Origin of the sequence: Novosphingobium sp. FSW06-99, assembly GCF_001519065.1 — a bacterium.
Classification (GTDB): Bacteria; Pseudomonadota; Alphaproteobacteria; order Sphingomonadales; family Sphingomonadaceae; genus Novosphingobium.
The window spans coordinates 127,420-241,663 of sequence record NZ_KQ954254.1; the positions used below are offsets into that span (position 1 = coordinate 127,420).

At 65.5% G+C, this 114,244-nt stretch carries 102 protein-coding genes (1 of these 102 cut by a window edge); 53 read left to right on the forward strand and 49 right to left on the reverse strand.

The window, feature by feature from the left end; genetic code table 11:
• Positions 1–52 precede the first annotated feature (52 nt).
• Complete coding sequence (locus AQZ49_RS07385) at positions 53–643, forward strand: J domain-containing protein (protein ID WP_067614526.1); 591 nt, start codon at positions 53–55, stop codon at positions 641–643.
• Positions 644–658: 15 nt separating this feature from the next.
• On the opposite strand, the gene polA is transcribed toward AQZ49_RS07385, so the two are convergent.
• Positions 659–3,487: a DNA polymerase I gene (gene polA / locus AQZ49_RS07390; protein WP_067614529.1), complete on the reverse strand. Its 2,829-nt coding sequence runs from the start codon at positions 3,485–3,487 to the stop codon at positions 659–661.
• Positions 3,488–3,775: 288 nt separating this feature from the next.
• Here polA and AQZ49_RS07395 point away from each other — a divergent pair, with 288 nt between their 5' ends.
• Entirely contained in the window at positions 3,776–3,964 is a 189-nt protein-coding gene (locus tag AQZ49_RS07395; RefSeq protein ID WP_067614531.1) for a hypothetical protein, read from the forward strand.
• A 178-nt stretch (positions 3,965–4,142) separates the two neighbouring features.
• On the opposite strand, the gene AQZ49_RS07400 is transcribed toward AQZ49_RS07395, so the two are convergent.
• Complete coding sequence (locus tag AQZ49_RS07400; protein WP_231739015.1) at positions 4,143–5,084, reverse strand: serine hydrolase; 942 nt, start codon at positions 5,082–5,084, stop codon at positions 4,143–4,145.
• A 266-nt stretch (positions 5,085–5,350) separates the two neighbouring features.
• On the opposite strand from AQZ49_RS07400, the gene AQZ49_RS07405 reads away from it, so the two are divergent.
• Both AQZ49_RS07405 and AQZ49_RS07410 read left to right on the forward strand, forming a co-directional pair.
• Entirely contained in the window at positions 5,351–6,691 is a 1,341-nt protein-coding gene (locus tag AQZ49_RS07405) for a phosphotransferase (protein ID WP_067614534.1), read from the forward strand.
• Positions 6,691–7,977: an acyl-CoA dehydrogenase family protein gene (locus AQZ49_RS07410; protein WP_067614536.1), complete on the forward strand. Its 1,287-nt coding sequence runs from the start codon at positions 6,691–6,693 to the stop codon at positions 7,975–7,977. Before AQZ49_RS07405 ends, AQZ49_RS07410 begins: the two co-directional genes overlap by 1 nt.
• 3 nt (positions 7,978–7,980) lie before the next feature.
• Here the strand turns inward: AQZ49_RS07410 and metK are convergent, their stop codons facing one another.
• The 6 genes from metK to hisS form a co-directional block, all read right to left on the reverse strand.
• Complete coding sequence (metK, locus tag AQZ49_RS07415) at positions 7,981–9,201, reverse strand: methionine adenosyltransferase (protein ID WP_067614538.1); 1,221 nt, start codon at positions 9,199–9,201, stop codon at positions 7,981–7,983.
• 38 nt (positions 9,202–9,239) lie between these two features.
• Complete coding sequence (gene lnt / locus AQZ49_RS07420) at positions 9,240–10,856, reverse strand: apolipoprotein N-acyltransferase (RefSeq protein ID WP_082701633.1); 1,617 nt, start codon at positions 10,854–10,856, stop codon at positions 9,240–9,242.
• A 17-nt stretch (positions 10,857–10,873) separates the two neighbouring features.
• Positions 10,874–11,851, reverse strand: a complete 978-nt coding sequence (locus tag AQZ49_RS07425) for a DUF4167 domain-containing protein (protein ID WP_067614540.1) — start codon at positions 11,849–11,851, stop codon at positions 10,874–10,876.
• 290 nt (positions 11,852–12,141) lie between these two features.
• A complete protein-coding gene (gene prmC, locus AQZ49_RS07430) occupies positions 12,142–12,987 on the reverse strand; it encodes a peptide chain release factor N(5)-glutamine methyltransferase (protein ID WP_067614542.1) in 846 nt (281 codons plus the stop codon).
• Complete coding sequence (gene prfA / locus AQZ49_RS07435; protein ID WP_067614544.1) at positions 12,987–14,057, reverse strand: peptide chain release factor 1; 1,071 nt, start codon at positions 14,055–14,057, stop codon at positions 12,987–12,989. Before prfA ends, prmC begins: the two co-directional genes overlap by 1 nt.
• Positions 14,054–15,298: a histidine--tRNA ligase gene (gene hisS, locus AQZ49_RS07440; RefSeq protein WP_067614546.1), complete on the reverse strand. Its 1,245-nt coding sequence runs from the start codon at positions 15,296–15,298 to the stop codon at positions 14,054–14,056. The genes prfA and hisS overlap by 4 nt, the downstream gene beginning before the upstream one ends.
• A gap of 99 nt (positions 15,299–15,397) precedes the next feature.
• Here hisS and AQZ49_RS07445 point away from each other — a divergent pair, with 99 nt between their 5' ends.
• From AQZ49_RS07445 to ppa, 3 genes are all read left to right on the forward strand, one after another.
• Complete coding sequence (locus AQZ49_RS07445) at positions 15,398–17,365, forward strand: M61 family metallopeptidase (protein ID WP_231739017.1); 1,968 nt, start codon at positions 15,398–15,400, stop codon at positions 17,363–17,365.
• Positions 17,362–18,072 (forward strand): DUF1345 domain-containing protein, encoded by a 711-nt coding sequence (locus AQZ49_RS07450; protein WP_067614548.1) that lies wholly within the window; start codon positions 17,362–17,364, stop codon positions 18,070–18,072. Before AQZ49_RS07445 ends, AQZ49_RS07450 begins: the two co-directional genes overlap by 4 nt.
• A gap of 144 nt (positions 18,073–18,216) precedes the next feature.
• A complete protein-coding gene (gene ppa / locus AQZ49_RS07455; protein ID WP_067614550.1) occupies positions 18,217–18,750 on the forward strand; it encodes an inorganic diphosphatase in 534 nt (177 codons plus the stop codon).
• A 55-nt stretch (positions 18,751–18,805) separates the two neighbouring features.
• Here ppa and AQZ49_RS07460 read toward each other — a convergent pair whose 3' ends face one another.
• Positions 18,806–20,152, reverse strand: coding sequence for a TldD/PmbA family protein (locus tag AQZ49_RS07460; RefSeq protein WP_067614552.1), 1,347 nt, complete (start codon positions 20,150–20,152; stop codon positions 18,806–18,808).
• A gap of 91 nt (positions 20,153–20,243) precedes the next feature.
• Positions 20,244–20,669 (reverse strand): hypothetical protein, encoded by a 426-nt coding sequence (locus tag AQZ49_RS07465; protein WP_231739019.1) that lies wholly within the window; start codon positions 20,667–20,669, stop codon positions 20,244–20,246.
• Positions 20,670–20,875: 206 nt separating this feature from the next.
• Here AQZ49_RS07465 and lptB point away from each other — a divergent pair, with 206 nt between their 5' ends.
• From lptB to AQZ49_RS22970, 5 genes are all read left to right on the forward strand, one after another.
• Entirely contained in the window at positions 20,876–21,655 is a 780-nt protein-coding gene (gene lptB, locus AQZ49_RS07470; RefSeq protein WP_067614554.1) for an LPS export ABC transporter ATP-binding protein, read from the forward strand.
• 24 nt (positions 21,656–21,679) lie between these two features.
• Positions 21,680–23,206 (forward strand): RNA polymerase factor sigma-54, encoded by a 1,527-nt coding sequence (gene rpoN, locus AQZ49_RS07475; RefSeq protein WP_067614556.1) that lies wholly within the window; start codon positions 21,680–21,682, stop codon positions 23,204–23,206.
• Between the two features lie 40 nt (positions 23,207–23,246).
• Positions 23,247–24,077 carry a tetratricopeptide repeat protein gene (locus AQZ49_RS07480; protein WP_067614558.1) on the forward strand — a complete coding sequence of 277 codons (831 nt, stop codon included), beginning with the start codon at positions 23,247–23,249 and terminating at the stop codon, positions 24,075–24,077.
• Positions 24,078–24,226: 149 nt separating this feature from the next.
• Positions 24,227–24,928 carry a response regulator transcription factor CtrA gene (gene ctrA / locus AQZ49_RS07485; RefSeq protein WP_067614560.1) on the forward strand — a complete coding sequence of 234 codons (702 nt, stop codon included), beginning with the start codon at positions 24,227–24,229 and terminating at the stop codon, positions 24,926–24,928.
• Between the two features lie 327 nt (positions 24,929–25,255).
• Positions 25,256–25,504: a pentapeptide repeat-containing protein gene (locus AQZ49_RS22970; RefSeq protein ID WP_067614562.1), complete on the forward strand. Its 249-nt coding sequence runs from the start codon at positions 25,256–25,258 to the stop codon at positions 25,502–25,504.
• A 437-nt stretch (positions 25,505–25,941) separates the two neighbouring features.
• On the opposite strand, the gene AQZ49_RS07495 is transcribed toward AQZ49_RS22970, so the two are convergent.
• The 3 genes from AQZ49_RS07495 to AQZ49_RS07505 are packed head-to-tail and all read right to left on the reverse strand — an operon-like array spanning position 25,942 to position 30,114.
• Entirely contained in the window at positions 25,942–27,519 is a 1,578-nt protein-coding gene (locus AQZ49_RS07495) for a DHA2 family efflux MFS transporter permease subunit (RefSeq protein WP_067614564.1), read from the reverse strand.
• Between the two features lie 13 nt (positions 27,520–27,532).
• Complete coding sequence (locus tag AQZ49_RS07500; protein WP_067614566.1) at positions 27,533–28,645, reverse strand: HlyD/EmrA/EmrK family protein; 1,113 nt, start codon at positions 28,643–28,645, stop codon at positions 27,533–27,535.
• Between the two features lie 35 nt (positions 28,646–28,680).
• Positions 28,681–30,114: an efflux transporter outer membrane subunit gene (locus AQZ49_RS07505; RefSeq protein ID WP_082701635.1), complete on the reverse strand. Its 1,434-nt coding sequence runs from the start codon at positions 30,112–30,114 to the stop codon at positions 28,681–28,683.
• Positions 30,115–30,201: 87 nt separating this feature from the next.
• Between AQZ49_RS07505 and AQZ49_RS07510 the strand changes: the two genes are divergently transcribed.
• The 3 genes from AQZ49_RS07510 to AQZ49_RS07520 all read left to right on the forward strand — a co-directional run bounded on the left by AQZ49_RS07510 (position 30,202) and on the right by AQZ49_RS07520 (position 32,016).
• Positions 30,202–30,831 carry a TetR/AcrR family transcriptional regulator gene (locus AQZ49_RS07510; protein ID WP_067614568.1) on the forward strand — a complete coding sequence of 210 codons (630 nt, stop codon included), beginning with the start codon at positions 30,202–30,204 and terminating at the stop codon, positions 30,829–30,831.
• A 25-nt stretch (positions 30,832–30,856) separates the two neighbouring features.
• Complete coding sequence (locus tag AQZ49_RS07515) at positions 30,857–31,558, forward strand: tRNA (guanine(46)-N(7))-methyltransferase TrmB (RefSeq protein ID WP_067614570.1); 702 nt, start codon at positions 30,857–30,859, stop codon at positions 31,556–31,558.
• Between the two features lie 149 nt (positions 31,559–31,707).
• On the forward strand, positions 31,708–32,016 hold the full coding sequence (locus tag AQZ49_RS07520) for a hypothetical protein (RefSeq protein WP_156428199.1): 309 nt from the start codon (positions 31,708–31,710) through the stop codon (positions 32,014–32,016).
• A 101-nt stretch (positions 32,017–32,117) separates the two neighbouring features.
• On the opposite strand, the gene AQZ49_RS07525 is transcribed toward AQZ49_RS07520, so the two are convergent.
• Genes AQZ49_RS07525 through AQZ49_RS07545 form a run of 5 tightly spaced genes read right to left on the reverse strand, consistent with a single transcriptional unit; the run spans position 32,118 to position 37,027 of the window.
• Positions 32,118–33,278: a nucleotidyltransferase family protein gene (locus AQZ49_RS07525; protein WP_067614574.1), complete on the reverse strand. Its 1,161-nt coding sequence runs from the start codon at positions 33,276–33,278 to the stop codon at positions 32,118–32,120.
• Positions 33,275–35,041: an ATP-binding cassette domain-containing protein gene (locus AQZ49_RS07530; RefSeq protein WP_067614576.1), complete on the reverse strand. Its 1,767-nt coding sequence runs from the start codon at positions 35,039–35,041 to the stop codon at positions 33,275–33,277. The genes AQZ49_RS07525 and AQZ49_RS07530 overlap by 4 nt, the downstream gene beginning before the upstream one ends.
• Before the next feature lie 7 nt (positions 35,042–35,048).
• Entirely contained in the window at positions 35,049–35,546 is a 498-nt protein-coding gene (locus AQZ49_RS07535) for a lasso peptide biosynthesis B2 protein (protein WP_067614578.1), read from the reverse strand.
• 54 nt (positions 35,547–35,600) lie between these two features.
• The gene (locus AQZ49_RS07540; RefSeq protein ID WP_156428200.1) at positions 35,601–36,260 is read right to left on the reverse strand and encodes a hypothetical protein; all 660 of its coding nucleotides are present in this window, start codon (positions 36,258–36,260) and stop codon (positions 35,601–35,603) included.
• Positions 36,257–37,027, reverse strand: coding sequence for a 2OG-Fe(II) oxygenase (locus AQZ49_RS07545; protein ID WP_067614581.1), 771 nt, complete (start codon positions 37,025–37,027; stop codon positions 36,257–36,259). Before AQZ49_RS07545 ends, AQZ49_RS07540 begins: the two co-directional genes overlap by 4 nt.
• Before the next feature lie 77 nt (positions 37,028–37,104).
• On the opposite strand from AQZ49_RS07545, the gene AQZ49_RS07550 reads away from it, so the two are divergent.
• On the forward strand, positions 37,105–37,404 hold the full coding sequence (locus AQZ49_RS07550) for a DUF6916 family protein (protein ID WP_067614583.1): 300 nt from the start codon (positions 37,105–37,107) through the stop codon (positions 37,402–37,404).
• On the opposite strand, the gene AQZ49_RS07555 is transcribed toward AQZ49_RS07550, so the two are convergent.
• The 4 genes from AQZ49_RS07555 to AQZ49_RS07570 form a co-directional block, all read right to left on the reverse strand.
• Positions 37,395–37,934: a GNAT family N-acetyltransferase gene (locus AQZ49_RS07555; protein WP_067614585.1), complete on the reverse strand. Its 540-nt coding sequence runs from the start codon at positions 37,932–37,934 to the stop codon at positions 37,395–37,397. The genes AQZ49_RS07550 and AQZ49_RS07555 overlap by 10 nt on opposite strands.
• 72 nt (positions 37,935–38,006) lie before the next feature.
• Positions 38,007–38,549, reverse strand: a complete 543-nt coding sequence (locus AQZ49_RS07560; RefSeq protein WP_067614587.1) for a phage tail protein — start codon at positions 38,547–38,549, stop codon at positions 38,007–38,009.
• Positions 38,550–38,563: 14 nt separating this feature from the next.
• Positions 38,564–39,100, reverse strand: coding sequence for a phage tail protein (locus tag AQZ49_RS07565; protein ID WP_067614589.1), 537 nt, complete (start codon positions 39,098–39,100; stop codon positions 38,564–38,566).
• A 103-nt stretch (positions 39,101–39,203) separates the two neighbouring features.
• Positions 39,204–39,740 carry a phage tail protein gene (locus tag AQZ49_RS07570; RefSeq protein ID WP_067614929.1) on the reverse strand — a complete coding sequence of 179 codons (537 nt, stop codon included), beginning with the start codon at positions 39,738–39,740 and terminating at the stop codon, positions 39,204–39,206.
• A 373-nt stretch (positions 39,741–40,113) separates the two neighbouring features.
• On the opposite strand from AQZ49_RS07570, the gene AQZ49_RS07575 reads away from it, so the two are divergent.
• The 3 genes from AQZ49_RS07575 to AQZ49_RS07585 all read left to right on the forward strand — a co-directional run bounded on the left by AQZ49_RS07575 (position 40,114) and on the right by AQZ49_RS07585 (position 43,168).
• The gene (locus AQZ49_RS07575; RefSeq protein ID WP_067614591.1) at positions 40,114–40,881 is read left to right on the forward strand and encodes a hypothetical protein; all 768 of its coding nucleotides are present in this window, start codon (positions 40,114–40,116) and stop codon (positions 40,879–40,881) included.
• 136 nt (positions 40,882–41,017) lie between these two features.
• Positions 41,018–41,209, forward strand: coding sequence for a hypothetical protein (locus tag AQZ49_RS07580; RefSeq protein ID WP_067614593.1), 192 nt, complete (start codon positions 41,018–41,020; stop codon positions 41,207–41,209).
• A gap of 30 nt (positions 41,210–41,239) precedes the next feature.
• Complete coding sequence (locus AQZ49_RS07585; protein WP_067614595.1) at positions 41,240–43,168, forward strand: asparagine synthase-related protein; 1,929 nt, start codon at positions 41,240–41,242, stop codon at positions 43,166–43,168.
• Here AQZ49_RS07585 and AQZ49_RS07590 read toward each other — a convergent pair whose 3' ends face one another.
• The 4 genes from AQZ49_RS07590 to AQZ49_RS07605 form a co-directional block, all read right to left on the reverse strand.
• The gene (locus AQZ49_RS07590; RefSeq protein WP_067614597.1) at positions 43,169–44,008 is read right to left on the reverse strand and encodes a sulfotransferase domain-containing protein; all 840 of its coding nucleotides are present in this window, start codon (positions 44,006–44,008) and stop codon (positions 43,169–43,171) included.
• On the reverse strand, positions 44,008–44,952 hold the full coding sequence (locus AQZ49_RS07595; protein ID WP_067614599.1) for a hypothetical protein: 945 nt from the start codon (positions 44,950–44,952) through the stop codon (positions 44,008–44,010). The genes AQZ49_RS07590 and AQZ49_RS07595 overlap by 1 nt, the downstream gene beginning before the upstream one ends.
• A gap of 3 nt (positions 44,953–44,955) precedes the next feature.
• Positions 44,956–45,249, reverse strand: a complete 294-nt coding sequence (locus AQZ49_RS07600; protein ID WP_082701636.1) for a PqqD family protein — start codon at positions 45,247–45,249, stop codon at positions 44,956–44,958.
• A 125-nt stretch (positions 45,250–45,374) separates the two neighbouring features.
• Entirely contained in the window at positions 45,375–46,652 is a 1,278-nt protein-coding gene (locus tag AQZ49_RS07605) for a sugar transferase (protein WP_067614603.1), read from the reverse strand.
• A 206-nt stretch (positions 46,653–46,858) separates the two neighbouring features.
• On the opposite strand from AQZ49_RS07605, the gene AQZ49_RS07610 reads away from it, so the two are divergent.
• Together AQZ49_RS07610 and AQZ49_RS07615 are read left to right on the forward strand one after the other, a co-directional pair.
• Positions 46,859–48,058, forward strand: a complete 1,200-nt coding sequence (locus AQZ49_RS07610) for a glycosyltransferase (protein ID WP_067614605.1) — start codon at positions 46,859–46,861, stop codon at positions 48,056–48,058.
• Complete coding sequence (locus AQZ49_RS07615) at positions 48,051–49,163, forward strand: glycosyltransferase family 4 protein (protein ID WP_082701638.1); 1,113 nt, start codon at positions 48,051–48,053, stop codon at positions 49,161–49,163. Before AQZ49_RS07610 ends, AQZ49_RS07615 begins: the two co-directional genes overlap by 8 nt.
• Here AQZ49_RS07615 and asnB read toward each other — a convergent pair whose 3' ends face one another.
• Positions 49,164–51,149, reverse strand: coding sequence for an asparagine synthase (glutamine-hydrolyzing) (gene asnB / locus AQZ49_RS07620; RefSeq protein WP_067614609.1), 1,986 nt, complete (start codon positions 51,147–51,149; stop codon positions 49,164–49,166).
• A gap of 170 nt (positions 51,150–51,319) precedes the next feature.
• Here asnB and AQZ49_RS07625 point away from each other — a divergent pair, with 170 nt between their 5' ends.
• Positions 51,320–52,327 (forward strand): glycosyltransferase, encoded by a 1,008-nt coding sequence (locus AQZ49_RS07625; RefSeq protein ID WP_067614611.1) that lies wholly within the window; start codon positions 51,320–51,322, stop codon positions 52,325–52,327.
• Here AQZ49_RS07625 and AQZ49_RS07630 read toward each other — a convergent pair.
• A complete protein-coding gene (locus tag AQZ49_RS07630) occupies positions 52,296–53,741 on the reverse strand; it encodes a lipopolysaccharide biosynthesis protein (RefSeq protein WP_082701640.1) in 1,446 nt (481 codons plus the stop codon). The two genes, AQZ49_RS07625 and AQZ49_RS07630, sit on opposite strands and share 32 nt — an antisense overlap.
• A complete protein-coding gene (locus AQZ49_RS22520) occupies positions 53,699–53,944 on the reverse strand; it encodes a hypothetical protein (protein ID WP_197410969.1) in 246 nt (81 codons plus the stop codon). Before AQZ49_RS22520 ends, AQZ49_RS07630 begins: the two co-directional genes overlap by 43 nt.
• Positions 53,945–53,989: 45 nt before the next feature.
• Here AQZ49_RS22520 and AQZ49_RS22525 point away from each other — a divergent pair, with 45 nt between their 5' ends.
• The 8 genes from AQZ49_RS22525 to AQZ49_RS07670 all read left to right on the forward strand — a co-directional run bounded on the left by AQZ49_RS22525 (position 53,990) and on the right by AQZ49_RS07670 (position 62,773).
• The gene (locus AQZ49_RS22525; protein ID WP_231739023.1) at positions 53,990–54,262 is read left to right on the forward strand and encodes a DapH/DapD/GlmU-related protein; all 273 of its coding nucleotides are present in this window, start codon (positions 53,990–53,992) and stop codon (positions 54,260–54,262) included.
• A complete protein-coding gene (locus AQZ49_RS07640; RefSeq protein ID WP_067614617.1) occupies positions 54,259–55,059 on the forward strand; it encodes an FkbM family methyltransferase in 801 nt (266 codons plus the stop codon). Before AQZ49_RS22525 ends, AQZ49_RS07640 begins: the two co-directional genes overlap by 4 nt.
• Positions 55,056–56,123: an EpsG family protein gene (locus AQZ49_RS07645; RefSeq protein ID WP_067614619.1), complete on the forward strand. Its 1,068-nt coding sequence runs from the start codon at positions 55,056–55,058 to the stop codon at positions 56,121–56,123. Before AQZ49_RS07640 ends, AQZ49_RS07645 begins: the two co-directional genes overlap by 4 nt.
• Positions 56,124–57,257, forward strand: coding sequence for a glycosyltransferase family 4 protein (locus AQZ49_RS07650; protein WP_067614621.1), 1,134 nt, complete (start codon positions 56,124–56,126; stop codon positions 57,255–57,257).
• Between the two features lie 142 nt (positions 57,258–57,399).
• The gene (locus tag AQZ49_RS07655) at positions 57,400–58,086 is read left to right on the forward strand and encodes a polysaccharide biosynthesis/export family protein (RefSeq protein WP_197410971.1); all 687 of its coding nucleotides are present in this window, start codon (positions 57,400–57,402) and stop codon (positions 58,084–58,086) included.
• Between the two features lie 48 nt (positions 58,087–58,134).
• A complete protein-coding gene (locus tag AQZ49_RS07660) occupies positions 58,135–60,324 on the forward strand; it encodes a GumC family protein (RefSeq protein ID WP_067614625.1) in 2,190 nt (729 codons plus the stop codon).
• Complete coding sequence (locus AQZ49_RS07665; protein WP_156428203.1) at positions 60,321–61,511, forward strand: hypothetical protein; 1,191 nt, start codon at positions 60,321–60,323, stop codon at positions 61,509–61,511. Before AQZ49_RS07660 ends, AQZ49_RS07665 begins: the two co-directional genes overlap by 4 nt.
• Positions 61,508–62,773: an O-antigen ligase family protein gene (locus tag AQZ49_RS07670; RefSeq protein ID WP_067614629.1), complete on the forward strand. Its 1,266-nt coding sequence runs from the start codon at positions 61,508–61,510 to the stop codon at positions 62,771–62,773. The genes AQZ49_RS07665 and AQZ49_RS07670 overlap by 4 nt, the downstream gene beginning before the upstream one ends.
• Here the strand turns inward: AQZ49_RS07670 and AQZ49_RS07675 are convergent.
• From AQZ49_RS07675 to AQZ49_RS07685, 3 genes are read right to left on the reverse strand one after another with little or no spacing between them, the layout of a single operon-like run.
• The gene (locus AQZ49_RS07675; RefSeq protein WP_067614631.1) at positions 62,768–64,669 is read right to left on the reverse strand and encodes a TonB-dependent receptor plug domain-containing protein; all 1,902 of its coding nucleotides are present in this window, start codon (positions 64,667–64,669) and stop codon (positions 62,768–62,770) included. The genes AQZ49_RS07670 and AQZ49_RS07675 overlap by 6 nt on opposite strands.
• Positions 64,669–66,534, reverse strand: a complete 1,866-nt coding sequence (locus AQZ49_RS07680; RefSeq protein WP_067614632.1) for a hypothetical protein — start codon at positions 66,532–66,534, stop codon at positions 64,669–64,671. The genes AQZ49_RS07675 and AQZ49_RS07680 overlap by 1 nt, the downstream gene beginning before the upstream one ends.
• Positions 66,531–67,577 (reverse strand): ferritin-like domain-containing protein, encoded by a 1,047-nt coding sequence (locus tag AQZ49_RS07685; protein ID WP_067614634.1) that lies wholly within the window; start codon positions 67,575–67,577, stop codon positions 66,531–66,533. The genes AQZ49_RS07680 and AQZ49_RS07685 overlap by 4 nt, the downstream gene beginning before the upstream one ends.
• 224 nt (positions 67,578–67,801) lie before the next feature.
• Between AQZ49_RS07685 and AQZ49_RS07690 the strand changes: the two genes are divergently transcribed.
• Both AQZ49_RS07690 and AQZ49_RS07695 read left to right on the forward strand, forming a co-directional pair.
• Entirely contained in the window at positions 67,802–68,728 is a 927-nt protein-coding gene (locus AQZ49_RS07690) for a hypothetical protein (RefSeq protein ID WP_067614636.1), read from the forward strand.
• Positions 68,729–68,911: 183 nt separating this feature from the next.
• A complete protein-coding gene (locus AQZ49_RS07695; RefSeq protein ID WP_067614638.1) occupies positions 68,912–69,439 on the forward strand; it encodes a hypothetical protein in 528 nt (175 codons plus the stop codon).
• Here AQZ49_RS07695 and AQZ49_RS07700 read toward each other — a convergent pair.
• The 3 genes from AQZ49_RS07700 to AQZ49_RS07710 all read right to left on the reverse strand — a co-directional run bounded on the left by AQZ49_RS07700 (position 69,436) and on the right by AQZ49_RS07710 (position 74,149).
• Positions 69,436–71,238: an AMP-dependent synthetase/ligase gene (locus AQZ49_RS07700; protein WP_067614640.1), complete on the reverse strand. Its 1,803-nt coding sequence runs from the start codon at positions 71,236–71,238 to the stop codon at positions 69,436–69,438. The two genes, AQZ49_RS07695 and AQZ49_RS07700, sit on opposite strands and share 4 nt — an antisense overlap.
• Before the next feature lie 147 nt (positions 71,239–71,385).
• The gene (ggt, locus tag AQZ49_RS07705; protein ID WP_231739024.1) at positions 71,386–73,107 is read right to left on the reverse strand and encodes a gamma-glutamyltransferase; all 1,722 of its coding nucleotides are present in this window, start codon (positions 73,105–73,107) and stop codon (positions 71,386–71,388) included.
• Between the two features lie 10 nt (positions 73,108–73,117).
• Positions 73,118–74,149 carry a quinone-dependent dihydroorotate dehydrogenase gene (locus AQZ49_RS07710; protein ID WP_067614642.1) on the reverse strand — a complete coding sequence of 344 codons (1,032 nt, stop codon included), beginning with the start codon at positions 74,147–74,149 and terminating at the stop codon, positions 73,118–73,120.
• Between the two features lie 559 nt (positions 74,150–74,708).
• Between AQZ49_RS07710 and AQZ49_RS07715 the strand changes: the two genes are divergently transcribed.
• The 8 genes from AQZ49_RS07715 to AQZ49_RS07750 are packed head-to-tail and all read left to right on the forward strand — an operon-like array spanning position 74,709 to position 80,691.
• On the forward strand, positions 74,709–75,155 hold the full coding sequence (locus tag AQZ49_RS07715; protein ID WP_067614644.1) for an SUF system Fe-S cluster assembly regulator: 447 nt from the start codon (positions 74,709–74,711) through the stop codon (positions 75,153–75,155).
• Positions 75,152–76,636 carry a Fe-S cluster assembly protein SufB gene (gene sufB, locus AQZ49_RS07720; protein WP_067614646.1) on the forward strand — a complete coding sequence of 495 codons (1,485 nt, stop codon included), beginning with the start codon at positions 75,152–75,154 and terminating at the stop codon, positions 76,634–76,636. Before AQZ49_RS07715 ends, sufB begins: the two co-directional genes overlap by 4 nt.
• Positions 76,633–77,190, forward strand: a complete 558-nt coding sequence (locus tag AQZ49_RS07725) for an endonuclease domain-containing protein (RefSeq protein WP_082701642.1) — start codon at positions 76,633–76,635, stop codon at positions 77,188–77,190. Before sufB ends, AQZ49_RS07725 begins: the two co-directional genes overlap by 4 nt.
• Positions 77,177–77,920 carry a Fe-S cluster assembly ATPase SufC gene (gene sufC, locus AQZ49_RS07730; RefSeq protein WP_067614650.1) on the forward strand — a complete coding sequence of 248 codons (744 nt, stop codon included), beginning with the start codon at positions 77,177–77,179 and terminating at the stop codon, positions 77,918–77,920. Before AQZ49_RS07725 ends, sufC begins: the two co-directional genes overlap by 14 nt.
• Complete coding sequence (locus tag AQZ49_RS07735; RefSeq protein WP_067614652.1) at positions 77,917–78,645, forward strand: SufD family Fe-S cluster assembly protein; 729 nt, start codon at positions 77,917–77,919, stop codon at positions 78,643–78,645. The genes sufC and AQZ49_RS07735 overlap by 4 nt, the downstream gene beginning before the upstream one ends.
• Positions 78,642–79,853, forward strand: coding sequence for an aminotransferase class V-fold PLP-dependent enzyme (locus AQZ49_RS07740; protein ID WP_067614653.1), 1,212 nt, complete (start codon positions 78,642–78,644; stop codon positions 79,851–79,853). The genes AQZ49_RS07735 and AQZ49_RS07740 overlap by 4 nt, the downstream gene beginning before the upstream one ends.
• Positions 79,850–80,320 (forward strand): SUF system Fe-S cluster assembly protein, encoded by a 471-nt coding sequence (locus AQZ49_RS07745; protein ID WP_067614655.1) that lies wholly within the window; start codon positions 79,850–79,852, stop codon positions 80,318–80,320. The genes AQZ49_RS07740 and AQZ49_RS07745 overlap by 4 nt, the downstream gene beginning before the upstream one ends.
• A gap of 2 nt (positions 80,321–80,322) precedes the next feature.
• Positions 80,323–80,691: a HesB/IscA family protein gene (locus AQZ49_RS07750; protein ID WP_067614657.1), complete on the forward strand. Its 369-nt coding sequence runs from the start codon at positions 80,323–80,325 to the stop codon at positions 80,689–80,691.
• Positions 80,692–80,830: 139 nt separating this feature from the next.
• Here the strand turns inward: AQZ49_RS07750 and AQZ49_RS07755 are convergent, their stop codons facing one another.
• The 4 genes from AQZ49_RS07755 to AQZ49_RS07770 form a co-directional block, all read right to left on the reverse strand.
• A complete protein-coding gene (locus AQZ49_RS07755; protein ID WP_067614659.1) occupies positions 80,831–81,211 on the reverse strand; it encodes a PilZ domain-containing protein in 381 nt (126 codons plus the stop codon).
• 15 nt (positions 81,212–81,226) lie between these two features.
• The gene (locus AQZ49_RS07760; protein ID WP_067614661.1) at positions 81,227–82,180 is read right to left on the reverse strand and encodes a hypothetical protein; all 954 of its coding nucleotides are present in this window, start codon (positions 82,178–82,180) and stop codon (positions 81,227–81,229) included.
• Between the two features lie 115 nt (positions 82,181–82,295).
• Positions 82,296–84,290, reverse strand: coding sequence for a threonine--tRNA ligase (gene thrS / locus AQZ49_RS07765; RefSeq protein WP_067614664.1), 1,995 nt, complete (start codon positions 84,288–84,290; stop codon positions 82,296–82,298).
• A gap of 93 nt (positions 84,291–84,383) precedes the next feature.
• Positions 84,384–85,643: an ArnT family glycosyltransferase gene (locus AQZ49_RS07770; RefSeq protein WP_067614666.1), complete on the reverse strand. Its 1,260-nt coding sequence runs from the start codon at positions 85,641–85,643 to the stop codon at positions 84,384–84,386.
• An 81-nt stretch (positions 85,644–85,724) separates the two neighbouring features.
• On the opposite strand from AQZ49_RS07770, the gene AQZ49_RS07775 reads away from it, so the two are divergent.
• The 5 genes from AQZ49_RS07775 (at position 85,725) to AQZ49_RS07795 (ending at position 94,592) form a co-directional block, all read left to right on the forward strand.
• A complete protein-coding gene (locus AQZ49_RS07775) occupies positions 85,725–86,492 on the forward strand; it encodes an alpha/beta fold hydrolase (protein WP_067614667.1) in 768 nt (255 codons plus the stop codon).
• Complete coding sequence (locus AQZ49_RS07780; protein WP_067614669.1) at positions 86,489–87,361, forward strand: tetratricopeptide repeat protein; 873 nt, start codon at positions 86,489–86,491, stop codon at positions 87,359–87,361. Before AQZ49_RS07775 ends, AQZ49_RS07780 begins: the two co-directional genes overlap by 4 nt.
• Positions 87,362–87,373: 12 nt before the next feature.
• A complete protein-coding gene (locus AQZ49_RS07785; protein WP_067614671.1) occupies positions 87,374–88,363 on the forward strand; it encodes an LLM class flavin-dependent oxidoreductase in 990 nt (329 codons plus the stop codon).
• Between the two features lie 228 nt (positions 88,364–88,591).
• Positions 88,592–93,274: an NAD-glutamate dehydrogenase domain-containing protein gene (locus AQZ49_RS07790; protein ID WP_067614673.1), complete on the forward strand. Its 4,683-nt coding sequence runs from the start codon at positions 88,592–88,594 to the stop codon at positions 93,272–93,274.
• Positions 93,275–93,371: 97 nt separating this feature from the next.
• Entirely contained in the window at positions 93,372–94,592 is a 1,221-nt protein-coding gene (locus tag AQZ49_RS07795; RefSeq protein WP_067614675.1) for an NAD(P)/FAD-dependent oxidoreductase, read from the forward strand.
• A 27-nt stretch (positions 94,593–94,619) separates the two neighbouring features.
• Here the strand turns inward: AQZ49_RS07795 and queG are convergent, their stop codons facing one another.
• Positions 94,620–95,672, reverse strand: a complete 1,053-nt coding sequence (gene queG / locus AQZ49_RS07800) for a tRNA epoxyqueuosine(34) reductase QueG (RefSeq protein ID WP_369819093.1) — start codon at positions 95,670–95,672, stop codon at positions 94,620–94,622.
• 72 nt (positions 95,673–95,744) lie between these two features.
• Between queG and AQZ49_RS07805 the strand changes: the two genes are divergently transcribed.
• The 3 genes from AQZ49_RS07805 to AQZ49_RS07815 all read left to right on the forward strand — a co-directional run bounded on the left by AQZ49_RS07805 (position 95,745) and on the right by AQZ49_RS07815 (position 99,375).
• Positions 95,745–96,761, forward strand: a complete 1,017-nt coding sequence (locus AQZ49_RS07805; protein ID WP_369819103.1) for an ABC transporter ATP-binding protein — start codon at positions 95,745–95,747, stop codon at positions 96,759–96,761.
• Complete coding sequence (locus AQZ49_RS07810) at positions 96,762–97,958, forward strand: ABC transporter permease (protein WP_067614679.1); 1,197 nt, start codon at positions 96,762–96,764, stop codon at positions 97,956–97,958.
• 82 nt (positions 97,959–98,040) lie between these two features.
• On the forward strand, positions 98,041–99,375 hold the full coding sequence (locus tag AQZ49_RS07815) for a cytochrome P450 (RefSeq protein WP_067614682.1): 1,335 nt from the start codon (positions 98,041–98,043) through the stop codon (positions 99,373–99,375).
• Between the two features lie 186 nt (positions 99,376–99,561).
• Here the strand turns inward: AQZ49_RS07815 and rpmB are convergent, their stop codons facing one another.
• Positions 99,562–99,852, reverse strand: coding sequence for a 50S ribosomal protein L28 (gene rpmB / locus AQZ49_RS07820; RefSeq protein WP_067614685.1), 291 nt, complete (start codon positions 99,850–99,852; stop codon positions 99,562–99,564).
• Positions 99,853–99,966: 114 nt separating this feature from the next.
• Here rpmB and AQZ49_RS07825 point away from each other — a divergent pair, with 114 nt between their 5' ends.
• Entirely contained in the window at positions 99,967–100,425 is a 459-nt protein-coding gene (locus tag AQZ49_RS07825; RefSeq protein WP_197410973.1) for a nucleoside deaminase, read from the forward strand.
• On the opposite strand, the gene AQZ49_RS07830 is transcribed toward AQZ49_RS07825, so the two are convergent.
• Together AQZ49_RS07830 and nadC are read right to left on the reverse strand one after the other, a co-directional pair.
• Complete coding sequence (locus AQZ49_RS07830; RefSeq protein ID WP_067614689.1) at positions 100,422–101,138, reverse strand: ribonuclease T2 family protein; 717 nt, start codon at positions 101,136–101,138, stop codon at positions 100,422–100,424. The genes AQZ49_RS07825 and AQZ49_RS07830 overlap by 4 nt on opposite strands.
• Positions 101,135–102,022: a carboxylating nicotinate-nucleotide diphosphorylase gene (nadC, locus tag AQZ49_RS07835; RefSeq protein ID WP_067614691.1), complete on the reverse strand. Its 888-nt coding sequence runs from the start codon at positions 102,020–102,022 to the stop codon at positions 101,135–101,137. Before nadC ends, AQZ49_RS07830 begins: the two co-directional genes overlap by 4 nt.
• 291 nt (positions 102,023–102,313) lie before the next feature.
• Here nadC and AQZ49_RS07840 point away from each other — a divergent pair, with 291 nt between their 5' ends.
• Positions 102,314–102,646: a hypothetical protein gene (locus AQZ49_RS07840; RefSeq protein ID WP_067614693.1), complete on the forward strand. Its 333-nt coding sequence runs from the start codon at positions 102,314–102,316 to the stop codon at positions 102,644–102,646.
• Positions 102,646–102,852, forward strand: coding sequence for a hypothetical protein (locus AQZ49_RS07845; protein WP_067614695.1), 207 nt, complete (start codon positions 102,646–102,648; stop codon positions 102,850–102,852). The genes AQZ49_RS07840 and AQZ49_RS07845 overlap by 1 nt, the downstream gene beginning before the upstream one ends.
• A 12-nt stretch (positions 102,853–102,864) precedes the next feature.
• Here AQZ49_RS07845 and AQZ49_RS07850 read toward each other — a convergent pair whose 3' ends face one another.
• From AQZ49_RS07850 to AQZ49_RS07865, 4 genes are all read right to left on the reverse strand, one after another.
• Entirely contained in the window at positions 102,865–103,662 is a 798-nt protein-coding gene (locus AQZ49_RS07850) for a LytR/AlgR family response regulator transcription factor (protein ID WP_028641071.1), read from the reverse strand.
• A 31-nt stretch (positions 103,663–103,693) separates the two neighbouring features.
• Entirely contained in the window at positions 103,694–104,866 is a 1,173-nt protein-coding gene (locus AQZ49_RS07855) for a sensor histidine kinase (protein ID WP_067614697.1), read from the reverse strand.
• A gap of 19 nt (positions 104,867–104,885) precedes the next feature.
• A complete protein-coding gene (gene ggt / locus AQZ49_RS07860) occupies positions 104,886–106,643 on the reverse strand; it encodes a gamma-glutamyltransferase (protein ID WP_067614699.1) in 1,758 nt (585 codons plus the stop codon).
• 72 nt (positions 106,644–106,715) lie between these two features.
• Positions 106,716–107,468, reverse strand: a complete 753-nt coding sequence (locus tag AQZ49_RS07865) for a siderophore-interacting protein (RefSeq protein ID WP_067614701.1) — start codon at positions 107,466–107,468, stop codon at positions 106,716–106,718.
• Between the two features lie 257 nt (positions 107,469–107,725).
• Here AQZ49_RS07865 and AQZ49_RS07870 point away from each other — a divergent pair, with 257 nt between their 5' ends.
• Positions 107,726–109,912, forward strand: coding sequence for a TonB-dependent receptor (locus AQZ49_RS07870; protein ID WP_067614703.1), 2,187 nt, complete (start codon positions 107,726–107,728; stop codon positions 109,910–109,912).
• Between the two features lie 72 nt (positions 109,913–109,984).
• On the opposite strand, the gene AQZ49_RS07875 is transcribed toward AQZ49_RS07870, so the two are convergent.
• Positions 109,985–111,352, reverse strand: coding sequence for an FAD-dependent oxidoreductase (locus AQZ49_RS07875; protein WP_067614705.1), 1,368 nt, complete (start codon positions 111,350–111,352; stop codon positions 109,985–109,987).
• Between the two features lie 107 nt (positions 111,353–111,459).
• Positions 111,460–113,088 (reverse strand): S10 family peptidase, encoded by a 1,629-nt coding sequence (locus AQZ49_RS07880; RefSeq protein WP_067614706.1) that lies wholly within the window; start codon positions 113,086–113,088, stop codon positions 111,460–111,462.
• A 288-nt stretch (positions 113,089–113,376) separates the two neighbouring features.
• On the opposite strand from AQZ49_RS07880, the gene AQZ49_RS07885 reads away from it, so the two are divergent.
• A protein-coding gene (locus AQZ49_RS07885; protein WP_067614708.1) for an acyltransferase family protein crosses the window boundary here: on the forward strand, positions 113,377–114,244 show its 5' portion. 128 nt of this gene lie beyond the right edge of the window; the window shows 868 of its 996 coding nt (coding positions 1–868); its start codon is at positions 113,377–113,379; its stop codon lies beyond the right edge, outside the window.

Genomic DNA, 114,244 nt, shown 5'->3' on the forward strand with positions numbered 1-114,244 from the left:
TTGCGGAATTTGTCCACGCCGCCTGGCGCGCGAAACGGCATGGGAAAGCGAAATGAAGCAAGATCGATTCCATGGCCGGATGAGAGGCAGCCAGCGCGCGTGCGATGCCCCCGGCTGTCCCGAACCCGGCGAGTTCCGCGCGCCGGGCGAGCGCGCGCCGGGGTTTGACGGGCCGGGCAACTATCGCTGGTTCTGTCTCGATCATGTGCGCGCGTTCAACCAGGGTTATGACTTCTTTCGCGGCATGACCCCCGACGAGATCGCCCAGGCGCAATCGCCGCTGGCCGGCTGGGCGGGCGAAACCCGCGCGTTTCGGCCCACCGCCGGGATCGATCAGGCGCCGCGCTGGGCCGATTTCACCGACCCGCTCGATGCCATTTCCGCGCGTGCCCGTGCCCGCGCGCACGATCATGCCAAGGCGCAAGAGGCGGCCCGGCGCGGCATCAACCCCGCCGACCGGCGCGCCTATGACACGCTGGGGCTGGGCTTTGATGCCGACCGGCGCGGCTTGCGCGCGCGCTATTCGGAACTGGTGCGGCGTTTCCACCCCGATCGCAACGGCGGTGATCGCAGCCACGAAGACGCCCTGCGCGAGGTGGTAGAGGCCTATAACCACTTGCGCCGCCTGCCTGCGTTTTCCTGACCGGGGCAGGCGCTGTCAGTGCGCGGCGCCCCATGACAGGCCATGGCCGATTTCGACGCCCAGCGGCACCGACAGGTTGACCGCGGGGGCTGCCGCGGTTGCCATCACGCGTTCGATCACCGCGCTGGCCGCGGCGACATCGGCTTCGGGCAATTCGAACACCAGTTCGTCGTGCACTTGCAGCAGCATGCGCACATGGGACAGTCCGGCCTCGGCCAGCGCGGGCATCATGCGGGCCATCGCGCGCTTGATGATGTCGGCGCAAGTGCCCTGGATCGGGGCGTTGATCGCGGCGCGTTCGCTGCCCGCGCGCTCGTTCTGGTTTTTGGCGTTGATGCGCGGAAACCAGGTCTTGCGGCCGAACAGCGTGGTCGAATGGCCGCTTTCGCGCACCCGTTCCAGCGTTTCGTGGATATAGCGCTGGATGCCGGGAAAGCGTTCGAAATAGCGGTCGATCATCGCCTGCGCCTCGTCGGCGCTGGTGCCCAGCCGCGTCGCCAGGCCCCACCGGCTGATGCCGTAGAGAATAGCGAAGTTGATCGTCTTGGCGCGACCGCGCGTGTCGCGGTTGACTTCGCCGAACAGTTCGAGCGCGGTGCGCGCGTGGATGTCCTGCCCCTGGGCAAAGGCTTCGCGCAAGGCGGGCACGTCGGCCATGTGCGCGGCCAGCCGCAGCTCGATCTGGCTATAGTCGGCCGACAGCAGCACGTGGCCCGGTTCGGCCACAAAGGCCTCGCGGATCTGGCGGCCGATCTCGGTGCGCACCGGAATGTTCTGCAGGTTGGGGTCGTTCGAACTCAGCCGCCCGGTCTGCGCGCCGACCAGCGAATAGCTGGTGTGGACGCGGCCGGTGGTCGGCTTGATCGCGGCCTGCAGGGCATCGGTATAGGTCGACTTGAGCTTGGACAACTGGCGCCATTCGAGCACCAGCGTGGCCACTTCGGCGCCTTGTGCGGCCAGGTTTTCCAGCACCGACTGGTCGGTCGAATATTGCCCGCTCTTGCCTTTCTTGCCGCCCTTGTAGCCCAGCCGGTCGAACAGCACGTCGCCCAGTTGCTTGGGGCTGCCGATGGTGAACGGGCCACCGGCCTTGTCGTGGATCACCGCTTCCAGATCGGCGATGCGCGCGGCGAATTCGCCCGACAGGCGCGACAACTGTTCGCGATCGACCTTGATCCCGGTCGCTTCCATGCGCGCCACCACCGGCACCAGCGGGCGATCGACCCGGGCATAGATGCGCGTGCCGCCTTCATCGGCCAGGCGGGGGCGCAGCACCTGGTGCAGGCGCCAGGTCACTTCGGCATCTTCGGCGGCATAGCGCGTGGCGTCGGCCAGCGGCACTTCACCGAACGAGATCGCTTTCTTGCCGGTGCCGGTCACATCCTTGAACGCGATCGTGGTGTGGCCCAGCAGCCGTTGCGCCAGTTCGTCCATGCCATGGCCCCACGGCGCCAGTTCGCCGCGCCCGGCATCGAGGCAGAAACTCATCACCATGGTATCGTCGATCGGCGCTACGGCGATCCCGTGGCGTGCCAGCACGACCATGTCGTATTTGATGTTCTGTCCCACCTTGAGCACTGCATCGCTCTCCAGCATGGGCCTGAGCAGCGCACAGGCCACATCGCGGTCGATCTGGCGCGGCACTTCGTCGAACATGTCGCTGCCGCGATGGCCAAGCGGGATATAGCAGGCCAGGCCCGGCCCGGTGGACAGGCTGATCCCGACCAGATCCGCCCCCACAGCATCGAGCGCGCTGGTTTCGGTATCGATCGCCACCACCCCGGCGGCAAAGGCGCGTGCGATCCACGCCTCCAGCGCAGGCACATCCTGGACGCAGGCATAGGCGGCGGTATCGATCGGCGGCCAGGCGGGGGCGGGCTGGCGATCACCGCCGGGCGTCGTGGCGTCGTCTACCGGGGCGGCGTGGGTTGCCGCCGCCGCGCTGGCGCGGGTGCCCAGTTTCTTGAGCAGGCTGGTAAACCCGTGCTCGCTCAGGAACGCGGCCAGCGGATCGGGCGGGATCGGCCCCAGCATGAAATCGTCGAGCGGGACGGGCAGCGCGCAATCCTCTTTCAGCGCCACCAGCCGCCGCGACAGCCGCGCCATGTCGGCCTCGGCAATCAGGCTGTCGCGCAATTTGCCCGGCTTCATCGCGGCGGCATTGGCCAGCGCCGCCTCCAGATCGCCGTTTTCCTGAATCAGCTTGGTCGCGGTCTTGGGCCCGACCCCGCGAATCCCCGGCACATTGTCGACCGCATCGCCCATCAGCGCCAGCACATCGCCGACGCGTTCGGGTTCGACCCCGAACTTTTCGATCACTTCGGGGATAAAGATGCGCTGGTTCTTCATCGTGTCGAGCATGTCGACCCGCGACCCGTCGCCCGGTTCGCCGACCAGTTGCATCAAATCCTTGTCCGACGAAACGATCGTGACATCCCAGCCGCGCGCGCTGGCGGCCCGGGTATAGGATGCGATCAGGTCGTCGGCTTCCAGCCCGGCTTCCTCGATGCAGGCCAGGCTGAACGCGCGGGTGGCATCGCGGATCAGCGGAAACTGTGGCACCAGGTCTTCGGGCGGGGGCGGACGGTTGGCTTTGTACTTGTCGTACATGGCGTTGCGGAACGTGATCGAGCCTTTGTCGAGGATCACCGCCAGATGCGTCGGCCCTTGTGCCGCGTGCAGGTCTTCGGCAAGTTTCCACAACATTGTGGTATAGCCATAGACTGCCCCGACCGGCGTGCCCGCCGGATTGGTCAGCGGCGGCAGCCGGTGATAGGCGCGAAAGATGTAGGCCGAACCATCGACCAGATAGAGGTGATTACGAGCGGGGGAAGGGGCATCCATGGGTGTTTCTGTTAGACCTTGAATCGAAATTGGCCAGAGGCGAAATTTTCCGCGCTGCACCCGAAAAACGGTTCGGCTCTGGTGGAAACCGGCTCGGCGCAGGGGCTTCAAGGGCGAAAAAACCCTTGGCTTCCCTAGCGATATGACAAGGGTGGGCGCAAAGGTGCGTTGAAAGCTTGCAACGCGATGAATTGCCGATTAATTGGGGCGCGAAGTCTATCGCCAGAATAGGCTTTGCGGCGGGCTGCTTGCCCGCTGCGGTTCACTTCAATCCAGGGATTGTAACGCATGCGCAAGCTCATCCTCGCCGCTGTCGCCGGCACTGCTTTTGCTCTCGCGGGCTGCTCGGAAAAGGCTCCGGAAGCGACCGATGCCGCTGTTGAAGCCACCGACACCGGTTCGGCTGACGCTTCGGACGCCGCTGCCGACTCCAGCTCGGCTGCCGCTGCCGATTCGAGCGCTGCCGCAAAGATGTAATCCTTGCCCGCAAGGGCAGGTTACCGGCACCGTTTCGACGGGAATTAGGAGAGGGAGTTTGGCCGACGGGCCAGGCTCCCTCTTTCTATGCCCGGATTTTGCGTGGTGTTGACTGTGCATCAGGCATGAAAAAAGGCGCCCGAAGGCGCCTTTTTGCGGTGTGGGGGATCGCTACGCCTTATCGTCGGCTGTCGACCAGTGTGCTGCGCGGGGTGCTCTGGGCATAACCGTCATACAGCGCGCGGGTGATCTGTGCGATCATCGAGGCGTGCGGGGTGTGGCCTTCGGGGCCGGTGATGAACACGGCGAGCGCCAGATGGCGCCCGTCGGGCAGGCGGATGATGCCGACATCGTCGGTCACCCCCTGCAACGTGCCGGTCTTGTGCGCGAACACGGTGCCTTCGGGCAGGCCTGCGCGCATGCGATTCTTGCCGGTGCTGGTGCGCGTCATGGTGTCGAGCAGCACGGCGCGCGATTGCGGGCTGAGCGCACCGCCCCGGTCGATCGCGGCGAGCAAGGCCAGCATCGCGCGCGGCGTGCTGGCATTGCGAGTGTCGATCGTGGTGGCCGGATTGATGTGTCCGTCGTCGCGCACCATGGTGGCAATGGTGTTGTCGAGATGTTGGCCGACGATGCCCACTTTGGCCAGCCAGGCGTTGACCGCGCCCACGCCGCCAACCGCGGTGATCAGCCCGTCTGTCGCATGGTTGTCGCTGCGGGTGATCATCAGTTCCATCAACTGCTGGGCCGACATCACCGGGCCGGGGCGCAAACGCGCTTCGCCGTGTTCGCCGCGCGCGGCCACCGGCATCATCATCGGAAATGACTGGTCGAGCCGGAACCGGCCCGCCTCGACCCCCGACAGGAAAGTGCCTGCCACGGCGATCTTGACCGTGCTGGCCATCGGAAACGGCATGTCTCCGTGGATCAGCACTTGCCCGCCGCCATCGAGATCGGCCGCGGCCACCCCGATGCGCCCGCGCCCTCGCGCAATGATCGCCTCGACATTTTGCTGGATGGCCAGATCGCGCTGGTCCTGCACCGGGGTCGATGCGCGGCTGTGCACTTCGGGCGTCGTCGCCAGCAGTGCGGGAATCGCCGCCAGCAAGGCGGCAACCAATGGAATTCTGTGCAAACGAACGATGCGCCCCGGCATATCTGACCCTGATCGGCGTTATGGCCATTGCGCGACGCGAAGGGCCCATTTTGTGACACAGATCTAACGCATTGCGATTCCCTGTGAAACCCCCTGCCGGTTCGTCCGGGCGCGGGTGAGAGGCAGACCGGCGCGGGTCATGCCCCCTGTGCGGCAATCGGCGCTGGACTTTAATCGATCGATTAAGGATAGTGCGCCAAGACCCGGTCTGACCGGGCGACGGAGGATGCATGGACGACAACAGCGCCGGTTTTGCGGCTGCGCTCGGGCAGGCCATGGCCCGCGTTGGACGCGGCGGCATTGTCGGCGAAATGCGCCGCCTGTCGGGTGGCGCCAACATGGAATCCTGGCTGTTTGCCTGTGGCGCTGCGCACTATGTGTTGCGCCGTGCACCTTCGGCGCAATGGCTGGCGGGGCGGGCCCTCGACATGGCGGGCGAGGCGCAACTGATTCGCCACGCGCGGGCCGGCGGCGTGCCCGCGCCCGAAGTCGTGCTCGATCTGGTGCCCGAAGATGGCCTGGGCATCGGTTTCGTGATGGTCTGCCTGCCGGGCAGTGCCGATCCCGAAACGGTACTGGCCTCGCCGGCTGCACTGGCGGACGAGATTGCCACCGCGATGGCGCGCATCCACGCGCTCGATCCGGCCGGGGCGGATCATCTGCCCCGGCTCGATGCGGCGACCGGGGTGGCGCGGCTGTCGGCCCAGTTCGCCGATGCCGGCGGCGATCGGCCGATCATTGCGCTGGGGCTGGCCTGGCTGCGCGCCCATCTGCCGCCGCCGGTGCCGCCACGGGTCGTCCACGGCGATCTGCGCATCGGCAATGTGATGGTCGATCAGGGGCGGCTGACCGGCGTGCTCGATTGGGAACTGGCGCATCTGGGCGATGGGCACGAAGATCTTGCCTTTGGCTGCATGACGGTGTGGCGGTTCGGCCGGCTCGACAAGCCGGGGCTGGGCCTGACCGACGTGGCGACGCTGGCGCGCGCCTATGAAGCGGCGGGGGGCGAACCGTTCGATCCGGCGCGGTTCCGTTTCTGGCTGATCTATCGCACGGTGTGGTGGGCGCTGGGGTGCCTGGAAATGGGCAAGGCCTGGCGGTCGGGCGCCGATCGTTCGCTCGAACGCGTGGTGGTGGCGCGCCGTACCGCCGAACAGGAGCTTGATCTGCTGCTGCTGCTCGAAGGCGAGGCGCCGCTGGCCGAACGGCAACGCCCGTTGCCGCCTCCGCCCGCGGCGATCCCCGAACGCAATGGTGAACCCGATGCGGGGGAAATCCTGACTGCGGTGTCCGAATGGCTGGCCGGGGTGGTGAAACCCCATCTGGCCGGGCGCGAACGCTGGGAACTGGCGGTCGCCCAGAACGCGCTGGGCATTGTGCGGCGCGAACTGGCCGCGCGCCCGGCCACCGGCGATGCCGTGCTGGCCCATGCCATCCTGGCGGGCGAGGCGGGCCTGGCCACGCCCGGCCTGCTGGCCGATCTGCGCCGCCGCGCGCTGGCCACGGTGGGGGCCGACATGCCGAAATATCCGGCGCTGGCTGCGGCCCGCGCCTTGTGGGAGCACGCCTGATGGATTTTGACCTGCCCGCCGATCTCGTCGCCTATCTGGCTGAACTCGATGCGTTTATCGATGCGGAGATCACGCCGCTGCAACAGGCCGACGACAACATCCGTTTTTTCGACCATCGCCGCGAATGGGCGCGCACCGATTTCGACAACGGCGGCTTGCCGCGCCACGAATGGGAAGCCTTGCTGGTCGAGGCGACGCGCCGCGCCGACCGCGCCGGGCACTGGCGGTTTTCCGCACCCAAAAAATATGGCGGCAAGGACGGGTCGAACTTGTGGATGGCGGTGATTCGCGAACATTTTGCCGCCAGGGGGCTTGGCCTGCACAACGATCTGCAGAACGAACATTCGATTGTCGGCAATTTCCCGTTCGTGGCGATGTTCGAACATTTCGGCACCGAGGATCAGCAGCGCGAATTCATTCTGGGCGGGTTTGAACGCACCCGCCGCGCGGCATTCGGTCTGACCGAGCAGGCGCATGGATCGGATGCCACCCACATGGAAACACGCGCCGTCCCCGAAGTGCGCGATGGCGTGCCGGGCTGGCGCATCGATGGCGAAAAGATGTGGACCACCGGCATGCATGTGGCGACCCATTGCGCGACATTTGCGCGCACCAGCGGCGCCGATGGCGATGCGCGCGGGATCACCTGTTTTCTGGTGCCCAATCCGCACCCCGGTCTGGTGATCGAGGAATATTTGTGGACATTCAACATGCCCACCGACCACCCGCGCGTGTCATTCACCAATGTCTGGGTGCCTGACAGTGCAATTCTGGGCCCGGTCGGCGGTGGCCTGGCCATCGCGCAAAGCTTTGTGCACCAGAATCGCATCCGCCAGGCCGCCTCGTCGCTGGGCGCGGCAAGCTACTGCATCGCCGAATCGGTGCGTTATGCCCGCGAACGCAAACCGTTCGGGCAGGATCTGGCGCACAACCAGGCGATCCAGTTCCCGCTGGTGGAACTGGCGACCCAGGCCGAAATGCTGCGCCTGCTGATCCGCAAGACGGCGTGGCAGATGGATCGCATGGAACACAAGGCGATCGAGCGCGAACTGTCGGACAAAGTGTCGATGTGCAATTACTGGGCGAACCGGCTGTGCTGCGAAGCCGCCGACCGCGCCATGCAAGTGCACGGCGGCATCGGCTATTCGCGGCACAAACCGTTCGAACACATCTATCGCCACCACCGCCGCTATCGCATCACCGAAGGATCAGAGGAGATCCAGATGCGCAAAGTGGCGGGGTTCCTGTTCGGCTATATGGGCCCGAACAAGAGCCGGTTCAGCTAAAAGTCAAACCCCGGCGGCGGCTTTCAGCGCATTGGCCAGGTCGGTGCGTTCCCACGGGAACAAGTCGCCATCGGGCTTGCGGCCGAAATGGCCATAGGCGGCGGTGGGCGAATAGATTGGCTTGTTGAGCGCCAGACTGACGCGGATGCCGCGCGGGGTCAGCCCGCCCAGGCGGTCGCGCGCCACGGTGGTCACCGCCGCTTCCAACGCGGCGTCGGACACCACGCCGGTGCCGTGCGTGTCGATATAGAGCGACAGCGGCTGTGACACGCCGATGGCATAGGCGATCTGGATCGTGCAGCGCCGGGCCAGACCCGCCGCCACCACGTTCTTGGCCAGATAGCGTGTGACATAGGCCGCCGAGCGGTCGACCTTGGTCGGGTCCTTGCCCGAAAATGCGCCGCCGCCGTGCGGGCTGGCGCCGCCATACGTGTCGACGATGATCTTGCGCCCGGTCATACCGGCGTCGCCATCGGGGCCGCCGATTTCAAAGCTGCCCGTCGGGTTGATGTGATAGACGGTGTTTTCGGTCAGCAGCGCCGCCGGGATCACTTTGGCGATGGCGCCCTTGACCCAGGCCTTGAGCGCCAGATCGTTGTCGCCTTCGTCCCAGCCTGCCTTGTGCTGGGTCGACACCACGATCGCGGTCGCCTCGACCGGCTGGCCGTCGGCAAAGCGCAACGTGACCTGGCTCTTGGCATCGGGTTCCAGGAACGGCGCCGCGCCCGAATGGCGGTCATTGGCCAGTTGTTGCAGGATCTTGTGGCTGTAATCGAGCGTGGCCGGCATCAGGTCGGGCGTTTCATCGCAGGCAAAGCCGAACATGATGCCCTGGTCGCCCGCGCCTTCGTCCTTGTTGTCGCCGGCATCGACACCTTGCGCAATATGCGCCGATTGCGGGTGCAGGTTGTTTTCGAACCGGAACGTCTGCCAGTGGAACCCGGCCTGTTCATACCCGATGCGGCGCACCGTTTCGCGCACCACCTGTTCGATCTCTTCGGGCACGCCGGGCGACCAGTTGCCCTCGGTATCCATGATGCCGCGCCCGCGGATTTCGCCCGCCAGCACCACCAGTTGCGTGGTGGTCAGCGTTTCGCAGGCGATTCGCGCCTCTGGGTCCTTGCCCAGGAACAAGTCGACGATCGCATCGCTGATCTGATCGGCGACTTTGTCGGGATGGCCTTCGGACACGCTTTCCGAGGTAAACAGGTAATCACTGCGCATGGACCAACACCATATAAAGGTTTCTTTATGTCCGGGCTTTAGCGTTGCTTTCGTTGCGTGGCAACCAGCCCCGACACAAGAACAACTACGGACCAGGCAAGCGATAGAATGTTACCGAACCGCGCGAACGGCGTCGGCACGCGGGCGGCGGGCACAAATCCATCAACGCGCGCAGTCACGCCGCGTGCCAGCCAGTGTCGCACGCCGCCACCCGCATCGATTATCGCGCTGATACCGGTGGTGGTCGATCGTAGCACCGGGAGGCCTTCCTCGATCGCGCGCAACCGGGCCTGGGCCAGATGCTGCGGCGGGCCCCATGCGCCGAACCAGCCGTCGTTCGATGGATTGAACAGATAGTCGGGGCGCTGTGCGCGATCGGCCACATGGCCGGGAAAGACGATTTCATAGCAGATCTGGAACCCCGCCCGACCCCAGCCGCCGTGCGCCGGATCGCCCAGATCGATCGTACGCGGCCCCGGCCCCGCTTGAAAATCGAGATCGCCCGACACCAGTCGCGACAGCCCGATCGGGGTCAGCCATGGCCGGAACGGCAGATATTCGCCAAACGGCACCAGATGCGCCTTGGCATAGCTGCCGCGCAGGGCGCCTGCCGGATCGATCAGCGTGATCACGTTGCGCGCGCCGGTGACCTGGCGCTGGGTCAGCACCAGATCGCTGGCGCCGGTCATCAGCAGGCTGTCGGCGCCGATCACCTGGCCCATGCGTTCGCGCGCCAGCACCGGATCGCCGCCATACGTGGTCTGGTCATACCACGCCTGATCATAGCCGGGGCGCAGATAGTCGGGCACCGCGCCTTCGGGCCACAGCACCACACGAGGGCCGGAGCCATCGGCGGCAATCCGCCGGGACAGCGTGGCGAGCGTGCGAAACTGGCTTTCATAAAGGCGCGGATCGTTGATCTGGTCCTGCGCCAGATCGGGCTGGACCAGGGTATAGGCCAGGGGGCTGTCGCGGTGATCACCCGTGACTGGCACCAGCATCAGCGCGATTGGCACCGCCACCATCACCAGACCCTTGAGCGGACGCCCGGTGATCGCTGCGCGTCCCCCCCAGAACCACAGCCCGCCCAGCAGCACCACCAGCCCCGACAGGCCAAATGTGCCCAGCCACGCGGCCAGTGCGGCCAGTCCCGGTCGATCGGGCGGGCCGAGTGCCACTGCACCCAGGGGATTCCACGGGAAACCGGTGAACACCCAGCCGCGCAACCATTCGCACGCGATCCACGTGCTGGCGAGTGCGGGCACCACCGACAGGCGCGTACGGCGGCGCAGCCAGGCGGCGGCCCATGCCGCGATCGCGGGATAGATCGCCAAAAACAGCGCCAGCAGAACCACCGCGACCCAGCCCAGCCAGGCGGGCATCTGGGCCTGGTAGGTAAAGGCGGTGGCGATCCAGCAATTGCCGAGCGAAAACAGCCCGACCCCGAACAGCCAGCCTGTCAGCGCCGCATCGCGCGGGCGTGGCGCCACTTCGATCAGTGCGATCAGTCCGGCCAGTGCGGCCAGCGTCGCGGGCCACGCCATCAGCGGCTGAAACCCGGTCGCGGTCAGCGCGCCCAGCAACAGCGGAAACAGCGGGCGCATCACGCGCACACGCAGCAACGGCGCGGGATGCGCGTTGGTGTCGTCACGCATCCCTGATCAGGCCCCGCTCAGCCTTCGTCGACCGGCAGCGGATTCTTGCGCGGACGACCGCGCTTCTTGGGGGCAGGGGCAGGCGCCTCGGCGGTTTCGACCGGGGCCGCGACGGGTTCCGGGCTTGGCGCTGGGGCAGGAGCTGCGGCGGTGGCGGCACGCAAGGTGCGCGGGCGTTCGGCCCGCACAGGGGCTTCCTCGACGCTGTCGCTGCGTGGGCCGATGGCCGGGGGCAGGCTCGACGGGTCGAAACGCGGCGCGGGTTCGGCCGCTTCGGCGGGAGCCTCGGCAAACGTGCGCGACGGGCGCGGGCTGTCGTTTTCGCTGCGGCGACCGCCCCGGCGATCGTTGTTGCGGCCACGCGGGCCACGCGCATCGCGCGCAAACGGGTTGTCGGACGCCGGCACGATCGGTTCGCCTTCGACCACGCGCAGGCCTTCGGGCGGAACCGCTTCGGCGGCGACCGGTTCGGGCGCGCGATAGCGGTTGTCGCGGTCGGGGCGCGGTTCGCGATAATCGCGCTGCTCACGCTGTTCGCGGGGCTCACGCTCGTCGCGACGCGGTTCGCGCTCTTCGCGGCGGGGTTGGGGTGCGCGTTCGAACGTCGGGAAATCGCGGTCGATGCCGAATTCCATCGATTCGTCGTCGCCGTCCTGGTCCTGCCAGTTGTCGCCGCTGACACTGCCGCCGGCCGCATAGGGCTGGCCAAACGGTTGGCCGCCATTCTGGCGCTGCCGCTGCTGTTCTTCCTGGCGCACGCGGGTGTCGGCCACCACGCGGAAGTAGTGGTCGGCAAATTGCAGGTAGTATTCGGCCTGGACCCGGTCGCCATTGAGATGCGCGTCCTGGGCCATCTTGCGATACTTTTCCAGCATCTGCGGCGCGTTGCCCCGCGCGCGGCTGTCAATCCGGTTGATCTGCTGGCCGCCACCGTTCTGCGGACGGTTGTTGTTGCCGCGACCGCGCCGACGGTTGTTTCCACGATTGTTGTTCAACTCAGGCACGTCCTTGTTTCGGCAGGCTTTTGTCAGGGGTCGATCCGGTCATGAGGTTCAGGTCATGACGGAATGGCCCAGATGCAGCGCAACCTTTGCCTACGCTTGCCCGCCCGCTCCAGAGCGAGTGGGTCAACACCAGCATCTGCGTTGCGTCGACAGGAACGTCGGGCAACGGTCGCAAATGGTGGAGCAGACCGGGACGGGAAATTTTCATCCATCCCCATGTCTGCCCTGCTGATTAGTGGGGCGGCATCGCCTTGCCAAGTGAAATATTCGGTCAAAAATCATCATTCTGGCGATTTGTCGGCAAATATCTCGATTGCACGGGGCCGCCCGGCCAGATCGGCATGGACCAGCGCTGAAAGCCCGGCGGCACACGCCAGCGCGCAGACCGCATCGGCCTGGGTCCAGCCGATCTCGATCAGTGCGATCCCGTCCGGCGCCAGCAGGCCCGGCAATTGCGGCACGAGCACCCGGTAATCGTCCAGCCCGTCGCGCCCGGCAAACAGCGCGCCATGCGGTTCGAACGCCGTGACCGACCGATCGAGCACGGCGGCGGTTTCGACATAGGGCGGATTGGCCAGCACCAGGTCGAACCGGCCCAAATCGGTGCTCCACCCCTCGCGCGTCCAGTCGCCGGCGACGATTTGGGCCCGCGTCGCCAGACCCAGCCGTTCGGCATTGCCACGCGCCACCGCCATCGCCTCGGCCGACCGGTCGATACCGATGCCCTGTGCGCCGGGCCATTCGTGCAATGCGGCCAGCAGCAGTGCGCCCGATCCGGTGCCAAGGTCGATCACCCGTGCCGGTGGACGACCCCGCAGCCGCTCGACCGCCGCCGCGATCAGCGTTTCGGTATCGCCGCGCGGGATCAGCACCGCCGGGCCCACCGCGAAATCCAGCCCCCAGAATTCTTGATGCCCGGTGATATAGGCAACCGGTTCGTGGGCGCCGCGCCGTTCGACCAGTGCGGCAAAGCCTGGGGGCACCGGGTCGCGCAAATGGCGCAGGATCAGGTCCGACCGGGACACCCCCAGCGCATGTGCCATCAGCACTTCGGCATCGAGCCGGGCGGTGTCGCTGGTCGCATCGAGCCGATGCGTGGCGGCGACCAGCGCTTCGGCAATCGTCATCAGGTGTCCATCGCGGCCAGCCGCTTGGCCTGGTCCTCGGCGATCAGCGCATCGACCAGTTCGCCAAGCCCGGTGCCCGCCAGCACTTCGGGCAGGCGGTGCAGCGTCAGGTTGATGCGGTGGTCGGTGACGCGACCTTGCGGAAAATTGTAGGTACGGATGCGTTCGGACCGGTCGCCCGATCCGACCATCGCGCGGCGTGCCTCGGCTTCGGCGCCCTGCGCGGCCTCGCGGCGCATGTCGTAGACGCGGGTACGCAAGACCTGCATCGCCTTGGCCTTGTTCTTGTGCTGGCTGCGCTCGTCCTGCTGGATCACGACGATGCCGGTGGGCAAGTGGGTAATGCGCACGGCCGAATCGGTGGTGTTGACATGCTGCCCGCCCGCGCCCGAGGCGCGATAGATGTCGATCTTCAGATCCTTGTCGTCGATCGTCACGTCGACTTCGTCGGGTTCGGGCAGCACTGCGACAGTGGCCGCCGACGTGTGGATGCGCCCGCCGCTTTCGGTGACTGGCACGCGCTGCACGCGGTGCACCCCGCTTTCGTATTTCAGCCTGGCGAACACGCCGTTGCCCGCGATATGCGCGACCACTTCCTTGTATCCGCCAATATCGCTGACATTGGCCGAAATCAGTTCGACCTGCCAGCCTTGCTCTGCGGCAAAGCGTTCGTACATGCGATAGAGATCGGCGGCGAACAGCGCGGCTTCATCGCCGCCGGTCCCGGCACGGATTTCCAGCATCGCGGGCCGCGCATCGGCGGTGTCGCGCGGCAGCATGGCCAGCGCCAGCGCGCGCTCCGCCTCGGGCAAATCGGCGCGGATGCGCGCGATCTCTTCGTCGGCCATCGCGCGCAGATCGGCATCGGGGTCGTCCATCGCGGCCAGATCGGCCAGCTCGCTGCGCAGCGCGCGCACATGGATCGCGCTGCGTGCCACCGGTTCCAGCTCGGCATAGTCGCGGCTGGCGGCGATGAACGCCTCGCCCTCCAGCGTGCCCGAGGCCAGCCGCGCCTCAAGCTCGGCAAACCGCGCGACAATCTGTTCCAGCCGGGTATCCGCGATGGTCATGCGGCGCCCTGGCCGGGCAGCAGCGCGCGAAACGCGGCCTGTACCGCCTCGTCCCCGCGCAGCCGCCATTGCGGCGCGCCCTCGGCCAATGCCAGCGCGGCGATTACCTTGGCGGGGATTTTGGTCGCCTTGTCATAGCGTTTGCGCGGCGATCCGGTGGCCACCACTTCGCCCGACAGACCGGCGCGGCGCAGCGCCGCCAGCGCCTGTGTCGCGGTATCGAGCGCGGCATCGTCTTCGACCGCGATCACCACGTCGGCAGGCGCGGCATCGCGCGTGCCGACCAGCATGGCCAGCCGCTCGATCCCCGCCGCCCAGCCGACCGCCGGGGTGTGCGGACCGCCCAGCGCCTCGATCAGGCCGTCATAGCGCCCGCCGCCCAGCACGGTGCCCTGCGCGCCCAGCCGGTCGGTGACGAATTCGAACGCGGTGTGGCGATAATAGTCGAGCCCGCGCACCAGCGACGGCGCGCGCGTCCAGGCCACGCCCGCCGCATTGAGCCCGGCGGTAACCCGGCCAAAGAAATCCTGCGCCGCATCGCTCAGGAAATCGTCGATGCGCGGCGCATCGGCGGTGAACGGTTTGTCGCGCGGGTCTTTCGAATCGAGAATGCGCAAGGGGTTGCGTTCGAGCCGGTCCTGCGAATCTTCGCTCAGGTGCGCGCGGTGGTCGCGGAAATAGTCGACCAGCGCGCTGCGCCAGGCCTCGCGGCTGACCGCATCGCCCAGCGTGTTGAGCTGCAAGGTCACCCCGTCGGCGATGCCCAGTTCGTGCAGCAACTGGTCGGCCAGGCACAACAGTTCGACATCGGTTTCGGGTTCGGCCGATCCGATCACTTCGGCGTCGAGCTGGTGAAACTGGCGATAGCGGCCCTTTTGCGGGCGTTCATAGCGGAACAGCGGGCCATGCGTGGCCAGCCGCAGCGGGGCATATTGCTGCCAGCCGTTGGTCAGATAGGCGCGGGCGATCCCGGCGGTGAATTCGGGACGCAGGGTCAGCGATTCGCCGCCGCGATCGTCGAACGAATACATTTCCTTCGACACCACATCGGTGGTTTCGCCCAAGGATCGCGAAAACACCTGGGTCTTTTCGAACACCGGCATTTCGGCGCGGCGAAAGCGATAGAGCCGCCGCACGCGGTCAAAGGTTTCGACGACAAAGGCAAAGGCTTCTGCCTCGGCGCCGAAAATGTCCTGTGTGCCGCGAATGGCCTGGGGCGTGTTGTCTTTGGGAATGCTCATGACCGGCGCGCTTACCGCAAGGCCGCGCACAAGAAAAGGCGGCGGACAGCCCTGCCGGATGGTTGCGCACCGGCGATCATCGCGGCATGGATGGCGCCCATGACGAAACTCCCCCTGCTGTTGTGCGGCGCAGCCCTCTTCGCCGCCACGTTCGCCCCCGTTGCCGATGCCCAGGTCCAGCCCGGCACCAACACATTTCCCGCCAATATCCCGGTTACCCGCGCGGTCCCCGATCCGCAGGACACCCCCTATCCGGGCACGATCACGGTCGATATCGATGCGACTGACATCGTCAGCGGCGCCGAACGCATCACCGAAACGGTGCCGGTGGCCCCTGGCACGCACCAACTGGCGCTGTTGCTGCCCGAATGGATACCCGGCCATCACAGCCGGGGCGGCCTGCCGGCGGAATTGAACGCGGTGCATTTCACCGCCGATGGCAAGGACCTGACCTGGCACCGCGATCCGATCGATACGTATGCCTATGTCATCGACGTACCCGAAGGCGCACAGACCGTGGTGGCACGGATGATTCACACCCCCGCGGTGAAACAGGAACCGGGTGACCGGGTTACGGTCACGCGCGAGATCATCAATCTCGAATGGAACGAGATGGTGCTCTATCCGGCGGGGCACTATGTGCGGCAGATCAAAGTCAAGCCCTCGGTGACATTCCCCGATGGCTGGACCGCGTTCACCGCGCTCGATGGCAAGGCGCAGACCGCCAACCGTTATGCCTGGGATGTCACAGATTTCGAAACGCTGGTCGATTCGCCGATCTTTGCCGGGCGGTTTGCTCAGCGCTTTCCGATCGGCGAGGGCATTTTCATCGATGCCGTGGCCGACAAGCCCGAAGATCTGGTGATCAAGCCCGAACATCTCGAAACCTATCGCAATCTGGTCAAGGAAGCCGACGCCGCGTTCGGTGCGCGCCATTTCGATCATTATGACTTCCTGCTGGGCTTTACCGACCGGCTGAGCGGCGTGGGGCTGGAACACCACCGGTCGAACGAAAGCACCTATCTTCCCAAGGCGTGGACCGACTGGACCACGTTTGACTGGGACCGCAACGTGGTGCCGCACGAATATACCCATTCGTGGGACGGCAAATATCGCCGCCCGGCGCAGTTGTGGACGCCCGATTACCGCCAGCCGATGGTCGATGACCTGCTGTGGGTCTATGAAGGGCAGACCCAGTTCTGGGGGCTGGTGCTGGCGGCGCGTTCGGGCGTGCAGTCAAAGCCGGTCGTGCTGGGCGAATTCGCCGCCTATGCGGGCGGCTTTACCGTGACGGCGGGGCGCGAATGGCGCTCGGTCGAAGATACCACGTTCGATCCGGTGTTCGCTTCGCGTCGGCCAAAGCCGTTCCCGTCGCTGTCGCGCGGCGAGGACTATTATACCGAAGGCGCGCTGGTCTGGCTGGAGGCCGATCAGATCATCCGCGACGGCACGGGCGGCAAACGCGGGCTCGATGACTTTGCCCACGCCTTCTACGGCATGCGCAATGGCGACTGGGGCGTGTTGCCCTATACCCGCGCCGATGTGGTGGCGACCCTGAATTCGGTCTATCCCTATGATTGGGAGGCATTTTTCAAAAAGCGCATCGACAGCCCCGGTCAGCCCGTGCCGCTCGCCGGGTTTGAGCGCGGCGGATATCATCTGGTGTGGAAATCCGAACCGAACCCGTACGACCAGGGCCGCATGACCGAAAGCAAGCTGTTGAGCCTTGGCTATTCGCTGGGCGTGACGCTCGATCATGACGGCAAGGTGATGTCCAGCCTGTGGGGCAGCCCGGCGTTCAAGGCGGGCGTGGTGCCCGGCATGCAGGTGATCGCAGTCAACGGCGATGCCTATGATGCCGACACGATCAAGGCGGCGATCACCGCGGCCAAGGGCACCGACCGGCCGATCGCCCTGCTGGTCAAGCGCGACAGCCGCTATGACACGATCAGCGTCACCTATCACGACGGGTTGCGCTATCCGTGGCTCGAACGCGATCCGGCCGGCAAGGGGCCGGGCGGGCTCGACTTGTTGCTGGCACCGCATCGCAACGGCGCGGGCCATTGACCCGACGGGGGCGCGGGCGCGCGGCACGGCCGGACCGGCGGCCACCGATCGCCGATCTGGGCGGATGGCTGGCGCCCCCGCGTTTCCTGTTGTTCCTGACGCTGTTTCCGGCCGGCGCGTGGCTGTGGCGCAGCCTTGGCCACAGCCTGTCCGACGCACTCGATCTGGGGTTTGACGGGGCCGCGCTGGTGTTTCTGGTCAGCCTGGTGCCGCTGTTCCTGACCCGTCGCGACGATGGGGTGATGCGCCTGCAGGCCGCGCGCAACGATGCCAACCGCGTGCTGGTGCTGGCGATCACCACGCTGTTGACGCTGGTGATCATGGCCGCGATCGCGGGCGAATTGCCGCATGTCGGGCATGGCGGCGGGCACTGGGTACTGGTCAAGCTGATCGGCACGCTGCTGCTGACCTGGCTGTTTGCCAATGTGGTCTATGCGCTGCACTATGCGCATCTGTTCTACATGCCCGGCGATGTGCCTGGCGAAGATGCGTGCGGGCTGGACTTTCCCGGCGGTGAAAGCCCCGATTATCTCGATTTCGTCTATTTCGCCTTTACCCTGGGCATGACGTTCCAGACCGCCGATGTGAACATCACCGGCAAACCGATCCGCCGGATTGCCGTGCTCCACGGCTTTGCGGCGTTCATCTACAACATCGGCGTGATTGCGTTCACGATCAATGCGATCGGCGGCAGTACCGGCGGTTGATGGGGGGAGCGGGCCGGTGCCGTCTTCCTGAAATTCCGGCTTGGCCGGAATTTCCAATCAGACTCTAGTCACTAAGTCTTGTTGCGATGCACAAGGGGGCGGGCTAGAGGCAACCGCATTACAGCCAAGCAGCAAGGGCAGAGTATGCGCATCGACCTTATTCCGACCGGCGAAAATCCGCCGGAAAGCCTGAACGTCGTCATCGAAGTGCCGGTGGGCGGCGAACCGGTGAAGTATGAATTCGACAAGGCCTCTGGCGCCTTGTTTGTCGACCGTATCCTGCACACGCCGATGCGCTATCCCGCCAATTACGGGTTTGTGCCGCACACGTTGTCGCCCGATGGCGATCCGCTCGACGCGCTGGTGATCGCACGTTCGCCGTTCGTGCCCGGATCGGTGGTGCGCGCGCGCCCGATCGCGGTGCTCAATCTGGAAGACGAACACGGCGGCGATGAAAAGCTGGTCTGTGTGCCCGACGACAAGACCTTTCCCTATTACACCGACGTGGTGGAAAAGTCCGATCTGCCCGAAATCGTGCTGGCGCAGATCGAGCACTTCTTTACGCACTACAAGGATCTGGAAAAGGAAAAGTGGGTGCGTGTGGGCACCTGGGGCGGCGCCGAAGACGCCCGCCGCATCACGCTGGAAGCGATCGAACGCTACAACGCGGCCAAGTAATCCCGTTTCGGCAGGCGGCACCGCGCAGGTGCCGCCTGTACCGGTTTCTGCACGATCAGTCGCCCGCCACGGTCATGCCATCAATGCGGATGGTCGGCACATCGATGCCGTGGATACGTTCCAGATCGCTGGCCGGGATCAGCGCGGCAAACATGTCGATCAGATTGCCCGCGACGGTGAATTCGGCGATCGGTTCGCCGATCACGCCGCCAGTGATGCGATATCCGCTGGCACCCCGGCTGTAATCGCCGGTAACCCCATTGACACCGCTGCCGATCAGTTCGGTCACATAGACGCCTTCTGCGATATCGGCGATCAGGGCTGCGGGCGCCAGCGCCCCGGCGCACAGCACGACATTGCCGGTGGTCACATGCGGCGCACCCGATCCGCCGCGCCCGGCATGGCCGGTGGGCGCCTTGCCGAGTTGGCGCGCCGCCGCGCTGTCCATCAACCAGCCGGTCAGTCGACCGGCCTCGACCAGCGCACCGGGCGCGGTCGGCAGTCCTTCGCCGTCGAACGGGCGCGACCGCAACCCGCGCGCGACATGCGGATCATCGAGGATCGTCACAGCGCTGTCGAACAGTTGCGCGCCTTCGCGGTCGAGCAGGAAGCTGGCACGCCGGGCGATCGATGCGCCGGTCATCGCCGCGATCAGGTGCCCGACCAGCGAGGCGCCGACGCGGGGATCGAACACCACGGTCATCGGCCCGCTGCGCACACGGCCGGGATTGAGGCGGCGCGTGGCGCGTTCGCCCGCTTCGCGGCCGATCGCTTCTGGTGCGCGCAGATCGGCGGCATGGCGTGCCGAGGCCCAGGCGTAATCCCGCTGCATCCCGCTGCCTTCGCCTGCCAGCACGCTGGCCGACATGCCGTGGCTGCTGGCCGCATAGGCGCCGGCAAAACCATGGCTGGTGGCCAGTGCAAACACCGATCGGCCACTGCTGGCGCTGCCGCCGTTGCTGTTGGTAACCCCGGGCACGGCCATCGCCGCTGCCTCGACGCTTTGCGCCATCTGGCGCAGCGTCTGCGGTTCGGCCTCGGTCCCGTCATCGAGATCGAGATCGGCGGGCTCGCCGCGCGCCAGCAGCGCGGGGTCGGCCAGTCCGGCATAAGGATCGGGCGGGGCCAGCCGCGCCATTGCCACCGCGCGCTGCGCCAGTTCATCGAGCGCGGCATCGCCCAGGTCGGTCGACCCGATCGAGGCCGATCCGCTGCCTGCAAACACGCGCAAGCCGATATGTTCGGATTCGGACCGCTCCACATCTTCGAGCGCGCCCAGGCGCACCGTCACGCTTTGCGAGGCATTGGCCAGATAGAGCGCGTCGGCAGATGCTGCGCCCGCCGCTGCGGCCCGGCGCAACAGCGCCTCGCAACGGTCACGGGCTTCGTCGGGGGAAAGCATGGGTGGTCTTGATCCAGTGTCTGTGCGGGAATGGCCTGTCGCTTACCCCCGTGCCGCCGGATCGGCAATGGTTCACCCGATCCCCTTGGCTTCACCCGATGATCGCACTCAGCGCCTTGAACAGCCCGGTCAGCGCAAACGGCAGGCCGATCGCAAACAGCCAGACCGACAACTGGTCGCGCCGGAACAGCGGGCGGCGCGCCGGATCGGCGGCAGCCAGGTCGTCCAGCGTTTCCCAATGGCGTTCATAGTGGCGGAACAGCGGGATGATGCCGACCACCAACACGACCAGCGCAAACAGCGGCAGCATCGATGCGCTGTCGGTGCTCATCGCATGCATCGTCACCACGATCTGCAGGGCGGTATAGACCAGCAGCGCATAGGCCACGGTGTCGCTCATCCGCTTGCGCCAGTCGAGCACGCGTATGGTCTTGGTAAATCCGCCGGCTTTTGTCTGTCCGCTCCAGGTGCCGCTGCCGGTGATCCTGGTGTGGAACGCTGACGTGACTTTGGTCATCGCAGGTATCCTTCTCTCCGCCATGCAACAGATCATATGCCGCGCATGGTGGCAAGCGGGATCGTCGGCGGGACGGGCCCGCCATTGGGGTGGGCCGCACAAATCGTGCCAGATCATGCCGGACGGGCTTTGCCATGGCCCATTCAGCGGCTATGGCGCACAAGTGCCCGGCCTGTCCGGGGCCAAACCGTGAGTTGTGCGTGACGATGACCACCTTTGCCGAATCCGCCCAGTCCCCTGCCCGTGCGATCGCCGATGCGTCCACAGGGGGCCTGGAAGTGGTGTCGATCGCCAAGTCCTATGACCGGCGCGCGGTGCTGAGCGACATTTCGCTGTCGGTCGCCAAAGGCGAAGTGCTCGGGCTGCTCGGTCCCAACGGGGCGGGCAAGACCACCTGTTTCTATTCGATCATGGGGCTGGTGCGGCCGGATTCGGGGCGCATCCTGCTCGACGGGGTCGATATCACGCGGCTGCCGATGTACCGCCGTGCGATTCTCGGGCTGGGCTATCTGCCGCAGGAAACCTCGATCTTTCGCGGGCTGACGGTCGAACAGAACATTGCCACCGTGCTCGAACTGATCGAGCCCGATCGCGATACCCGCGCGGCCGAACTGGAACGCCTGCTCGACGAATTCGGCCTGACCCGGCTGCGCACCAGCGCGGCCATGGCACTGTCGGGGGGTGAACGGCGGCGCTGTGAAATTGCGCGGGCACTGGCGGCGCGCCCGTCGATCATCCTGCTCGACGAACCGTTCGCCGGGATCGATCCTTTGTCGATCAGCGATATCCGCCATCTCGTCACCGATCTGAAGCGGCGCGGCATCGGCGTCCTGATTACCGATCACAACGTGCGCGAAACGCTCGATATCGTCGATCGCGCCTGCATTATCTATGGCGGGCAAGTGCTGTTTGCGGGCAGCCCCGAAGCGCTGGTTGCCGATCCCAATGTCCGTCGCCTCTATCTGGGCGAGGGCTTTACGCTCTGATGCCGGTCCGGGGGGACTGAGACAATGGCGCTGGGGCCCAGACTGGATCTTCGCCAGAGCCAGTCGCTGGTGATGACGCCGCAGTTGCAGCAGGCGATCAAGCTGCTGACGCTGTCTAACCTCGAAGTCGAGGCCTTCATCGGCGAGGCGCTCGATGCCAATCCGCTGCTCGATATCGCCGAAACCGGTGATGCGGCGACACCGCCAACAGAGCCGGGCGAGCCCGATCTGCGTCGCACCCATCTGGAAAGTTCACCGGTCGACCAACTGGTCGGCGAAGGCCGCGCCGCCGATGACCGGCCGCTCGATATTGATCCTGCCACGCTCGATCGCGATCGCGACACCGGCGATGGTGAACGGCTTGCCCCGACCGACAGCGGGGACTGGAGCGCAGGCGGCGCGGGCGGCGATGGCGAAGGGCCGGGGATCGACGATCACGGCGCCGCCGCAGCCAGTCTGGCCGAGCATCTGCACGCGCAGATCGGGGCGACCACGCGCGATGCGCAGGCGCTGTTCGTGGCGCGCTGGCTGATCGATCAGCTCGACGAGGCGGGCTATCTGGTGCAGCCGCTGGCAGAGGCGGCAGCGATGCTGGGCGTGCCGATCGCCACGGTCGAGGCCGCGCTGGCGCTGGTGCAGGCGCTCGATCCGACCGGGGTGGGCGCGCGGACGCTGGGCGAGTGCCTGGCGCTGCAGGCGCGCGAAGCCGATCGCTATGATCCGTGCATGGCGCGGCTGCTCGACAATCTCGATTTGCTGGCGCGCGGCGAACTGGCGCGGCTGCGCCGGATGTGCGGCGTCGATGACGAAGACTTTCGCGACATGCTGGCGGAATTGCGCGGCTATGATCCCAAACCGGGCTTGCGCTATGGCAGCGGCGCGGGTGAAGCGGTGGTGCCCGACATTCTGGTGCGCGAAGCGGTGCAGGAGGATGGCTCGTCGGGCTGGGACATCGCGATCAACCAGGCGACCCTGCCGCGCCTGATCGTCAACCGGTCCTATTACGTGGAAATGCGCGGCGCCTGTGTCAGCAAGGACGCGCGCGCCTGGCTGGGCGAGCGGCTGGCCGATGCCAACTGGCTGTTGAAAGCGCTCGACCAGCGGCAAAAGACGATCCTGAAAGTCGCCGCCGAAGTGGTGCGCCAGCAGGACGGGTTTTTCCGCCAGGGCGTGTCGCACTTGCGCCCCCTGACACTGCGTGCCGTGGCCGAGGTGGTCGGGCTGCACGAATCGACGATCAGCCGGGTGACCTCGAACAAATATCTCCATTGCGCGCGCGGAACCTACGAGCTCAAGTATTTCTTCACCTCGGGGGTGGCATCCTCGGATGGCGAAGGCGCGGTGTCGGCCGAGGCGGTCAAGGCCTCGATCCGGCAACTGATCGACGCCGAAGATCCCAAGGCGGTGCTGTCGGACGATACGCTGGTCGATCTGCTGCGTGACCGGGGCTTTGATCTGGCGCGGCGCACGGTTGCCAAGTATCGCGAAGCCATCGGGCTGGGCAGCTCGGTCCAGCGGCGGCGGCAAAAGGCATTGGCGGGCACACGGTAATGCGGCACATGGCGCAGCATGCGATATTCAGGGACTTTGCATGAACGAGGCTGATCCTGCCACGGATACCGCCGCCCCAGGTGCGCGTGCTGGCGTGAGCGCGGGCGCGGTGCTGGCGCGGGTCGGCATCGGGCTGGTGGTGGTGGTCGCGATCATCGCGACGGGGCTGGAAATCTATCACAACCAGCGCGACAAGGCGGGGATGCCGGTGGTCATGGCCTCGGTCCCGGCGCCGCGCGAAACACCCGCGCCGACTGTCGAGGATGTGGTTACCCGGCTGGAAAAGGCGGTGCAGGCAGAGCCCGGCGATGCCGATGCCTGGCGCAACCTGGGCTGGTCTTATTTTCAACGCGGGCAGTTCGCGCAAAGCGCCGATGCGCTGCGCCATGCCGCCGATATCGATCCGACCAATGCGCGCACGCTGTCATTCCTGGGCGAGGCGGTGTTGCAGGCCCACAAGGGCCAGTTGCGCATGCCTTGGGAAGCGCGCGCGGCGTTTGACGAAGCGCTCAAGCTCGATCCCCACGATGCCCGTGCGCGCTATTATCGCGCGTTCGGCTGGGATCTGGCCGGGCAGCACCGCCGTGCGATCAACGGTTGGCTTGCGCTGCTGGCCGACACGCCGCCCGATGCGCCTTATGCCGGGGACATCCGCGCGGTGATCCGCGCCGTGGGCGCGCGCCACCATATCAAGGTTGAGAAACGCCTTGCCGAAGTGCAATTCGTGCCACCAGGCAGCAAGGCAGCATCAACCAAGTCTGCCAGCGGCGGCAAGACCCCGGCCACTTTGCCGGGGCCAGCCGGCGACCTGATGCGCGCGGTGGAGGGCGTTCCGCGCCCCGTTCGCAGCGGCGCGCCAAAAGGAGAATGATCCCGCGTGGCAGCATTTACGATTTTGCGGGTTTCGCATTGACGATAAATTAACCTTTCATGTTCATTTGTCATATGGTTAATGAACGGCGCGGCCCTTTGACGGGGGATCGAGGCCATTCGGGGGTAATGGCAAGAAGGGATTGATCGATGCGGGTTCTGCTGATCGAGGACGAGCCGACCACTGCCAAGGCGATTGAGCTGATGCTCTCTGCCGAGGGATTCAATGTCTATTCAACCGATCTCGGGGAAGAAGGCCTCGATCTCGGCAAGCTGTACGATTACGATATTATTCTTCTCGACCTCAATTTGCCCGACATGCACGGGTATGACGTGTTGAAGAAATTGCGCGTCGCCAAAGTTCAGACGCCGGTTCTGATCCTGTCGGGCATTTCCGAAATGGACAGCAAAGTGCGGTCTTTCGGCTTTGGCGCCGACGACTATGTGACCAAGCCGTTTCATCGCGAAGAACTGATTGCCCGCATCCACGCCGTGGTGCGCCGGTCAAAGGGCCATTCGCAATCGGTCATCCGCACCGGCAAGCTGTCGGTCAACCTCGATGCCAAGACGGTCGAGGTCGATGGTGCCCGCGTGCACCTGACCGGCAAGGAATATGCGATGCTGGAACTGCTGTCGCTGCGCAAGGGCACGACGCTGACCAAGGAAATGTTCCTCAACCATCTCTATGGCGGGATGGACGAGCCCGAACTGAAGATCATCGACGTGTTCATCTGCAAACTGCGCAAGAAACTGGCGCATGCCTGCGGTGGCGACAACTATATCGAAACGGTCTGGGGCCGTGGCTATGTGCTGCGCGATCCCGAAGACCAGACGGCGATCGAAGCCGCCTGATCCATCCTTACGCCGGGACGGCATGCTGTCCCGGCCCATCGCTCCCTGGAATGACCCGCCTTTCGGCGGGTCTTTTTTTGGCGATGGCATCGCTTGAAAACAGACTACGGGAATGACTGGATGTGGTGGAAAGCAGCCATTAACAATCTGACTCCTATGTCGGGTTGATCTTCACGGGGCGAGACGAAAACGATGTTTGGAAGCACGCTCATATGTGACGACGATTTCACATGCATGAACCGCATCACACGAAACATGAGTGATTATTATTTCAAGAACTGCACATTTAGAGAATTGGAATTCGAAGGAGGTGATTTTGGAACTGTAATGGTCTTTTGCGAATTGCGAAATTGTGATCTGTATTGGTCAACTGTGGCGGCGGGTCTTTTTGTTTCGACCCGGTTTGTAGGCACCGCGTTTCGAGGCATCATCTTTGCAGGATCGAAATTCATCGAATGCAGTTTTGTGGATTGCAATTTCGGAAAAGATAATCTCGACGGCGATTGCGATTTTGCAGATGCCAAGTTTATCGACTGCGAGTTTCAGAATACCGTAGGCGCTCCAGCGGTAGCCTAATGACGCCAATTGGGCGCATGCGGCCATCGGCGCGGCGCGCGTTTGCAAACAATATAAATGCTTTTTTGCGTATAGCCGCCCCTCAGGGGCTACGGCATTCACACATCTTGGTTCGGCACTCGATTTGCCCGACGTACAAGTCCAATCGGCATCTGCTTGCAAGAACGGTGCGCGATGGAGTTGATCGGTGCGGAACATGATTTAATATATTGATATTAGTAGAACTCCGCTCATCCTGAGCCTGTCGAAGGATGCGCGCCGACGTTCGCTCTGCGCGCCAGCAACACACCCTTTGGGCACGTGCCGCGCGCATCCTTCGACAGGCTCAGGATGAACGGATCTTGCTGATATTATTGACTTAAATTAAGAAAGACGCGCTTGTGTGAATCCCGTAGCCCCCAGGATAGGGGGGTCCGACGCCGGAGGTGCCGCGCCGGTCAGTGCGCGGCGGCCAGTTCCAGATCGATATCGCTGGCGTCTTTCGCCTTGGCGGGCGCTCCGGGCGCGACGCGGGGCTTTGGCTTGGGGGCCAGCCAGACGAAGCAGGCGGCAAAGATGAAAATGCCCGCGCAGCCCAGGAACACCGTGTTGGTGGCCAGCGTCACCGCCTCTGTCTGGACCATGTTGTCGAGCATCACGCGCCCGAACAGGCCCTGTTGCAGCATGTCGGCGGGCGGGTGGAACCGGCTGACCAGTTCAGCGTGCGAATACTTGGTTTCGTGGTCCCACATCGTGGTCGACAGCGACGTGGCAAAGGCGCCCGACAGCGTGCGCGCAAAATTCGACAGGCCTGCCGCCGATGCGGTTTCCTGCGGCAGCACCGAACCCAGCGCCAGCGTGGTGGTGCCGACGAAATAGAACGGCATGCCGAACCCTTGCAGGAATTGCGGCAGGGCGATGTCGAAAAAGCCCATGTCGGTCACCCAGTCGCTGCGCAACACCGCCATGATGGCCAGCCACATCACCCCGAACGAGATCAGCCCGCGCACATCGACCTTGTTGGTCATTTGCGCCACGATCGGCGACATCACCACCGCCAGCACGCCCATAAAGCCCATCGCCTGCCCCGCAACCGTGGCGGTGTAATCAAGGTTGGTCTGCAAAAACAATGGGGTGAGCACGACGATCGAAAAGAACGCGCCATAGGCCAGGCACTGTGTGATCAACGCCACGGTAAAGCCGCGATGGCGGAACACCGACAGATCGACGATCGGGTTGCGCTCGGTCAGTTCCCAGATCAGGAACGCGACAAAGCCAATCACCGCGACGATCGCCAGCGTGCAGATCATCGTGCTGGAAAACCAGTCCTCCTCGCGCCCCTTGTCGAGCATGATCTGCAACGCGCCGACCCACACCACCAGCAGCGCCAGCCCGACATAATCGATCGGGCGTTTGACGGTGGGTGTTTCGTATCGCGTCAGCAGGCGGCTGGCGGCGGTCGCGCACAGGATCACGATCGGCACGTTGATGAAAAAGATCCAGTGCCAGGACAGATTGTCCGAAATCAGCCCGCCCAGAATCGGTCCGGCGATCGGCGCACAGACCGTGGTCATCGCCCATAGCCCCATTGCGGCGGCGGCGCGCTGCGGGGGAAACACCCGCAGCAGCAGCGTTTGCGACATCGGCATCATCGGCGCGCCGCACAGGCCCTGCATCACGCGAAACGCGATCAGCGCCTCCAGACTGCGCGACAGCCCGCACAGCACCGAAAACAGTCCGAACCCCATCAGCGCCAGGATAAACACGCGCACCGCGCCGAACCGCGCCGCCAGCCATCCGGTCAGCGGCACGCAGATCGCCTCTGCCACCGCGTAGGACGTGATCACCCAGGTGCCCTGGCTGGGCGAAACCGCCAGACTGCCCGAAATATGCGGCACCGACACGTTGGCGATGGTGATATCGAGCACCACCACAAAGTTCGACAGCGCGAGCGCAAAGGCGCCCATCGCCATCGCCAGACCCGTCAGTGGCGGGGCAGTCGGGGGGGCAAATGCGGGGGCTGGACCACCGGCCATGGGATGGGACCTTTCAGTTGCCGTGCGTATCGATGGTGGCATCGACCGACAGGCCGATGCGCAACGGGTGCGCCGCCAGTTCACGCCTGTCGAGCGCGATCCGCACCGGCAGGCGCTGGACCACCTTGATCCAGTTGCCGGTGGCGTTCTGCGCCGGGATCACCGCCAGCGCCGAACCGGTGCCGCCCGAAAAGCCCACGACTTTGCCGTGATAGACCACTTTGCCGCCATAGATGTCGGCGGTCAGTTCGGCCGACTGGCCCGGGCGCACATGGCGCAACTGGCTTTCCTTGTAATTGGCATCGACATAGGCGTCGGCGACCGGAACGATGGTCATCAACGTGGTGCCCGCACTGACCCGCTGGCCCAGTTGGACATTGCGCTGGGTGATCACACCGTCGACCGGTGCGCGCACGATCGTGCGGTCGAGATCGATCCGCGCCTGATCGAGCCGGGCCTTGGCGGCCAGCACGTCGGGATTGGTTTCGACCGTGGTGCCCGCCACCAGCGCATCGGTCGCCGCTTCCTGCCCGTTGGCAGAGCCGCGCGCGGCCTGCGCCTGGGTCAGGCTGGCACGCGCGGCGGCCAGATTGCCCTGCGCGGCGGCAAAGGCGTTGCGGGCACTGGTCAGTTCCTCGCCCGACACACCGCCATCGGCGGCCAGCGCCTCGCGCCGCGACAGATCGATCCGCGCGCGGGCCAGATCGGCCTCGGCAATCGACACCTGGGCCTGCATGCGGCTGATATCGGCCCGGCGTTCGCCCACCACCGCACCCAGCGCACCGCGCGTCGCCATCGTCTGGCGCACGCGCCGCACCGCGCTGGCAAAATTGGCCTGCGCTTCGGCCAGCGCCAGCCGGGCGTCGGTCGGGTCGATCACCACCAGCACGTCGCCGCGATGCACCATCTGCGTGTTGCTGACGCGCACCTGGGCAACCGGGCCTCCGGTCAAGGGGGTCACTTGCGCGACCTCGGCGTTGACATAGGCATCGTCGGTTTCGACGTAGCGTTCGCCCTCGATCCATTGATAGCCCAGCCAGCCAACCGCGATCACGGCCAGCACGGCGCCGAACAGCATGAAGGCGCGCTTGCGGTTGTTGGTCTGTGGGGCGTCGGTATCAGCCATGGGGTGTCGAATCCTGGGAGAAATAGGGGGATGGATCAGGCTTTGAAGCCGCCGCCAAGCGCGCGGATCAGATCGACCCGCACCGCCAGCACGCGGCCTTCGCAATCGGCCAGCAACTGGCGGTTGCGCAGCAGGGCATCTTCGGCCGACAGCACGGCCAGATATTGGGACAGGCCCCCGGCATAGCGCCGCTTGGCCAGATTCCATGCTTCTTCGGACCGGGCCACGGCCTCGCGCGCCGAGGCCAGTTCGATCGCCAGCGCGCGTTGCCCGGCGGCGGCATCGGCCACTTCGCGCACGGCCTGGACGAGCGTGTCGTCGTATTGCGCCACGGCCTCGTCATAGCTGCCGCGCGCGGCGCGATAATTGCCGGTCAGCGCGCCGCCCGAAAACAGCGGCAGGTTGATTGCCGCCTGCGACTGCCCCGCTTCGGATCCGGTCGCGGTCAGATTGGCCAGCCCCAGCGACTGGGCGCCGACGAAGGCCATCAGATTGACATCCGGAAAGAACGCGGCGCGTGCCGCACGCACCCGCGCGGACGCCGCCTGGGCCCGCGCACGCGCCGCCGCGATGTCGGCGCGGCGGCCGACCAGATCGAGCGCCAGCCGGGGCGGCAGCGCCGTCATGCGGAACTGGCCCGGTGCGGGCGGCGTGATCGCCGCGCCCCGATCTGGCCCGGCGCCCAACAGCGCGGCCAGCCGGTTGCGGGTCAGGTCCACTGCCTGTTCGGCGGCAGCCAGATTGGCGCGCGCGACGGGCACGTCGGCCTCGGCCTGGCGCTGTTCGGCGCGGGTGTCGAGCCCGTTGATCACGCGGCTGGTCACCAGCGCGGCGGTCTCCTCGCGCACTTTGACCGACGCGGCGGCAACATCGCGCAACGCCGCCTGGCGGCCCAGTTCGGCATAGGCGCCGGCCACCGAGGTGGCCAAGGCCAGTCGTGCGGCACGCGCCTCGATCGCGGCGGCGGTGCGTTCCGAGGTTGCAGCGGCCAGCGTGGCGTGGTTGCGCCCGAACAGATCGAGATCAAACGCCAGATTGCCTTGCGCCGAACCGTTGCTGTTCCAGCCGTGCGGCACAAATTCGGGTGGAATGCCCTGGTTATAGCTTTCCTTGATCGCGCCTGCCGCGCCCGACAACGATGCAGTGGGCAACAGTGCGGCATTGGCGCTGCGCGCATAGCCTTCGGCGGTGCGCAGGCGGGCTTGAGCTTCGGCGAGGCCGGGCGATCCCTTGATCGCCTCTTCGATCAGCGCCGACAGTTGCGCATCGCCATAGTCGCGCCACCAGCTTTCATCTGGCCAGGCGGCGTCATCCGGGCCGTTCAGGCTGTTTGCTGCAACGCTTTCGGCTGGACGCAACGCGGGGGTGGCAGCCATCGGCGGCGGCACCGCGCACGCCCCCAGCAACAACGAGGCAAGCAACGGCGACGCGATCTTCGCGGTCCGGCGGCGGGATATGTGGGGGGGCATCTTGGCTCCGCGTAACAGACTGTACTGATCGGTCACTAACGGTATTCCCATGCTTGACCCGGCGCTGTCAAGCGCTAAGTGTACACAATGGTCACTAAGTGCAGACTTGCCCGATCCAATCCCGAAGAACGGCGCGATCACATCATCGCGGTGGCCGCCGAGGCGTTTGCCGATGAAGGCTATGGCGCCACCTCGATGTCGACCATCGCCGCGCGGCTGGGCGGGTCAAAAGCCACGCTTTACAAATATTTCCCCTCCAAGGAGCTGTTGTTTGAGGCGGTCATGCAGCAACGCTGCCAACGCGTGCTGGCGCCCTTGCGCGATATGCGCAGCAGCGACGACGAAGACCTCGAATCGCTGTTGGCGGGATTTGGTGCGCGCTTTCTGGAAAAGATCTATGAAGCCGGCGCGCTCGACGTGCATCGCTTGATCCAGAGCGAGGGCGGGCGCTTTCCCGAACTCGCCGCGGCCTTTTTCCGTGCCGGTCCGAACAATGTGCTGGAAGAACTGCACGCGACGCTCGAACGGTTTGCCAACAGCGGGCGGATTGTCTGCGACGATCTGCATCTGACGGCGGGGCAATTTCTCGGCATGATACGCGGCGATCGGCACTTGCGGTTTACCGCCGGGGTGTTGCCCGCGCCCGACCAGGCCGAAATCGAGCGCCACGCGGCGCATGCGGCGCGGATTTTCGTGCGCGGGCTCTTGCCTAGATAGCGCCGGTTTGCCATCGCGCGGCGCGATGAACCGCGATCCGACCACGCTCAACCGGCTCTATGGCCGCTCAAAGGGCAAGCCCTTGCGTGTTTACCAGCAAGCGCTGGTCGACACCCTGTTGCCGCAGATCGCGGTGCCCGATACCGGGCCGGTGACCGCCGAGCGGCTGTTCGGACGCGATTGCCCGCTCCATTTCGAAGTGGGCTTTGGCGGCGGCGAACATATGGCGTTTCGTGCCGATCTGTTGCCCGACCATGGCTTTATCGGGGCCGAACCGTTCCTCAACGGCGTGGCACAGGCGCTGACCCATCTCGATGGTGATGAGGGGGCGGGGGTGCCGATTCGCAATGTGCGGATCCACCATGGCGATGCGCTCGAAGTGTTGCGGCGCATTCCCGACGGCACGTTGAGCTTTCTCTATCTGCTGCACCCCGATCCCTGGCCAAAGGCCCGCCATATCAAGCGGCGGATGATGAACGACGGACCACTGGCGCTGTTCGCGGCCAAGCTTCGCCCCGGCGGCGAATTCCGTTTCGGCACCGATCACCCGGTCTATCTGCGCCATGCGCTGATGGTGATGCGCCGGCATGCCGATCGCTTTGAATGGCTGGCACAGCGCCCCGCCGATTTCCAGCAACGGCCCGGCGGCTGGCCCGAAACCCGCTATGCCGCCAAGGCGCGTGCGCAAGGGCACGAAATCTGGTACTTCCGTTATCGTCGCGTTTGATCGGACTCTATTCAAGGCGTCGCGCCCGGATTGCGGTCGATTGATCGAATTGATCTGCGGGTGGACTTTGCTTGCCTTGGCGGTTCTGGTATGGCATTTTCCTGATGCTTGCCCGCCTTGCCGGGGCCGGGCACCGGAAGGAAATCGCGATGGCTGTTCGGACCTTGTTGGCACTTGCTGCAATTGGCGGCATGATCACGGCCTCGCCGGTGATCGCGGCGCCTGACCAGACCAATCCGGCGCTGACCGCGGCACCCGATCAGCACGGCAGGTGCGACCCGAAAACGCATCTCGACGATGCGGGGGCACCGTGCAAGGACAAGGTTGGCGAGGAAAAGGGCGCCGGGCGCGTTTCGTCCGGCGGTGGCACCACCACCTGGGTGTTGGGCGCGTTGGGGGTCGCGGCACTGGCCGGGCTGGTCACCGGGCTTTCCTCGAAGAACCCTGCGAGCCCCTGATCGGGCATCGTGCAAAGATGTGGGCACCGGTTTTTGCAACAAACGATGCGAAGACAAAGGCCCTCAAAATCCGCTGCGCTGCCAATTGACTGTATTGGGCTCTAGGGCCCTGCCAGCCAGCGCGAAACGCTCAGACTGTCGGTCAGATGGCGCCACGACGACGCGTGGCGATAGGTCGCAGCGATTCGGCCGATCACGGCCCACCGCGACGCCGCACGTGCGGGACCGTCCGGCAGCGATCGCCTGAACCCTCGTCCCAGCATGGCCATGAACCGCGCAAGCCGGTTGCCCCGCGCCGAGCTTGCGATCTGTCCGGCCCAGCCCAGTTCGCTGATCCGGTCCAGATCGATCAGCATCATCGTTTCTGCCTGACGCAAGACCCGCGCCGACGGTGGAGATTCGGGGGCGTGCGGCCAGACGATCGCGCCACCAAGCCCGCGCCGTGCCGCGAGATGCAGCGCCAGACGGCAGGCCCTGCGCGCATCGAGCGCGTCCGCCTCGGTCCAGAACAAGTCCCAGTCGATTGCCGTGCGGGTGGTCAGGCAGGCGATATCGACCAACAGCAAAGGGCCATTGTTGAACCGGTGATCGAGCACGCCATGGAGCACGATATGGAGCAGCGTATCGGTCGGACTGGTCGGTGCGACAGGGCTCGTGGTCAGCGCGCGCGACCGTGCCATCGCCGCCCGCCGCCAGCGTGCCTCTGCCTGGGCGCGCCCGGTTTGCGGCGTGTCGATCAGCCGGCCGTGCAGTTCGACGTGGACACCGGCGGGCGAGGTCAGCAAGGGCAAGTGTTTCGCTTCACGATCAAAGTCGGCCTGGACTCCGGTATAACCGGCTGCCAGCAGCAGGCGATGCGCCGGGCCAAGGTCGTCTTCGGCGAGCAGCAGATCGAGGTCGCGCAACGGGCGCAGCGCCGGATCGATCGTCCCGGTCCCGACAATCGCGCCGCCCTTGAGCAGGGTTGCGTGAAGGCCTGCCTGCGCAAACAGGCCGCCAATGCGCTGCAGCTCGGCACGCTGCGCCAGCGCGCGTAACGCCGATCGGCGGTGCACTGCCTGCCATTTGCGCGTGATGTCTGCGGGCGCCGACCAGTCTTCGCATTGTTTTGCGCGGGCATGCAGCAGCGGGCGCAGCCGGTGCTGGCGGGCGCAGTGGTCGATCACGTGCCATGTCGATGGCGACAGGGCTGCCACGTCTGGTCCCACCCCATCGGGCAGGGGCCACAGCAGATCGAGCAGGGCAAGCCGATCGTCGCTCATGCCCGATGCTCTGTCATGTGCCCGTCAGAAAGGCGATAGGCCGCGTCCACGGGCAGGTCGACAGGCAGGCGGTGCGTGATCAGGATGAGCGTGGTGCGGCTGCGCAGGCGTACCAGCGTTTGCAACATCCGCTGTTCGACGACTCGATCCAGCGCGTTGGTGGCCTCGTCCAGGACCAGCAGGCGGGGGCGGCGCAGCAGCGCGCGCGCAAGGCACAGGCGCTGGCGCTCGCCGCCCGACAGCCGCGATCCGCGATCACCGGCGCGGGTTTCCAACCCGTCGGGCAGCGCGCGGACAAACGCGGCGGCCTCTGCCTGATCCAGCGCGTCCCACAACGCGGCCTCGTCCGCCTGTGGTGCGGCCCACAACAGATTCTCGCGCAAGGAGCGGTCGAACAGGAATGGGTCCTGCGGAACATAGCCGATCTGTCGGCGCCATCGGGCGCGGGCGTCGGCATCCGCGATCGGCACGCCGTCGACCGTGATCATGCCCTGATCGGGCGCAATCAGCCCGATCAGGATATCGCCCAGCGTGGTCTTGCCGCCGCCAGACGGGCCCAGCAGCGCGATCATCTCGCCGCTGCCGATGGTCAGATCGATCCCGCGCAGCACGTCGGCTTGGTGCGGCCCGTGGCGATAGCGCACCGCGCTCAGTTGCAGCGCGGCGGGCAGGTTGGAGGGCGATGGTACAGCGCCAGGGGCGTCCGGCACGGGTTGCACCTCGATCAGGAGCTGGCGCAGCGCGATCAACTCCGCCACGGCGGGCAGCATCTGGACGAGGCTCTGCGCGCCTTGCGCCAGATTGACTGCCGGGCCAGGCAGGCGCGCCAGCAGCACCAGCAGCGCCGACAGCACCGCTGGTGCCATGTGCAGCCAGCCGATTCCCGCCAGCAGCAACAGCGCGGCGGCCAGTGCGGTGATCGCCTGATAGGCCTGCGCGTTGCGCATCTGCATGTCGGCATAGGCCAGCCCACTGTGGCGGATCTCGGCGCTCAGCGCGATGAATTCCTCGGCGTAGCGGTCCTGCGCCTCGTGCGCCTTGGCCAGTTTCAGGCCGGCCATGAATTCGGCAAAGGCGTTGTGGCGGCGTCCGCCCCGGATCGTCATGACCGCACCCTGCCGCCACGCCGCGTGCAGCAACCGTCGTGCGAACGGCAGCGCGAGAGCCATCAGTGCCAGCACCGCAAGTGTCAGGGCAGGGGCAAGCGACAGCGCAAAGGCCCCCAGTACGATCAACTGGACCAGCGCCATGCCGCCACGCAGCAGCCGGTCGCCCCCCTGGGCCAGCCGCCCCACATCGCTGGTTATGGCAAATTCCACTTTGCCGCGATCGAGCGCGCGCAACCGCGTCCAGCTCGCCCCCGCCAGCACGGTGACGAGGTCGCCGCGCCACCGGTCGACAAGATCGGTGCTGAAAGCGATCAGCCCGCGATCGCGCCGCCACAGGATCACTGCGCGCAGCACGACCAGGCCCGCGAATGCCAGCACCAGCACCGACAGGGCCGAACCCGGGCCGACTGCAGCCACCAAATGGCGGGTCAGCGCGCCCAGGCGACCTGCGGGCACGCCATTGCCGAACACCAGCAGCAACAGCGGCACGAGCAGGACAATACCCACCCCCTCGACCGTCGCGCCGCACAACACCAGTGCGATCAGGCCCGCAATCCGCCGCGCGCCCATCGCGGCCATCGACGTGCAATAGGCTCGCGCCGGTTCGCGCAGGGCGCGCCATGATGCCGTGTCGGCGCCGGGCGTTGCCGCCATCACCCGATCAGCCCTGTGCGATCATCAGGAAACAGGCGATTGGCGTGAAATCGTTGCAGCCCTCGCCCCCGGTAATCGCCACCGGCCCGGCGCAGAGCCACGCATGTGCCGCGATCGGCGCTGCCGTGACGCCCAGATGCACGGCACAGGAAACGCCGAGGCGGCGGCACAACACCGCACCGACCAGGGCCTGCGGCAGACAGTCTGCGCGAAAGGGCGACAGGGCTGCAGCCCGGCTGATCGCGCGCCTGATCAGGCGCGCCCGATAGATCTGTCGGCGGGTGACCAGCGGGCTGCACGCGACCGGGCCAAGCGGTGTGCCGAGCCGGGCCAGCAGATGGCGGATCGGGATCACGCGCACCAGCATGGCCGCCAGCACCAGCAGCAGCAGCGCCGTGACAAAGATCGCGCCCTCGACCAGCGAACCGCGCATCGCCGGCGCGCGACGGCTCGTGGTCGGCGCGGGCACGCCCGGATGGCGGTTGATCGGGTCTGCAACGGGCATATGTCTGTCTAGCCTGTCATCATGACCAGCCCAAGTGGCATTGCGGCTGGGTAGTCATGACCCCGACGCGGCATCGCGCAGGCGATAGTGCGCCAGCAACGTGGGGCACAGTGTGGCGAGGCGTGCGTCGATCACCGGGTCGGGCTGGGCCTTGCGGAACGCCGAAGACACGCAAGGGCCCTGCACATTGCCGAACACGATGTCCATCCTGCCCCAGAGGTCGGGCAGATGGTGCCACAGGTCGCCCAGAATGGCGTCATGTCGGCGATCAAAGCGCAAATGTTCGGCGCTCACCGGCCAGCCCAGCGCGGTCACGGTATCGAGCACCGCCCGATCGCCCACCACGAAATCTTCATAGGCGATCACCGCGTCGAACCGGTGCCGGTCGGCATAGACTTGTTCCAGCACGGCAAACTTTTCGTCGATCAGGCCCGAATGGTTGCGATAGGGCTTGGTGGACAAACTGCGGTAATTGGCGCGCGGGTCGCGCACCAACAGGATTGTGCGGTCGGGACGAAACCGTTCGACATGGACATCGATGGGATAGGCTGTGGTGATTACGGCTTTGACCACCATGTCCAGCGGAGGATCGACGCGCGGCGCGGCAAAATTGTTGGGAATGTCGACCAGCGCGAGCACATCGGGACGCTGCGCGAGAAACAGCGTGAATGCGGTCGCCCCGCTCGACTGCATGCCATGGACGAGCAGTTTCATGCGGCCGCCGCCAGCCACGGTCTGTCCAGTTCCGCTGTGACGAAGACATAGCGGCGTGTGTGCGCGGTGGGATGGCGCATGCTGACCCCGTGGAGGGCGTTGATCGACTGGGGAAACAGCACGAGCTGATTGGCGCGGTAGGGTATTGTCAGCACCGCTTCGACTGCATGGTCGGGCTGTTCGAATGCGGTGATGTCGGTAGGCGCATCGCGCCAGCGGAACAGTTGCAGATCGCCGCCGCGCGATGTGTCATCATTCGCGCGCATATAGAACAGGCCCGTGAACAGGCGCTCGGGGATATCGAGATGGCACCCGCGCGACACCGATGCGGGGCCGGTGACCGGGGTGTTGATCTCGAACCGTGCGTCCTGCACGATCATGCCGGTGCTGGGCCGGTCGCGCAGGATCAACCCCATCGGGTGCCCCAGCAACGATCCCCCGCAGCGCTCGATCAGCGCGGCGGGCCAGTGATCGGCGAACAAGGCGACGACTTGCGCAAAGAACGCCGAGGATGCGTGATAGGCCAGAAAATTGCGCCAGACCGGCGCCATGTCGGGCATGTTGCCGGCGGGCCAGGCCGACAATTGAAAACGGTGGTTGCTGGCCGGGGCACGGTCACCTGCCCAGCCGATCCGGTCAAAGCCGGGATAGTGCGCCGCCAGTTGCGCGTAGAGATCGGCGGGGAGCGCATCGGGGATGCAAACGTGCGGGAACGGTTCGGTGACGATATCCGCGCTCGACACCCGCGACAGCAGCGAGGCGATCATGCCCGTGCCAAATCCGCTGGCGCAGGCGACGCGGTTGTGCCAAAGTTGATGCGGTTGAATATCGGACGAAGGACGCCATGAAAACTATCAGCCATGAAGATTTCTCCGACAAATTGCAGTCGAGCTTCGACCTGATCGACGAACAGGGTCAGTCGCTGTCGGTGGTTCTTGAAAAGATCGAGCGCTTTCCTGCACAGCGCGTAACCGAAGGTTTTCGCGAACCTTTCGGACTGATCTTCGTTGGCACGCATGGCGTCTTGTGTCCCCAGGGCAATTACCTCCTGCGCCACGTATCTGGCTGGGACACGCCGATGTTTATCGTGCCTGTCGCTGAGCGACCCGACGGCGCCTATGTCTATCAGGCGATCTATAACTGAACCAGCGGGTCCGCGCTTATGGTCGGGCGCCATTCCATCAGGCGATAGGGCCCGTCTTCGCTGACATCGCGAAATCCCAACCGTTCGTACAGCCGCTGCGCCGGGTTGAATTTCTCGACATGCACGCTGACCGAGCGGTTGCTGGCCTGTGCCATCGTGAACAGCGCCTGGAACAGCGCCGCACCGATGCCGCGCCCGCGTCGGTCGGGCAACAGCCCCACATCGACCACGCGGATGTCCGATCCGCCATGGTACAGGTAGATTCGCCCGATGCGATCGCCCGCGCCATCGGCAATCACCAGAAATGCCGCATCGTGATAGGCAGACCGGTAATGCCGCCGCTGCAGCGTGAACTGTTGCGTCAGAAAATCCGTCTTGGCCGCTTCGGACCATTCGGTCAGCGGCGCCAGTTCATCCCAGCGCATCGAAACGTACAAATCGCGCAGAAAGCCGATGTCGTCATCGGTTTCGGGGCGAAATGTCAGGCCCAGCGCGCGCAACGCTGCATCGGGAACAAATGGTTGCGTCATGGCGCCCCTTTGCGACGGGTGCGGGCCCGGACAAAGTGTCCGGGCCCGATGTTGGTCCAACTTGCGCCCCGCTCAATTGAACGTCGGGTACGTGCCATAGAGCGCGATGCAGAAATTCACCGCCAGGTACGGCTGGCGATTTTCGTGGGGTACGTTGCCGCCGCCTGCTTGCGTGCCGATGGTCAGCGGGCTGAGCGTGGTGTTGGGCGCGGCATCGGAAAAGGCCTTGACCGAAGAGCCGCTGACCGAGACCAGGCCGTCGGTCACCGAGGTTGAGGCAGCGCCCGGCCCCTGCGTGCTGGGGTTGCTGGTCGAGGCAATGCCGGCCTGCAAGGTATGGCCATGCGTCGGCACATTGCTGGTGGTCAGGGCGACGGATTCGCTGCCGCTGGGCACCCCGACCGCACTGGCACTGTCTGCACCGATCGGCGCACGCGATGTCAGCAGCGGCAGATTGAAATTGGACGTTCCGTTGCCGCCATAGAGCGTGCCGAGCAGCGAATAGAGCGCGCTGTACTGGCTGATCGACAGTGACTGGCCACTGCAGAAAGCCCACTGGTACGGGGCAAAATTGAAACCGAACAGGCGAATCTCGCCCAGAAAAGGGTCGGCCATGACAAAAATGCTCCTCAGTTGCGGGGCGGGTACACGCCCACCCAGGCGATGATGAAGTTGAGCGACAGCGTGGGCATCAGGTTGCTGTGCGGCAGGCCCTGGCCGCCACCGCCCGGGATCGATGCGGGGCTGAGCGCGGTCATCGTCGGATTGGCGCTGACCGGCTCATAGGCCGTATAGCCCGTGCCGACCGTGGCGAGCGTCACGCTCGGCCCCGGATTGGCTGCGGTGGCGCCGGCGGTGGTGGCATTGAAGGGGTGGGTGTGGAGCGGGATGGAGGACACCGTCAGCGCAACTTGCGTTTCACCACCGGTCGATCCGAGCGGGCGGGCGGTCAGGCCAGGGCCCGTGCCGGTGTGCACCGGCACGCGATTGCGCAGATCGGGCACCGCGAAATTCGTCGTCCCGTCGCCGCCATATGTCGTTCCGATCAGGGCAAACAGCGCCTGATAGTTGCTGATTGCCAGCAATGACCCGTCGCACAGGTGATATCCGGTCGGAATCCGGGTGCACGGCCACAGGCGAATCTCGCCAATGTAGGGTTCGGTCATCGATAAATCCTCTCGTCAATGCGATGAAGACGTCTGTCTTGTGTTGAGGCGCTTGCCGGCACCTGTGTCGGTCTGTGCGGCAAACGGTCGAAGATCGCGCAAGTCAGTTGCGTGACGGGAAATAGCCGGTCAGCGCGATGCAGAAATTCACCGTCAGGAAGGGCTGCATGTTGTCATGCGGCTGGTTGCCACCGATCGGCAGAACCGTGGTCGATGCGAGCGGCACCGCCGGGCTGGGCGTGGCATAGAGCGCCGTGGTTGCCGTGGTGGGCACCCCGGCCAGGACATGGTTCGGCGCGCTCGGCTTGTCGCCCGCAGACCCCAGCACGTTGACCGGGTGCGTATGCGGGGGCAACTGGCCGCTGAGCAGCGTCACCGTTTCCGAGCCTCCGCTTTCCCCGTTGACATACGGCGAAAGACCGGGCGGCGGTGTGCCAATGGTGGAATCCACCGGCGTGCGCCCGCGCAAGTCGGGCAAGCCGAACGTACGGATACCGTCGCCGCCATAGGACGTGCCGATGAGCGCAAACAGGGCAGTATTTTGCTGGATCGTCAAAAGCTGGCCGTTGCACTGCGCCCATCCCTTGGGGGCAAATCCGAACGCATTCATCCTGATTTCGCCCACGAATTGATCAGTCATCGGGTTCTCCATCGATTCGTTCGCGAATTCGCCGATTTTGGGCGGATTGCGCGTCTTGACGTCGATTGTTCGGAACGAACCGATCGAGCGCGGTACTAAGGGCTATTCCGATTTTGTGACCTTTAAAAGAACTGATTTGGATAAATTTCTGCATGCTCAAATATGTGCACTGCACAATCGGCATGAGATCTGCCGCAGGTGCGATCGTGGCAATCATCCGCTCGGTTCTTTCGGCGTATTGTGGTTCGTGCTAGGGCCCTGTTCGCGGTGTGTGCAAGCATTCTCCTGCCAATGGCGGGATGCAGGCACCGGAAACACTTTACCGGGGCGGCGCGTTTTTTCGACGACTGGCCTGGTTCGCAACAGGACACGCATGATGGATGGCGCAGCGCAACACCGGGTCGATCCGCTGGCCTATCGCGTGGGCGGGGCGACGGTTGGCGAAAATCTGGCCCGCGCGGTGGCGGCGGGTCGGTTGGTCGCGCATGACGATGGCACCTGGGAACTGCGCCTGGGGATGGGGACGCCCGGCCGCTGGCTGACCAACGGTCGGTCGTGGGATGTGCCCTGCCGGTCGATGAATCGGTTTGTGTTCAACCTCGCCTATGGCCGCAGGCAAGTGCCCTGGCACTGCCGCAACTGCTACAAGGTGAAGATCCAGCCGCGCAGCCTGCGCCAGTTGCTGGCGGTGCGGCGTCTGTTTGACGCGGTGCAATGGGCGACCAAGTGCGGCCTCGATATCGCGACCTGGGCCGGGCGGGGGGTCTATGGCGGGTTCGTCTATTGCGATGGGCTCGAGGTGGCGCGACGGGCCTGGCATGCGCTGCGCGCGCAAGTCGACGCGGCGCCGCAGTTGGGGCCCGACGTGCCGATGCGGATAAAGCGCGGCTGCACCGACTATGAAATGGCCTGTGGGCCCTCGGACCGGTACCGGTTCGATCCCGCGCAGGAAGCCGTCGAACGCTGGCTGGTGGCACGGTTGCGTCCCGCCCCGCCGCAGCGCGAGGTGCCGATGCGCATGGCGATCCTGGACTGGGCCAAATTCGCTTTCCAGATCGGTGACGAAACCTATCGCGATGTCGTCGGCCCGCAAGATCCGCATCCCGGCACAGTCGCCTACGATCCCGGGCCACCGGTATAAGCCGACCGGACAGTCCGGCACAGTCGCCATCGCCGTATTATTGCACCATTTTGACAACAAATCGCGTGGTCAGGCCGGACTTGTCAGACGATTTACAGCGCCCTATGAGTAGAGCGACAAGCGGAGAGCGAACGTCATGACCACCGAACCTGAAGCCTGTCCGGCCGATACAGCGACATTGCCCGGTTCGCGATGCGTGGCCGGTGCGCGCCCCGTCTGGGAAACGCCCGAACTGATCGACGTCAGCGTCGCCACATCGACCCAGACCTATATTCAGGACCACCCGCCGCACGATTCGACCACGACATTTCTTGGCCAGCATTCCTGATCCGTTCGTGCCTTTGGCAAGGGATGGGGAATGGCGTTTGCGGGCAGCCTGGCGCTGCATGACGGTGCATTGCCGCAATCCGATCGGATCTGGCTGGAGCGGCGGTTTGGCAACGATACCGGTAGCGACGCCGGTCTTGCGCTGAGCGCAGGTCCATTGGCCGCTGCGGACCCGGTGCAAACCGGTCTGGCGCGGTCGGGGCGGGGCTTGCTTGCGTTTGTCGGCTACCTTGCGCATGGCGCCGACCTGGCATCGGCATTGGGGGCGCCGCGCGCAGCGCAGACGGGCCTGGGCCCGGCTGACCTGGATGCGGCGCTGGCGCTTGCCGCGTTCGAACGCTGGGGCCTTGATGCGGCGTCGCGGCTGGAGGGTGGATTTGCCCTCGTCTGGTGGCAACCGCACCAGCGGCAGATGGTGTTGATGACGGACATCATGGGGCAGCGGCCAATCTATGCCTGCCTGGAACGCGGGATCCTGCGTTTTGCCACAAGCCTGCCACTGTTGCTGGGTTGGCCGGGCGTGCCGCTCGATATCGATGCCGCGCACATGGCCGGCGAACTGGCCGGTCTGCGCTCGGCGCCCGCCAGCCGCACGCATTTCAGCGCCATCGCGCCGATTCCGGCGGCCAGCCTGTGGTCGATCGCGCGCGGGCAGATTGCGCGGCAGCGTTATTGGCGCATCGACCCGGATCGGCGCAGCCAGGTTCGCCGGGCCGACGATGCGGCAGAAGCGGTGCGCACTTTGCTTGACCGTGCGGTGGCGGGCTGTCTGCCGCACGATGGCCCGATCGTGGCACAGATGTCCGGTGGGCTCGATTCGACCGCAGTTGCCACCAGCGCGGCCCGACAGATCGGATCGCGCATGCTCGATACGGTCACCACCGTCTATGACAACCAGCCCCTTGCGGCCTATGATCAGCGCCATTTCTTTGCCGACGAACGCGCGCATGCCGAAGCGATCGCGGCGATCCACGGCAATATCCGCGCCCATTTCGTCGAAGGCGGCGGGCCGCATCGCTACGAGACGGAGCTCGATGCGATGTTCGCGCTGAGCGGCGCCCCCCGGCCCAATATGGCGCCCTTTCTATGGTACCAGTCATCGTTCGACCATGTGCGGGCGATGGGCGCACGGGTGCTTCTCAAAGGCCAGCTCGGCAATGTCGTGTTGAGCTGGGGCGGGGCCGAATCGCGCACCGAGATCATCCGTGCCATGCCGGTGCTGCGCCGCCTGTCCGAAGCGCGGGCATGGTCGGCAGGGCAAGGTCTGGCGCCGCTGCGGCTGATGCTGTCGTGGGGGATCGGGCCGCTGCTGTCGCCACGATTGCGCGCCGTGCTGGAGCGCTGGCGCAAGCGCGGCGGGGCCGAAGCGCTGTGGCCTGCCGGTCCGGTCAGCGTCACCCCGCTGGCGCCCATGGCTGACGATCTGATCGCCCCGGGGCGGGGCGCCGACTGGTTTGCCGAAGCCAGATCCGGTTCGGTGCGCGATTGGCGGTTGGCCCTGCTGGCGCTGAACCAGTGCATGGGCGAATCCTTTCACCGGGGCGATCTGCTGGCCGGGCTGGAACGACGCCATCCCTTTGCCGACCGGGGCCTGCTGGAATTCTGCTTTGCCCTGCCCGATGATCACTATGTGCGCGGCGGTGTAGATCGGTATCTGGCGCGCCGGGTGCTGGCCGACCGGCTGCCGCCCCGGGTGTTGACCGAACGGCGCAGCGGCCTGCAGGCGCATGACCAGCCCGCGATCCTGCGTCGCCGACGCAGGCAGGTGATCGCCGGGGTCGAGGCGCTTGCCGAGGGAGGACTGGCGGGCGACTATATCGATGTGCCGCGGTTGAAGACGATGGTTCGCAACTGGCCCGAAACCGACGCGGGGTTGCACTGGGGCTATTGGGCGCCGCTCTATCGCGCGTGGCACTATGCAGGTTTCCTGAGCTGGGTCGAACGCGGCTGCCCGGCCTGATCACAGGTAACCCATGCGCGCCATCATCGCCCCGTGCATGGCCTCGATCCGCCCCACCTGATCGCGTGTCAGGCTGGTGCGCCAGCCGCCGGCGCGGCCCCGACGGAAAAATGTCGAGGCGTGGCGTGGCCGCTCGAAAAAGCCGGTCCGCGCTTCGGCGGCCTGGAGGCGATCGAAGCGGGTGGATGCCACCGCCCGGTCGATCAGCGCGGCCGTCGCAGGCAGGTCGAGATAGGCCGCGATCCGTGTGAGCGCGGCGACCGGGTCGCCGAGCAGGTCTTCGTATCGCTGCACCAGCGCGGGTCGGCCCGGCGCATCGAGCCACGATGCGACATGCGCGCTCCAGTTCAGCAGGCACTGGGGCAACTGCATGGTGATGCCCTGTGCCTGACCAGCCAGTATGATCGCGGGGCGTTCCATCGATGCGACCTGGTCGTCGATCGTGATCCCGGCATGGTGCGCCAGCGATGGCACGATATCGCGCGGATCACGCACGAGATAGACCGTGCCGAGTGTCACGTGAGGGGGGAACAGCGGCTCGCCCGCGGGGGTCAGGGTCCAGCCATCGTGGACCTTGCGCAACAGCGGTTCGCTGGAACGGGCGGCCTGTGCCTCGTAGAACCGGGGACGCAGCGCGGCGATCTGTTCATGCGGCAGATCGCTTGAATCGACCGCCAGTTCGTTGTCGAATTCCATGCGGCTGCAACAGATCGGGACCTGGTTCAGCCGGTCGTCGCCAAGGTCGGGCACGGCGCCATCATGCGCAAGGCTCCACAGCGCCAGACGCAGCCACGTGTTGCCCGATTTGGGATACGAGGCAATCCAGTAATAACCGCCCATCAGACACCGGCGCGCGCATCAAGACCGCCCAGCCGCGCGACCAGGTCGTCGAGCCCGGCAAAGTCCTGGACCCGCCTGATGCGCAAATGCTGCTCGATGCCCGCGGCGGCCCGTGCCGCGCGCGCGAGCACGCTGTCGCCCGGCGCGCTGATCCGGGCGAGATAGCGATGGCGATAGATATTGCCCGACATCTGCATGACCGCCTCCATGCCGCGCAAGGTGCGCCATTCGCCGTGGCGCGGATCGTTGACCCAGCCAAGGTGGACCACCGTGCGCACGCGCAAGGGCGCGTCGGACCCGGCATCATCGAGCGGCAGGATGAATTTCTCCAGCTTTGACGTCACTCGTTCCAGCCCGTCACTTGGCAGGTCCAGGCCGTGCAGGGATTCGCCCCACAGCTTGATTCGCGCCAGACCGGGCAAGACCGTTACGATGCCATCGTCGGCGATGCGCAGCACCGCGATGTCATCGCCAAGGACCTGGTGCCCGGCGCGGCGGAACGCGGCCGCCAGCGTCGATTTGCCGACGCCCGAAGGGCCGGCCAGCGCGATCACGCCGGGCCCGTTTTGACCATCGACCCTGACGCAGGCGGCATGCAGCGGCAGCAGCCCGCGCCGATAGCACAGCAGGCTGAACGTGGTGCCGAACAGGAATGCGCGGATTGCCGGGTCTGTGGCCGATAGCGCAGGGTGCACCGTGATCACCCGCGCTGCGGCGTCGAGGTGGAACGTCGCCACTCCTTCGATTTCGTGTCGGCAGGCGCCGTCTTCGCCGATCTGCAGCAGCGCCCCGACATGGATCGGGTTGTCGAGCCTGTCGGGCACCGCGCCGAGGCGGATGACCAGATCGACCCCGGCGGCGGGATCGCCCTGCCAGGGGTGCAATTCAGGCAGCACAATCTCGCTGCGCACGCGCCAGCCGCACAGGCCCTGGTCGGCCAGCACGGATCAGGCCCGGAATTCGACCAGCGCGCGCGCGGCCAGTTTGTCCAGCAGCGCCAGTGTGTCGGCCTCGATCCGAGCGGGATCACCGTCATAGTGCTCGGCGAGACCGGTGCACAACGCTGCCACCGTCACACCGTCGCCCAGCCGCCGCCACACTTCGCTGCCGACTGCGTTCAATCCGAAATAGAGACCGTCATCGATGCTCATCAGCACCACTTCGCCCTCAATCTCCACCGATGGCTTGGCCGGATTGGGACGCACGAACGTGGCAAGAGTGATAGCGGGTGCTTTGGTCATGCCTGGGCTGTCCTTTCCTGCCGTCCTGTCCCGCCGTGTGCCGGGCCAGGCCGCGCGTTGCGCAGGCCTGACGACCGCTGCGCGCGACGCGTATCAAACCGGGTCTGAATTGCAAGCATGCCCGATCAGCGCGAACCACGCCCGGTCAGCATTGTCTTGACCGTCTTGGCGGTGATCAGCAGGTCCAGCCAGACCGAGAAGTTGCGGATGTAATAGAAATCGTACTGCAATTTGGTGTGTACGTCGGACACGTCGGCGACATGGCCCTGATTGACCTGGGCCCAGCCGGTGATACCCGGACGCACGACATGGCGATAGCGGTAAAACGGAATTTCGCGCGTGTACCATTGCGACAGCGGGCAGGCCTCGGGGCGTGGCCCGATCCAGCTCATCTGGCCCAACAGCACATTGATGATCTGCGGAAGCTCGTCAATGCGGCTGCGGCGCAGCACGTGGCCGACACGGGTAATCCGGGCATCGTTGGGCCGCGTGATGAACCGGTCGACCGATCCATCCTCCTCTGCCGGTGCCTGGTCGATGTGCATGGTGCGGAATTTGAACACCGTGAACTGGCGCCCGCGATAGCCGGTGCGCGCCTGGCGGAACAGTGCGGGGCCGGGCGAATCGAGCCGGACGATCACGGCCGTCAGCACCATCAGCGGCAGCATCAGGGCGAGCGCGGGCAGCGCCAGCGCGCGATCGATCAGCGTCTTGGCAAAGATCAGCGAAGTCTGCGGGCCCAGCGCGCCCAGATTGTTTTCCGACAAGTGTTCCAGTTCGGCCCGGCCGGTCAGCGATTCGTACAAGTCTTTGGAATGATAGACCGGCATCCCGGCCAGCACATAGTCGGCCAGGCGCGATTGCCAGGCGCTGCTGTGGTCCACCCGGAAATCCGCAGTGATCGCATCGAGCCCTGCGGGCGCTGTGTCGAGCGCCAGCACCACGCTGTCGACCGTGCGCATATGGACAAAGGCGCCGACATGGCCGCCCTCGACAATGCCCAGTCTCAGCCGCCTGCGCCGTTGGGTGATCAGGTAGACGAGGAAGAACCACACTTGCGCCAGACCGAACCCGGCGATCAGGATGCCGCGCGAATAGGATATCCGTGCGATCAGGATGACCGTCAGGGTCGCGCCGAACGAGATCAGATAGGCGGGAAGAATCCCCGAGCTTTCGCGCGTGCCGGGCAATTGGCCGACATTGCGGTGCAGCCAGAATCCGACCACCAGCGCGACCAGCGCTGCCACGGCCGCATGGCGCGCCTGAAGGTCGTGCCAGCCTTGCGGCAGGGTCGCGGTTATGATGACAAACGGCAGGATCACACAAATCATCACGGCAGCCAGCAACTGAAGCACCGGGCTCAGCAAGCGGCTGTTGCGATAGAGAGGCAGGTCGTCAAACATTGATCTGTTGCTGGCTGCCTTCAATCGCGCACTGTGTTCTTGATTTGTTTTTTCCATCTCTTGGTCGGGTCATATGGCGCCAGGCGATTGGCCGCAATCGGATTTACAAGATCGTTTGGGCAATGTTTGTTTTGGTCGGGGTTTGTTTTGGTCTGGCTTGTCTTGGTCTGTGCAATGGCTATCAGTATTGCATCGTGGGGAATGTCATGCAGCCGGTTGCCGCTCTGTACATCAGTTATGACGGCATGCTGGAGCCGCTGGGACAGAGCCAGGTGATCACCTATCTGGAACGGCTGGGCCATGTCGGCCGGTTTCATGTGATCAGTTATGAAAAACCCGCCGACTGGAGCGATGCCGATCGTCGCGCGGCAGTGGCGGCCCGGTTTGCCCGCGCCGGCATCGTCTGGCATCCGCTGCGGTACCACAAACGCCCGCTGATCGTCTCGACGCTGTACGACCTGGCGGTCGGCATGGTGGTTTCGATCACTTTGGCGCTGCGCTGGAAGATCGGCGTGTTCCATGCGCGCAGCGTCCTGTGTTCGGTGCTGTGCCTGCCCGCCGTGACGATCCGCCGGGGCGCGCTGATTTCCGATATTCGCGGGTTCTGGCCCGACGAGCGGGTCGATGGGGGCAGCCTCGCGCGCGGCGGGCTGGTCCATCGGGTGCTCAAGCGGCTGGAACGGCTGGCCTTGCGCCGATCGCGCGAGATCGTTGTGCTGACCGCGGCATCGGTCCCGATCCTGCGCGGCGATCCCGCGTTCGGCCTGCCCACGGCGCCGATCACGGTCATCCCGACATGCGCGGATCTGGCGCGGTTTGTCCCGGCCACGGCGGGCCCCCCGGCGGTGTTCACGCTGGGCTACGTCGGTTCGATCGGTACGTGGTATTGTTTTGACGAAGTGCTGGCCTGTTTTGCGCTGATCCGTGCGCGTCGTGCCGATGCCCGGCTGCTGGTGGTCAACCGCACCGAACAGGACCGGGTGCGCGCGCTGGTGGCAGACAGTGCGATTGATCCGGCGCATGTAACGATCACCGGAGCCGACCATGCCGGCGTGCCCGACATGATCCGGCGGATGAGCGCGGGCGCCGCGATCATCAGCCCGGTGTTTTCCAAGCAGGCCAGCGCGCCGACCAAGCTGGCCGAATATCTGGGCTGCGGGGTGCCGTGCCTGGGCAATGTCGGGGTGGGCGACATGGCGCAAATTCTCGAGGGCGAAGGCGCGGGCGTGGCGCTCACCGCCTTTACGCCCGAGGCGCGTGCGATTGCCGTGGATCGCCTGCTGGCGCTGTGTGCGCAGCCCGGGATTGCGGCACAGTGCCGGGCAGTCGCCGAACGGCATTTTTCGGTAGAGACCGGCGCGCAGCGCTACGCCGCGATTTATCGACGGATCGCGCAGCATGGCTAGGCGGCGCATGCTGGTGCTGTGCCCCTTTCCGCGCGACACCGCGGCCGGGCAGCGGCTGAAATACGAACCCTATTTCGACGACTGGCGCGCACAGGGCTGGGATATCGATGTTTCGCCCTTTTGCGATCGGCAGTTGTGGCGCGTGCTCTATCAACCGGGAGGCATCGGCGCCAAAGTGCTGGGGACGGTGCGCGGTTACGCGCGGCGGCTGGCCGATCTGGGGCGGTTGCGGCGATACGATCTGGTCTATGTCTATCTGTGGGTCACCCCGCTGGGCCCGGCGCTGTTCGAACGGCTGGTGCTGCGGCTGGCGCGCGCGGTGGTCTATGACCTGGAGGACAACATCGTTGCCGGGCAAGAACCGCGCGCCGACAACCACCCCAATCCGCTCGTGCGCTGGCTGAAAGGCGCGGGCAAGGCGCGGGTGATGGTGGCGCGCGCCGATGCGGTGATCGTCGCCTCGCCCTATCTGGTCGGGCCCGCGCGTGCGCGCAACCTGGCGCGGCAGGTGCGGTGCATCCCCCCCTCGCTCGATACCGACCGCATCTGCCCGGTATCCTGCGCGCGCGCGCCGGGCGCGCGCGTCGTGATCGGCTGGACCGGCACGTTTTCCAGCCGTATCTATCTCGACGACATCGCCGGGGCCTTGCGCGCGCTGGCCCGGCGCGTGCCGTTTACCCTGCGCGTGATCGGCAATTTCGATTATGCCATCGATGGCGTCGTGTGCGAGGTGGTGCGATGGAGCGCCGCGCACGAGGCACGCGATCTGCAATCGCTCGATATCGGCATCTATCCCTTGCGCGACGATGCCTGGACACGCGGCAAGGCGGGGCTGAAGATCATCCAGTATCAGGCGGCAGGCCTGCCCTGCGTGGCCAGCCATGTGCCGTTGTCGGCGGTGCAATTGCGCGATGGCGAAAGCGGCTTTCTGGTGCGCGACCACGCCGAATGGGTCGATCGGCTGGAACGGCTCGTGCGCGATGCGGACTTGCGGCGACGGATGGGCGCGGCGGGCCGTGCCGATGCCGTGGCGCTCTATTCACGCTCTGCCATCGCGCCCGCCTATCGCGCGGTACTGGATCTGGTTGCGACTGCTGACGCCTGATCAAGGGTGCGGTGGTGCATCGCCGGCCGATCGTGACCACGCCTGAACCATCAATACCGACCACAGTGCCTGTGTCGCGTCTTCGCGGCCGGACAAATGGCGCTGCCAGCGGGCGCGCACGACGGGGGGGGCAAACAGGCCGCCATCGGCCAGCGCGCGATCGGACAGCAGGTCTTCCGCCCAATCGCGCAAGGGCCCTTTCAGCCATGTGCCCACCGGCACCGCAAACCCCGCCTTTGGCCGGTCGAACAGATCTCGCGGGACATGGCGGTGCAGCAATTGTTTCAGGATATGCTTGCCCGTCCCGCCCTGGAATTTCAGTTCCGGCGCAATCCGCGCCGCCACGGCGGTGACGCCGGGATCGAGGAACGGGATGCGGGTTTCGAGGCCCACCGCCATCCCCGCCCGATCGACCTTGGTCAGGATGTCGTCAGGCAGATAGGTCACCGCATCAGCCTGCATCATCGCCAGTTCGAGCGGCAGTCCGGCCAGCGCCGGGTCGGTGCCGAGCCGCAGGCTGCGCGCAACCGGGTGCGCCAGTGGCGAGGGCAGGCCGTGCCAATCGTCGAGAAAGCTGTCGAACAGTGCGTCAAAGCCGCCGGCTGCGCCGATGATGCCGATGCCGCGCCGGGCATTGCGCCCGAATTCGCGGCTGCGCCGCCGTCCGGTCAGATCGCACAGTGCGTTCCACAACGCGGGCGGCACCATCCCTGCCACGCCCAGCACACCGCGCCGCAAGGCCGGCGGCAACGGCGCAACGCGGCGCCACACGCGCGGAAACTGCTGATGCCGGTTGTATCCGCCAAACAGTTCATCGCCGGCATCGCCGGTCAGCGCGACGGTGGCCTGCGCGCGGGCAAACTGGCTGACCAGGAATGTCGGGATCTGCGAACTGTCGGCAAAGGGTTCGTCGTACATCGCGGGCAGGCTTGGGATCACCGCGCGCGCCTCGGCCGCGCTGACATACAGTTCATGGTGATCGGTGCCCAGATGCGCGGCGATTGCGCGGGCATGCGGTGCCTCGTCATAGCCCGCCTCGGCAAAGCCGATCGAGAACGTGCGCAGCGGGCCATCGCTGCGCGCGGCGGCCATTGCGGTGATCAGCGAGGAATCGATGCCGCCCGACAGGAACGTGCCAACCGGCACGTCGGCCACCATCTGGCGCGCCACTGCGGCGCCCAGCGCGGCCTCCAGCCGATCGAGCGCCTCGTTCGCGTCGGCGATCGGATCGGCAGCGCCCGCCAGCACTTCGTCGGCATGGGCAAACCAGCGGCACAGCCGCACCGGCCCCGCCGCGCCGACAATCGGCGCTTCGTCCATCGGCGCGCCATCGGCATCATGCGCCACGGTCAGCAGGCATCCCGGTGGCAGCTTGTAGATCCGGCGATAGATCGACAAGGGTGTCGGGACATAGGCGCGCGCCACCAGTCCGGCCAGCGCCTGCGGCGCGACGGGATTGGCAAATCCCGGCAGGCAGCGGATCGGCGCCAGCGTCGAGGCAAAGGCAAACCCCGCCGCCGTCCATCCGTAATAGAGCGGTTTTTCGCCAAACCGGTCACGCGCCAGCGTCAGCGTGCGTGCCTGATTGTCCCACACGGCAAAGGCAAACATGCCTGCCGCGCGCTGTACAGCGCTGCGCACACCCCATGCCGCAATCGCCGCCAGCAACACTTCGGTATCCGAATGACCGCGCCAGGCGGGCGCTTTTCCCGCCTGGTCGAGATCGCGCGCCAGATCGCGGAAATTGTAGATTTCGCCATTGAATGCGATGACATAGCGGCCACACGCCGACACCATCGGCTGGTGCCCGGAAGGGCTCAGATCGAGAATGGCCAGGCGCCGGTGGCCAAGCCCGATGCGTGCATCGGCGGCGATCCAGCAGCCCGCGCTGTCGGGCCCGCGCGTGATCATGCGGTCGGTCATGGCGGTCAGCAACATGCCATCCACACGCGTGCGGCTGCTCAGAAGTCCGGCAACGCCGCACATAGAATTCGGTTCCCCGTGCTTGTCACCTGACCTATAGAATCAGATGATCGTAAATGGCAGATGTGACGACGACCTGGCCGAAAGTAATTTGCAGGCCAGTCGATTGCGGATTGCGCAGATTTAACACACCCGTCGCTGGGCACTCGCGGGTGGGAGGGAATGGGTTTGGCGTGGCCGACGAACTGATTTCCGTTGTGATCACGTGCTACAACCTCGATGCCTATATTGGCTCGGCTATCGGTTCCGCACTCGCTCAGCGGCAGGCCGGACCGTTCGAGGTGATTGTGGTCGATGACGCGTCGACCGACGGGAGCCGGGTTGCGATAGAGCGGTTCGAAGGTGTGCGGTTGGTGGCGTTGGACAGCAATGGCGGTGTCATGCTGGCCATGCTCGCCGGAATAGCTGCGTCACGGGGCGATATCGTCTGCCTGCTGGACGGTGACGATATCTGGGAACCAGGCAAACTCGGCGCCGTGCGCCAGGCATTTCGCGATCCGGGGGTGGTGCTGGTGACGCACGACCTGGATTTCATCAATGCAGCCGGTGACAGGCTTTGTCATCCATCGCGTCCCCGGCAGGTGCTTGGCGCGCTTGCGCCCGGCAAGCGTGGCGAGGCCGTGCGCGCGGGCATTCTCGGGCTTGGCGATTACGTCTGGCTTGGCAGCGCACTAAGCTTTCGGCGAAGCCATCTGGATGAGGCGCGGTTTGCCGCGTGGGTCGGGGCACGGCCCGATCCACGCAATCTGTACCAGGACTGGCCGCTTGCCTATTGGCTGGCCGCTGGGCCCGGCACCATGGCCTATGTCGATCAGCCCTTGTTGTGCTATCGCCTTCATGCGGCCAACCACAGCGGCGACGCGCGGACGGCCGAACGTGCGGTGCGCAACTTTTCGCGTAGTCACAACACACATGCCGCGATTGCCACCCTTGCGTGCGAACGGCGGTTGGATGCGCGTTGGCACACGATCGCGCAGCGGCGCTGCCGGTTGGCCCTCGCTCAGCGCCGTTTCTACGAAGGGCGTATGGCGCGTGGCTGGTACCATCTGCTGGGATCGGTCTGGTATCTGGTGACGCAGGGGCGATTGCTGCACGAATTGGCACGCGCGTTTGCCATTACCCTGTTGCGCCCCGAAGGTCTTGTTGCCGTCAAACGACGGCTGGACGGACGGCGCGCGTAAAGAATGCGGATGCGACGCCGAGTTTCGCCCGCGCGCGGGCATCCGACAAGCACCCAACCATAAAGCCCGACAGCATCTGCCCACCGACCACTCCGACCATCCCGAAGGCATGGCCCAGCAACAATGCCAGCAGGATGCCGCACGTCAGCGAAATCGCATAAATAGCTGTAAGCGCACGCTCCTCGCCACACATCGCCAGCAGAATGGGGCCCATGCCAAACAGGGAGTAGAGCATCTGCCCCGCACAAAGCAGCACCAGCGGCACCCAGGCCTGGGCGTAGGCGCCGCCAAAAACCAGCATGACCGCGAATTTCCCGATGATGACCAGCCCGCCCAGCATCGCCAGCGATAGCGCAGAAATGGCCAGGCTTACGGAGGTCAACAGTTTCTGAAGCGCCGCCTTGTCGCCTTTGCGATAAAGTTTCGCGACGCCGGGTGCCATCACGACATGGGCAATGTTGGTGGGCATGGCGACTAGTGCGATGCACGAAAGTGCGACGCGATAGACGCCGACATCCGTTGCCACCGCCATCGTTCCGATCAATATCAGGCCATAGGTTCCATCAAGCTGGCGCATGATATCGACCAGGCCGAGCGGTAGCGATGCGCGCCACCACTGTGTCTGGACCCGGTCCAGCGTTGCATCGCGCAAGGGCTGGGCCGACCCGTGCGGTGCCTTCATCCGGTCGGCGCTGGCGCCGACCGCCACGACCTGACGCAGCCAATGGCCAGACACCAGCGCCGCCACGGCCGCGACCAGCAACTGGATCGACAAGGCGTGATTGACGTCCAGCTTCATGTGCAGCAGCAGGCACAGCGCACAGACCGCCAATGCCGCAAAGGGACGTCCGCACAGATCCATGAACTGTCCGCGAGACAGCGCGCCGAGGCCCCGCAACGCCGCAGCCTGCAGGCTGGATCGGGTCAGGAAAATGCCGAGCACCGCGCCCGTCGCCCAGCCAGGCAGGCGGCCGTGATCCGGTGCCGGCACGATCGCGGCGACGATGATTGTTACCGCGGCTGTTGCAAGCGATGCGATCAGTGTCGCGCGGGCAAAGCTGTGCCACAGGGCATTGACACGTTGCCACTGCCCCCTGGACGAAAGGACCGCCAATTCGCGTACCGCCAGTTGCGGGATACCCAGCAAAGCGATGTTCATGGTCAACGCGACGATGCTGATCACAAGGCCGTAAATGCCATAGTCACGGGGCCCCAGAACCCGCGCCAGGACCACGCCAAGCCCGAATGTGCTGCCCATACCCGCGATGCGCATGGCCAGGCTGGCCATGCTGGCGCCAAACATCTGGCGCACCATCCTGGCGCCAAGGGGCGCCTCCAGCCTCGACTTTGGCGGCAAATCCGGTTGCATGGTCAAATCACCGTTGCCGCACGCGTGGCCCAGCCATATAGCCATACCCCGATGAACAGTTGCGCGTATCCGCGCAGTCCGCGCCAAAGGTCAAGGGAGCAGATGTCATTGTGGGCGACCTGATATGGCGTTGGTATCTTGCCTTCAAGGGCTATCGCACATTCGGTCGAAAGGTTGCGGTCTTCGGTAACTTTACCGTCGTCAATCGCAAGAATGTAACTATTGGCCAGAATTGCGCGATCAATCATGGCACTTTTCTGCTTGGCAGGACCGGGATCACGATCGGTGACGACGTGGTGCTGTCTGCGCGCTGCATGGTGGTCGATGGCGGTCTCGATCCGGCGAGTTTTCGAACGCCTTCGGCCCGTGTCTATGCGGACCGGCCTATCCGCATCGGCAATGGCAGTTGGATCGGCGCGGGTGCGGTGATCCTTGGCGGGGTTACCATCGGCATGGGCTGTGTGATCGGTGCGGGCGCAGTGGTCAATCGCGATGTTCCCGATGGCTGGCTCGCCGCCGGTAATCCCGCGCGGTTGATCCGGCGCACTGTCCCAGAATCCGCATGAGCAGCCCGCTGCGCTTGTTGCGTCATCGCGCAATGCAACGATTCTGGCAGCGGGTGCATCGCGTTTCGCTGATCGGCATGAATTATTGGGCATCGCATCTGGCGCACACCGGCGAACTGGATGCGATTGCCTGGGTTGCGCGGCGTCTGCGCGATACCGTGCGTCCGGTCATCTTTGATGTCGGCGCGAATGTCGGCGACTATGCCCAGGCCTGCCTGACGGCCTTTCCGGCAGGCTGTGACCTGCATGCATTTGAACCGGCACGCGCGACACATGCCATGTTGCAAAGGCGGTTTGCGCAGCAGAAAGACCGGGTGCATGCACATTGCTGCGCCATGGGCGAGAGCATGGGAAGCGCTTTGCTTCGTTCTTCGGAACCCGGTTCGACAATCGCTTCACTGGTCGATCTGCAAAGTCCGATCCGTCCGTTCGATCCGGCGCTTGCCGAAACTGTCACGGTGGCCACTATCGATGGTTTTTGTGCCGAAAATGGCATCGATCGGATCGATTTCCTGAAGCTTGACGTCGAAGGTTACGAACTGGCTGTCCTGAAAGGGGCTGCGCACATGATCGGCAGAGAAAAAGTGTCGATAATTCAAATGGAATTCGGCGAGAATAACATCAGTTCTCGCAGCTATATGGCCGATTTTGTAAAGTGCTTCGATGGATATGACATGTTTCGAATTGTGCCAGGTGGACTGGTGCCGTGGACGTACGATGGCGGCCGCAGCGAGATTTTTGCCACGATGAACTATCTTTGCGTTGCGCGCCATTTTTCTGATCGCTCTGACCCATGACGGTTTACTGGCTGCTGTTCGGCTATGTCGCGATCATGGCGTTATTGTTTCCGCTGACCCCCGAGCGTGAACGGTTGGGTGCCATGCAGTCCCTTGCGATTCTGGGCTTTGTCGTCGCCTATGTGCTGGTGGCCACCTTGCGCTATCAGATCGGCGGCGACTGGGTGGAATACCAGGACATGTATGACGCGGTGCGCCAGGGGTCGTTGCGTGATGCGGTCCAATTCACCGATCCGGTGTTCGGCATCATGCTGTGGGTGTCGGGCAAGCTGCACGCAGGGATCTATCCGGTCAACGGGCTGTGCGCCGCGCTGATCGCGGTGGGCACTGTGCGGGTGGCGCAGACCACGCGCGAACCCTGGCTGGCGATCCTGGCGGCGGTGCCCTATCTGCTGATCGTGGTGGGCATGGGCTATGTCCGGCAGGCCGGTGCGATCGGCATGATCATGATCGCGATCGCCTCGCTCGGCCGCGCGCGACCGGTCACGATCATTGGTGAACTGGCCCTGGCAATCGGTCTGCATTCGACCGGGGGCATTGTCTTTCCCCTGTTTGGCCCCGGCCTTGCACAGCGGCGACGCTGGCTGGCGCTGGTGATCACCGGGCTTGGTGCGGTGGCCTTTGTGTCGATTCTGTCGTTGCGGATCGACGAATTCGAAAAGGGCTATATCGAACAGGCCTATGAATCCTCCGGTGCGACCGTGCGCCTGTTGATGAACCTGCTGCCGTCGCTGGTGCTATTGGTGCGCTGGCGCGATTTCCCGGTCGAAGGCGGCGCGCGCAGGGTCTGGCTGGGGTTTGCCGTGGCCAGCATCCTGACCTTTGCCGCGCTGATCATCAGCCCGTCGTCGACCGCGGTCGATCGCGTGGGGTTGTATTTCGCACCGGTGCAACTGGTGGTGTTCGGCAGCATGCTCGATTTGCTCCGCGTGCCGCGCGCCGGCATATTTCTGGTGCGCACGGTGATGATCGGGATCGCCGCGCTGGTGCAGATGGTGTGGCTGGTACTGGCCACCGATGCACCGCTGTGGGTGCCCTATCACGCCATTTTCGGCCTGATGTGAATGCCGGCAGCCCCGCTCATCATGGTGTCGGCCAACCAGGCCTGGAACCTGGTCAATTTTCGCGAAGGGGTGATCCGCGCGCTGCTGGCCGACGGGTATCGCGTGATGGCGGTTTCGCCCGACGATCCGAAATGGTGTGCGCGGTTGCGGGCAATGGGGTGCGAATGCGCCGCACTCGACCTTGATGCCGCCGGAACCGCACCCTGGCGGGAACTGCGTACGCTGGTCGCGCTGATCCGGCTGATCCGCCGCCATCGCCCGGTGGCCTGGCTCAGTTGGACGATCAAGCCCAATTGCTATGGCGCGATCGCCGCCCGGCTGGCGGGCGTGCCCGCGCTGCCCAACGTGTCGGGGCTGGGCACCGCGTTCATCCGTCGTTCCCTGCTGACGGTAGTGGCCAGCCTGCTCTACCGGATCGCGCTGCGCCGATGCCCGACCGTGTTCTTTCAGAACGCCGATGACCAGGGCCTGTTCGTCGAGCGCGGGCTGGTGCGGCCGGATCAGGTGCGGCTGCTGCCCGGTTCCGGCATCGATCTTGCGCGTTTTGCGCCGGCCGGCCCGCGCGCGGCGACGGGCGGCCGATTTGTGATGATCGCGCGCCTGCTGGCGGACAAGGGCGTGCGCGAATATGTTGCGGCAGCGCGCTCCGTACGGGCCGAATTTCCCGCCGCCCGCTTCGTGCTGATTGGCGAAGTCGGCGTGGCCAATCGCACAGCAATCGCGCGTGAAGAACTGCAGGCGTGGATCGCGGAAGGGGTGATCACGTATCACGCACCGGTCGAGGATGTGCGCGATGCGATTGCCGCCGCCGACTGGGTCGTCCTGCCGAGCTATCGCGAGGGCCTGTCGCGCGTGCTGGTCGAGGCTGCTGCGCTGGGGCGCCCGATGATCACCACCGACTGCCCGGGCTGCCGCGATGTTGTGAGCGACGGGCAGAACGGCTTTCTGGTGCCCCCACGCGATGGCGAGGCGCTGGCCCGTGCGATGCGCCGTGCGCTCGCGCTGGAGGACACGCAGTGGCACGCGATGGCCAAGGCCAGCCGCCGGATCGCCGAAGACCGCTATTCGGTCGAGCGTGTGGTTGCGCTCTATCGCGCGGCGCTGGCTGATATGGGGGTAATAGCGCGCCGATGACCAAACTGGTGCTGTCCAGTCTTTGCAATTTGCAGGGGCTTCCCATAGAGAGGCGCATGGGTTGGCGGCATCGCCGGACAGGGGCGCCGGCTCCTGGGATGGGCCGCAAAGTGTTGTGCCGTTGGGCAAAACGGGGGATGGGGTGACAAGCAGGCTCGTTGTCGTTGCGGCGATATCCCTGGTGTTGGCCGGGTGCACCACGCGCGAGAAATCGCTGCCCTACAACCCTGCGCTGCTGGGCGTGCCCGATCGTCCGTCGATCGCCGATGTGGCCTATGACGTACCGCTCGGGCCGCTCGATCTGCTGCATGTCACGGTCTTGCGTGTGACCGAGCTCAGCGGCGATTTTCAGGTCGATGCCCATGGCGAGGTGGATCTGCCGCTGATCGGCGCGATCAGCGTCCGCGACCAGAGCCCCGAAAGCTTTGCCCGCAAGCTGCGGCAGCTTTACGGGGAACGCTATCTCAACAATCCCGATATCACCGTGCGCGTGGTGACCACCAACGGCACCAACATTACGATCGAGGGCGGGGTCAACCAGTCGGGCATCTATCCCCTGCCCGGCCGCACCACGTTGCTGGGCGCCGTTGCGCTGGCGCATGGGGTGAACGAAGACAACGGCAACCCCCGCCGCGTGGCAATCTTTCGCAAACAGGGTGGCAAGACCGTGGCGGCGGCGTTTGACCTGATCTCGATCCACCATGGCAAAATGGTCGATCCGGTGGTCTATCCCGGCGACACGATCGTGGTTGACGATGATCTGGTGCGCAAGACCTATCGCGACTTGTTCCAGAGCCTGCCCGCGCTTGCGCTGTTCCATAACCTGTAACCGCACACCCGCGCCCAATCTCCCCGTACCAGACACGAGACAGCAACAATGACGGACCAGCACAGTGTCGTCGGGGCCAAACCGGCCGTACAGCGCGAACCGGGGGCGGCGATGTCCCGCAATGCGCTGGAAATTCACGAAATCCTGCGGATCGTGGGGGAACGCTATCGCATCATTCTGGCGGTCGGCTTGTGCGGGTTGCTGCTGGGGCTGGGTGTGTCGTTGCTGGCAACGCCACTCTATCGCGCCTCTGCGCTGCTCGAATACGACCCCTCGGCGACCGAATCGCTCGATAACACGCGGGGCGCGGCGTCGCGCTCGTTCATCGCCAACCAGCAGGTGATCGCCACCCAACTGGGCCTGTTGCGCAGCGACGCATTGACCCGGCGCGTGGCCGAAGATCTAAATCTGGCAGCCGTTCCGGCCTATGGCGGCACCACCGGCACGCGCGACGAGCGTGTCAAACGCGCCGCCGCCCGGATCAGCGCCAGCACCGTTGCCGAATCGGTCAAGGACAGCATGCTGCTGAAAGTCAGCATTGCCTCGCCCGATCCGGCGATGGCGGCGCGCATCGCCTCGGGCATGGCCCAGGGCTTCATCGCCAGCAGCCTCGAACGGCGGTACAATTCCTCGGCCTATGCCCGGCACTTCCTCAGCGATCAGCTCGCGCGGACCAAGACCGCGCTGGAAGAATCCGAGCGGGCAGTCGATGACTATGCCATCCGTTCAAATCTGTTCCGCACCCCGGGACAGATCGTCGACGGCAAATCGAACGAAGGCGTCACGCTGTCGGTTACCGATCTTGCCGCGATGGAAGAGGCGCTCAACCAGGCCCGTGTCAAACGGATCGCGACCGAAAGCGCGTGGCGCAACGGCAGCGCCGATCATGCGCTCGAAACAGCCCCGGCGCTGTCGCCGCTGATCGTGCAGCGATCGTCCCTGCAGGCGCAATATGCCCAGAACAGCCGGCTGTTCAAACCCGACTATCCCGCCATGCAGGAACTGGCCGCTCAGATCGAACGGCTCGACGCGGCCATCGCGGCGGAAAAGAGCCGGGGCACGGGGGATCAGGCGGCGCAGTTGCTGGCGGCCTATCGCACCGCGCTTCAGGCCGAAACCGACCTGGCCGCGCGCGTTGCCAATGCCAAGGGGCAAGTGCAGGACGAGCGCAGCCGGTCGATCCAGTACAACATTCTTCAGCGCGAGGCCGATACCAACCGCACGCTCTACGATGCGTTGCTGCAACGCTTCAAGGAAGTGGGCGTGGCCGGGGGCATCGGCCAGAGCAACGTGTCGCTGGTCGACGATGCGCAAATTCCGCAGCGGCCTTTCAGCCCCAACATCGCGCTCAATTGCGGGGTTGGCCTGTTCTTCGGGCTGGTGGCCGGATTGGCAGCGGCGTTTGTGGTGCACTTGCTGTTCGACACTATCGGCACTTCGGCCGATGCGCGGGAAAAGCTGGGCCTGCGCGTGCTGGGCAATATTCCGATGGATGCCAGCGGCGCCAGGATGATCGAATCGCTGACCGATCCCAAATCGGCAGTGACCGAGGCCTATTATTCGACGCTGACTGCGCTGAAATTTGCACGCGCCAAAGGCATGCCGCGCACGGTTTTCGTCACATCGGCGCATCCCGGCGAAGGCAAATCGACCACGGCCTATGCGATCGCGGTCACTTCGGCGCGGCTGGGGCGCAAGGTCCTGCTGATCGACGCCGATCTGCGACGCCCCACGTTTTCCTCGCGCACGACGCATGAACTGGGCTTTGCGCACTTGCTGGCCAGCGAGGATGCGTTGGCCACTTATGCCCGCCCCACCACTCTGGACAACGTCAGCCTGCTGCCCGTCGGCAGTTTTACAGGCTCGCCCGCCGAACTGCTGAGCTCGGTGCGGCTTGGCGCGATCGTGGCCGAGGCGGCCGCGCACTATGACCAGGTCGTGCTCGACGGACCGCCGGTGCTGGGTCTCGCCGATGCGCCGTTGCTCGGTTCGGTCGCAGAGGGGACAGTGGTCGTGGTTGAAAGCCGCAAGACCCGCACCAACACCATCCACGAAATGATCCGTCGTCTGGATGAGGCCGGTGCCTCGGTGCTGGGCATCGTCCTGACCAAGATCGCGCGCAGCAGCGGCAGCTATGGGTACCAATACCAGTATCAGTATGACCGCGCCTCCGAAGGATCGGGCAAGCCCCGGTTCGACCCCGGACTGTCACTGGGGCAGATGCCCGGAGGCGAGTGAGGTTGGTGGGCGGGCCGATCGAACCACGCCATATTCGGGCCGGGCTGACCGGCGCTGCGCTGATCGGCGCGGTGGCACTGACAATGGCGGCAGACGTGGTGGCGAGCGGTCTGGCCGGGCCGGCACCGGATTCACGCCGGGCGAGCGGGTTTGGTCCGGCCGATCTTGGCCGCCTGCGGGCGCTGACCGGCCTTGACGGTGCAGCCCCGGCAACCGTGCGCGCGGCGCTGGCCTCGGCCCCATTGGCGTGGGAACCGTTCTATGCGGCCGGTGCCGCGTTGCTGCCACGGCCCGAGGCGGCGCCCCTGTTGCAAGAGGCGGCACGCCGCGACCCGCATGCCGGCGGGCCACATCTGGCGCTGCTGGGACTGGCCGCCGATCGTGGGGGCATGACCCAGGTCATGGTTCAGCTATCCGCGCTGCAGCGTCTCGATGGCGTGTTTGGCGACGGTCTGGCGGCCAAGCTGGGCGCGCATGTCGCGCGCGCGGCCGACGCCACGCAGGCCGCCGCCGCGTTGTCGGGCCATCCCGCGCTGGTGGCGCCGTTCCTCGATGGCTTTGCGCGCACACAGCGACCGGCAGCGCTGGTCCTGGCGCTGGTTGACGCCTTGCCAGCCGCTGCACTTGACGATCCGCGCGCGCGCGCCAGCGCGGTTGCCGAAATGGTGCGCATCGGCGCTTATGCCCGCGCACGCGCGCTGTGGCTGGGCGGGTTGCGCGCCACGGCCCGGCCGCAAGGCCCGGTCTACAGCCCCGATTTCGCCGATCTGACCGCGCCGCCGCCTTTTGGATGGGCGTTGCAGGCCAGCGATGCGGGGGTTGCCGAGCGCGATCGGGCGCGCGGGCTGGCGCTGACCGCGTATGGCCGGGTGGCGGGGCCGCTGGTCAGCCAGCTTGTCACGGCTATGCCAGGGCGCTGGCGGCTGCAGCTTGTCTATGCGCCACAGGGCGGTGCGGCCGGCGTGCTGCGGCTGCGCGCGCGCTGCGCCGATGATGGGGCCGTGCTGGCCGAACGGGCGCTCGACAATGGCATGGCCGGGCCGCAGCGCCTCGATCTGCCCTTCGTGGTGCCGACCGGCCACTGTGCGGCGCAAACTCTTGAAATTGCCGCGCAGGCGACTGATGACGCGCGTGGCCAGGCGGTGCAGGTGCGTCAATTGCGCCTGTCGGGCCCCGCGCCGCGATGAGCGCGTTGCGCGACCGGGCGATGCGCTGGCTTGCGCTTGGCTATCTGGCGGCCGCGCTGGTGTTGGGCGGGGCCAGTGCGGCAGGTTATCCGGCCAACTATGCCCTGCAACTGGTCGGCGCGCTGCTGATCGCGGCCAGCATGTGGCGCGACGGGGGCGCGGGGCACCGGTCGGGGCTGGGCCCGTGGGCCATGGCGGTTGCGCTGTTGGCGCTGGTCCAGTTCGTACCTTTGCCTCCGGCGATCTGGGTACACCTGCCCGGGCGTGACCGGGTCGCTGCGGGCTTTGACCTGCTGGGCATGCCGCGTCCGTGGCTGACACTGTCGCTGTCACCATGGCGTTCACTTGCCACGCTTGCCTGGGCGATTCCGGCGGCGGCAGTGTTCGTCGTGATGCGTGGGCGCCATGCCCCCGATTGGCACAGCGCGGCGCGACTGGTCGTGGTCTTGGCGCTGGGGTCGGTCCTGCTCGGGCTGGCGCAGCAACTGGGCGGTGGTCCCTATCCTTATGCCATCACCAACTACGGTCTGGGGCCGGGCCTGTTTGCCAACAGCAACCATCAAAGCAGCTTTTTGCTGATGGCGCTGGCGTTGGGGACAGGGGCGGTCTGTCCTGTGCCTGCCCGGTGGGACCGTCGGGTCATGGCGGCGGTCTGTGGTGGGGTGCTGGTGATTGGCGTGCTGGCCAACCGGTCGCTCGCCTGCATGGCGCTGCTGCCGGTCGAGGTGATTGCGCTGGTGGCGCTGGCGCGGCCCGATCTGCGGCGCGCGATCGTTGTCGGCCTGCCCCTGCTGGCCCTGGCGGCGATCGGGTTGGCGGTGTTCGGCCCGATTGCCAACGATCTGACCGGGCACGGGGCCGTGCCGGGAATCAGCCGGCACGATTTCCTGGTCAACGGCATACGGATTTTGCGCGATCATGGGGTGCTGGGCACCGGCCTTGGCAGTTTTCCCGATATCTATCGCTGGTATGAAGACCCCGCACTGGCCGGGCCGACATTCGTCAACCACGCCCACGATGATCTGCTGGAGCTGTTGATCGAGACAGGGGTGTTCGGGGTACTGGCGATCATCGCTTTTCTTGGCTGGTTTGCCCCCCGTGCGGTCGGGCTGTGGCGCGCAAGGGCTGGCGACCCGATGGCGCAGGCCGCGACGATCGCGGTTACGGTCGCGCTCGTGCACAGTCTGGCCGACTATCCGTTGCGCACCGCCGCGCTGTCGTGCCTGTTCGCGCTGTGCTGTGCCATGATCGCGCAATCATGAGGCTGTGCGCCAGGGCACGCTGAGCGTCAACCGCACGCTGCGCCCCAGGGCGGGGGTGCCCACGGCATCGTGCCAGTGGCCATTGGCCATGTTCAGAACGGCCAGCCCGACATCGAGACGGCGCGTTGCATTCCAGCTCAGTTCGGCATCGCCGGCCAGATGGCCGGGGGTGACGACGGCGCCGGTCGGGATCGCGCTGTCATCGAATGCGCTGTTGCCGCGCACGGCGATGCGCGCGTGCCAGGCGTGCCGGTCCCACGCCACATGCACGTTGCCGTTCCAGTTCGGGCGCCCGGTCAGCGGCGTGGTGCTGTCGAGCCACATGCGCGTGACCGCGCCGCCAAGCGACCAGTCATGGTCCAGCGCCACGGTGGCCGCCGCCTCGATCCCCCGTGCCGAGACCGTGTCCCGGTTGACGAGGTGAAACACGGTCGGATCGAAGTCGATCAGGTCGTGAAAGCGGTTGTCGAAGGCGCTGAACGCCAGCCGGTTGCCGTCCCGTTGCCATTCCACCCCGGCCTCGACCGCGCGGCTGCGTTCGGGTTTCAACGCCGGATCGCCGACCAGCGGGTTGCCCAGCGCATAAAGGCTGGGCAGCATATAGCCGTTGGCAATGTGCGAAAACAGCGTCGGGCCAACGGGCATCGGTTGCCAGGTCACGCCGCCGCGCCCGGTCCACACGCCTGTACCGCCCGCCAACTGATCATGACGCAAGGCAGCGTTGACCGCGATCCCGCCAAGCGGGCGCAGGCTCGCCTCGGCAAAGCCGCTGTGGATCACGCGGGTCAGCGCAAAGCGGACCGGCAGCACAACGCCATAATCGATCGACCCGGTGCTCGTCCCGTCCTCGCGCAGCACCGCCGCGCCAGCCGACGCGGTGAGCACGCCAAGACGGGCGGCCACGTCGGCAACGATTTCGAGCCGGGTAAAGCGGTTTGCGGCGATCTCTGCAGGCACGCCCGACAGCACGCCCGGTGCAATCGCAGGGGTGTCGATGTCGGCATCGAGGTGCGACCAGCTTGCACTCAGCGCCGGTCGGATCGTGGCTTCGGCATTGCCGCGCAACGCCAGCGCGGTCGCTACCAGGGTGGTGCGGCGTTGTTCCAGTGTGCGATCGATCGCCAGATCGGGGCCGCCGCTGTCTTCGGGAAAATCCCGCGCAAGGCTATGGGCATAGAGCACGGTTGCACTCAGCCGGTAATCGCCGATGTGCTGGTCGAACCTGGTCAGCGCCTGATCGCGGCGCAACCCGCCCGCCGGATCGCCGCGCCCGCTGTCGCGATGGCCCAGTCCGACGATCGCGCCGCCACTGCCCCAACCGCCGGTCGCGCTGGCCGAAGCGGCGCTTCCGGCCAGGGTGTCGACCCAGGCTTGCGCCCCTGTCACCAGCGCCCCGGATGCCGGATCGCGCGGCACGATCTGCACCACGCCCGACAGTGCGTCCGACCCGTAAATGGCCGAATCCGCGATGCGTGACACATCGATCCGTTGCACAAGTTGCGGGTCCAGCAGCGTGAAATCGAACGATTCCCCCGCGCTGTTGGTCGGATCGTTCAGCCTGATGCCGTCGAGCTGGACCATGGTGAAATTCGGCTGTCCGCCGCGCACCGACAGGAAACTGCCCCCACCGGGACCGCCGGTCGAAAACGCCCGAACGCCTGGCACATCGTTGAGCACATCGAGCAGCGAATCGCTTTGCCGGTCGGCAATCCCGGCAATCCCGGCCGTGCCAAGGCTGGTCAGGCCGACCGTATCACCGGTGCGCGATCCGGTGACCACCAGTTGCGGATCGATGGACTGGGCATGCACCGCGCCCGGCAGGCACAGCCCTGCCAGCGCCGCAATCCCGACCAGACCGCGCGCGTGGCCCGGTCGGCTGCAAGGAAGGCCTGTCATCAGGTGCTGCGCATGGCCCGGCTGAGCTTGTGGATGTCCACCCGGTCCGGTTCCGTCGTGCCTGCCTGCACCGCGCCCGCGCCTTGATCAAGAAAGCGATAGAGCAGGCTGCGCTGCCCGACGGTCAGGTCTCGCGTCGGCGGCATATAGCGGAACGCCTCGAAATTGGCAGGATCGGTCAGCTTGCGGATGATCGGCGCATAGGCGAGCACTTGCGCCTCGTCGCCCAACCGCAACCAGTTGTCCATGCACGGAGCCATCGCTTCCCAACTCGACAGGACATAAGTGTGCACATTGTCCCAGGTGGGGGCCAGCGCGGCGATCTTTTCGTCCTGCGGCAGAACACGCAGATACATGTAGGTCTGGATCAGCGGGTTGAATGCGTTGCCGATTGGCAGCACCGGATCGGGACCGGCCTGGAACACCAGTCCGTCAACCGTTGGTGTACCGGTCTCCAGCGCAAACTGCACGCGCCCGTCGGCATCGGTGGTGGCCGCCAGATGCGTTGCCTGTGTCGCGGCCATGTCCGACATCACGACCGCAACGCCCGCCGGTGCGACTGCCCCGCGCTGATAGACCTGCACCTCGACATGGGCGCGATCGCCCTGGTTGGCATAGAGGTTGGGCATCGACGGCACCGCGCGCAGCGGCGCCTCCTGCAGATAGGTCGTGCCATCGGGGCCTTTGATCGACAGGTCCATCCCGGCCAGTTGCGCGGCCAGCGCGGGCGCGAGCGGGATATCGACGATCCCCGACGTGGCCTCGTAGGCGGCGCGATCATAGTGCGAGAAGGGGATCGTGGCGACTGTGGTGATGGCAACCGCGGGTGCGGGATCGGCTGCGACGAGTTCCAGCGTGCCGATATCGATCTTTTCACCCGCGCGGTCGGCGCAGGGGATGGCATTCGACAGGTCGAGCGCGATCCCGGCTGCGCCGACGCGCGCAAAGGCCGTGCCGACGGCGGGCCCGGCATTGGTCTGCAAGGTTGGCGAATTGAAGCCGGGGATCGTCGCCATGGTCGAGACCAGCGCCCGCTCGCACGCCTCGGTCGGCACTTCGTCCCGACGCCACAGGCCCAGCGTGCCGACCAGCAGGCTGCGCGCGGGATTGGGCTGAAACCCGCCCGCCCTGATCTTGGCCTGCAACGCGGCCCCCGCGGCGGCGGCGGCCGGCGAACGGTTCGCCAGCGTTGGATCGTCGTAATAGATCGTGCGATAAGTCGTAAAACGCAGCATCAGACCGGCCACGGCCGGATCGTCCATCGCCCTTGCCAGTGCGGCCAGCACGCCCGAATTGTGCGGGTCGATCACCAGGCCGTCGTCTTTGGCAAAGCAGGTCTGCCACATCACCGAGGCGATCCCGGCAATCATGTTGTTGGCGGGATTGGCGTTGAAATTGATGAAGCGGTCGTTCAGCCGGATCGATCGCCGGCCCGATACATGGCACCCCCCGGCAATGCCAAAGGCGATGTCGTCGAAAAACAGTTGCGAACTCCACGCCCCATAAGGTTCTGAATCGATCAGCATGCCGGTGAAATTCACCGGTGCGCTGACGAAGGGATCGTCGGTATCCAGCCCGTTACCCGCATCGACGCCCGAAACAGCGGTGTTGAAAAAGGGCGAGCGATAGCTGCCGTGGGGGTTCCAGCTACCTGCCGAGACGATCTCGTCGACAGCGGTCTGGCGGAATGCGGCCACTTTTGCCGCGAACGGAGCGTTGTTGAGCAAGGGCGTACACGCGTCTTCGTCGTAGGCGGCGGCGGCCTGGAATGTGCCCGAATCGGGCGGGCCATAGTTGTTGGTGGTGACCGGGTCCCAGGCGATTTCGCCTTTGAAATAGACGCGGGGCTTGTCCAGGACGCTCATGCTGCGGCTCCCTCGGTTTGCGTCGTGGTCGCTTGTCCGCCCAGATAGACGAACGCGGGGCCCGAGACGTGTGTGCCGTCTGCGAGCGGGGCGTTGAGTGCCGCCATTGCTGCCATGCGCAAGTCGAACATCGCGCGCACAGCAACCCCAAGTTCGCCTGCCGATCCGGCAAACGCCTTGCCCAGCGCATCGACCATGGCGGTGAAGGCGGCGTTGCATGCCGCCTGCGCGGCTTGTGCAGGGGCCGGGTCGTGGACGAAATCATGCTCTTGCGGATTGGCAATGGCGGGATAGGCGGCCTGCCAGTCAACCCCGAGCGGCGCCCCCCAGGTGTAGTTCGAACCATCGTCGGCCTGGGTCAGCACCCGGTTCTGGGCGATTTCCCAGAACCGGTAATAATGGGCCAGATCGTGCTGGAAATCGAGCGGGCTGCCGGGCTGGTCGGGGCGAACCGGGGTGCCTTCGCCTTCGGACACGATCTGGTTGATGGCGCGGTGGGCATCGGCATAGCCGTTCACATCGAAGATCTGGCCCTGAAAGAACTGCGCATCGCCGATCTGGTTGCGGCCTACCGTCCAGTCGCTTGCCGGCAGTTTCGACAAGGCGATATCGATGCGGTGGTAGTATTCGCCGATCGACACGTCTTCATCCTGGCCTATGGCCAGCGCCACGCGGGGCTTGATCGGTTCGTCGGGTGCCTCGATCGCCATGCCCTGCGCAATCGCCGCCGGCGTGAACGGCAACAGGCCGACCGTCAGCCCTTTGGCAACTCCGCCGGGCAGGGGGCCGGGATAGTGCGGGGGGGTGACCGCAGGCGTGCCGCCGATCGCGTTGAGAATGTTGCAGGCCAGACACATGTGGATCATTTCCTGCCTGATGATCGAATCCAGCAGGGCCAGGGCTGCCGCGTTGGTGCCCGGCAGGATCGTGAACTTCGCGTAGAGATAAGGCGGTAGCGTCGCAAACTCGAGATCGATCGCGTTCTGCACGAGTCGCTGGATGTCGAAGACCCCCTGAGGCTCCTTCCAGGTCAGCATGACCATAACTTGCTCTCCGTCAATAACGCCGGTTCAAAAAATTGCTTCCAGAATGAAGTTATTCGATTCAGAGCAATCCTATGCCTGTTGTCGACAATCGTCGTCGCGAATCGGTTTGTTTGCAAGTCAAAAAAATCATGTTATCTTTTGCTTCGATAAGTCACAACTGCGTGGTGGAGGGTGTTATGCGTCACATATTTACCATATTTGCAGTTGTTTTGTCGGCACTCATGTGTTCGCCTGCTTCGATCGGGCAAGTCTACCAGACCTACGGGACGCACAACCCGGCTGATGCAAGTCCCTGTCAGGAGCCGAGCTGCATCTATCCGCGCGCCAAGGGCGACCCGGCTGATCCGGTCTGGCCGGTGTTTTGGCAGGCGGATTGGACGATGTACCGGGTGTTTTCCGGATATCGGCAAGTGCCGCCGCCCTATCCCGGCAGGCCGCCCGCGCCCTTGCGCGATGGCGCCGATTATCAGACCTCGTCGGGTGCGACATTCTATGATTCGACCTGGCGCGGCGCCGCGGGCGAAGGCGCGATGATGGAGCGCTATGACGGGTTTTGCCTGCCGATTTTTCCGATCGACAACCATTTTTCGTGCAAGTTCATCTCCTTGGGCAATGTCGCCTATTTCGTGGCCGGTGACACCAGGCCCAAATGGATGCCCAGAATCTGCCTGTTCTCGCCGCTCAATCACCCGCCCCGCCCGGATTTCATAACCCATCTGCCCTACAGCGCGGCAGACAGCGCACGGATCGGCAAAGGGGGGCAGGGCTATTCGTTCTGGATCAGCGCGGCAGACGGTCATGTGATGCAGGCGGGCGCCAGTCCCGACCGGACCGCCGATGGCGGCATCCTGTTCGGATACGGCTTTCAGGCCGATGCCGCAGGCGCGGTCCTGCCGCAAAGTTTCTATTTTTCAGGCTATCCGCTCGCCCCGGCCAATGCCCCGATCGTCAGCCAGAATTACACGCATTTCGCCCCGACCCAGCCCGGTTCCGATCTGTGGAGCGAAGTCGCCGGGCTCGATCCGGCAACATTGCCGGCGTGCCAGTTGTTCAACCCGCCCAAGCCTCCGCAGGCCGCCGCCCTGTCAGTATCGCCGCCCACCGCGCGTGCGCCGACATGGTCCGACATCGGGCATTGGAAACCCTGACAATGGCGTTTGCGCTGGCGGGCCCGGGCGCGCGGGGTTTGTCCGCGATCTGCAGCCCGCCCGCGGGCTGCGCCGGGTTAACCATTTAACGCCTTGCTAACCATCGCGGCGTAGACTGCGATTCGGGCGGACGCATGGTGCAAGACAGGCCAGGCAGACAGCGGCGCCCGGGAGTTACGGGCCATGTCCTATACGCCGAACGCACAGTTGATCGTCGCCGAAATGCGCGAATTTGCGGCCTTTTCCGCTTGTGAGCAGCGCTATATCCGCCGCAGTCTCGATGTCGGCCTGGGCCGCAGCGATGCGTTCCGGCGCTGGGCGCGCAATGGCGAAGAGACTGCCTCGATCCGCGCGCAATATGTCGTCTATCAGGATCTGAAGCTGCTGCGTCGCGCGCTGGGCACCGAAGAAGGTCTCGATGCGATCGAAACCGTGATGGGGCCGCTGCTGCGCGTAACCACGTTCGATCTTGCGCAGGAACGGCTGGCCGGTTTCTGCGCCTATCGCTTTTTGTACGAACGCCTGCTTGGGGCCGATGTGCGGCCATGGCTGCCGGCCGCGTTCTGCGGCGCCGCCGCGCTGCCGCGCATCCGCCCCGACCGCCGCAAGGGCCTGCTCCAGTCGATCAGCGAGGCCGCCGCTACCGCGCCGGGCTGGTCGCGCCGCGAACCGATGTTCGTCCCCGATTTCGTCGAGCTGGAAGCCGCTTAACCGCGATACAAAGCGTCGATCCGCGCGCCATAGCGTTCGCGGATCTTGTGACGGCGGATTTTCATCGACGGGGTCAGTTCCTCGTTGTCGATCGCGAAAGGTTCGTCGGCAAAGGCGAACTGGCGCACTTTTTCGATTACCGACAAGTCGGCGTTGACCCGGTCGATTGCGGTGCGGATCGCGGTGCGGAACGCGGGCAGATCCTGCAGCGCGGCCATGTCGAAATGTTCGTCCGCCGCACGCGCCCAATCGAGCGCCCATTCGGCATCGGGCACGATCAGGCCGACGACATAGGGGCGCTTGTCGCCGCTGACCATCGCCTGGGCGATCTCGGGTTGCAGGGTCAGCATGCCTTCGACTTTCTGGGGCGAGATGTTGTCGCCCTTGTCGTTGACGATCATGTCCTTCTTGCGGTCGGTGATGACGATCCGCCCGGCGCTGTCGATATGGCCGATGTCGCCGGTGTGCAGCCAGCCGTCGCGGATCGTGCGCGCGGTTTCCGCCGCGGCCTGCCAATAGCCGTGCATCACCAGTTCGCCGCGCACCAGGATCTCGCCGTCGTCGGCAATATGCACCTCGACCTTGCGCATCGGCGGGCCGACCGTATCCATGCGGATGCCGGCGCGCGGGCGATTGACCGATATCACCGGCCCGGCCTCGGTCTGGCCATAGCCTTGCAGCATGGTCAGGCCCATCGCGGCGAAAAACACCCCGACATCGGGATTGAGCGGTGCGCCGCCCGACACCAGTGCCTTCATCCGCCCGCCGAACCGCGCGCGGATCTTTGGCCGCAGGCTGTGTTCGAGCACCACGTCGAGCAACCGGTCGGACAGCCGGGGCTTGCCCGCCGCGCGGCGCGTGGCCAGCGCCACCGCCTGGTGCATCAGCAGTGCGGGCAATCGACCCTGCTTTTCCACCTGTTTCATGATCCGCGTGCGCAGCACTTCGAACAGGCGCGGCACCACCACCATCAGCGACGGGCGCACTTCCTCGATATTGGCGGCCAGCTTTTCCAGGCTTTCGGCATAATGGATGCATCCGCCCATGCCGATCGGCAGGAACTGCCCGGCGCTGTGTTCATAAGCATGGCTGAGCGGCAGGAACGACAGGAACACTTCGTCGTCCCAGCCGAAATCCTCGGTCAGGATATGCGCGGCGCCATCGACATTGCGCAAGATCGCGCCATGGTGCTGGCGCACGCCGCGCGGCGCGCCGCCGGTGCCGCTGGTGTAGATGATGCATGCCAGATCATCACGCCCGATCGTGGCAAGGCGCGCATCGGTGGCGGCGCGGGCACTGGCCGCATCGCCCGCCAGCAACGCGTCCCAGTCGTGAAAGCTCAACGCGCCGGTCTGCATCCGCCGCAGCGGGGTCATGCCGATGACATGTTCGACATTGGGCGTGCGCAACGCAGCGGCCAGCAGCGGCTGGGCCAGTTTCTGGGTCGACACGATGATCGCCCGCGCGCCCGAATTTTCCAGGATATGGTGGTGGTCGCGTTCGGTGTTGGTGGTGTAGGTGGGCACCGTCACCAGCCCGGCGGCCATGATCGCCAGATCGGCGATGCACCATTCGGGCCGGTTTTCCGACACCAGCGCCACGCGGTCGCCCGCATTCAGCCCGATATCGCGCAGCGCCTGCGCCAACAGGCACACCTGCTCGGCGGCGGTGGTCCAGTCGATTGCTTGCCACGTGCCGTCACGCTTGGACGCGAGCATCGGCTTGGCCCCGCGCTCTTTCGCGCGGTCAAGGAACATCGCCACCAGGTTGGGGTAGCGGTCAAAATCGGTCAGTTGCACAGCCCGGTGCGATCCTCTGCCATCGTCGCGCGCAACCTAGGCGGCGCGATACGCCACGGCAAGCAGGACTGCGACAAATGCGCTCAGTGTCTGACCCGACACTGCCGACTTCGAAACTCGCCCTTTCGCGAGTTTCGTGTCAGACTCTTACGGTGAGGCGCTGGCGCCTTCGCTGCGCGGGTCGGCGGCACCGCGCCAACCGCCGGCGGTGCGTTCGATCGCGTTGGCCTTCAGCCGCATCGGGATCGCGACCACGCGGGCATGGCCAAGCGCGGTGAGCGCGGGGATCATCGCCTCCAGACTGGTGCCCGCTTCGACGCCCAGCACCGGCGGGCCAGACCCTTCGGGGAACGGCATCACCACGCCCTGGGTGATCGCGGCGCGCGCATCCTGGCCCCAGTCGAGCGTGCCGATCAGCACGCGGATCACCTGCACCGGGATCGTCGCGCCGCCCGCTGCACCGGTGACCAGTTGCACACGGCCCGCGCGGTCATAGACCACCACCGGGCTCATCGAACTGCGCGGTTGCTTGCCCGGTTCCACCCGGTTGGCGGTCGGCTTTCCGTTGCGATCGGGATCGAGGTTGAAATCGGTCAATTCGTTGTTGAGCACATAGCCATTGACAATCAGGCCCGATCCGAACGCGCTTTCCACCGTCGAGGTATAGCTGGCGACATCGCCTTGCGCATCGACCGCCACGAAATGGGTGGTACCGTGTTCGTCGACCGGCGCGGCAAGTGCGAACCGGTCGTCCGCGCCCGCCGGTTGTCCCGGCAAGGCACTGGCCATCGTGGTGCCCTCGTGGATCAGCGCCGATCGCCCGGCGATATAGGTCGGATCGAGCAAGCCCTTGACCGGCACCGAAACGAACGCGGGGTCGGCGACAAACCGGTCGCGGTCGGCAAAGGCCAGCCGCTCGGCCTCTGCGATCAGGTGCCACGCCACGGGCGAGGCCGCGCCGAGCGTCTTCAGGTCAAAGCGTTCGAGCATGCCCAGCACCTGGAGCACGATGATGCCGCCGGCCGAGGGCGGCCCCATGCCGCACACACGCCATTGGCGATAGGGCGCGCAGACCGGGTCAACCATGCGGGCATGATAGGCGGCCAGATCGGCAGTGGTCATCGGTGCGGGATTGATCGGGCTGGTCGACACGTGCTGCACGATGGCGGCGGCGTTGCTGCCGCTATAGAATGCCTGGGGGCCTTCGCGGGCGATGCGTTCGAGGATCTGCGCCTGTGCCGGGTTCTTGATCACGGTGCCCACCGGCAGGGGCTTTCCCGTGGCGTCGAACCACAGCGCGCGCGCCGCCGGGTCGATCGTGGCGACCGATTTGGCCAGTTCGAGCGTGGCATTCAGGCGCGGCGTTACCGCATAGCCGTCGCGGGCCAGCCGGATCGCGGGTTGGAACAGCCGCGCCCAGGGCAGGCGGCCATGGCGGTCATGGGCCAGTGCGGCCAGCGCCAGATTGCCCGGCACGCCCACGCTGCGCCCGCCGGGGATCGCCGCGCCATGCGACAGCGGGACGCCATTGCGGTAAAACCAGTGGGTGTCGGCGGCCTGCGGTGCGGCTTCGCGCCCGTCAAAGCTGTCGACATGGCCATCGGCACTGCCGGTCAGCAGAAAGCCGCCGCCGCCGATCCCGGAACTTTGCGGCTCGACCACGCCGAGCGCCAGCATCGTCGCGATCGCGGCGTCGGTCGCGCTGCCGCCCGCGCGCAGCATTTCCGCCCCGGCGGCAGCGGCGCGCGGATCGGCGGCGGACACTACCCCCGTGTCGGCCCCGGCAGGGGCTGCGAAACCAGGCGAGGGCGCAACCAGCGACAACGCGACGAAGGCAGCGAGCGCTGCGTGGATCGGACGGAGAATCACGCGCGCCACGCTATTCGCTGCCGACCGCTTCGGCAATGCTGCCCATGCCGGCCTTGCGAATGCGTTCGGTCAGGCCCTTGACCAGGTGCCGGGCGAGGCCGGGCCCTTCATAGACCAGCGCGCTATAGACTTGCACCAGGCTGGCCCCGGCGCGGATGCGGGCCCAGGCATCGTCGACCGTGGCAATCCCGCCGACCCCGATCAACGGGATCATCCCGCCGCTGGCCCGGCGAAACGTGCGCAGGCATTCCAGCGCCATGTCGCGCAACGGTTCGCCCGACAGGCCGCCGCTTTCGCCGCCGTGCGCCGATCGCAGCGGCGGACGCGCCACGGTGGTGTTCGACACGATCAGCGCATCGATATGGCGGTCGATCGCCAGGCGACAGATCGCATCGATCTCTGCGCGGTCGAGATCGGGGGCCAGTTTCAGGAAAATCGGCGTCGGGCTGGACCCGCGCGCCATGATCACCGCATCGAGCAGCGCGGCCAGCGCGCCTTCATCCTGCAGATCGCGCAGGCCGGGCGTGTTGGGCGAGGAAATGTTGACTGTCAGATAACGCGCGAGCGGGGCCATGATGCGCGTCATTTCGGCATAGTCGGCGATTCGGTCGGGCGAATCCTTGTTTGCCCCGATGTTCACCCCGATGATGCCCGACCCCGACGGACGCGCCGACAGCCGCCGCACGACGGCCTCTGCACCGTCGTTGTTAAACCCCATGCGGTTGATCACCGCGCGATCTTCGACCAGCCGGAACAGCCGGGGACGCGGGTTGCCCTGCTGGGGGCGCGGGGTGACCGTGCCCACTTCGACAAACCCGAACCCCAGCCCCAGCATGGCATCGGGCACGGTTGCGTTCTTGTCGAAACCGGGGGCAAGCCCGATCGGGTTGGGAAAGGGAATGCCTGCCACGCGCTGGGTCAGGGTGGGCGCCAACGGCGTATTGCGCCGGACCGGAGCCACTTGCAGGGCCGCCAGCGTCAGACGATGGGCAGGTTCGGCCGGGATGGTGAACAGCAGCGGGCGCAGCAGGCGATAGGACATCGTCAAATCGGTATCACATCACAAAACAGGTATGGAACATGAGCTTACCTTGCGCGACCGAAGCCCGGTCGCCAAGCCGGAAATGAGTCGAATTTCATGACAATTCACGGATTTGCGCATTTGCAGGCAACAGTGTTGCAAGGCTGTCACCGTTTTTGTCGAATCCATACAATTCACGAATCGGACGATCGCCTAGCAGTCCTCTTGCGACCCGAAGGGCTCGGTGCAGTGATGTATCGGGTTCTCGACTTTAGGGCGGCCGAAACGTTCAGTTTCGGTCGCCTGTTTTTTTGGCGCGTTCTGGCGGGCCGGATCGCCAATATTGCATCCATAATGGAACCCATTGCGCGCTGGCCGGGCTGATCGTTGCGCGAACTTGCCGGGTGGGTGGCGCGGGCAGCCCCAGGGTGCGGGTGAATGGCGGCGCCTTTGGGCGACCTGCCCAAAAGGGCAAGGGGCCATCTTGTCAGACGCGGATGCGATACCTAGATAACTGGACCGAATCAGTCTGATTTGAATTGCGGGGCCGATCCCGCTGTCGCCAAAGGTCTTTTTGAGAATGCGCCTGTCAAGCATGGCCGACTATGCCGTGGTGACGATGACCGCAGCCGCGCGGCATTGCGGGCATGCGCGCATTTCGGCGCAGCAACTGGCCGATGAAACCGGGCTGCCCGCGCCGACGGTGCAGAAACTGGTCAGCAAGCTGTCGGCCGCGCGGCTGTTGCGCAGCGTGCGTGGCGCCCATGGCGGGCTGACGCTGGCCCGTCCGGCGGCGGCAATCTCGCTGGCCGATATTATCGAGGCGGTCGAAGGCCCGATTGCCATGGCCGCCTGCAGCGAACGGCTGCGCACTGACACCGGCCGTCCCGACTGTTCGCTGGAAAGCGCCTGTTCGGTACGGCCCCATTGGCCGCTGGTCGATGCCGCGTTGCGCGGGGCGCTCGCCGGCGTGTCGCTCAGCCAGTTGGCCGCGCCCACTCCCACCATGATCGAGATGCAGGCATGAGCGAACACGAACCCGCCGTGAAAGATATCGCCGCCCGTGAGGCGGCAGCGCGTGCGGCCGACTACGAACACGGCTGGTCGTCGGATATCGAGCAGGAATATGGGCCCAGGGGCCTGTCCGAAGAAACCGTGCGCTATATCTCGGCCAAGAAGGACGAGCCGGAATGGATGCTGGATTGGCGTCTGAAGGCCTATCGCCACTGGCTGACGATGCCGATGCCCGACTGGGCCAAGCTGCAGATCCCGCCGATCGATTACCAGGCGGCCTATTACTGGGCTGCGCCAAAGACCAAGGACGGGCCCAAGAGCCTGGATGAAGTCGATCCCGAAATCCTGCGCATCTATGAAAAGCTGGGCATTCCGCTGGCCGAACAGGCCGTGCTGGCCGGTGTCGAAGGCGCGCGCAAGATCGCGGTCGACGCGGTGTTCGATTCGGTTTCAGTCGCCACCACGTTCCGCAAGGAACTGGAAAGCGCGGGCGTGATCTTCCGCTCGATCAGCGAGGCGGTGCGCGAATTTCCCGATCTGGTGCGGCGCTGGCTGGGTAAAGTCGTGCCGATGCACGACAATTTCTTTGCCGCGCTCAACTGCGCGGTGTTTTCCGACGGCACCTTTGTCTACATTCCCGAAGGCGTGCGCTGCCCGATGGAATTGTCGACCTATTTCCGCATCAACGCGGAAAATACCGGCCAGTTCGAACGCACGCTGATCGTCGCCGAAAAGGGCGCCTATGTGTCCTATCTCGAAGGCTGCACCGCGCCGCAACGCGATGAAAACCAGCTTCACGCCGCGGTGGTCGAACTGGTCGCGCTCGACGATGCCGAAATCAAGTATTCGACCGTGCAGAACTGGTATCCCGGCGATGCGCAAGGCAAGGGCGGGATCTACAATTTCGTCACCAAGCGCGCCTTGTGCCAGGGCGCGCGCAGCAAAGTGAGCTGGACCCAGGTCGAAACCGGATCGGCGGTCACCTGGAAATACCCCAGTTGCGTGTTGAACGGCGAAGACAGCGTCGGCGAATTCTACTCGGTCGCGGTGACCAACAATCACCAGCAGGCCGACACCGGCACCAAGATGATTCACAACGGCAAAGGCAGCCGTTCGACGATCGTGTCGAAGGGGATCAGCGCGGGCAAGTCGAACAACACTTATCGCGGCCTGGTCCGCGTGGCGGCCAATGCCGAAGGGGTGCGCAACCACACCCAGTGCGACAGTCTGCTGCTGGGCGCCACCTGCGGCGCGCATACCGTGCCCTATATCGAGGTGAAGAACCCCACCGCGATCATCGAGCATGAAGCGACCACGTCGAAGATTTCGGACGACCAGTTGTTCTACGCGATGCAGCGCGGCCTGTCGCAGGAGGATGCCGTGGCGCTGATCGTCAACGGCTTTGCCCGCGAAGTGCTGCAACAGTTGCCGATGGAATTCGCCGTCGAGGCGCAAAAGCTGCTGGGGATCAGTCTCGAAGGCTCGGTCGGATGACCCTTTCGCCCCAACAGGACGCACGACGCACGAACTCCCCTCCCCTTCAGGGGAGGGGGCGGGGATGGGGCCTGTCCGCCGGGCTCCTCGCTGAATTGAACAACCGGACGGCGGACATGCGCCGCAACCCCACCGAACCCGAAAAACGCCTGTGGCGCGCGCTGTCGAACAGCCAGTTGGACGGCCACAAGTTCCGCCGCCAGGCCGTAATCGGGCCTTATATCGCCGATTTCCTGTGCCCGGCGAAAGCGCTGGTTGTCGAAGTCGATGGCGACACGCACGACCCCGACGCGGATATGCGGCGCGATCATGCGCTGGCGCGCCATGGCATGCGCGTGGTGCGGGTGACCAACCATGATGTGATGACCAACCATGATGTGATGACCAACCTTGACGGGGTGTTGCGTTCGATCCTGTCCGCGTTGCACCGCGCGTCGGTGCGTTGGGTGGGGCCCCACCCCAACCCCTCCCCTGAAGGGGAGGGGCTTGATGATGGCCGGCTTCCCACAATCCATCCCATTTTTTACGAAAAGTCCGATCATGCTGACCATTGACAACCTTCATGCTACCGTTGCCGACAAGCCGATCCTCAAGGGGCTGTCGCTGACCATCAACGCGGGCGAAATCCATGCGATCATGGGGCCCAATGGCGCGGGCAAGTCGACGCTGGGCTATACGCTGGGCGGGCGCCCCGGTTACGAGGTGACCGGCGGCAGCGTGACGTTCGACGGGCAGGATCTGCTGGCGCTGGAACCGCACGAGCGCGCGGCGGCCGGCCTGTTCCTCGGCTTTCAGTACCCGGTCGAAATCCCCGGCGTGTCGATGGTGCAGTTCCTGCGCGAATCGCTCAATGCGCAGCGCAAGGGGCGCGGCGAGGAACCGCTGTCGGGCGGGGCGTTCCTGAAACTGGCGCGCGAACAGGCCGGCTTGCTCAAGCTTGATGCCGACATGCTCAAGCGCCCGGTCAATGTCGGGTTTTCCGGCGGCGAGAAGAAGCGCGCCGAAATGGTCCAGATGGGCATTCTCGACCCGAAGCTGGCGATCCTCGACGAGACCGATTCGGGCCTTGATATCGACGCGCTGAAAGTCTGCGGCGAAGGGATCAACGCGATCATGCGGCGGCCCGACAAGGCGGTGCTGCTGATCACGCATTATCAGCGCCTGCTCGACTATGTGAAACCCGATTTCGTCCATGTGCTGGCGGGCGGGCGGATCGTGCGCTCGGGCGGGGCCGACCTGGCGCTCGAACTCGAACAGCAGGGTTACGAAGGCGTGCTCGCATGACCGCGCTGCCCACCCGCCATGACGAGGCCTGGCGCTATGCCGACTTTGCCGCGCTGGCCACGGTCTGGCCGGTCGCACAACAGGCGATCGTGGTCGATGCGGGCGAAAGTGCGGCGCATACGCTGGTGCTGACAGGCGCCGGCACCGAAGTGCGCGACCTGGCGATCACCCTGGGCGAAGGCGCGCATCTTTCGTTGCATGTACTCAACGCCGCGCGCGGCTATGGTCGGGTGGCTGTACGGGTTGCGCTGGCGCGCGGGGCGCAGTTCCACTTTGGCGCGGCGCAAGTCGCGGGCGCCGATCATCGCGTCGAAATCGTTACCGAAGTCGTCCACACCGCGCCCGATGCCATTTCGCGCCAGATCGTGCGGCAAGTCATGGCGGGGCGCGCGACGGGCAATTATCTGGGCCGTGTGGTGGTCGATCGCGGGGCCGTCGGTACCGATGGCGAACAGTCGATCCGCGCCATGCTGCTCGATCGCGGGGCCAGTGCCAACGCGCGGCCCGAACTGGAAATCTATGCCGATGACGTGAAATGCGCGCATGGCTGCGCGATCGGCGAACTCGACAAGGACGGGCTGTTCTATCTGGCCAGCCGGGGGCTGCCGCCTGCCGCTGCCAAGGCGCTGATGCTGCAGGCCTTTCTGGCCGAGGCCTTTGCCGGGGCGGATGATGAGGAACGCCTGACCACGGCGGCGCTGGCCGCGCTGGAGGATTTGCTGTGACTGTGCGCGAAGCAACCCGCGCGGATGCCTTTCCAGGGCTGTTGACCCCCGATGGCGCGCGCTGGCACTATCTCGACAGCGCGGCCACCGCGCAAAAGCCCGATGTGGTGATCGACGCGGTGGCCCGCGCGCTGGGCCCGGACTATGCCACGGTGCATCGCGGGCTCTATGCCCGTTCGGCCGAAATGACGCTGGCCTATGAGGCCGCGCGGCGCGCGGTGGCCGCCCTGATCGGCGGCGCCGAACACGAAGTGGTGTTTACGCGCGGCGCGACCGAGGCGATCAATCTGGTCGCGCAAAGCTGGGGCGTGGCCAATCTGAAGCCCGGCGATCGCATCCTGCTGTCGGTGCTGGAACACCATTCCAACATCGTGCCGTGGCAACTGATCCGGGATCGCACCGGGATCGCGATCGATGTCTGCCCGCTGACCGACGATGGTGCGATCGATCTCGATGCCGCCGAACGCATGCTGACCCCGGCGCACAAGCTGGTGGCGTTTGCCCATGTGTCGAACGTGCTGGGCAGCGTGCTCGATGTGCGCCGCGCGGTCGCGCTGGCGCATGGGGTGGGGGCAAAGATCCTGATCGACGGCTGTCAGGCGGTGGCCCGCCTGCCAGTCGATGTGGCCGCGCTGGGCTGCGATTTCTATGCGTTTTCGGCGCACAAGCTCTATGGCCCGACCGGGATCGGCGCCTTGTGGGCGCGCGCAGATCTGCTCGACGCGATGCCGCCCTGGCAGGGCGGCGGGTCGATGATCGACCGCGTCACGTTCGAACAGACCACCTGGGCGCCTGCGCCGCAGCGCTTTGAAGCGGGCACCCCGGCGATTGCCGAGGCGATCGGCTTTGCCGCCGCCGCGCAGTTTGTCGCCGACAACGGGCTGGCGGCGATCCACGCGCACGAAACCGCGCTGGTGGCGAGTGCACGCGACGCGCTCGGGCGGATCAACGCGGTGCGCCTGTTCGGCGGGGCTGACAGCGCCGGGATCGTCAGCTTCACGCTCGAAGGTGTGCATCCGCACGATCTGGGCACGATTCTCGACGAGGAAAACGTGGCGATCCGCGCCGGCCATCATTGCGCGCAGCCGCTGATGGCGCATCTGGGCGTGCCGGCCACTGCGCGCGCCAGCTTTGGGCTTTACAACGACGAAACCGATATCGCCGCGCTGGTTCGCGGGATCGAACGTACTTTGAGGATTTTCGCATGACCGAGGAGCGCAAGTTCATCATCGAGGAAGTCGACGGCGTCGCCGCCCCCCCCCGCGCGCGGGTCGAGGACGAGACTGTGTCGGAGACTTTGGCGCGCAAGCGCGACTATCTCGAAGGTTTTCTGGCCGAAACGCCCAAGGGCTTGGGCGCCAACGAACCCGGCGGCGAACTCTACGAAGGCGTGGTCACCGCGCTGCGCGAAATCTATGACCCCGAAATCCCGGTCAACATCTATGATCTGGGCCTGATCTATGGCGTCGATATCGATGACCAGGCGCATGCGACCGTCACCATGACACTCACCACGCCGCATTGTCCGGTGGCAGAATCGATGCCCGCCGAAGTCGAACTGCGCGTCAGCGCGGTGCCCGGCGTGCGCGATGCAGAGGTCAATCTGGTGTGGGACCCGCCATGGGACCCGGCCAAGATGAGCGACGAAGCCAAACTCGAACTGGGGATGCTGTAACCATGGACACTGTCACACAGCGCCGCCCGACCCGCGAACGCCCCGCCGCGGTCGCGCTGACCGAGGCGGCACAGGCCCGCGTGGCCGCCCTGATGGCGCAGGCACCCGCCGATGCGATCGGGGTAAAGCTGTCGACCCCGCGCCGGGGCTGTTCGGGCCTGGCTTATTCGGTCGATTACGTGAACGCGGCCAGTCCGATGGACGAACGCATCGTCACCCCCGGCGGCACGCTGTTCATCGACGGCGCCTCGGTGCTCTATCTGATCGGCAGCACGATGGATTGGGTCGAAGACGACTTTCAGGCCGGTTTCACCTTCGCCAACCCCAATGCCAAGGGCACTTGCGGCTGTGGTGAGAGCTTTACCGTTTAAGTGTCTGTTTGAAAGTGCCACCCACCGCCCCGCGCCCCCGGCCCAACCGCCCATTTAAGGTACCCTGTGGGCGGTTGGGCCGGGGGTGCGGGGCGGTGGGTGGCACAAAGTCGCCGACCGGCGACTTTCGAAACAGACGCTAGAGCAAGCCGACCAGCGGGTTGCGGTCTTGCCCCAGGATCGCTTCGATGCGTTCGCTGGGCAGGCTTCGGGTGAATTCGGCGCCGATGCGCAGGCCCTCGGTCCAGCGCACGATCGCGCGCACCACGTCGCTTTCGCCGGGAAAGCCCAGCCGGATGAACTGGCCGGGGCGGAAATCGGTCGCGGTGGTAAAGCCGATGCAACATCCATTGATTGACAGATCGACCAGCCGCACCGGTGTGGCATTGGCGTCGGTGGCAATTTCGTGGCGTGGGCCGATCCGCCGCTCGGGCTCGGCGGGCAGTGCGCTGGCGCGCCAGGCGCGGGGCTGGTTGCGGCGGTGTTCGGTTTCCGGCTGGATATTGCGTTTGCGTTCCATGCTGTTCAGCCCCCTTTACGCATCGTCGCGCAGAAAGGCGATCAACGCGGCCTCCAGCGGATCGACTTCGCCATCGGTGGCGACTTGGGTGTCGAGCCAGTTCTGTTCGCTGTCGGTGACGGCAAAGGTCGCGCGCTGTTCGGCGACATGATCGCGCGGTGGCTGGCGTCGGCCAAAGCCGCCGCTGCGCACTTCCGACAACAGGCCGTTGGGACTGAGCCGCGCCATCTTCCGCAGCACGCCGCCGACCCCGGGATTGCGTCCATCGAGAAAGCGCTGGTGCGCGGCCTCCTGTTCGGCGCTCGGCATGCGCGCGCCCTGCCAGCCTTGCAGGTAATTGGCGACGCCCTGCACGAACAGCGTCTGCCATTCGGGCGCGTTGTCGGCGCCCAGCGTCGCGTCCTTGATGCGGAACAGCATTTCGGCTTCTTCGACGCTGACATGCGATGCGCCCGTGCTCGACGGGGCAAAGATCACCCGGCGGATCAGCGCGCATTCTTCGGCGGTGATACACCCGGCGGGCGGCGTACCGGGATGATCGGCATCGCGCGTCGGCCCCGCGCCGAACACCACCGCGCGTTCGATCTGCACCAGGATATAGGCGTTCATCCGCGCGGGCGTCCCGTCCATCCGTTCCAGCAGATGCACCAGCAGTTCGAGCTTGGCGGGCGAATCGAGCCGCCCGTCGCGGTCCATCCGCACGATAAGCCAATCGGCCTGCGCCTCGGACAGATAGCCGCGCGGTTCGCTGGTGTTCATCAGGAATTCGGTGACCGCTTCGACGAAAAAGCCGATCCACGCCTTGCTCGGGCGCCGGACCTCTTCGTTAAGCGCCAGAATTTCCTCGACTTCGTCGATATCGACCACGCCATCGGGCCAGATCTGCCGCCGCAGCGCGACAATCGCCTCGTCGCTGATCGTCCCCTCGACCAGCACGTTTTCCGGCAAATGGCGAAATTGCATGGTCATGCCCGAATCCACATGAGTTGCCCCTAAGTGGAAACGCTTATGCCATTATTCTCTTTAAGACCGCGTTACAGCCGCGAACAAGGGGGGCGTGGTCGGTCCACGCCCCCTTTGACCATTACACCAGATCGGGCGCGGTCGCCTCGGCCTTGATCAGTGCCAGCGCTTCGGCCAGCGGCAGCACCTGTTGCGCCTGTTCGCCCAGGCGGCGGATCGCCACGGTGCCTTCTTCGGCCTCGCGTTTGCCCACCACCAGCAGGAACGGCACTTTCTGCAACGAGTGTTCGCGCACTTTCAGGTTGATCTTTTCGTTGCGGGTGTCGCTTTCCACCCGGATTCCGGCGGCGGCCAGCGTGGCGACGGCGTGCTGCGCGTAATCGTCGGCATCCGACACGATGGTCGCCACCACCGCCTGCACCGGGGCCAGCCAGGTTGGCAGCCGGCCGGCGAAATGTTCGATCAGGATGCCGATGAAGCGTTCAAACGTGCCCAGGATCGCGCGGTGCAGCATGACCGGGCGGTGCCGGTTGCCGTCTTCGCCGATATAGCTCGCATCCAGCCGTTCGGGCAGCACGCGATCGGATTGGATCGTGCCGCATTGCCAGGTGCGTCCGATCGCGTCTGTCAGGTGGAATTCCAGCTTTGGCGCATAGAACGCGCCTTCGCCGGGCAATTCTTCCCAGCCGAATTCGGGCGTGGCCATGCCGGCGCGTTCGACCGCCTCGCGCAGTTCGGCTTCGGCCTTGTCCCACATCTCGTCGGAACCGAACCGCTTTTCGGGGCGCAGCGCCAGCTTTACGGCATATTTGGGAAAGCCCAGATCTTTGTAGACGCGGTCGAGCAACTGGCAGAATTGCGCCACTTCGTCGACGATCTGGTCTTCGCGGCAGAAGATATGCCCATCGTCCTGGGTGAACTGGCGCACCCGCATGATGCCGTGCAGGGCGCCGTGCGGTTCGTTGCGGTGGCAACAGCCCATTTCGGCCATGCGCAGCGGCAGTTCGCGGTACGATTTGATCCCCTGCCGGAAAATCAGCACGTGTGCGGGACAGTTCATCGGCTTCAGGGCCATCCAGTCGGCCTCGCCGCTGATCACCGGGCCGTCATCGTCGGTGTTGGGCACTTCGTCGGGGATGACGAACATGTTTTCACGATATTTGCCCCAGTGGCCCGATGCTTCCCACTGGCGCGCATCCATCACTTGCGGGGTTTTCACCTCGCGATAGCCCGCGCCATCGATGGCGCGGCGCATATAGGCCTCCAGCTCGCGCCAGATGCGATAGCCCTTGGGGTGCCAGAACACCGAACCGTGCGCTTCGGATTGCAGATGGAACAAGTCCATTTCCGCGCCCAGCTTGCGATGGTCGCGCTTGGCGGCCTCTTCCAGCCGGGTCAGATGCGCATCGAGCTGCTTTTTGGTCAGCCAGCCGGTGCCATAGATGCGGCTGAGCATCGCGTTGCTCTGGTCGCCGCGCCAATAGGCGCCCGACACCCGCGTCAGCTTGAACGCGGCCGGGTCCAGCTTGCCCGTAGAGGCCAGATGCGGTCCCCGGCACATATCGAACCAGTCATCGCCCGACCAATAGACCGTCAGCTCTTCGCCTTCGGGCAGTTCGGCGGCCCACTGCGCCTTGAAGCTTTCGCCAGTGGCCTGCCAGCGCGCGATCAGGTCGGCGCGCGCCCACACTTCGCGCCGCAGGGGTTTGTCGGCGGCGATGATCTCGCGCATTTTCGCCTCGATCGCGGGCAGGTCGTCCTCGGTAAACGGGCGATCCTTGGGCGCGAAATCGTAATAGAACCCGTCGTCGGTCGACGGGCCAAAGGTGATCTGCGTTCCGGGGAACAGCGCCTGCACTGCCTCGGCCAGCACGTGGGCAAAATCGTGGCGCACCAGTTCGAGCGCATCGGCTTCATCGCGCGCGGTCACCAGCGCCAGGCGCGCATCGTGTTCGAGCGGACGGGTGATGTCGAACAATTCGCCATCGACGCGCGCGCCGATCGCCGCCTTGGCCAGGCCCGGCCCGATCGCTGCCGCAATCTGTGCCGGGGTGGTGCCGGGCGCGACCTGACGCGCGGAACCATCGGGCAGCGTGATCGTAAGCAATTCGGACATGAGACCATAACACCAAACGTTGCGGGAAGCCGCCGCTTTGGCAGAAACCGCCCCGTTTCGAAAGGGGGCATACCAAGCTGCACTGACGTACAGTCAGACCTCCCGCCGCGCGATCCAGTCGGCCAGCACCCACCCGGCGATCAGGCACACGAACGGCATCGCCGGATAATGGAACCGCGATTGCCCCGAAAACGCGATCGCGATCGCGGTGGGGAACAGCGCCACGACATAAGGCACCAGCCACCAGTCGATGCGCCGCCGCGCGATGCGCCATGGCGCCACGGCAAACGCCGCCAGCAACAGCCAGTACCACACCTGGTTGACCGCCCGCAGCACCAGGAACGCGTGGGGGGCTGCAGCAAAGGCCCCTGATCCGGTCTCATAGGCCCATTGCCCTTCGCCGTCGGGCCCCCACAAGTGCCAGACTTTCAGCGGCGCCAGCGCGGCAAAGCGTGCCGGATGCGCCGCGATCCAGCCCGTGCCAAGCTGGCGCGCGCGGGTGTCATAGGCGATTTCGTCGCGGTCTTTCAGCGCGTCGATCGAGCGGACCAGCGGATCGTCGGGGGTATAGCCGCCGCGCGCGCTGTCATTGTTGCCGGTCAACAGGGTGATCCCGCCGTTGGTCGAAACCGTCACCCACGTGCCCAGTTCGCGGTGGTTGCGCAAAGTCCACGGCGCGATCACCAGCGCGGCGGCCAGCAACAGCACCAGCCCGCGCCCCGCCACGCCCGGCAGGCGCCGCCAGACATCGCCGGTGCGCCACAGCATCACCGCCAGGATCGCGGGCACGATCACCAGCGTCTGCGCCTTGACCAGCGTGGCCAGCCCGAACACCAGCCCCGCCACGACCACCGCGGCCCATCCGCGCCGCGTGGTCAACAGCCAGATCCCGGCCATCAACAGCGCGGTATACGCCGTTTCGGTCAGCGCCAGCGGCACATAGAGCATGGCATTGGGATAGATCGCCCAGGCCAGCAGCGCGCCGCGTGCGGCCAGTTCTGACCCGCTCCAGCGCCGGGCCAGATCGAGCAGCAGCCACCCGGTCAGCGCCGAGGCCAGCCAGTTGACCGCGCCCACCGTCCAGATCGACACCCCGCCGACGCGAAACGCCAGTGACAGCAGCCAGGGCCAGCCCACCGGCCAGAACGCGGTCGGTTGCCCGTGATTGCCCAGATAGCCAAGGCCATGGGACAGCATCGTCGCGCGGCTGTAATACCAGTCGGCGTCCGACGTTGGCGTCACCGCGCAGGCGATCAGCCCGCCGCGCAGCACCAGCGCGAGCGCGAACAGCACGGGCAGCGCGCGGCGGTGCAGCAACAGCCGGGCAATCAGGTTGGACAGGCGGTCGAACATGGGCGCACAGGATACCCGTGGAGGGTTAATATGGGATAAGTCCCTTTCCGCCGCCGGTTTGCGGGATTACCACGGGTGGCCATGATCAACCCCGAACCAGCCGCCCCGGTGGCCCGCTTCACCCTGCCCGATGGGCGCCGCATCGCCCATGTCCATACGCCCGGTCAGGGGCCGACACTGGTGTTCCTGCCCGGCTATCGCTCGGACATGGGCGGCAGCAAGGCGCAGGCGCTGCAGGCCTGGGCGCAGGCGCGCGGGGCGGGGTGTTTGCTGTTCGACTATACCGGGTGCGGGCAGAGCGACGGCGATTTTGCCGATGGCACGCTGTCGCGTTGGTGCGATGAACTTGTCGCGCTGATCGACCATTGCGTGGCGGGGCGGGTGGTGCTGATCGGGTCGAGCATGGGCGGCTGGCTGATGCTGCTGGTGGCCGAACGGCTGGGCGCGCGGGTGGCCGGGCTGGTCGGCATCGCGGCGGCGCCCGATTTCACCGACTGGGGCATCGATGATGCCGACCGGGCGCGGCTGGCGGCCGGGCAGGTGGTGCTGGAAGACAATCCCTATGGTCCCGACCCGACCCCGACCTACTCCGGTTTCTGGGCCGATGGCCAGGCGCAGCGCAAGCTCGACGCGCCGATCGCCTTTGCCGGGCCGGTGCGGCTGGTGCATGGGCAGGCCGATCCCGATGTGCCCTGGCAGATCGCCTTGCGGCTGGGTCAGGCGCTTTGTTCAGCCGATGTGCAGACAGTGCTGATCAAGGACGGCGATCATCGTCTGTCGCGCCGCGCCGACATCGCGCTCGTGCTGGCCACGCTGGCAGAACTGTTGCAGGGAATTGCCGAATCATGAGCCTGTTGCTGACCTTTGCCATGCTGATGCAGGTCGGGGCCGACCCGCATGTCTATCCGCAGGCGCCGCTGCCATCGATCACCCCGCGCCGCGATGTGGTGACCAAACCGGTGCCGCCCGCCGACCCGATGGCCGAATGTCTGGCGCGTGGGCGCGACGATATCGATGCCGGGCTGGCCTATGCGCACGACTGGCTGGCCAAGGCGCCGACGCCCGAGGCGCGCGCGCAGCCCAACGAATGCCTGGGCCTGCTGATGACCGACGATGGCGATTTTGGCGGCGCCGAAGTGGCCTTTGCCGCCGCCGTCGATGCGATTCCCGCCACCGATGCGGTTGGTGCGGTGCCGCTGATGGCGATGGCGGGCAATGCCGCGCTGGCCAATGGTGACAACGCGCGCGCGATCGACTGGTTCGACCGGGCGCTGGCGGTGGGCGGCTATGACGATCATGCCGGGCGTGGCTCCATCCTGGCCGACCGTGCCCGCGCGCTGGTGGCGCTGGGCCGCACCGCCGAGGCCGGTGCGGCACTGACCCAGGCCCGCGCCGAAGCGCCGGGCGACGCAGGGGTGTTTCTGCTGTCGGCGACGCTCGCCCGGCGCGAACATCAGCTTGGCGTGGCGCAAGGCCTGATCGAGACCGCCGCCACGCTCAACCCGCGCGATCCGGCGATCGGGCTGGAGGCGGGCGTGATCGCGGTGCTGTCGGGGCACGACGCCGCCGCGCGCCGATCGTGGGATTCGGTCGTCGCCGCCGCGCCCGACAGCGCAGAGGCCAAGACCGCGCGCGGATATCTGGCGCAACTCGGCCCGGCAACGCCTGCGCCCCTTGATCCTCCCGCGCCGCGCCCCACATCACCCGGACATCCTTGAGGATTTTGCGTCATGAAGCTGTCCGTGCTCGATCTGGTCCCCGTGGTCGAAGGCGGTACGATCAGTCGCGCCATGGCCGATGCCGCGCTGTTGGCGCAATGTGCCGAAGCGGCCGGGTATCATCGCTACTGGATCGCTGAACACCACGGCATGACCGGGATCGCGGGCGGCGCGACGGCGGTGGTGCTGGCGCATGTCGGCGATGCCACGCGCACCATCCGGATCGGTGCGGGCGGGATCATGCTGCCCAACCACAACCCGCTGGTGATTGCCGAACAGTTCGGCACGCTCGATGCGCTGTTTCCCGGGCGGGTCGATCTGGGGCTGGGCCGCGCGCCCGGTGCGGATCAGCGCATCGTGCGCGCGCTGCGCAAGGATGTGAACCGTTCGGCCGAAGATTTTCCCAACGACGTGGTCGAATTGCAGGCGCAGTTTGCCGGCGATCCGCGCCTGCCGTTGCAGGCCAATCCCGGTCTTGGCGCGCAGCCCGAGCTGTGGATTCTGGGGTCGAGCCTGTTCGGCGCGCAACTGGCCGCCTTGCTGGGCCTGCCTTATGCCTTTGCCTCGCACTTTGCGCCCGATCATCTCGATGCCGCACTGGCGCTCTATCGCGAAAAGTTCCAGCCTTCGGCCACGCTCGATGCGCCGCATGTGATGGCCGCGATCAATGTCATGGCCGCCGACAGCGATGACGAGGCGGTGCTGCTGGCCAGTTCGATGGATCAGTCGTTCGTGCGGCTGCGCACCGGCAGTCCCGGGCGGCTGCCACCACCCGTGCCCGGCTATCGCGACAGCCTGCCCGACAGCGCCCGCGCGATGCTCGACCATATGCGCCAGGTTTCCGCGATCGGTTCGCCGCGCACCGTGGCCGAACGGATCGATGCGTTCCGCCAACGCACGCAGGCGGACGAGCTGATCGTGTCGGGCGCAACGTTCGATCCCGCGCATCGCCGCCGCAGCCTGGAGCTGACGATGGCCGCTGTGCGCGACCTGGTCGCTTGAAACACCGTCACTTGCAGCAACGTGCCATGAAACAATTATGGCCGGATAGGCAAAGCCACTGGCGTTGGCCTGCCATCACAGGTTAATTTGCGCGGGTTAAGAGACCGGTGATCGCCAAGGGGTTGCCTGCGCGACACGGCGCGTTTAGCTTTGTACGAATCATGCGCAGTTATAAAATATAATTATACGTTCCTGTAATCATCGCAGGCCTGCGCGGGAAGGAACCCTATGTCAACGCTGTCTGATACCGTCTTGTCCGGCACCGCGCTCGAAGCGAGCCTGGCCGGGCGTTTTGCCGATTCGCTGCTGCCCTCCGACGCGGTCGATTTCGATCCCGCGCGGCTGGCCGAAGCCGCCCGCTTTACCATGCGCGCGGCCGCCCGGCGCAAGGGCGCCGATCCGTCGCTGGCGATCGAGAGCGTCGCCGGAACGGGCGCTTCCCCACGTTTCCTGCGCATCGCGGTGGTCAACGACGACATGCCGTTTCTGGTCGATTCGGTCTGTGCCACGGTTACCCAGCATGGTCTGGCGATCGATCGCCTGGTGCATCCGGTGGTGGCGGTGCGGCGTGCAGCCGACGGCCGGTTGGTGGCGCTGCCCGAGGGCGAGGCGATCGGCGAACTGCGCGAATCGATCATCTATCTGGAAACCGAACGCGTCGATGCGCGCACCCGCCGCGCGCTGGTCGAGGCGCTGCATCGCACGCTCGGTGATGTCCATGCCGCCGTCGCCGACTGGCCGCGCATGCAGGCGGCCATGCTTGAAGACGCGCGCACGCTGGCCGATGCCGAAGCGGCGGCGCTGATGCGCTGGCTGGCCGATGGCATGTTGACCCAACTGGGCCGCGTGGTGCGTCACCGCGACGGTCGGATCGAGGATGCTCTGGGCATTTGCCGTGCCAGCCCGACACCGCTGCTCAGCAAGGGGTCGTACGGCCGCGCCTTTGCCTATTTCGACCATGCCGGGGAAACCGGCCTGCCCGCGCGCACGCCGCTGGTGGTCAAGGCCAACCGCACATCGCGTGTGCACCGCGCCGTGCCGCTCGATCTGTTCATCGTGCCGGTGTCCGAAAAAGGGCGGATCGTCGCGCTGTCGGTGCATGCCGGGGTATGGACGAGCAATGCGCTGTCCGCCGCGCCCGATCGCGTGCCGCTGATGCGCAGCCAGTTGGAGGATCTCAGCAGTCGGCTGGGCGTGTCGCCGCAAAGCCATGCTGGCAAGGCGCTGGTCCATGCGCTGACCGCGCTTCCGCACGATCTGCTGATCAGCTTTGCCGACGATGATCTCGAACGCATTGCCACCACCATGATGAGCCTGGTCGATCGGCCGCGCCCGCGCCTGGAACTCGTCCCGGCGATGCTGCGGCGCCATCTCTATGCCTTTGTGTGGTTGCCGCGCGATGCGCAATCGACCGAAGTGCGCGAACGCGTGCGCGCGATGCTGGAAAACGCGATCGGCGCGCAAGTGATCGACTGGAGCCTGCAAGTCGATGCCAACGCGCTGGCGATCAACCGCTTTGTGCTCGATATCCGCGAAGGCAGCCTGGAGCCCGATGCCGTCGCGCTCGATCATGCGTTGCAGGCGATGGTGCGCGGCTGGGAAACCGCAGTCGAAGCCGAACTCGCCCGGTCCGAAGATCCCTCGCGCGCGGCGGCGATCGCCGGGCGTTATGCCGATGCCTTTCCGGTCGGCTATCGCCACGCCTATGGCCCGGTCGAGGCGGCGGACGATATCCGCGCGCTGCGCGTGCTGCATGCCCCCGACGCACCGCGCCGCGCGGCGCGGTTGCACCGGCTGGGCGCCGAAGAAGACGTACGGCTGAAACTCTATCAGCGCGATGGCGCAATCGTGCTGTCGGATGCGGTGCCGGTGCTGGAAAACTTTGGCTTCAAGGTGCTGCAGGAAGTCCCGACCGCGCTGGCGAACGGCAAGCTGGGCTATATTCATGATTTCCTGGTCACTTTGCCCGGCGATGGCGAAGTCGACAGCCTGCTTGCGCGCAAGGCCGAGATCGAGGAGGCGCTGGCCGCCGTGCTCAACGGCAGCGCTGAAAACGACGGTTTCAACCGGCTGATCACCACGGTCGGGCTGGTGCCGCACCAGGCCAACTGGTTGCGTGCATGGTATCGCTATTTGCGCCAGACCGGGGTGACCGTCGATCTGGCCGGCGCGGTGGCCACGCTGCGCCGCGCGGGCGATGTGACGCGCGCGCTGATCGCGCTGTTTGTCGCGCGCCACGATCCGGCCTTTGATGGCGACCGCGAGGCCGGCGCCGAAGCGGCCGAGGCAGCGATTCGCGCAGGGCTGGCCAATGTGCCCGCGATCAGCGACGACCGGTTGCTGCGCGCGTTCCATGCCGCAGTGGCGGCAATCTTGCGCACCAATGCGTTTGCTCCGGCGGGGCACGAGGCGCTGGCGTTCAAGATCGATTCGGCGGCGGTACCCGGCCTGCCGCGCCCGGTGCCGTGGCGCGAGATCTTTGTCTATTCGGCGCGAGTCGAAGGCATCCATCTGCGCGCCGGGGCGATTGCGCGCGGCGGTTTGCGCTGGTCCGACCGGCGCGACGATTTCCGCACCGAAGTGCTGGGGTTGATGAAGGCGCAGCGCGTCAAGAACGCGGTGATCGTGCCGACCGGGGCCAAAGGCGGGTTCTATCCGAAGCACCTGCCCGATCCGGTGCGCGATCGCGACGGCTGGCTGGCCGAAGGGCGCGGCAGTTACCAGGTGTTCATCCGCGCGCTGTTGTCGTTGACCGACAATCTGGTCGCGGGTGACGTGGTGCATCCCGCCGATGTCGTAGTCCACGATGGCGAAGATCCCTATTTCGTGGTGGCCGCCGATAAGGGCACCGCGACATTTTCCGACATCGCCAACGCCATTGCCGAAGAACACGGCTTCTGGCTCGACGATGCTTTCGCCAGCGGCGGGTCGAAGGGCTATGACCACAAGGCGATGGGCATCACCGCGCGGGGCGCGTGGATTTCGGTGCAGCGCCATTTCCGCGAACTGGGCGTCGATGTGCAGACCGACCCGGTGCGGGTGATCGGCGTGGGCGACATGTCGGGCGACGTGTTCGGCAACGGCATGCTGCTCAGCCGGTCGATCCGGCTGGTGGCGGCGTTCGACCATCGCCACATCTTCCTTGACCCCGATCCCGATCCGGCGCTGTCGTGGGCCGAACGGGCGCGGCTGTTTGCGCTGCCCCGGTCAAGCTGGGACGATTATGACCGCAGCCTGATCTCCGCAGGCGGCGGGATCTATCCACGCAGCCTCAAGGCGATCCCGCTGTCCGAACAGGTGCGCGCGCTGCTGGGCCTGCCGGTGTCGGAAATCGACCCCGAATCGCTGATTTCGACGATCCTCGAAGCGCAAGTCGATTTGCTGTGGTTTGGCGGCATCGGCACTTATGTGCGCGCCAGCCAGGAAAACAACGTGACGGTGGGCGACCCCGCCAACGACACGGTGCGCGTCCCTGCCACGGCGGTGCGCGCGCGGGTGGTTGGCGAAGGTGCCAATCTGGGCATGACCCAGGCCGCGCGGATCGAGTTTTCGACCCATGGCGGGCGCGTCAACACCGATTTCATCGACAATTCGGCCGGGGTCGATTGCTCGGACAACGAAGTCAACATCAAGATCGCGCTGGCCGCGGCCAAGCGGTCGGGGCGGCTGGATGAAGCAGCGCGCGTGCGTCTGCTGGTCGAGATGACCGACGCCGTGTCCGATCTGGTGCTGGCCGACAACCGGTTGCAGGCGCTGGCGCTGTCGGTGACCGAGCGCGGCGGCGCGGCGGTGGTGCCCGCGCTGTCGCGGCTGATCGACGTGCTCGAAGATGCGGGCGAACTCGATCGCGCCAACGAAGGCCTGGCCGAACCCGAAGACTATGCCCGCCGCGCGGCCTCGGGCCATGGCTTTACGCGGCCCGAACTGGCGGTGATCCTGTCGACTGCCAAGCTGGCCTTGCAGCGCGCGCTGGAAGACAGCGAAGTGGTCGACGATGCTGTGCTGGAAAGCGAGCTGGTCGCGGCATTTCCGCCCGCGATGCACGAAGCGTTCGAAACCGAGATCGTCCACCACCGCCTGCGCCGCGAAATCATCGCGACCAAGCTGTCGAACCGGATCATCAACCGGTTGGGTGCGGTGCATCTGTTCGAACTGGTCGAAGAAGAAGGGTGCAGCCTGGCGCAAGTCGCGGCGGCATTTGTCGCCGCCGAACGCCTGCTCGATTGCACCACCACCTGGGACATGCTCGACCGGGCGGAGATGGCCGAAGACGCGCGGCTGGCGATGTATGATCGCACCGCGCGGGCGCTGCGCGGCCATATCGCCGACGTGCTGCGCGCCGGGCGTGGCACCCAGCGGATCGACGATCTGATCGAGGATCTGGCGGGCGGCGTCGGGTTGCTGTCGCACACCGCCGCCGAACTGTTGCGCGGCGAGGCGCAGGCCGAAGGGCGCCGTCTGGCCGCCGACCTGGCCGCAGCGGGCATCCCGGGTGATATCGCCGCGCGGGTGGTCCATCTCTATGACATGGATGGCGCGATCGGCCTTGCGCATCTGGCGGCCGAACGGCAAGTCGATGCAACCGCGCTGACCGGCGCCTTTGCCGATCTGGGCCAGGCGTTGGGGCTCGACTGGGCGCAGCAGGCGGCCAGCCGTGCCTCACCCTCCGATCCATGGGAACGCCTGCTGGTGGCGGGTCTGGCGCGCGATTTCCAGCAGATGCGGCTGGAATTCCTGGCGCGCGCGGGACAGGCCGACCCGGCCACGCACACCGCGACCTGGTTGACCACGCATGCCGGGCCGGTGGCGCAATTCCGTGCCTTGATTGCCCGGGCGCAGGCCAGCGGTGCGGCGGCCCCGGCGATGCTGGCACAACTGGCCGGGCAGGCGCGCACGTTATTGATGCGATAATACTTGCCGATCGCGGACATTTTTGGTCGCGATCGGTTGACGCGCCGCAGCTTTTGTCCAAATCCGGCAATCCGGGTTTGGGCAAAAGGCGTGTGCAATGGCAGATGTGGTAATCGTTGGGGCCGGACATGGTGGGGCGCAAGTCGCGATCGCGCTGCGCCAGAACCAGTTCGCCGGATCGATCCGGGTGATCGGGCGCGAGCCGGAATTTCCCTACGAACGCCCGCCGCTGTCCAAGGAATATCTCGCCCGCGACAAGACGTTTGACCGCATCATGATTCGCCCGGCGGCGTTCTGGGCGGACAAAGCGATTGATTTCACGCTGGGCAGCGAAGTTGTCGCGGTCGATCCGGTGGCGCAGACGGTGACCACCGATTCAGACGAGACCATCGCCTATGGCGCATTGGTCTGGGCGACCGGGGGCGATCCGCGCCGCCTGACGCTCGACGGGCATGATCTGGCCGGCGTGCATGCGGTGCGCACGCGTGCCGATGCCGACCGCCTGATGGCCGAACTCGACGCCGGGGCGAACCGGGCGGTGGTGATCGGTGGCGGCTATATCGGGCTCGAAGCCGCCGCCGTGCTGACCAAGTTCGGGGTGCATGTGACTTTGCTCGAAGCGCTGCCGCGCGTGCTGGCGCGCGTGGCGGGCGAGGCGCTGTCGGCCTTCTATGAAGCCGAACACCGCGCGCATGGCGTCGATCTGCGCACCAATGTGGCGGTGGCCGCGCTTGAAGGCGCCGATGACAAAGTGACCGGGGTGCGGCTGGCCGATGGCGAAGTGCTGCCGGCCGACATCGTCATCGTTGGGATCGGCATCATCCCCGCCATTGCGCCGCTGCTGGCCGCCGGTACCAAAGGTGGCAACGGTATCGAGGTCGATGATCTGTGCCGCACCAGCCTGCCCAATGTCTATGCCATCGGCGACTGCGCCGCGCATGCCAACAGCTATGCCGACGGCGCCACGATCCGCCTCGAATCGGTGCAGAACGCCAACGATCAGGGCACTTGCGTGGCGCGGGCGATCACCGGCAACCCGGTGCCCTACAAGGCGGTGCCGTGGTTCTGGTCCAACCAGTATGACTTGCGCCTGCAGACCGTCGGCCTGTCGATCGGCCACGATGCCACCGTCACGCGCGGCGATCCGGCGGCACGCAGCTTTTCGGTGATCTACCTCAAACAGGGCCGCGTGATCGCGCTCGACTGTGTGAACGCGGTCAAGGACTATGTGCAGGGCAAGAAACTGGTCGAAACCGGCGCGGTGATCGCACCCGAACGGCTGGCCGATACCAGCGTCCTCCTCAAGGAACTCGCCTGAATCCTCCCCGGCACGGGGAGGATTTCGCTATGGCACCGGCAGGGCGCTGATCAGGCGGTCGAGCGCCCAGTCGGCGGCATCGGCCACCACCGGGTCGGGATCGTTCAACAGGCGCTGCACCGGCGCAAACAGCGTGGCATCGCCGCTGTTGCCCGCCGCATAGAGGCAATTGCGGACAAACCGGTTGCGCCCGATGCGCTTGATCGGTGATCCCGAAAACAGCGCGCGAAACCCCGCATCGTCGAGCATCAGCAGATCGCCCAGACGCGGCGCGGTCAGTTCGGCGCGCGGCAGGAATGCGCGATTCGCCGCTGCGGCCTGGGCAAACGAATTCCACGGGCACACCGCCAGACAATCGTCGCAGCCATAGATGCGGTTGCCCAGTGCGGCGCGAAATTCGTGGTCGATCGGCCCCTTGTGCTCGATCGTCAGATACGACACGCAACGCCGCGCATCGAGCCGGTAGGGCGCAGGGAACGCCTGGGTGGGGCAGGCGGTCTGGCAAGCGGTGCACGATCCGCAGCGATCGGCGTGGGGTGCGTCGGCGGGTAGCGGCAACGTGGTGTAGATTGCGCCCAGAAACAGCCACGACCCGTGCGTGCGGCTGACCAGATTGGTGTGTTTGCCCTGCCAGCCGAGCCCCGCCGCTTCGCCCAGCGGCTTTTCCATCACCGGCGCGGTGTCGACGAACACTTTGACCCCCGCATCGGGGTCTTGCGCAACGATCCAGCGGGCCAGCGCCTTCAGCGCGCGCTTGACCACGTCGTGATAGTCCCCGCCCTGGGCATAGACCGAGATCCGTGCCCGATCGGCCACGCGGTCCAGCGCCAGCGGGTCGGCGGCGGGGGCATAGCTCATGCCCAGCGCGATCACGCTTTGCGCCTGGGGCCACAGGCCCTGGGGCGAACGGCGATGGTCGAGGCGCGTCTCCATCCATTCCATCGTGCCGTGGCAGCCTTCGCCCAGCCACTGTTCCAGCCGCGCGGCGCGCAGGGGGTCTTCACGCGCGTCGGCAAAGCCGCAGGCGGCAAAGCCCAGCGCGCGCGCCTCGTTCCTGATCCTTTGGGCAAATGCTGACACGTCGTTAACCAAACTTGCTGCCCCGTCCGTTCATCGCCTAGAGTTAATGCGCAGGTCATGAGATACGAACCAATGGCAAGCTTTGTGGGGGAAACGTCGGCAATGGGCAATGCCGCGCCGGACCTCGCGATCGAGGCACGCGGGCTGGTCAAACGCTTCGATGGTACGATTGCCGTCGATGGCGTCGACATTTCGGTGCCGCGCGGGGCGATCTATGGCGTGCTCGGCCCCAACGGCGCGGGCAAGACCACCACGCTGCGCATGTTGCTGGGGATCATCGATCCCGATCAGGGCTATCGCCGTGTGCTGGGCAGCGAACGACCGACCGAAGTCGCCCGCCGCATCGGCTATCTGCCCGAAGAGCGCGGGCTCTATCCCTCGATGAAGGCGTTCGAGGCGATCGCGTTCCTGGCCGCGCTGCGCGGGGTGCCGCTGGCCGAAGGGCGCCGCCGTGCGCGCCAGATGCTCGACGAGTATGGTCTGGGTCATGCCGCCGACCGCCAGATCCGCCAGTTGTCCAAGGGCATGGCGCAGCAGGTGCAATTGATCGGCACGCTGATCCACAATCCCGATCTGGTTGTGCTGGATGAACCGTTTTCCGGGCTCGATGCGCTTAACCAGGGGCGGCTTGAGCAACTGATCCGCGGCCTTGCGGCGCGCGGGGCGACCGTGCTGTTTTCCACCCATGTCATCGCCCATGCCGAACGGATGTGCGACCAGGTGGCGATCATCGCCGGGGGCAAAGTGCCATTTGCCGGCCCGGTCGATGTCGCGCGCGACCGCTTGCGCCCGCAAGTGCGGCTGGAAACGCGCGTCGCCGATGGCGGCTGGCGCGCCGCGCTGCCCGCCGACGCGCGCTGCGATGTGAAGGCCGGGGGCAATGCGTTCTGGTATTTCACGTTGCCCGAAACCGGGGTCGAGCCGCTGTTGCGCGCGCTGATCGAGGGCAATGCGGGCATCCTCAGCCTGTCGATCGAACGCGCCGGGCTGCACGATGCGTTTGTTGCCATCGCCGGAGAGGCGGCGGCGCGCGCGCTGGAGGAAAACCGCGAAGAGGTCGAAGCGACTGGCCGAAAGGGGCGCCGTTAAATGATACCCGAACGTTTGCGCGCCGCCTGGGTGATTGCCCGCCGCGATTTCGTCGCCGTGGTGTTTTCCAAGGCATTCATCTTCTTTCTGCTCGGCCCACTGTTCCCGATCATCGTCGGTTTTTTCGCAGGGATGATCGGCGCCAGCGTGCAGCACGATCTCGACAAGGCGGTGATCGGCATCGCCATGCCCGCGCAGCAGGGTGACCAATTGGTCGCCGCGCGCGCCGCGATGGTCGACAAGATGCCGGGCGGCGCGCCCGATTTCGAGGTGATCGCGCGCACCGAACCCGGCGCCACGTTCGATGCCCGCGCCGTGCTCAAGCGCCGCCAGTTGGCCGCCGTGGTGACCGGCACGCTCGACGCGCCGGTGCTGACCGCGCCGCAGGGGCGGGCGGATGAATGGCGCGGGATGATCGCGCTGTTTGCGGCGCGCGCGCGCTCGGGCGAACCTGTGGCGATGCCTGCGGTGCGCACCGATGTGGTGGTGACCACCGCCGCGCACGAACACAATGGCCAGGTGGTGACCGCCCAGGCCGGGCAATTGCTGCTGTTCCTGCTGACGATGCTGCTGGCGGGCATGGTGCTGTCCAATCTGGTGGAGGAAAAGGCCAACAAGATCATCGAAGTGCTGGCCGCCTCGATCCCGATGGACGCGCTGTTTCTGGGCAAGCTGTTTGCGATGCTGGCGGTCAGCATGGTCGGCATTGCGGTGTGGGGCTGTGGCTATGGCATGATGGTGGTGTTCGGCATGCGCACGATCCCGCTGCTGGCCACGCCGGCGGTCGGCTGGCCGCTGTTCCTGGGGCTGGGCTTTGTCTATTTCGCGATGGCCTATCTGCTGCTGGGATCGATGTTCCTGGCGATCGGCGGCATGGCCAACACCGTGCGCGAAGTGCAGACGCTGTCGATGCCCGCAACGATGCTGCAATTGATCGTGTTCTTCCTTGCCAGCTTTGCCCTGTCGCGGCCGGGCACGGTGCTGGAAACCGTGGCGCAAGTGTTTCCGATCAGTTCGCCATACGCCATGCTGGCCTATGCGGCGGAACATTCCGCGCTGATGCCGCATGTCCTCGCGCTGGCCTGGCAGGGCCTGTGCGTGGTGCTGATGGTGCGTGGCGGGGCGCTGCTGTTCCGGCGTTCGGTTATGAAATCGGGCCCGGCAAAGCCGCGCCGGAACAAGGTGCAGCCCGCCTGAATTGCTTATTGACATCAATGTAGGTTATGGGAATAGTGCGGGCACAAAGGGGCAGGTTCAAGCCCCTGCCGGAGGATTCCAGATGGCCACGCAGCTTGCCCCCGCCGCCGACTTTACCTATCGCACCGCGCCCACCGCCAACCAGGCGTTCGAACAATGGCTGCGCGCCAATCCGCAGGCGCGCCCGGTGCACACCCATCCCTGGGATGTCAGCCGGTCCGACATCTATCTGAACGACACTTGGGGCTCGATCTTTGCGCAGATGCGCGCGCAGGCGCCAGTCAACAAAGTGACCGGCACGCCCTATGGCGATTACTGGAACGTCACCTCGCACAAGGCGGTGCTCCACGTCGAGTCGCTGCCCGAACTGTTTTCATCGTCGTGGAAACACGGCGGCATCACCATCGGCGATCCGCCGGCCGATATCCCGCCTGAAGTGCTGGCCGAACGCCAGTTGCCGATGTTCATCGCAATGGACCGGCCCGAACACACCGGCCAACGCCGCACAGTCGCGCCCGCGTTCACCCCGGCCGAAATCGTGCGGATGGAAAGCGAGATCCGCCAGCGTACCGCGCATCTGCTCGACACGCTGCCGATCGGGGAACAGTTCGACTGGGTCGACAAAGTCTCGATCGAGCTGACCACCGGCATGCTGGCGATCCTGTTCGGGTTTCCCTGGGATGATCGCCGCCTGCTGACATTCTGGTCCGACTGGGCGGGCGATGTCGAATTGACGCTGGCGCGCGATCTGACCGACGAACGCCATGCCATCCTGCAGGAAATGGCACGCTATTTCGGCCTGTTGTGGATGGGCCGCATGGGGCAGGCGCCCAGCCCCGACCTGATCTCGATGATGATCCATTCGCCCGCGATGAACAACATGAGCCCGCAGGAATTCATGGGCAATCTGGTGCTGCTGATCGTCGGCGGCAACGACACCACGCGCAACACGATGTCGGGCATCATCCACGCACTGCACACATTTCCCGATCAGCGCGCGATTCTCGAAAGCGATCCCTCGCTGATCCCCAACACGGTGCAGGAATGCCTGCGCTATGTTACCCCGCTGGCGCATATGCGGCGCACCGCGACCGCCGATACCGATTTGTTCGGCCACCAGATCGCCGCCGGAGACAAAGTGGTGATGTGGTATCTGTCGGCCAACCGTGACGAGACGGTGTTTGAAAATCCCGACAAGCTGATCGTCACGCGGGCCAACGCGCGGCGGCATCTGTCGTTTGGCCACGGCATCCACCGCTGTGTCGGGGCACGGCTGGCCGAACTGCAATTGCGCGTGCTGCTGGAGGAAATGCACGAACGGCGACTGCGCGTCCATGTGACGGGCGGGGTCGAACGCGTGCGCGCCAACTTCGTCCATGGGTTCCGTCGTCTGGAAGTCACGGCTGAACGGTATTGAACCGGTAACGGGGCGGGGCAGTCATCTGGCATTCATCGCGGGGCCGCCATTCGGCGGATGTCCCGCGGTTGGATTGACTGCCCCCCCGACCCTGGTCCGCCGCGGGACACACCGATCCCCAACGCAAAAAGCCCCGCCAAGGCGGGGCTTTTTTTCATTGTCTTGCGCGGCAACGCGCAAGACAATTCAGGCGGCGGTGGCGACGGCCTTCTTCAGATCGCGCTTCACCTTGACGGCGCGCGGGCTGAGGTTGTCGTCGCTGGTCTTCAGCAGCCAGTTGTCCAGCCCGCCGTTGTGTTCGACCGAACGCAGACCGTGCGTCGACACGCGGAACTTGAAGCTGCGGTCGAGCTTTTCCGACATCAGCGTGACGTTCTGCAGGTTGGGCAGGAACAGACGCTTGGTCTTGTTGTTGGCGTGGCTCACATTGTGACCGACTTGGCGGCCCTTACCGGTCAGTTCGCAGATGCGCGACATGGCTGAAAACTCGCTTGTGTTCGTAGGGTGTGAATCTGGAAAAGGGGCCCATATCGATTCAGCGGGCGAAGTCAAGGATTCGCGCACGGGCTTCGCACATGCTAGCGCAATTCGATGACGTCTCGCTGGCCCTTGCCCGAACCGATGCGCCGCGCGCTCGACCTTGCCGCCGCCGCCGCTGTGCACGATGCCGTGCCGATCGGCGCGGTGGTGGTCAAGGACGGCGCGATCGTGGCCGAGGCGCACAATGGCCCGCGCGAGTGTCATGACCCCACCGCCCATGCCGAAATCCTGGCGATTCGCGCCGCCGCGCAGGCGCTGGGGCGCGACCGGCTCGATGGCTGCGACTTGTGGGTCACGCTCGAACCCTGCGCGATGTGCGCAGGCGCGATCGTCCATGCCCGCATCGCCCGCGTCTATTATGCCGCGCCCGATCCCAAAGGCGGCGCGGTGGAACACGGCGCACGGGTGTTCGATCAGCCCACCGCACTACATCGCCCCGAAGTCTATGCCGGGCTGGGCGAAGCCGAAGCCGCGGCACAGTTGCGCAGTTTCTTCCACCAGCGGCGTTAAGATGCGGGCGGCGTAATCCGCAGCTCTGCGCTGTCCGGCGGGGTAAGCAACTCGCACCGTGCGGGGTGCATCGTGCGATCGTGGCACAAGTGCAGTTCCTGCAGGGCCGTCCCCTCGCGCACCAGCAGGCCGATCGATTCGCGCGGATAGCGCGGGTTGGCTTCGGCAAAGGCGCGGCGCAAATCGCCTGCGGTCAGGTGCGGGCGTTTCGCCAGCGCGGCCATGTCGGGAAAGTGCAGCGCGTGGAACATCGCCGAACTTTGCGCGAAATAGGCCTGCGGGCTGGCCGCCATGCAGGTGCCGTGCTTGGCCCATTCGTGCGCGATCAGCGCGGGGCTGGGCGTGGTACACAACATCTGCCGCGTCACGCTGGCGGGCACCTGGGTGGTCGCGGGCGGCACAGCCGGGCACCATTGCGGCCATGTGCCGTGTGCCGCATCGGGCCACAGCCCGTGCAAGACAAAGCCGAACCGCGCGGCCTTGCCATGGCATTCGAACGTGGCATCGGCATCGCCCGCATGCGTTTCGCAAAAGTCGGGCGCCCAGATCAGCGACAGGACATAGCTGGTGATCGGCAAGCGGCGTACCGGCCCGTCGGGCACGGCGGCGGGCGGCGCGGCGACGGTATCGGGCGCCTGGCACGCCAGCGGTTGCGCCAGTGCCGCCGGGGCGGCGCTGGCCAGCAGGGCGAGGGAGAGGATTTTCGCGATCATAGCGGGGTGAAATCCAGGCCGATGTCGGCGGCTGGCGCGCTTTGCGTCAGGCGTCCGACCGAAATGTAATCGACGCCGGTGGCGGCAATCGCGCCGATCGTATCGAGCCGCACGCCCCCCGATGCCTCGCACGGCACGCGCCCGGCCACGATCGCCAGTGCCGCGCGCAGCATGTCGGGCCCCATGTTGTCGAGCAGCAGGCGTGTCGCCCCGGCGGTCAGCGCGGGCTCGATCTGGTCGATCCGGTCGACTTCGCAGATCACCTCGCGCACGCCTGCGCCGAGCGCGCGGCGCACCGCCTCGCCCACACCGCCCGCCACGGCAACATGGTTGTCCTTGATCATCGCCGCATCCCACAGCCCCATGCGATGGTTGTGCCCGCCGCCGGTGCGCACCGCATACTTTTCCAGCACGCGCAGGCCGGGAATGGTCTTGCGCGTATCGAGCAGCCGCGCGCGCGTATCGCCCATGGCATCGACATAAGTGCGCGTCAGCGTGGCGATCCCGGTCAGGTGCTGAACGGTGTTGAGCGCGCTGCGCTCGGCGGTCAGCAGCGCGCGGGCCTGCCCGGCGATGCGCATCAGCGCGGTGCCTGGCGCAACGCGCGCGCCTTCGTCCACCAGCAGTTCGATGTCCGCTGCGGGATCGAGCGCGCGGAAGAACGCGGCGGCAATCGGCAGGCCGCACACGCTGATCGCATCGCGGCTGTCCATCACCCCGGCAAAGCACGCGTCGGCCGGGATCACGCTGGCGCTGGTGACATCCAGCCCGCCGCCGGGCAGCCCTTCGCCAAGATCTTCGGCGAACGTGTTCGCGACAAAGGCATCGAGGTCGAAACCGGGCAGGGTGAAACTGTCATGATTGGTATTGTAGACCGTCGCCATGGGGTCCCCGTTGCATATGGCCGGGCGCCATCGCGCCACTAAAGGCCTGCTACCGGATTCGCGCCTTCGCGGGAATGCCAAACAGGGGTAAAATGCATGCCCGGCGGACCTGGGAGTCTGACTCGAAACGCGCGAAAGGGCGCGTTTCGGGAAGTCGGCACCGGCCCGCTCCCCCACCCGACCACCCAATAACATACACTTACGTGGGTGGTCGGGTGGGGGAGCGGGCCGGTGCCGACTTCCCGAAACGCGAGTTTCGGGTCAGACACTGAGACAACAAGGAGCACAGGCATGGGTGATATGGTGATCGTGGCATACCGGCCCAAACCGGGGTGCGAAGTGGCGCTGATCGATCTGGTGCGCGATCATGTGCCCGATCTGCGCCGTTGGGGCCTTGCCACCGATCGTCCGGCGCTGGCGATGCGCGCGGGCGACGGCACGATTGTCGAAGTGTTCGAATGGTGCGACGGGGCCATTGCCCGCGCGCACGAACATCCCGATGTGCTGGCGATGTGGGGCCGCTATGCGCAAGTGTGCGATTATGTGCCCTTGCGCGATCTGGCCGAGGCGGCGCAGATGTTCGCGCAGTTCGTGCCGATCGATCTTGATGAAGGAAACGGGTGATGGCGCTGGTAGAGGTTTTCGCGGGCGAGGACATGGATCGCCCGCTGTTCGTGGCCGATTTCGCGTTTCTGCCGCGCAGTGGCGATGGCCTGTCGCGCGATACCGAGGGCTATTTCCGCTATTACAACGTGCTCGAGGTCTGGCACCGCCAGGTCGGTGCCAACAATTCCTTCATCGCCTGTCTGCGCGTCGAACAGGTCGATTGACGGCACCGGTGATCAGTGCACGAACCGCGCCACCACATCGCGGTACGATCGGCTTACTTTCACTTCGGCGCCCGATTGCAGCACCAGAAAGCATTCGCCGTTGGTGTGCGGGCGGACCTGGCGCACCTGGTCGAGGTTGACGATCTTTGACCGGTGGACGCGCTGGAACACGCGCGGGTCAAGCCGCCGTTCAAGGTCTTTCATTGTTTCGCGCAGGATCAGCGAATTGTCGCCGGTATAGATGCACATATAGTCGCCGGCGGCCTCGATGCGTTCGATCGAATCGACATCGACGCGAAAGATCTGGCCGCGATCCTTGATGTTGATCAGCTTTTCGAACCGCCCGGCGGCATGTTCGCCATCGTCGACCATTTCGGGCATCGCATCGGGCGCGACTTCGGCCAGCACGTTCTTCAGCTTTTCGACTTCTTCCAGCCCGCGTTTTTCTGCCAGCCGCGTGCGGGCCCGGTCGAGCGCGTCGGCCAGCCGGTCTTCATCGACCGGTTTGAGCAGGTAATCGACCGCGTTGGCTTCGAATGCCTTGAGCGCATGTTCGGAATAGGCGGTCACAAACACGAACAGCGGCGGATCGATTTCCATCACGCCTTTTACCACGCTGAACCCGTCAAAGCCGGGCATCTGGATGTCGAGAAACACCAGATCGGGCTTTTCGGTCTTGATCTTGCGTATGGCTTCGCGCCCGTTGGCGCAAGTGTCGATGATTTCGACATCGGGAAACGCGGCAAGCCGCAGTTGCAGGCCCTGGATGGCCAGCTTTTCATCGTCGACCAGAATAGTACGGATGGTCATGGCGTTTCCTTGGACCGGGCGGGACTTGGCATCATGCGGTGGCGGGGTTTAGCGCAGGATGAACAGATCGCGCCGGAGCGGGGGCCGGTTCCCGCATTTCGAACGGCAATTCGATGGTCACCACAAACCCGCCATCGGCCCCGGTGGAGATGGTGAACCGCTGGCTGTCGCCATAGGCCTGCACCAGCCGGTCGCGGATATTGGCAAGCCCCACCCCGGTCGAGACGGTGCCTGGCCGTTGCTGATCGTGGTTGATCCCGAACAAGTCGGCGGGGTCTTCATCGGGTTCCAGCCCCGGCCCGGTGTCCGACACGACAATCCGCAGCACGGTGCCGATGACATCGGCATGGACGGTGATTTCCGCGCCTTCTTCCAGCGGGCTGACTGCATACTTGATCGCGTTTTCGACCAGCGGTTGCAACAGCAGCGACGGCATCAGGGCGGCCCGGGCGGCATCGTGGATATCGAATCGGGTGCGCAGCCGCTCTTCAAACCGCATGCGCTCAATATCAAGATAGAGTTTCAACGTTTCCACTTCCTGCGCCACGGTCACTTGCGCAGTGGGCTCGTTGATCAGCGTATAGCGCAGGAACGCCGACAGCCGCGACAGCATGGCATTGGCCGGTTCGGTCTGTTTGAGCAGCACCAGCGTGCTGATCGAATTGAGCGTGTTGAACAGGAAATGCGGATTGAGCTGATAGCGCAGCATGGCCAGTTGCGCGCTGGTGGCCTGGTTTTCCAGATGCAGCAACTGGTCGTTCTGTTCTTCGACCTGGATATAGAAATTGATCGCGTAATAGAGCGCCGACCAGGCACCCAGCAGCGTCAGATCGAGATAGAACACCCCCAGGAACAGTTGCGCAAAGCTGGATTCGGCGTTGATGCGATAAAGACTGACCACCCAGGAATCGATAAAGGCATAGAGCCCGACCGCAATCGCCAGCACCACCGACGTGACGCCCCAGGTGATCAGCGCGCGCCGGTTGATCAGCGCGCGATAGATCACCGACAGGATCAGCGAGATCGAAAACCCGGTGATCGTGGCGATGATCACGATGATCAGGAACGACCACGGCACCGCATTGGCCAGGCTGGACATCGCGCGCAGCAACATCGCCCCGCCCCAGCCAAGGAATTGCAGGCGCCAGAACGCACGGTTCTTGTTGCCGAAGAACGGCGTCGGAGGAAGCGGCAGCATGGCCATAAGCCGACAGCTTAGCCGCTCAATACCCTTGCGCCAATCCCATCGGCAATCTGGGGTCGATTGCGCCGAACAGACGCGCGGGCGCGATCTCGATCCCTTCGTCATCGGCCGGCGGCGGCGTGGTCCCGGCAATGCGCGGGCCCCCCACGACGATCGCCGCGACGTGGTTGCCGTGGCGGTGTTCGACCATTTTCTGGCCGCGCGCGGCCAGGATCGCCAGCGTGTCGGGCGACAGGCCATAGCGTTCGTAATAGGTCACATCGGGCAGCCATTGCTGGTGGATGCGCGGGGCCTCGATCGCCTCGGTCAGGGTCATGCCGTAATCGATCATGTTGAGCATGACCTGCAGGACCCCGGTCGGGATGCGGCTGCCGCCCGGCGTGCCGATGACCAGCGCCAGTTGCCCGTCTTTGGTCACGATCGTCGGGCTCATCGATGACAGCGGGCGTTTGCCCGGCGCGATCGCGTTGTTGGGCCCTTCGACCAGGCCATAGAGATTGGCCGCGCCCGGCTTGGCCGAGAAATCGTCCATTTCATCGTTCATCAGGATGCCGGTGCCCGGCGCCACGACATGCGCGCCGAACCAGTCGTTGAGCGTATACGTCACCGAGACCGCATTCCCGGCGGCATCGACAATCGAAAAATGGGTGGTGTTGTGGCCTTCGGGGCTGGCGGTCACGCCGCCCAGCGCCAGCGAGGGCGTGGCCTTGTCCATGGCGATCCCGTCGCGCAAGTGTGCGGTATAGGCGGGCGCGATCAGCGCGGCGGCATCGACCTTGATGAAGTCGGGATCGCCCAGCATCACGTTGCGATCGTGGTAGGCACGGCGCAGCGCCTCGATCAGCACCTGGGTCGCATCGGCCGAATGGAACCCGAACCGGGCCATGGGATAGCCCGACAGGATGCCCATCGTCTCGCAGATCACCACGCCGCCCGAACTGGGCGGCGGCGCGGCAATCACATGATAGCCGCGATAGTCGCATTCGAGCGGTTTCATGTCGCGCACCGCATAACCGGCGAAATCGGCCGCCGCGAAAATGCCGCGATGCGCGCGGCTGGCGGCGATCATCGCCGCGCCGATCGGTCCTTTGTAAAAGGCATCGGGGCCACCATCGACGATCAGGTGAAAGGCATGGGCCAGATCGGCCTGCACCAGCCGGTCGCCCGCGTGCCAATGGCCGCCATCGTGGACAAAGATCGCCGCGCTCGCCGGATCTTTCGCCAGTTCGCCAGCCGCCTCGTTCAGCATTTCGGCATCGCCGCGGTCGAGCACAAAGCCTTCACCCGCCAGCCGGATCGCCGGGGCCAGCAGGTCGGCGCGCGGGCGGCTGCCCCAATGCGTGCGGGCATATTCAAGGCCTGCGACAGTGCCCGGAATCCCCGCCGCCAGCCAGCCGCGCGTCGATTTGCCGGGGATCACCGCGCCCGCCTGATCCAGATACATGTCGGCGCGCGCCGCACCCGGCGCGGTTTCGCGGAAATCGAGGAACCGCGAGGTGCCATCGGCCAGCCGCACGGTCATGAACCCGCCGCCGCCCAGATTGCCCGCCTCGGGAAACGTCACGGCCAGCGCATAGCCGACCGCCACCGCCGCATCGATCGCATTGCCGCCATGGCGCAGGACATCGAGCCCTGCCTCGGTCGCCAGCCGGTGCGCGGTGACCACCATGCCATGATCCGCCGCCGCCGGTTCGGGCGAGGCGGCCTGTGCGAGCGGCGCCAGCACCAGCATGAATGCCATCGCCACGGCCCGGTGGCAGACCCCTTTGCGTATCATTACAAACCCTTTGCCTAGTGTCCCACTGAAAGGACTAGCAGGCAAAGGGCATTCAGCAAAACCCGAATAGGCTTACCCGTCGAGCGCCTTGTCGGCCGCATCGGCGTGCCCGCGCGTCCAGTATCCCGCCGCCTTGAGCCATTCGCGCGGGTGGCCCAGTCGGTCGAGCAGATGACTGCGCAGCGCCTTGGCCACGGCGGTTTCGGCGGCGATCCACACAAAGCCTTCGCTGCGTGGCAGCGCGATGTTCCACAAGGCTTCGAGCAGCAGATCGGTGTCGCTGGCGTCGGTTCCGGCGCGATGGACCCAATGGCCGGTCCATTTGGCATGGGTGGCAAAGGTCTGTTCGTCGTCCGCACCGTTGACCAGGCCCAGCGTGATCACCGGTACGCCGCTGCGCAGTTCCTCGACCCGGCGGCCGATCGCGGGCAGCGCGGTTTCATCGCCGATCAACAGGTACCAGTCGAAATCGTCGGGCACCACCGCCGATCCGCGCGGGCCGCCGATCGCCAGCGTGTCGCCCACTTGCGCAGCGGCGGCCCATTGCGTCGCGGGCCCGGCATCGTGCAACGCGAAATCGATCGTCAGCGTGCCCTTGGCGGTGTCGAACCGGCGCGGGGTGAAATCGCGCATCACCGTTTCGCCATCGGCTGTGGCGAAGAACAGTTTGATATGATCATCCGCCGAAGCGCTGACAAAATCGTGGAGTTCAGGTGAGGTAAACACCATCCGCCGCATGTGATCGCCCAGCGCCTCGATCGAGGCGACGGTCAGCGTGCGGCGGCGGGTGTCATGGCGTTGGCGGATGATCTGGTGACGGGACATCGGGATTCCTTGAAGATGCGGCAGACCGAGACGACGGCGCAGGACAGCAAGACGGTTCACGGCGGGGTTCCGGTTGATTCTTTCGAATGCATCTAAGATATATCGGATGCCCAATTTGACAAGAGGAAAAGATATATCTTTGCCGAGTCCCGGCGAAATCTCCCGCGATGGGGGCTTGTGTTATATTATAACATCCATATTGCAGTTGCACATAATTCGGGCCATCGGCCCAAGCCATCTGGAAACACGCCAAGCGTATGATCAAGTTTAACCGACGCCTTCTGGGGCAATCCGCCCGCGCCGCCTGTGTTCTTGCGCTGGTCGGCGCCCCGGCGGCCCATGCCGATGCCACCGATCAAGCGGCCGCCGACCCCGCTGCCTCGTCACAGATCGTGGTCACCGCGCACCGGCTCGACGATGCGCGCGAAAGCATCAAGCCCAGCCTTGGCGCATCGACCTACACGCTCGACAGCGCGGCGATCCAGAACTTGCCGGGCAGCGACAACCAGCCGATCCAGGACATCATCCTGCAGATGCCCGGCGTCAGCCAGGACCAGTTCGGCCAGTTCCACGTGCGCGATGAACACAACGGCGTACAATATCGCATCAACGGCGTGATCATTCCCGAAAGCATCGCGGTGTTCGGCCAGACTTTGTCGCCGCGCCTGATCGAAACGATCTCGCTGGTCACCGGCACGCTGCCCGCACAATATGGCCTGCGTACGGCGGGCATTCTCGACATCACCACGAAATCGGGGCTGAAGGACGAGACCACGGTCGGGATCTATGGCGGCAGCCACGACACGATCGAGCCCAGCATCCAGATCACCGGCAGTTCGGGCCCGACGACGTGGTTTGTGTCGGGCGACTACAAGCACAGCGATCTGGGCATCGACAACGTCAACAGCAGCTATACCGCGGTGCACGACAACACCGAACAGTTCAGCGGGTTTGGCTATATCGACCGCATCATCGGCGACAGCGACCGCATCGCGTTCACCGGCGGCTATTCCAACCAGCATTACCAGATCCCCAACCCGGCGGGGCCGACCGATCTGGTCGGATCGCAGACCGACGCCAATGGCAATCCGGTGGCGGTCAACGGCGTAACCAGCTTCAACAGTGCCGATCTCAACGAACAGCAATTGCAGACCTTCGGGTTCGGCGCGTTGAGCTGGCTACACAGCGCGGGGGCCTTTTCGGTCCAGGCTTCGGCGTTTGCGCGCTTCGCAGCGCTCGATTATCACCCCGATTATGTCGGCGAACTGCTGTTCAACGGTCTGGCCCAGGCGGCCAGCAAGAAGGACACCGTGTTCGGCGGGCAGGTCGATGGTTCATACAAGATCAGCGGCCATCACACCTTGCGGTTCGGCGCCTTGTTCGAACACGACCAGTCGAAGAGCAACACCAACAGCAACGTCTTTCCGGTCAACGACGCGGGCCTGATCGACGGGCCGCCTGAATCGCTGGTCTATATCACCGACGTCAGCCAGCGGACCTACAGCGCCTATCTGCAGGACGAATGGCATGTGTTCGACACACTGGTGCTCAACTATGGCGCCCGGTTCGACGAAAATGATGGCGCGCGCAACGAGCGTCAGTTGAGCCCGCGCGTCAACATGGTGTGGACGCCCGCGCCCGGCACCACCGTACATGCAGGCTATGCCCGCTATTTCGCGCCCGCGCCGTTCGAACTGGTGGCCAGCCGCAACATCGCGCAAGTCGCCAACACAACGCTGGCGCCCGCGGTCACCACCGACGATGCCTCTTATGCCCAGCGTGAGAATTACTGGGACATCGGCATCCAGCAGAAGATCGGACGCGACTTTACCGTGGGTCTCGACGGCTATCTGCGGCGCGACACGCATCTGGTCGATGAAGGCCAGTTTGGCGCGCCGATCATCCTGACCCCGTTCAACTATGCCAAGGGCCGGTTGATGGGCACCGAGCTGACCGCGAACTATCACCACGCCGGGTTCAGCGCCTATGGCAACTTTGCCCTGCAAAAGGGCCAGGGCACGCAGATCGATTCCAACCAGTACAATTTTACCCAGGCCGAACTGAATTACATCGCCACCCACTACATCTATCTCGACCATGATCAGACCAGGACCGGCTCGGCGGGCGCCGCCTACAACTGGACATCGGGCGCGCTGGCGCATTCGAAGATCAGCGCCGACATGGTCTATGGTTCGGGGCTGCGCCGCGATCTGACACTGCCCGATGGCACCGATGTGCCTAACGGCGACCATCTGCCCGGCTATGCCACCGTCAACCTGTCGATCGGCCACACGTTCGTCGCCAGCGGGGTCGATGTGCGCGTGGTGGTCGAAAACCTGTTCGACAAGATCTACGAGATTCGCGACGGCACCGGGGTCGGCGTGGGCGCGCCATCATACGGCCCTCGGCGCGGACTGTTCTTCGGCGTGACCAAGACGCTGTAATATCGGGTCGCGCGATGCGCGACGCAGACCACCCGCCCCGCGGTTCACGTCAGTGAACACAAACCATCCGGATCAGTCGATCCGGGCACCCTGGCGGCGCAGTTCGGCCTGTATCGTGCGCATGTCGACGTCGTGGAAATCGCGGCCCTGGCGGATCGAGACCGCCGCAGCCACCCCGGCGCCCTGGCCGGCCACGGCGCAGGCCATCATGTTGCGCACGGCGGCGTGGCTGACTTTGTCGCCGCCGATCGAGCGCCCGGCCACGATCAGGTTGCGCGGGCCGCTGCGCGGCAGCAGGCTGCGATAGGGAATGTGGAAATAGCGGCCGGTGGTGGGGATGATCAGCAGGCCATAGCCGTCGATGAATTCGGGAAAGATCCCGATCGAATCGTCGAACCGGCCTTGTCCGCGCACATCGCCGTCGACCAGATTGTAGACGGCGTCGATCTTGCGCGTGTCGCGAATGCCCAGCGTCATGCCGAAATTGCGCAATTTGGCGTTTTCGCAGCCGGGCATGAACGCGCGCAGCGCGGCGATGGCATGCATCGCCTGCGCGCGGCCCTCGATTTCGCCGCTGGTCAGATCATCGGGGTCGGTGCCGTCGCGCGTCATGTGCACCAGATTGAGATAAGTCAGGTCGCCCTGATCCGAGACCGTGCCCCAGGTTCCGGCAATCGTCTTGAGCCCGTCGGGCAGAATCCCGGCGCGGTGCGCGGCCTGAAACGGCTTGCGCAGGAACGGTGAAAACAGCGTGTCTTCCTTGCCCGCCGTGGTCACCGCCCATTCGCCATCCTTGGCCCAGTCGGCATAAGTCTGCGGGTCGGCCTTGACCGCGGCGATGAACCCGGCCTTGTCGACGCCCGACATCGAGAACATCACCGACACGCTCATCATCTCTTCGCGCGGGGTCTTGAACACCGGTGCGCCCGCCATGGCCGCGATATCGGCATCACCGGTGGCATCGATCACCCGCCTGGCCAGGATCGCCTCGCGCCCGGCCTTGCTTTCAGTCACGATCCCGCGAATTTCGCCGTCCACCATGATCGGCGCGACAAACATGCGGTGCAGCATGGGGTGGACCCCGGCTTCGCCCACCAGCACGTCGGCGACATATTTGAACGCTTCGGCATCGAGCGCGTGGCTGATCGACTGGGGTTCGGGCAATGCGGCGCCCATTGCCTTGGCGCGGTCCTCGAATTCGCGGCCAATGCCTTCGCTGTCGATGGTCGCAGGGTGGCGATACCAGGCGAACCCTTCGACCCCGACCTGGGTGATGTTGCCGCCAAAGCAGCCATAGCGTTCGACCAGCGTGGTGTGCGCTCCGGCCCGCGCCGACGCCAGCGCGGCGGCGAGGCCCCCCGGCCCCGACCCGACCACCAGCACGTCGGTTTCATGGATCACGTCGATCTGGCGGGCGGGTTCGGTGATGGTGCGGGTCATGGCGTGCACTGCTGCGCCGGATCGGATTGTGACTCCACTGTATTCTTGGCCCCATCGTCAAAATAAATTGTCTGCCGGTGCCGGGGCTTATGACTCTGGCGCATGACCTATCGCGGCAGATTGTCGGTCTGGGCGATGAACCCGGCCACCGCGTCGTGCAACTGGTGCAGCGCATCGGCATTGGCATAGACCATGTGGCCCGACCGAAAATAACGGAACGCGATGTTGCCTTGCAGGCTGTCGGGGATCTGCAAGTGATGCATTTCGTACCAGCCTTCATAGTACGGCGTGGCCAGATCGAAATAGCCGCCGGCCACCAGCACTTTCATCTGCGGGTTGAATTTCATCGCGGTGGCCAGATCGGGCATGACATTGGCGGTGCCGCGCACCGGGTCGGTCTGCCCCGGCGGACGGTGGTCGAAACTCCAAAACGCACCGACCGGCGCCTCGGGCTTGTAGGTTTCGCCCTGCCCGTAATGCAGCGTGTCGCGCACATAGGCGTTGAACACCGAGACATAGGCCGAACTGATCGCCGCCGATTGCGGGTCGTAATCGGCCTCCTTGTTCAACACATCGATCGCCGGGCCGGAAAAGCGCGTATCGAGCCGCCCGGTGGTGAGCGCGCTGCCGATCTGCAATTGCTGGGTAAATTGTCCGCCTTCGACGCGCAGATCGGATTTGAGGATATAGTCCACCGGCAGGCCGATATAGCCCGCGATGCGTTCGGCAATCGCGCGCTTTTTCGCAGGATCGAGCAGCGATCCTTGTTGCAGCGCGCTGGCATAATCGCCGCTGGCAAACGCCTCGACCTCTTTCAGGAACGGTTCGAGTTCGGCCGGGCGCATGCCGGGCAGGCGGTTGTGGTACCACGCGGTTGCGGCATATGTCGGCAAGGCCGTGATATAGGGCTGGTCGGTACCGGGGTTGAGCGAGGCGCCATCGGCCGACAGATTGAAGTTGAGGATCTGCGACAGCAGGATCACGCCGTTGAGATCGACCGAACTGTCGGTGGTCAGGCGCGCCGCGATCATGGCCGCGCGCGGCGTGCCATAGCTTTCGCCGAACAGGTATTTGGGCGAATTCCACCGGTCGTGGCGGGTCAGAAACGCCTGGATAAAGCTGGCAAAGGCATGGGCATCGGCATCCATGCCCCAGAACGCCTTTTCCTTGTCCTTGCCGGCAATGCGCGAAAAGCCGGTGCCTGGCGCATCGATGAACACCAGATCGCTGGCATCGAGCAGGCTGGCATCGTTGTCGACCAGTGTATAAGGCGCCGCCGGGGTATGGCTGTCATCGCGCGTGAGCACCCGGCGCGGGCCGAAAGCGCCCATGTGCAGCCACACCGTCGCCGAACCCGGCCCCCCGTTGAACAGGAACGTGATCGGGCGATTGGCCGCAGGCGCACCCTTCTTGAAATAGGCGACATAGAACATCGAGGCTTCGGCATCGGGTTCGGGCCGGGCGTCGGTAGCCTTGCCCGGATCGCGCGCGGCGCGTTCGCGCCAGGCGGTGTCGTCCCAGCCGTCGGGATGGACGACAATCGTGCCCGACACAGCGGTATAGCCGATCGCCTGGCCCTTGACCGTCACCGTGCCTGCCGATTCGACTTGCCCTTCCTTGAAAATCACATCGGGGCCGGGCGCCGCTGTTTCGACCTTGTCGGCGGCCAGCGCTGGTGTGCCGACCAGCGCCAGGGCACTGGCGGCGATCAGGAAATGGGGCAGGCGCAGCGGCATCGATGTCTCTCCCAATGGCAATTGACGCAGGGGCTGCCGCATTCCGGTATCAGGCGCAACCGGTTTTAGGGTCTGATTCAAAATTCGCGAAAGAGCGAATTTTGAAGGCCGCACCGGCCCGCTCCCCCACCCGACCGCCCGACGACAGTACCCTGTGGGTGGTCGGGTGGGGGAGCGGGCCGGTGCGGCCTTCGGAAATTTTGGCGAAGCCGGAATTTCCGATCAGACTCTTTCAAATATGCGGTTCGTAAAGGGTTTGTTGGGCGCGCGCTGATACTGCCAGCGGCGATGACACCGACTTTGGCAGACAAGGCGCCCGCGCGGCTGGATGGCCTGCAAGTGCTGCGCGCGGTGGCGGCGCTGGCGGTGGTGGTGTTCCATTGCCACTGGACCGGCATTGCCAGCTTTGGCGTGGAGCTGTTCTTCGTCATTTCGGGGTTTGTGATCTGCCATGCCGCCGCGCACGATCCGCGCCATTTTCTGGCCCGGCGGGTGGCGCGCGTGGTGCCGCTGTACTGGCTGGCGACGGGCGGGGTGTTTGCGCTGGCGGTGCTGGCGCCCGCGCTGGTGCCGGCGTCCCATGCCAGCGCCACCAACCTGCTGCGATCATTGCTGTTCTGGCCCTATCTGCGTGCCGATGGTGCGGACATGCCGCTGCTGTTCCTGGGCTGGACGCTCAATTACGAGGCGCTTTTCTATGTCGTGTTCGCGGGATGCCTGGCAATTTCGAACCGGCTGGCGCCGCTGATCGCGCTGGGTGTGCTGATCGCCGCCGCGTTGTTGCACCCGTGGTGCGTGCCGCTGGGCGATCCGCTCGATTTCTGGACGCGGCCGATGGTGCTCAACTTTGCCTGCGGGATCGGCGCCTGGCTGATCTGGCACCGCGCGGGCGAAGCGCTGCAGCGCATCCCGGCGTGGCTTGCCTGGCTGAGTGCCGCTGCCCTGTTCGGCGTGTTGCTGGCGGGTGCACAACACGCGCTGGCCGGGTCGCTGCCGTGGAGCGGGATTATCAGCGCGGGCCTGTTGCTGGCCCTGCTCGCGCTGGCGGGCCGGGCGCGCTGGCCGACTACGCTGCTGCTGGTCGGCGATGCCAGCTATTCGCTCTATCTGTTGCACCCTTATGTGCTGGAGGCGGTGAACCGCAAGATCCACGCCT

Bases quoted from the DNA above. Each gene is read 5' to 3' on its own strand.
- AQZ49_RS07385 (WP_067614526.1), top strand. From the start codon at position 53: ATGAAGCAAGATCGATTCCATGGCCGGATGAGAGGCAGCCAGCGCGCG.
- polA (WP_067614529.1), bottom strand. From the start codon at position 3,487: ATGGATGCCCCTTCCCCCGCTCGTAATCACCTCTATCTGGTCGATGGT.
- AQZ49_RS07395 (WP_067614531.1), top strand. From the start codon at position 3,776: ATGCGCAAGCTCATCCTCGCCGCTGTCGCCGGCACTGCTTTTGCTCTC.
- AQZ49_RS07405 (WP_067614534.1), top strand. From the start codon at position 5,351: ATGGACGACAACAGCGCCGGTTTTGCGGCTGCGCTCGGGCAGGCCATG.
- AQZ49_RS07410 (WP_067614536.1), top strand. From the start codon at position 6,691: ATGGATTTTGACCTGCCCGCCGATCTCGTCGCCTATCTGGCTGAACTC.
- metK (WP_067614538.1), bottom strand. From the start codon at position 9,201: ATGCGCAGTGATTACCTGTTTACCTCGGAAAGCGTGTCCGAAGGCCAT.
- lnt (WP_082701633.1), bottom strand. From the start codon at position 10,856: ATGCGTGACGACACCAACGCGCATCCCGCGCCGTTGCTGCGTGTGCGC.
- prmC (WP_067614542.1), bottom strand. From the start codon at position 12,987: ATGACGATTGCCGAAGCGCTGGTCGCCGCCACGCATCGGCTCGATGCG.
- prfA (WP_067614544.1), bottom strand. From the start codon at position 14,057: ATGACCATCGCGGATACCCGGCTGGAACAGATTGTCGCGCGGTTTGCC.
- hisS (WP_067614546.1), bottom strand. From the start codon at position 15,298: ATGAGCATTCCCAAAGACAACACGCCCCAGGCCATTCGCGGCACACAG.
- AQZ49_RS07445 (WP_231739017.1), top strand. From the start codon at position 15,398: ATGACGAAACTCCCCCTGCTGTTGTGCGGCGCAGCCCTCTTCGCCGCC.
- ppa (WP_067614550.1), top strand. From the start codon at position 18,217: ATGCGCATCGACCTTATTCCGACCGGCGAAAATCCGCCGGAAAGCCTG.
- AQZ49_RS07460 (WP_067614552.1), bottom strand. From the start codon at position 20,152: ATGCTTTCCCCCGACGAAGCCCGTGACCGTTGCGAGGCGCTGTTGCGC.
- AQZ49_RS07465 (WP_231739019.1), bottom strand. From the start codon at position 20,669: ATGACCAAAGTCACGTCAGCGTTCCACACCAGGATCACCGGCAGCGGC.
- lptB (WP_067614554.1), top strand. From the start codon at position 20,876: ATGACCACCTTTGCCGAATCCGCCCAGTCCCCTGCCCGTGCGATCGCC.
- rpoN (WP_067614556.1), top strand. From the start codon at position 21,680: ATGGCGCTGGGGCCCAGACTGGATCTTCGCCAGAGCCAGTCGCTGGTG.
- AQZ49_RS07480 (WP_067614558.1), top strand. From the start codon at position 23,247: ATGAACGAGGCTGATCCTGCCACGGATACCGCCGCCCCAGGTGCGCGT.
- ctrA (WP_067614560.1), top strand. From the start codon at position 24,227: ATGCGGGTTCTGCTGATCGAGGACGAGCCGACCACTGCCAAGGCGATT.
- AQZ49_RS22970 (WP_067614562.1), top strand. From the start codon at position 25,256: ATGGTCTTTTGCGAATTGCGAAATTGTGATCTGTATTGGTCAACTGTG.
- AQZ49_RS07495 (WP_067614564.1), bottom strand. From the start codon at position 27,519: ATGGCCGGTGGTCCAGCCCCCGCATTTGCCCCCCCGACTGCCCCGCCA.
- AQZ49_RS07500 (WP_067614566.1), bottom strand. From the start codon at position 28,645: ATGGCTGATACCGACGCCCCACAGACCAACAACCGCAAGCGCGCCTTC.
- AQZ49_RS07505 (WP_082701635.1), bottom strand. From the start codon at position 30,114: ATGCCCCCCCACATATCCCGCCGCCGGACCGCGAAGATCGCGTCGCCG.
- AQZ49_RS07510 (WP_067614568.1), top strand. From the start codon at position 30,202: ATGGTCACTAAGTGCAGACTTGCCCGATCCAATCCCGAAGAACGGCGC.
- AQZ49_RS07515 (WP_067614570.1), top strand. From the start codon at position 30,857: ATGAACCGCGATCCGACCACGCTCAACCGGCTCTATGGCCGCTCAAAG.
- AQZ49_RS07520 (WP_156428199.1), top strand. From the start codon at position 31,708: ATGGCTGTTCGGACCTTGTTGGCACTTGCTGCAATTGGCGGCATGATC.
- AQZ49_RS07525 (WP_067614574.1), bottom strand. From the start codon at position 33,278: ATGAGCGACGATCGGCTTGCCCTGCTCGATCTGCTGTGGCCCCTGCCC.
- AQZ49_RS07530 (WP_067614576.1), bottom strand. From the start codon at position 35,041: ATGGCGGCAACGCCCGGCGCCGACACGGCATCATGGCGCGCCCTGCGC.
- AQZ49_RS07535 (WP_067614578.1), bottom strand. From the start codon at position 35,546: ATGCCCGTTGCAGACCCGATCAACCGCCATCCGGGCGTGCCCGCGCCG.
- AQZ49_RS07540 (WP_156428200.1), bottom strand. From the start codon at position 36,260: ATGAAACTGCTCGTCCATGGCATGCAGTCGAGCGGGGCGACCGCATTC.
- AQZ49_RS07545 (WP_067614581.1), bottom strand. From the start codon at position 37,027: ATGATCGCCTCGCTGCTGTCGCGGGTGTCGAGCGCGGATATCGTCACC.
- AQZ49_RS07550 (WP_067614583.1), top strand. From the start codon at position 37,105: ATGAAAACTATCAGCCATGAAGATTTCTCCGACAAATTGCAGTCGAGC.
- AQZ49_RS07555 (WP_067614585.1), bottom strand. From the start codon at position 37,934: ATGACGCAACCATTTGTTCCCGATGCAGCGTTGCGCGCGCTGGGCCTG.
- AQZ49_RS07560 (WP_067614587.1), bottom strand. From the start codon at position 38,549: ATGGCCGACCCTTTTCTGGGCGAGATTCGCCTGTTCGGTTTCAATTTT.
- AQZ49_RS07565 (WP_067614589.1), bottom strand. From the start codon at position 39,100: ATGACCGAACCCTACATTGGCGAGATTCGCCTGTGGCCGTGCACCCGG.
- AQZ49_RS07570 (WP_067614929.1), bottom strand. From the start codon at position 39,740: ATGACTGATCAATTCGTGGGCGAAATCAGGATGAATGCGTTCGGATTT.
- AQZ49_RS07575 (WP_067614591.1), top strand. From the start codon at position 40,114: ATGATGGATGGCGCAGCGCAACACCGGGTCGATCCGCTGGCCTATCGC.
- AQZ49_RS07580 (WP_067614593.1), top strand. From the start codon at position 41,018: ATGACCACCGAACCTGAAGCCTGTCCGGCCGATACAGCGACATTGCCC.
- AQZ49_RS07585 (WP_067614595.1), top strand. From the start codon at position 41,240: ATGGCGTTTGCGGGCAGCCTGGCGCTGCATGACGGTGCATTGCCGCAA.
- AQZ49_RS07590 (WP_067614597.1), bottom strand. From the start codon at position 44,008: ATGGGCGGTTATTACTGGATTGCCTCGTATCCCAAATCGGGCAACACG.
- AQZ49_RS07600 (WP_082701636.1), bottom strand. From the start codon at position 45,249: ATGACCAAAGCACCCGCTATCACTCTTGCCACGTTCGTGCGTCCCAAT.
- AQZ49_RS07605 (WP_067614603.1), bottom strand. From the start codon at position 46,652: ATGTTTGACGACCTGCCTCTCTATCGCAACAGCCGCTTGCTGAGCCCG.
- AQZ49_RS07610 (WP_067614605.1), top strand. From the start codon at position 46,859: ATGCAGCCGGTTGCCGCTCTGTACATCAGTTATGACGGCATGCTGGAG.
- AQZ49_RS07615 (WP_082701638.1), top strand. From the start codon at position 48,051: ATGGCTAGGCGGCGCATGCTGGTGCTGTGCCCCTTTCCGCGCGACACC.
- asnB (WP_067614609.1), bottom strand. From the start codon at position 51,149: ATGTGCGGCGTTGCCGGACTTCTGAGCAGCCGCACGCGTGTGGATGGC.
- AQZ49_RS07630 (WP_082701640.1), bottom strand. From the start codon at position 53,741: ATGGCTATATGGCTGGGCCACGCGTGCGGCAACGGTGATTTGACCATG.
- AQZ49_RS22520 (WP_197410969.1), bottom strand. From the start codon at position 53,944: ATGATTGATCGCGCAATTCTGGCCAATAGTTACATTCTTGCGATTGAC.
- AQZ49_RS07640 (WP_067614617.1), top strand. From the start codon at position 54,259: ATGAGCAGCCCGCTGCGCTTGTTGCGTCATCGCGCAATGCAACGATTC.
- AQZ49_RS07645 (WP_067614619.1), top strand. From the start codon at position 55,056: ATGACGGTTTACTGGCTGCTGTTCGGCTATGTCGCGATCATGGCGTTA.
- AQZ49_RS07650 (WP_067614621.1), top strand. From the start codon at position 56,124: ATGCCGGCAGCCCCGCTCATCATGGTGTCGGCCAACCAGGCCTGGAAC.
- AQZ49_RS07660 (WP_067614625.1), top strand. From the start codon at position 58,135: ATGACGGACCAGCACAGTGTCGTCGGGGCCAAACCGGCCGTACAGCGC.
- AQZ49_RS07670 (WP_067614629.1), top strand. From the start codon at position 61,508: ATGAGCGCGTTGCGCGACCGGGCGATGCGCTGGCTTGCGCTTGGCTAT.
- AQZ49_RS07675 (WP_067614631.1), bottom strand. From the start codon at position 64,669: ATGACAGGCCTTCCTTGCAGCCGACCGGGCCACGCGCGCGGTCTGGTC.
- AQZ49_RS07680 (WP_067614632.1), bottom strand. From the start codon at position 66,534: ATGAGCGTCCTGGACAAGCCCCGCGTCTATTTCAAAGGCGAAATCGCC.
- AQZ49_RS07685 (WP_067614634.1), bottom strand. From the start codon at position 67,577: ATGGTCATGCTGACCTGGAAGGAGCCTCAGGGGGTCTTCGACATCCAG.
- AQZ49_RS07690 (WP_067614636.1), top strand. From the start codon at position 67,802: ATGTGTTCGCCTGCTTCGATCGGGCAAGTCTACCAGACCTACGGGACG.
- AQZ49_RS07695 (WP_067614638.1), top strand. From the start codon at position 68,912: ATGTCCTATACGCCGAACGCACAGTTGATCGTCGCCGAAATGCGCGAA.
- AQZ49_RS07710 (WP_067614642.1), bottom strand. From the start codon at position 74,149: ATGTCCTATCGCCTGCTGCGCCCGCTGCTGTTCACCATCCCGGCCGAA.
- AQZ49_RS07715 (WP_067614644.1), top strand. From the start codon at position 74,709: ATGCGCCTGTCAAGCATGGCCGACTATGCCGTGGTGACGATGACCGCA.
- sufB (WP_067614646.1), top strand. From the start codon at position 75,152: ATGAGCGAACACGAACCCGCCGTGAAAGATATCGCCGCCCGTGAGGCG.
- AQZ49_RS07725 (WP_082701642.1), top strand. From the start codon at position 76,633: ATGACCCTTTCGCCCCAACAGGACGCACGACGCACGAACTCCCCTCCC.
- sufC (WP_067614650.1), top strand. From the start codon at position 77,177: ATGCTGACCATTGACAACCTTCATGCTACCGTTGCCGACAAGCCGATC.
- AQZ49_RS07735 (WP_067614652.1), top strand. From the start codon at position 77,917: ATGACCGCGCTGCCCACCCGCCATGACGAGGCCTGGCGCTATGCCGAC.
- AQZ49_RS07745 (WP_067614655.1), top strand. From the start codon at position 79,850: ATGACCGAGGAGCGCAAGTTCATCATCGAGGAAGTCGACGGCGTCGCC.
- AQZ49_RS07750 (WP_067614657.1), top strand. From the start codon at position 80,323: ATGGACACTGTCACACAGCGCCGCCCGACCCGCGAACGCCCCGCCGCG.
- AQZ49_RS07755 (WP_067614659.1), bottom strand. From the start codon at position 81,211: ATGGAACGCAAACGCAATATCCAGCCGGAAACCGAACACCGCCGCAAC.
- AQZ49_RS07760 (WP_067614661.1), bottom strand. From the start codon at position 82,180: ATGACCATGCAATTTCGCCATTTGCCGGAAAACGTGCTGGTCGAGGGG.
- thrS (WP_067614664.1), bottom strand. From the start codon at position 84,290: ATGTCCGAATTGCTTACGATCACGCTGCCCGATGGTTCCGCGCGTCAG.
- AQZ49_RS07770 (WP_067614666.1), bottom strand. From the start codon at position 85,643: ATGTTCGACCGCCTGTCCAACCTGATTGCCCGGCTGTTGCTGCACCGC.
- AQZ49_RS07775 (WP_067614667.1), top strand. From the start codon at position 85,725: ATGATCAACCCCGAACCAGCCGCCCCGGTGGCCCGCTTCACCCTGCCC.
- AQZ49_RS07780 (WP_067614669.1), top strand. From the start codon at position 86,489: ATGAGCCTGTTGCTGACCTTTGCCATGCTGATGCAGGTCGGGGCCGAC.
- AQZ49_RS07785 (WP_067614671.1), top strand. From the start codon at position 87,374: ATGAAGCTGTCCGTGCTCGATCTGGTCCCCGTGGTCGAAGGCGGTACG.
- AQZ49_RS07790 (WP_067614673.1), top strand. From the start codon at position 88,592: ATGTCAACGCTGTCTGATACCGTCTTGTCCGGCACCGCGCTCGAAGCG.
- AQZ49_RS07795 (WP_067614675.1), top strand. From the start codon at position 93,372: ATGGCAGATGTGGTAATCGTTGGGGCCGGACATGGTGGGGCGCAAGTC.
- AQZ49_RS07805 (WP_369819103.1), top strand. From the start codon at position 95,745: ATGGCAAGCTTTGTGGGGGAAACGTCGGCAATGGGCAATGCCGCGCCG.
- AQZ49_RS07810 (WP_067614679.1), top strand. From the start codon at position 96,762: ATGATACCCGAACGTTTGCGCGCCGCCTGGGTGATTGCCCGCCGCGAT.
- AQZ49_RS07815 (WP_067614682.1), top strand. From the start codon at position 98,041: ATGGCCACGCAGCTTGCCCCCGCCGCCGACTTTACCTATCGCACCGCG.
- rpmB (WP_067614685.1), bottom strand. From the start codon at position 99,852: ATGTCGCGCATCTGCGAACTGACCGGTAAGGGCCGCCAAGTCGGTCAC.
- AQZ49_RS07825 (WP_197410973.1), top strand. From the start codon at position 99,967: ATGACGTCTCGCTGGCCCTTGCCCGAACCGATGCGCCGCGCGCTCGAC.
- AQZ49_RS07830 (WP_067614689.1), bottom strand. From the start codon at position 101,138: ATGATCGCGAAAATCCTCTCCCTCGCCCTGCTGGCCAGCGCCGCCCCG.
- nadC (WP_067614691.1), bottom strand. From the start codon at position 102,022: ATGGCGACGGTCTACAATACCAATCATGACAGTTTCACCCTGCCCGGT.
- AQZ49_RS07840 (WP_067614693.1), top strand. From the start codon at position 102,314: ATGGGTGATATGGTGATCGTGGCATACCGGCCCAAACCGGGGTGCGAA.
- AQZ49_RS07845 (WP_067614695.1), top strand. From the start codon at position 102,646: ATGGCGCTGGTAGAGGTTTTCGCGGGCGAGGACATGGATCGCCCGCTG.
- AQZ49_RS07850 (WP_028641071.1), bottom strand. From the start codon at position 103,662: ATGACCATCCGTACTATTCTGGTCGACGATGAAAAGCTGGCCATCCAG.
- AQZ49_RS07855 (WP_067614697.1), bottom strand. From the start codon at position 104,866: ATGGCCATGCTGCCGCTTCCTCCGACGCCGTTCTTCGGCAACAAGAAC.
- ggt (WP_067614699.1), bottom strand. From the start codon at position 106,643: ATGATACGCAAAGGGGTCTGCCACCGGGCCGTGGCGATGGCATTCATG.
- AQZ49_RS07865 (WP_067614701.1), bottom strand. From the start codon at position 107,468: ATGTCCCGTCACCAGATCATCCGCCAACGCCATGACACCCGCCGCCGC.
- AQZ49_RS07870 (WP_067614703.1), top strand. From the start codon at position 107,726: ATGATCAAGTTTAACCGACGCCTTCTGGGGCAATCCGCCCGCGCCGCC.
- AQZ49_RS07875 (WP_067614705.1), bottom strand. From the start codon at position 111,352: ATGACCCGCACCATCACCGAACCCGCCCGCCAGATCGACGTGATCCAT.
- AQZ49_RS07880 (WP_067614706.1), bottom strand. From the start codon at position 113,088: ATGCCGCTGCGCCTGCCCCATTTCCTGATCGCCGCCAGTGCCCTGGCG.